Source organism: Alishewanella longhuensis (assembly GCF_014653435.1).
Classification (GTDB): Bacteria; Pseudomonadota; Gammaproteobacteria; order Enterobacterales; family Alteromonadaceae; genus Alishewanella; species Alishewanella longhuensis.
Genome location: NZ_BNAO01000001.1, coordinates 775,410 through 890,752 on the forward strand (window position 1 = coordinate 775,410; position 115,343 = coordinate 890,752).

The 115,343-nt window shown below is 47.5% G+C and carries 105 protein-coding genes, 1 tRNA gene and 1 pseudogene (2 of these 107 cut by a window edge); 71 read left to right on the forward strand and 36 right to left on the reverse strand.

Translation table 11 applies throughout. The features are described 5' to 3' along the window. The 3 genes in view from IE163_RS03255 to pepA are tightly spaced (at most 17 nt apart) and all read right to left on the reverse strand, a layout consistent with a single transcriptional unit that may run on beyond the window. Positions 1-1,731, reverse strand: the 5' portion of a protein-coding gene (locus IE163_RS03255; RefSeq protein ID WP_189430116.1) for a valine--tRNA ligase. Its footprint begins 1,128 nt before the window's first position; 1,731 of the gene's 2,859 nt are visible here — the first part of the coding sequence; it begins with the start codon at positions 1,729-1,731; its stop codon lies off the left edge, out of view. Positions 1,732-1,748: 17 nt separating this feature from the next. Then, a complete protein-coding gene (locus IE163_RS03260) occupies positions 1,749-2,231 on the reverse strand; it encodes a DNA polymerase III subunit chi (RefSeq protein WP_189430118.1) in 483 nt (160 codons plus the stop codon). Beyond that, positions 2,231-3,739, reverse strand: coding sequence for a leucyl aminopeptidase (pepA, locus tag IE163_RS03265; protein ID WP_189430120.1), 1,509 nt, complete (start codon positions 3,737-3,739; stop codon positions 2,231-2,233). The genes IE163_RS03260 and pepA overlap by 1 nt, the downstream gene beginning before the upstream one ends. Before the next feature lie 211 nt (positions 3,740-3,950). Between pepA and lptF the strand changes: the two genes are divergently transcribed. Together lptF and lptG are read left to right on the forward strand one after the other, a co-directional pair. Then, positions 3,951-5,054 carry an LPS export ABC transporter permease LptF gene (gene lptF, locus IE163_RS03270; protein ID WP_189430122.1) on the forward strand — a complete coding sequence of 368 codons (1,104 nt, stop codon included), beginning with the start codon at positions 3,951-3,953 and terminating at the stop codon, positions 5,052-5,054. Between the two features lies 1 nt (position 5,055). Further along, positions 5,056-6,123, forward strand: coding sequence for an LPS export ABC transporter permease LptG (gene lptG / locus IE163_RS03275; protein WP_189430124.1), 1,068 nt, complete (start codon positions 5,056-5,058; stop codon positions 6,121-6,123). Between the two features lie 94 nt (positions 6,124-6,217). Here the strand turns inward: lptG and IE163_RS03280 are convergent, their stop codons facing one another. Further along, positions 6,218-6,721 carry an RDD family protein gene (locus IE163_RS03280; protein WP_189430127.1) on the reverse strand — a complete coding sequence of 168 codons (504 nt, stop codon included), beginning with the start codon at positions 6,719-6,721 and terminating at the stop codon, positions 6,218-6,220. Positions 6,722-6,948: 227 nt separating this feature from the next. On the opposite strand from IE163_RS03280, the gene IE163_RS03285 reads away from it, so the two are divergent. From IE163_RS03285 to IE163_RS03310, 6 genes are all read left to right on the forward strand, one after another. Beyond that, entirely contained in the window at positions 6,949-8,220 is a 1,272-nt protein-coding gene (locus IE163_RS03285; RefSeq protein ID WP_189430129.1) for an efflux RND transporter periplasmic adaptor subunit, read from the forward strand. 13 nt (positions 8,221-8,233) lie between these two features. Continuing rightward, positions 8,234-8,938 (forward strand): ABC transporter ATP-binding protein, encoded by a 705-nt coding sequence (locus IE163_RS03290; RefSeq protein ID WP_189430131.1) that lies wholly within the window; start codon positions 8,234-8,236, stop codon positions 8,936-8,938. Positions 8,939-8,947: 9 nt separating this feature from the next. Then, positions 8,948-10,255 carry an ABC transporter permease gene (locus IE163_RS03295; RefSeq protein ID WP_189430133.1) on the forward strand — a complete coding sequence of 436 codons (1,308 nt, stop codon included), beginning with the start codon at positions 8,948-8,950 and terminating at the stop codon, positions 10,253-10,255. A gap of 10 nt (positions 10,256-10,265) precedes the next feature. Continuing rightward, positions 10,266-11,447, forward strand: a complete 1,182-nt coding sequence (locus tag IE163_RS03300; protein WP_189430135.1) for an FtsX-like permease family protein — start codon at positions 10,266-10,268, stop codon at positions 11,445-11,447. Positions 11,448-11,450: 3 nt separating this feature from the next. After that, positions 11,451-12,776 (forward strand): sigma-54-dependent transcriptional regulator, encoded by a 1,326-nt coding sequence (locus tag IE163_RS03305; protein WP_189430137.1) that lies wholly within the window; start codon positions 11,451-11,453, stop codon positions 12,774-12,776. A 71-nt stretch (positions 12,777-12,847) separates the two neighbouring features. Further along, entirely contained in the window at positions 12,848-14,272 is a 1,425-nt protein-coding gene (locus IE163_RS03310) for a sensor histidine kinase (RefSeq protein ID WP_229833411.1), read from the forward strand. Positions 14,273-14,333: 61 nt separating this feature from the next. On the opposite strand, the gene IE163_RS03315 is transcribed toward IE163_RS03310, so the two are convergent. Beyond that, entirely contained in the window at positions 14,334-15,239 is a 906-nt protein-coding gene (locus tag IE163_RS03315) for a LysR family transcriptional regulator (RefSeq protein WP_189430139.1), read from the reverse strand. Between the two features lie 116 nt (positions 15,240-15,355). Here IE163_RS03315 and IE163_RS03320 point away from each other — a divergent pair, with 116 nt between their 5' ends. The 4 genes from IE163_RS03320 to IE163_RS03335 all read left to right on the forward strand — a co-directional run bounded on the left by IE163_RS03320 (position 15,356) and on the right by IE163_RS03335 (position 17,867). Next, positions 15,356-16,213 (forward strand): pirin family protein, encoded by an 858-nt coding sequence (locus IE163_RS03320; protein ID WP_189430141.1) that lies wholly within the window; start codon positions 15,356-15,358, stop codon positions 16,211-16,213. 83 nt (positions 16,214-16,296) lie between these two features. Then, on the forward strand, positions 16,297-16,923 hold the full coding sequence (ycaC, locus tag IE163_RS03325) for an isochorismate family cysteine hydrolase YcaC (protein ID WP_189430143.1): 627 nt from the start codon (positions 16,297-16,299) through the stop codon (positions 16,921-16,923). A 55-nt stretch (positions 16,924-16,978) separates the two neighbouring features. Further along, the gene (locus tag IE163_RS03330; protein WP_189430145.1) at positions 16,979-17,551 is read left to right on the forward strand and encodes an antibiotic biosynthesis monooxygenase; all 573 of its coding nucleotides are present in this window, start codon (positions 16,979-16,981) and stop codon (positions 17,549-17,551) included. Between the two features lie 229 nt (positions 17,552-17,780). After that, positions 17,781-17,867: transfer RNA gene (locus IE163_RS03335), tRNA-Leu, on the forward strand. A gap of 200 nt (positions 17,868-18,067) precedes the next feature. Here the strand turns inward: IE163_RS03335 and IE163_RS03340 are convergent. Then, positions 18,068-18,898 carry a hypothetical protein gene (locus IE163_RS03340; protein ID WP_189430147.1) on the reverse strand — a complete coding sequence of 277 codons (831 nt, stop codon included), beginning with the start codon at positions 18,896-18,898 and terminating at the stop codon, positions 18,068-18,070. A gap of 380 nt (positions 18,899-19,278) precedes the next feature. On the opposite strand from IE163_RS03340, the gene IE163_RS03345 reads away from it, so the two are divergent. Then, the gene (locus IE163_RS03345) at positions 19,279-21,231 is read left to right on the forward strand and encodes an alpha/beta hydrolase family protein (protein ID WP_229833412.1); all 1,953 of its coding nucleotides are present in this window, start codon (positions 19,279-19,281) and stop codon (positions 21,229-21,231) included. A 57-nt stretch (positions 21,232-21,288) separates the two neighbouring features. Here the strand turns inward: IE163_RS03345 and IE163_RS03350 are convergent, their stop codons facing one another. Next, complete coding sequence (locus IE163_RS03350; RefSeq protein WP_268248611.1) at positions 21,289-22,059, reverse strand: substrate-binding periplasmic protein; 771 nt, start codon at positions 22,057-22,059, stop codon at positions 21,289-21,291. Positions 22,060-22,439: 380 nt separating this feature from the next. Here IE163_RS03350 and IE163_RS03355 point away from each other — a divergent pair, with 380 nt between their 5' ends. Next, positions 22,440-24,665 (forward strand): putative bifunctional diguanylate cyclase/phosphodiesterase, encoded by a 2,226-nt coding sequence (locus IE163_RS03355; RefSeq protein ID WP_189430151.1) that lies wholly within the window; start codon positions 22,440-22,442, stop codon positions 24,663-24,665. 31 nt (positions 24,666-24,696) lie between these two features. Here the strand turns inward: IE163_RS03355 and IE163_RS03360 are convergent, their stop codons facing one another. Next, positions 24,697-25,611, reverse strand: coding sequence for a pirin family protein (locus IE163_RS03360; RefSeq protein ID WP_189430153.1), 915 nt, complete (start codon positions 25,609-25,611; stop codon positions 24,697-24,699). Between the two features lie 175 nt (positions 25,612-25,786). On the opposite strand from IE163_RS03360, the gene IE163_RS03365 reads away from it, so the two are divergent. Both IE163_RS03365 and map read left to right on the forward strand, forming a co-directional pair. After that, the gene (locus IE163_RS03365) at positions 25,787-26,005 is read left to right on the forward strand and encodes a ParD-like family protein (protein ID WP_189430155.1); all 219 of its coding nucleotides are present in this window, start codon (positions 25,787-25,789) and stop codon (positions 26,003-26,005) included. Then, positions 25,986-26,786, forward strand: a complete 801-nt coding sequence (gene map, locus IE163_RS03370; RefSeq protein WP_189430157.1) for a type I methionyl aminopeptidase — start codon at positions 25,986-25,988, stop codon at positions 26,784-26,786. Before IE163_RS03365 ends, map begins: the two co-directional genes overlap by 20 nt. Before the next feature lie 29 nt (positions 26,787-26,815). On the opposite strand, the gene ccoG is transcribed toward map, so the two are convergent. Then, positions 26,816-28,177, reverse strand: a complete 1,362-nt coding sequence (ccoG, locus tag IE163_RS03375) for a cytochrome c oxidase accessory protein CcoG (protein WP_189430159.1) — start codon at positions 28,175-28,177, stop codon at positions 26,816-26,818. Positions 28,178-28,298: 121 nt separating this feature from the next. On the opposite strand from ccoG, the gene IE163_RS03380 reads away from it, so the two are divergent. Further along, positions 28,299-29,705: an aminotransferase-like domain-containing protein gene (locus tag IE163_RS03380; protein WP_189430161.1), complete on the forward strand. Its 1,407-nt coding sequence runs from the start codon at positions 28,299-28,301 to the stop codon at positions 29,703-29,705. 22 nt (positions 29,706-29,727) lie between these two features. Here the strand turns inward: IE163_RS03380 and IE163_RS03385 are convergent, their stop codons facing one another. Both IE163_RS03385 and IE163_RS03390 read right to left on the reverse strand, forming a co-directional pair. Then, positions 29,728-30,612, reverse strand: coding sequence for a LysR family transcriptional regulator (locus tag IE163_RS03385; protein ID WP_189430163.1), 885 nt, complete (start codon positions 30,610-30,612; stop codon positions 29,728-29,730). Between the two features lie 70 nt (positions 30,613-30,682). Next, complete coding sequence (locus IE163_RS03390) at positions 30,683-31,132, reverse strand: DoxX family protein (protein WP_189430165.1); 450 nt, start codon at positions 31,130-31,132, stop codon at positions 30,683-30,685. 236 nt (positions 31,133-31,368) lie between these two features. Between IE163_RS03390 and IE163_RS03395 the strand changes: the two genes are divergently transcribed. Continuing rightward, entirely contained in the window at positions 31,369-32,031 is a 663-nt protein-coding gene (locus tag IE163_RS03395; protein WP_189430174.1) for a PilZ domain-containing protein, read from the forward strand. 55 nt (positions 32,032-32,086) lie between these two features. Here the strand turns inward: IE163_RS03395 and IE163_RS03400 are convergent, their stop codons facing one another. The 4 genes and pseudogenes from IE163_RS03400 to IE163_RS03415 all read right to left on the reverse strand — a co-directional run bounded on the left by IE163_RS03400 (position 32,087) and on the right by IE163_RS03415 (position 38,160). Continuing rightward, positions 32,087-33,229: an acetyltransferase domain-containing protein gene (locus IE163_RS03400; protein ID WP_189430178.1), complete on the reverse strand. Its 1,143-nt coding sequence runs from the start codon at positions 33,227-33,229 to the stop codon at positions 32,087-32,089. 3 nt (positions 33,230-33,232) lie between these two features. Continuing rightward, positions 33,233-35,084: pseudogene (locus IE163_RS03405) on the reverse strand (TonB-dependent siderophore receptor). Between the two features lie 160 nt (positions 35,085-35,244). After that, positions 35,245-35,940, reverse strand: coding sequence for a pirin family protein (locus IE163_RS03410; RefSeq protein WP_189430180.1), 696 nt, complete (start codon positions 35,938-35,940; stop codon positions 35,245-35,247). A 165-nt stretch (positions 35,941-36,105) separates the two neighbouring features. Continuing rightward, positions 36,106-38,160 (reverse strand): alpha/beta hydrolase family protein, encoded by a 2,055-nt coding sequence (locus IE163_RS03415; RefSeq protein WP_189430183.1) that lies wholly within the window; start codon positions 38,158-38,160, stop codon positions 36,106-36,108. Positions 38,161-38,476: 316 nt separating this feature from the next. Here IE163_RS03415 and IE163_RS03420 point away from each other — a divergent pair, with 316 nt between their 5' ends. From IE163_RS03420 to IE163_RS03435, 4 genes are read left to right on the forward strand one after another with little or no spacing between them, the layout of a single operon-like run. Beyond that, on the forward strand, positions 38,477-39,412 hold the full coding sequence (locus IE163_RS03420) for a virulence factor BrkB family protein (RefSeq protein ID WP_189430185.1): 936 nt from the start codon (positions 38,477-38,479) through the stop codon (positions 39,410-39,412). Then, on the forward strand, positions 39,409-39,849 hold the full coding sequence (gene dtd / locus IE163_RS03425) for a D-aminoacyl-tRNA deacylase (RefSeq protein WP_189430187.1): 441 nt from the start codon (positions 39,409-39,411) through the stop codon (positions 39,847-39,849). Before IE163_RS03420 ends, dtd begins: the two co-directional genes overlap by 4 nt. Beyond that, positions 39,849-40,754, forward strand: a complete 906-nt coding sequence (locus IE163_RS03430) for a bifunctional GNAT family N-acetyltransferase/hotdog fold thioesterase (RefSeq protein WP_189430189.1) — start codon at positions 39,849-39,851, stop codon at positions 40,752-40,754. The genes dtd and IE163_RS03430 overlap by 1 nt, the downstream gene beginning before the upstream one ends. A 1-nt stretch (position 40,755) precedes the next feature. After that, the gene (locus IE163_RS03435) at positions 40,756-41,598 is read left to right on the forward strand and encodes an NAD(P)H-binding protein (RefSeq protein WP_189430192.1); all 843 of its coding nucleotides are present in this window, start codon (positions 40,756-40,758) and stop codon (positions 41,596-41,598) included. On the opposite strand, the gene IE163_RS03440 is transcribed toward IE163_RS03435, so the two are convergent. The 4 genes from IE163_RS03440 to hutC form a co-directional block, all read right to left on the reverse strand. Beyond that, a complete protein-coding gene (locus tag IE163_RS03440) occupies positions 41,588-43,609 on the reverse strand; it encodes a methyl-accepting chemotaxis protein (protein ID WP_189430194.1) in 2,022 nt (673 codons plus the stop codon). The genes IE163_RS03435 and IE163_RS03440 overlap by 11 nt on opposite strands. Positions 43,610-43,778: 169 nt before the next feature. After that, complete coding sequence (gene hutH / locus IE163_RS03445) at positions 43,779-45,314, reverse strand: histidine ammonia-lyase (RefSeq protein ID WP_189430196.1); 1,536 nt, start codon at positions 45,312-45,314, stop codon at positions 43,779-43,781. Positions 45,315-45,324: 10 nt separating this feature from the next. After that, the gene (gene hutU, locus IE163_RS03450; protein WP_189430198.1) at positions 45,325-47,007 is read right to left on the reverse strand and encodes a urocanate hydratase; all 1,683 of its coding nucleotides are present in this window, start codon (positions 47,005-47,007) and stop codon (positions 45,325-45,327) included. A gap of 11 nt (positions 47,008-47,018) precedes the next feature. After that, positions 47,019-47,726, reverse strand: coding sequence for a histidine utilization transcriptional repressor HutC (gene hutC / locus IE163_RS03455; protein ID WP_189430200.1), 708 nt, complete (start codon positions 47,724-47,726; stop codon positions 47,019-47,021). Positions 47,727-47,857: 131 nt separating this feature from the next. Here hutC and hutI point away from each other — a divergent pair, with 131 nt between their 5' ends. After that, positions 47,858-49,084 (forward strand): imidazolonepropionase, encoded by a 1,227-nt coding sequence (gene hutI, locus IE163_RS03460; RefSeq protein WP_189430202.1) that lies wholly within the window; start codon positions 47,858-47,860, stop codon positions 49,082-49,084. Between the two features lie 44 nt (positions 49,085-49,128). Here hutI and IE163_RS03465 read toward each other — a convergent pair whose 3' ends face one another. Then, positions 49,129-50,196: a formimidoylglutamase gene (locus tag IE163_RS03465; RefSeq protein WP_189430203.1), complete on the reverse strand. Its 1,068-nt coding sequence runs from the start codon at positions 50,194-50,196 to the stop codon at positions 49,129-49,131. 3 nt (positions 50,197-50,199) lie between these two features. After that, on the reverse strand, positions 50,200-50,685 hold the full coding sequence (gene rraA / locus IE163_RS03470; protein WP_189430205.1) for a ribonuclease E activity regulator RraA: 486 nt from the start codon (positions 50,683-50,685) through the stop codon (positions 50,200-50,202). A 190-nt stretch (positions 50,686-50,875) separates the two neighbouring features. Between rraA and IE163_RS03475 the strand changes: the two genes are divergently transcribed. Continuing rightward, positions 50,876-51,409 (forward strand): phosphatase PAP2 family protein, encoded by a 534-nt coding sequence (locus IE163_RS03475; protein WP_189430207.1) that lies wholly within the window; start codon positions 50,876-50,878, stop codon positions 51,407-51,409. 21 nt (positions 51,410-51,430) lie between these two features. On the opposite strand, the gene IE163_RS03480 is transcribed toward IE163_RS03475, so the two are convergent. From IE163_RS03480 to priA, 5 genes are all read right to left on the reverse strand, one after another. Next, positions 51,431-51,802, reverse strand: a complete 372-nt coding sequence (locus IE163_RS03480; protein WP_189430209.1) for a gamma-butyrobetaine hydroxylase family protein — start codon at positions 51,800-51,802, stop codon at positions 51,431-51,433. Further along, positions 51,802-53,133 carry an ATP-dependent protease ATPase subunit HslU gene (gene hslU, locus IE163_RS03485; RefSeq protein ID WP_189430211.1) on the reverse strand — a complete coding sequence of 444 codons (1,332 nt, stop codon included), beginning with the start codon at positions 53,131-53,133 and terminating at the stop codon, positions 51,802-51,804. Before hslU ends, IE163_RS03480 begins: the two co-directional genes overlap by 1 nt. A gap of 11 nt (positions 53,134-53,144) precedes the next feature. Further along, positions 53,145-53,663 carry an ATP-dependent protease subunit HslV gene (hslV, locus tag IE163_RS03490; protein ID WP_189430214.1) on the reverse strand — a complete coding sequence of 173 codons (519 nt, stop codon included), beginning with the start codon at positions 53,661-53,663 and terminating at the stop codon, positions 53,145-53,147. A 59-nt stretch (positions 53,664-53,722) separates the two neighbouring features. After that, positions 53,723-54,298, reverse strand: coding sequence for an SPOR domain-containing protein (locus IE163_RS03495; protein ID WP_189430216.1), 576 nt, complete (start codon positions 54,296-54,298; stop codon positions 53,723-53,725). Positions 54,299-54,406: 108 nt separating this feature from the next. Beyond that, a complete protein-coding gene (gene priA / locus IE163_RS03500) occupies positions 54,407-56,581 on the reverse strand; it encodes a primosomal protein N' (RefSeq protein ID WP_189430218.1) in 2,175 nt (724 codons plus the stop codon). Positions 56,582-56,792: 211 nt separating this feature from the next. Here priA and rpmE point away from each other — a divergent pair, with 211 nt between their 5' ends. Beyond that, positions 56,793-57,005, forward strand: coding sequence for a 50S ribosomal protein L31 (gene rpmE / locus IE163_RS03505; protein WP_189430220.1), 213 nt, complete (start codon positions 56,793-56,795; stop codon positions 57,003-57,005). Positions 57,006-57,081: 76 nt separating this feature from the next. Here the strand turns inward: rpmE and IE163_RS03510 are convergent, their stop codons facing one another. Next, positions 57,082-57,984, reverse strand: coding sequence for a tetratricopeptide repeat protein (locus tag IE163_RS03510; protein WP_189430222.1), 903 nt, complete (start codon positions 57,982-57,984; stop codon positions 57,082-57,084). A 395-nt stretch (positions 57,985-58,379) separates the two neighbouring features. Here IE163_RS03510 and IE163_RS03515 point away from each other — a divergent pair, with 395 nt between their 5' ends. Then, on the forward strand, positions 58,380-59,624 hold the full coding sequence (locus IE163_RS03515) for a malic enzyme-like NAD(P)-binding protein (protein WP_189430223.1): 1,245 nt from the start codon (positions 58,380-58,382) through the stop codon (positions 59,622-59,624). 58 nt (positions 59,625-59,682) lie between these two features. Here IE163_RS03515 and metJ read toward each other — a convergent pair whose 3' ends face one another. After that, positions 59,683-60,018 carry a met regulon transcriptional regulator MetJ gene (metJ, locus tag IE163_RS03520; protein ID WP_189430225.1) on the reverse strand — a complete coding sequence of 112 codons (336 nt, stop codon included), beginning with the start codon at positions 60,016-60,018 and terminating at the stop codon, positions 59,683-59,685. Between the two features lie 177 nt (positions 60,019-60,195). Between metJ and metB the strand changes: the two genes are divergently transcribed. The 8 genes from metB (at position 60,196) to argH (ending at position 71,014) form a co-directional block, all read left to right on the forward strand. Then, positions 60,196-61,368 (forward strand): cystathionine gamma-synthase, encoded by a 1,173-nt coding sequence (gene metB, locus IE163_RS03525; protein WP_189430226.1) that lies wholly within the window; start codon positions 60,196-60,198, stop codon positions 61,366-61,368. Positions 61,369-61,382: 14 nt separating this feature from the next. After that, the gene (locus IE163_RS03530) at positions 61,383-62,504 is read left to right on the forward strand and encodes an aspartate kinase (RefSeq protein ID WP_189430228.1); all 1,122 of its coding nucleotides are present in this window, start codon (positions 61,383-61,385) and stop codon (positions 62,502-62,504) included. Positions 62,505-62,630: 126 nt separating this feature from the next. Continuing rightward, positions 62,631-65,519, forward strand: coding sequence for a ligand-binding sensor domain-containing diguanylate cyclase (locus IE163_RS03535; RefSeq protein WP_189430236.1), 2,889 nt, complete (start codon positions 62,631-62,633; stop codon positions 65,517-65,519). Between the two features lie 118 nt (positions 65,520-65,637). After that, positions 65,638-66,666, forward strand: coding sequence for an N-acetyl-gamma-glutamyl-phosphate reductase (gene argC, locus IE163_RS03540; RefSeq protein ID WP_189430239.1), 1,029 nt, complete (start codon positions 65,638-65,640; stop codon positions 66,664-66,666). Beyond that, a complete protein-coding gene (gene argB / locus IE163_RS03545) occupies positions 66,663-67,427 on the forward strand; it encodes an acetylglutamate kinase (protein ID WP_189430242.1) in 765 nt (254 codons plus the stop codon). The genes argC and argB overlap by 4 nt, the downstream gene beginning before the upstream one ends. Positions 67,428-67,485: 58 nt before the next feature. Continuing rightward, positions 67,486-68,400, forward strand: a complete 915-nt coding sequence (locus IE163_RS03550) for an ornithine carbamoyltransferase (RefSeq protein ID WP_189430245.1) — start codon at positions 67,486-67,488, stop codon at positions 68,398-68,400. Between the two features lie 8 nt (positions 68,401-68,408). Then, positions 68,409-69,623 carry an argininosuccinate synthase gene (locus IE163_RS03555; protein WP_189430482.1) on the forward strand — a complete coding sequence of 405 codons (1,215 nt, stop codon included), beginning with the start codon at positions 68,409-68,411 and terminating at the stop codon, positions 69,621-69,623. A 5-nt stretch (positions 69,624-69,628) separates the two neighbouring features. After that, the gene (argH, locus tag IE163_RS03560; RefSeq protein WP_189430248.1) at positions 69,629-71,014 is read left to right on the forward strand and encodes an argininosuccinate lyase; all 1,386 of its coding nucleotides are present in this window, start codon (positions 69,629-69,631) and stop codon (positions 71,012-71,014) included. 66 nt (positions 71,015-71,080) lie between these two features. Here argH and IE163_RS03565 read toward each other — a convergent pair whose 3' ends face one another. Further along, positions 71,081-73,633: a penicillin-binding protein 1A gene (locus IE163_RS03565; RefSeq protein WP_189430251.1), complete on the reverse strand. Its 2,553-nt coding sequence runs from the start codon at positions 73,631-73,633 to the stop codon at positions 71,081-71,083. A gap of 156 nt (positions 73,634-73,789) precedes the next feature. On the opposite strand from IE163_RS03565, the gene IE163_RS03570 reads away from it, so the two are divergent. The 9 genes from IE163_RS03570 (at position 73,790) to IE163_RS03610 (ending at position 82,704) form a co-directional block, all read left to right on the forward strand. Further along, on the forward strand, positions 73,790-74,869 hold the full coding sequence (locus IE163_RS03570; protein WP_189430253.1) for a pilus assembly protein PilM: 1,080 nt from the start codon (positions 73,790-73,792) through the stop codon (positions 74,867-74,869). Then, complete coding sequence (locus IE163_RS03575) at positions 74,857-75,453, forward strand: PilN domain-containing protein (protein WP_189430255.1); 597 nt, start codon at positions 74,857-74,859, stop codon at positions 75,451-75,453. The genes IE163_RS03570 and IE163_RS03575 overlap by 13 nt, the downstream gene beginning before the upstream one ends. Then, complete coding sequence (locus tag IE163_RS03580) at positions 75,453-76,052, forward strand: type IV pilus inner membrane component PilO (protein ID WP_189430484.1); 600 nt, start codon at positions 75,453-75,455, stop codon at positions 76,050-76,052. Before IE163_RS03575 ends, IE163_RS03580 begins: the two co-directional genes overlap by 1 nt. Next, a complete protein-coding gene (locus IE163_RS03585; protein ID WP_189430257.1) occupies positions 76,049-76,582 on the forward strand; it encodes a pilus assembly protein PilP in 534 nt (177 codons plus the stop codon). Before IE163_RS03580 ends, IE163_RS03585 begins: the two co-directional genes overlap by 4 nt. A 15-nt stretch (positions 76,583-76,597) precedes the next feature. Further along, entirely contained in the window at positions 76,598-78,661 is a 2,064-nt protein-coding gene (locus IE163_RS03590) for a type IV pilus secretin PilQ (protein WP_189430260.1), read from the forward strand. 174 nt (positions 78,662-78,835) lie between these two features. After that, positions 78,836-79,354 (forward strand): shikimate kinase AroK, encoded by a 519-nt coding sequence (aroK, locus tag IE163_RS03595; protein WP_189430262.1) that lies wholly within the window; start codon positions 78,836-78,838, stop codon positions 79,352-79,354. A 33-nt stretch (positions 79,355-79,387) separates the two neighbouring features. Continuing rightward, positions 79,388-80,443: a 3-dehydroquinate synthase gene (gene aroB, locus IE163_RS03600; RefSeq protein WP_189430264.1), complete on the forward strand. Its 1,056-nt coding sequence runs from the start codon at positions 79,388-79,390 to the stop codon at positions 80,441-80,443. Continuing rightward, positions 80,443-81,882 (forward strand): SPOR domain-containing protein, encoded by a 1,440-nt coding sequence (locus IE163_RS03605; protein ID WP_189430266.1) that lies wholly within the window; start codon positions 80,443-80,445, stop codon positions 81,880-81,882. Before aroB ends, IE163_RS03605 begins: the two co-directional genes overlap by 1 nt. After that, positions 81,883-82,704, forward strand: a complete 822-nt coding sequence (locus IE163_RS03610) for a Dam family site-specific DNA-(adenine-N6)-methyltransferase (RefSeq protein ID WP_189430268.1) — start codon at positions 81,883-81,885, stop codon at positions 82,702-82,704. A 25-nt stretch (positions 82,705-82,729) separates the two neighbouring features. Here IE163_RS03610 and IE163_RS03615 read toward each other — a convergent pair whose 3' ends face one another. The 3 genes from IE163_RS03615 to IE163_RS03625 all read right to left on the reverse strand — a co-directional run bounded on the left by IE163_RS03615 (position 82,730) and on the right by IE163_RS03625 (position 83,984). Beyond that, the gene (locus tag IE163_RS03615) at positions 82,730-82,924 is read right to left on the reverse strand and encodes a DUF2970 domain-containing protein (protein ID WP_189430270.1); all 195 of its coding nucleotides are present in this window, start codon (positions 82,922-82,924) and stop codon (positions 82,730-82,732) included. Positions 82,925-82,936: 12 nt separating this feature from the next. Next, positions 82,937-83,176: a hypothetical protein gene (locus IE163_RS03620; protein WP_189430272.1), complete on the reverse strand. Its 240-nt coding sequence runs from the start codon at positions 83,174-83,176 to the stop codon at positions 82,937-82,939. Between the two features lie 124 nt (positions 83,177-83,300). Next, positions 83,301-83,984, reverse strand: a complete 684-nt coding sequence (locus IE163_RS03625; protein ID WP_189430274.1) for a TorF family putative porin — start codon at positions 83,982-83,984, stop codon at positions 83,301-83,303. A 228-nt stretch (positions 83,985-84,212) separates the two neighbouring features. On the opposite strand from IE163_RS03625, the gene rpe reads away from it, so the two are divergent. From rpe to speD, 9 genes are all read left to right on the forward strand, one after another. Further along, positions 84,213-84,887, forward strand: a complete 675-nt coding sequence (gene rpe / locus IE163_RS03630; RefSeq protein ID WP_189430276.1) for a ribulose-phosphate 3-epimerase — start codon at positions 84,213-84,215, stop codon at positions 84,885-84,887. 94 nt (positions 84,888-84,981) lie between these two features. Beyond that, positions 84,982-85,986, forward strand: coding sequence for a tryptophan--tRNA ligase (trpS, locus tag IE163_RS03635; protein ID WP_189430278.1), 1,005 nt, complete (start codon positions 84,982-84,984; stop codon positions 85,984-85,986). A gap of 27 nt (positions 85,987-86,013) precedes the next feature. Next, positions 86,014-86,598: an anthranilate synthase component II gene (locus IE163_RS03640; RefSeq protein WP_189430280.1), complete on the forward strand. Its 585-nt coding sequence runs from the start codon at positions 86,014-86,016 to the stop codon at positions 86,596-86,598. 262 nt (positions 86,599-86,860) lie between these two features. Continuing rightward, on the forward strand, positions 86,861-88,078 hold the full coding sequence (locus tag IE163_RS03645) for an aspartate aminotransferase family protein (RefSeq protein WP_189430282.1): 1,218 nt from the start codon (positions 86,861-86,863) through the stop codon (positions 88,076-88,078). A gap of 124 nt (positions 88,079-88,202) precedes the next feature. Further along, the gene (gene astA, locus IE163_RS03650) at positions 88,203-89,222 is read left to right on the forward strand and encodes an arginine N-succinyltransferase (RefSeq protein WP_189430284.1); all 1,020 of its coding nucleotides are present in this window, start codon (positions 88,203-88,205) and stop codon (positions 89,220-89,222) included. 14 nt (positions 89,223-89,236) lie between these two features. Further along, complete coding sequence (astD, locus tag IE163_RS03655; RefSeq protein ID WP_189430286.1) at positions 89,237-90,706, forward strand: succinylglutamate-semialdehyde dehydrogenase; 1,470 nt, start codon at positions 89,237-89,239, stop codon at positions 90,704-90,706. A gap of 130 nt (positions 90,707-90,836) precedes the next feature. Then, positions 90,837-91,187 (forward strand): DUF3802 family protein, encoded by a 351-nt coding sequence (locus IE163_RS03660; RefSeq protein WP_189430288.1) that lies wholly within the window; start codon positions 90,837-90,839, stop codon positions 91,185-91,187. Positions 91,188-91,293: 106 nt separating this feature from the next. Next, a complete protein-coding gene (locus IE163_RS03665; protein WP_189430290.1) occupies positions 91,294-91,704 on the forward strand; it encodes an OsmC family protein in 411 nt (136 codons plus the stop codon). A 72-nt stretch (positions 91,705-91,776) separates the two neighbouring features. After that, on the forward strand, positions 91,777-92,583 hold the full coding sequence (speD, locus tag IE163_RS03670; RefSeq protein WP_189430292.1) for an adenosylmethionine decarboxylase: 807 nt from the start codon (positions 91,777-91,779) through the stop codon (positions 92,581-92,583). A 54-nt stretch (positions 92,584-92,637) separates the two neighbouring features. On the opposite strand, the gene IE163_RS03675 is transcribed toward speD, so the two are convergent. Next, a complete protein-coding gene (locus IE163_RS03675; RefSeq protein WP_189430294.1) occupies positions 92,638-93,522 on the reverse strand; it encodes a phosphoribulokinase in 885 nt (294 codons plus the stop codon). 134 nt (positions 93,523-93,656) lie between these two features. On the opposite strand from IE163_RS03675, the gene IE163_RS03680 reads away from it, so the two are divergent. Then, positions 93,657-94,052 (forward strand): MAPEG family protein, encoded by a 396-nt coding sequence (locus tag IE163_RS03680; RefSeq protein WP_189430296.1) that lies wholly within the window; start codon positions 93,657-93,659, stop codon positions 94,050-94,052. Here IE163_RS03680 and IE163_RS03685 read toward each other — a convergent pair. The 3 genes from IE163_RS03685 to IE163_RS03695 all read right to left on the reverse strand — a co-directional run bounded on the left by IE163_RS03685 (position 94,049) and on the right by IE163_RS03695 (position 98,039). Further along, complete coding sequence (locus IE163_RS03685; RefSeq protein WP_189430298.1) at positions 94,049-95,821, reverse strand: ExeM/NucH family extracellular endonuclease; 1,773 nt, start codon at positions 95,819-95,821, stop codon at positions 94,049-94,051. The two genes, IE163_RS03680 and IE163_RS03685, sit on opposite strands and share 4 nt — an antisense overlap. 98 nt (positions 95,822-95,919) lie before the next feature. Then, positions 95,920-97,209, reverse strand: a complete 1,290-nt coding sequence (gene purD / locus IE163_RS03690) for a phosphoribosylamine--glycine ligase (RefSeq protein ID WP_189430300.1) — start codon at positions 97,207-97,209, stop codon at positions 95,920-95,922. A gap of 20 nt (positions 97,210-97,229) precedes the next feature. Next, positions 97,230-98,039, reverse strand: a complete 810-nt coding sequence (locus tag IE163_RS03695) for a class I SAM-dependent methyltransferase (protein WP_189430302.1) — start codon at positions 98,037-98,039, stop codon at positions 97,230-97,232. Positions 98,040-98,220: 181 nt separating this feature from the next. Here IE163_RS03695 and trmJ point away from each other — a divergent pair, with 181 nt between their 5' ends. The 18 genes from trmJ to der all read left to right on the forward strand — a co-directional run. After that, positions 98,221-98,988, forward strand: a complete 768-nt coding sequence (trmJ, locus tag IE163_RS03700) for a tRNA (cytosine(32)/uridine(32)-2'-O)-methyltransferase TrmJ (RefSeq protein WP_189430304.1) — start codon at positions 98,221-98,223, stop codon at positions 98,986-98,988. 18 nt (positions 98,989-99,006) lie between these two features. Beyond that, complete coding sequence (gene cysE, locus IE163_RS03705) at positions 99,007-99,816, forward strand: serine O-acetyltransferase (RefSeq protein ID WP_189430306.1); 810 nt, start codon at positions 99,007-99,009, stop codon at positions 99,814-99,816. A 101-nt stretch (positions 99,817-99,917) separates the two neighbouring features. Next, positions 99,918-100,397, forward strand: coding sequence for a Fe-S cluster assembly transcriptional regulator IscR (gene iscR, locus IE163_RS03710; protein WP_189430308.1), 480 nt, complete (start codon positions 99,918-99,920; stop codon positions 100,395-100,397). A 19-nt stretch (positions 100,398-100,416) separates the two neighbouring features. Further along, positions 100,417-101,631, forward strand: coding sequence for an IscS subfamily cysteine desulfurase (locus IE163_RS03715; RefSeq protein ID WP_189430310.1), 1,215 nt, complete (start codon positions 100,417-100,419; stop codon positions 101,629-101,631). Between the two features lie 35 nt (positions 101,632-101,666). Next, positions 101,667-102,050: a Fe-S cluster assembly scaffold IscU gene (gene iscU / locus IE163_RS03720; protein WP_189430312.1), complete on the forward strand. Its 384-nt coding sequence runs from the start codon at positions 101,667-101,669 to the stop codon at positions 102,048-102,050. Between the two features lie 6 nt (positions 102,051-102,056). Beyond that, positions 102,057-102,380, forward strand: coding sequence for an iron-sulfur cluster assembly protein IscA (gene iscA, locus IE163_RS03725; protein WP_189430314.1), 324 nt, complete (start codon positions 102,057-102,059; stop codon positions 102,378-102,380). Between the two features lie 18 nt (positions 102,381-102,398). Then, a complete protein-coding gene (hscB, locus tag IE163_RS03730) occupies positions 102,399-102,923 on the forward strand; it encodes a co-chaperone HscB (RefSeq protein ID WP_189430316.1) in 525 nt (174 codons plus the stop codon). A 7-nt stretch (positions 102,924-102,930) separates the two neighbouring features. Further along, positions 102,931-104,787 (forward strand): Fe-S protein assembly chaperone HscA, encoded by a 1,857-nt coding sequence (gene hscA / locus IE163_RS03735; protein ID WP_189430318.1) that lies wholly within the window; start codon positions 102,931-102,933, stop codon positions 104,785-104,787. A 3-nt stretch (positions 104,788-104,790) separates the two neighbouring features. Next, positions 104,791-105,129 (forward strand): ISC system 2Fe-2S type ferredoxin, encoded by a 339-nt coding sequence (gene fdx, locus IE163_RS03740; RefSeq protein ID WP_189430320.1) that lies wholly within the window; start codon positions 104,791-104,793, stop codon positions 105,127-105,129. A gap of 71 nt (positions 105,130-105,200) precedes the next feature. Continuing rightward, complete coding sequence (gene ndk, locus IE163_RS03745) at positions 105,201-105,632, forward strand: nucleoside-diphosphate kinase (RefSeq protein ID WP_189430322.1); 432 nt, start codon at positions 105,201-105,203, stop codon at positions 105,630-105,632. 149 nt (positions 105,633-105,781) lie between these two features. Further along, positions 105,782-106,909: a dual-specificity RNA methyltransferase RlmN gene (gene rlmN, locus IE163_RS03750; protein ID WP_189430324.1), complete on the forward strand. Its 1,128-nt coding sequence runs from the start codon at positions 105,782-105,784 to the stop codon at positions 106,907-106,909. A gap of 21 nt (positions 106,910-106,930) precedes the next feature. Then, the gene (gene pilW, locus IE163_RS03755) at positions 106,931-108,457 is read left to right on the forward strand and encodes a type IV pilus biogenesis/stability protein PilW (RefSeq protein WP_189430325.1); all 1,527 of its coding nucleotides are present in this window, start codon (positions 106,931-106,933) and stop codon (positions 108,455-108,457) included. After that, positions 108,450-109,385 carry a RodZ domain-containing protein gene (locus IE163_RS03760; RefSeq protein WP_189430327.1) on the forward strand — a complete coding sequence of 312 codons (936 nt, stop codon included), beginning with the start codon at positions 108,450-108,452 and terminating at the stop codon, positions 109,383-109,385. Before pilW ends, IE163_RS03760 begins: the two co-directional genes overlap by 8 nt. Beyond that, the gene (gene ispG / locus IE163_RS03765) at positions 109,385-110,485 is read left to right on the forward strand and encodes a flavodoxin-dependent (E)-4-hydroxy-3-methylbut-2-enyl-diphosphate synthase (protein WP_189430329.1); all 1,101 of its coding nucleotides are present in this window, start codon (positions 109,385-109,387) and stop codon (positions 110,483-110,485) included. The genes IE163_RS03760 and ispG overlap by 1 nt, the downstream gene beginning before the upstream one ends. A 180-nt stretch (positions 110,486-110,665) precedes the next feature. Further along, on the forward strand, positions 110,666-111,931 hold the full coding sequence (gene hisS, locus IE163_RS03770) for a histidine--tRNA ligase (RefSeq protein ID WP_189430331.1): 1,266 nt from the start codon (positions 110,666-110,668) through the stop codon (positions 111,929-111,931). Between the two features lie 20 nt (positions 111,932-111,951). Continuing rightward, on the forward strand, positions 111,952-112,581 hold the full coding sequence (locus tag IE163_RS03775; protein WP_189430333.1) for a YfgM family protein: 630 nt from the start codon (positions 111,952-111,954) through the stop codon (positions 112,579-112,581). A gap of 9 nt (positions 112,582-112,590) precedes the next feature. After that, a complete protein-coding gene (gene bamB / locus IE163_RS03780) occupies positions 112,591-113,778 on the forward strand; it encodes an outer membrane protein assembly factor BamB (protein WP_189430336.1) in 1,188 nt (395 codons plus the stop codon). Between the two features lie 76 nt (positions 113,779-113,854). Continuing rightward, positions 113,855-115,343, forward strand: the 5' portion of a protein-coding gene (gene der / locus IE163_RS03785; protein ID WP_189430338.1) for a ribosome biogenesis GTPase Der. 5 nt of this gene lie beyond the right edge of the window; 1,489 of the gene's 1,494 nt are visible here — the first part of the coding sequence; the start codon lies at positions 113,855-113,857; the stop codon falls past the right edge of the window.

Here is a 115,343-nt window from a genome sequence, read left to right on the forward strand (position 1 = left end):
GTCTTCCAGGCTGATGCCATCAATCATATCCAGCGGATCAATCACATTGCCTTTCGACTTCGACATTTTATCGCCGTTTTCATCGCGAATCAGGCCCGTTACATACACTGTTTTGAAGGGTACCTGCGGTTTGCCGTCGGCATCTTTAATAAAGTGCATCGTCATCATAATCATCCGGGCTACCCAGAAGAAAATGATGTCAAAGCCAGTTACTAATACATCAGTAGGATGGAAGTTCTTTAAATCTTCCGTTTCTTCTGGCCAGCCTAAGGTCGAGAAGGTCCAAAGTGCCGAGCTAAACCAGGTGTCCAGTACATCGTTATCCTGGTTTAAGCTGACGCTTGCAGCCAACTGATACTTAGCGCGTACTTCGGCTTCGTTTCGACCCACATAGACGTTGCCGTCTGCGTCGTACCAGGCTGGAATACGATGGCCCCACCACAGCTGCCGCGAGATACACCAATCCTGAATATCACGCATCCAGCTGTAGTACATATTTTCGTACTGCTTAGGCACAAACTGGATATCGCCATTTTCTACCGCTTCGGTAGCGGTTTTGGCCAGTGGCGCTACCCGCACATACCATTGATCGGTGAGCATTGGCTCAATCACCACACCGCTGCGATCGCCGTAAGGCAGGGTATTGTTAATCTCTTCAATATTTTCTAATAAGCCTGCGGCCTCAAAGGCAGCTACTATGGCTTTACGCGCAGCGTAGCGCTCTAAGCCTTGATAATCTTGTGGGATAGCCGCAGTCAGGCTGGTATTAAGTTCACCATTGCTGCAGAAACACTCGCCTTCGCTACGAATAGTGGCATCTGGGGTCAGCACGTTAATCATCGGTAACTGATGACGTTTACCGACTTCGTAATCGTTAAAGTCATGCGCTGGGGTGATTTTTACGCAGCCGCTGCCTTTTTCCATATCGGCATGCTCATCGGCGATAATCGGAATACGGCGATTTACCAGCGGTAATAGTATTTCTTTGCCGATCAATGCCTGATAACGCTCATCGACCGGGTTTACCGCCACAGCAGTATCACCCAGCATGGTTTCTGGGCGGGTTGTCGCCACCACCAGATAGTTTTTGCCATCGGCGGTCAAAACGCCATCGGCCAGCGGGTAGCGCAGGTGCCAGAATTTGCCTTTTTGATCTTTGTTTTCAACTTCCAGATCTGAGATAGCTGTGTGTAGCTTAGGATCCCAGTTGACCAGCCGCTTGCCGCGATAAATTAAATCGTCTTCATACAGGCGTACAAAGACTTCCTGCACGGCATTCGATAGGCCTTCATCCATGGTAAAGCGTTCACGATCCCAGTCTACCGAGTTGCCTAAACGGCGCATTTGCTCAGTAATGGTGCCACCAGATTCGGCTTTCCACTCCCAAATTTTTTCAATAAAGGTATCGCGGCCTAGTTCATGCCGACCTGGTAAGCCTTCTTGTGCCAGTTTACGCTCAACCACCATTTGGGTAGCAATACCGGCGTGATCGGTACCCACCTGCCATAGCGCATTTTTGCCCTGCATCCGCTGATAGCGGGTAAGCGCATCCATAATGGTTTGTTGGAAAGCATGACCCATATGTAAGCTGCCGGTCACATTGGGCGGCGGGATCATAATGCAGTAGTTATTACCGGGGCGGTTATCGCCATTCGGTTTAAAATAGCCTTTGCTTTCCCAGGCTTGATACATAGCCTGTTCGATTTCGCTGGGGTTGAAGGTTTTTTCCATCAGAGACACCTGTATATTCAGCCGATAGTCACGGTTTCGGGGGTGATACCGGCTTGACGATATTGCTTATAACGTTCCCGCGCCTGCGCCTTTAGCGCCGGCTCTGCCGGAACAAATTCGATAACACTGGCAAAACGCCGGGCAAAGTCTGGCATCTTGTCGGTGAGGTTAATGAGTACCTGGCGGCTTTGCCGCGGTGGCTGCCAGCCAATTTCTATTGGCGCACCGCGTGCTGGGCCTTCGCCGCTAAGGTTGTGCGGCACAAAGCTATCGGGATCAAACTGCCATAGCAATTCATCGATAAACTCAGCCTGTTGTTGGTCGCTAGTATAAACAAAAACGCGCTGTTTGGCGCGGTACAAATCGGCACAGAGCTGGCAGGCAAAAGCAAAATGAGCTGACGCAGGCGACAGCTCATTGTGGGGTTCTGCCGCAGTAGAAGAAGCAGCATGGTTAACTGAGTCAGCTGACTCAGTTAACACATAAAAGGTCACGCTCATTAATGATCCTGATTATTGCCAGTGCGATTGATCAGGAACTGGGTTAACAGCGCCACTGGCCGTCCGGTTGAGCCTTTATCTTTGCCACCACTACGCCAGGCGGTACCGGCAATATCCAGATGCGCCCAGTTATATTTGCGGGTAAAGCGCGATAAGAAGCAGGCGGCAGTGATAGTGCCAGCAGCGCGGCCGCCTAAATTGCTAAAGTCGGCAAAGGGGCTTTCCAGCTGATCCTGATACTCATCCCACAAGGGTAAGCGCCAGGCTCTGTCGCCACTTTGCTCGGAAGCATTAAGAATTTCATGGGCCAGTGGATTATGGTTACTGAGTAACCCTGAAGCATGTTTACCCAAGGCGATAACACAGGCACCGGTTAGGGTAGCGACATCAATGACCAGCTCAGGATCAAAGCGCTCCACATAGGTCAGGGCATCACATAATACCAAACGCCCTTCGGCGTCAGTATTCAGTACCTCAACCGTTTGCCCTGACATGGTGGTTAAGATATCACCTGGTCGATACGCATTGGCGTCAGGCATATTTTCAGCCGCGGCTAAAATGGCAATGATATTCACCGGTAGCTGTAAATTGATTACCGCATGCATAGTGCCAAACACTGAGGCGGCACCACACATATCAAATTTCATTTCATCCATACCATCGCCCGGCTTTAAGCTAATACCGCCGGAATCAAAGGTCAGGCCTTTACCTACTAATACTACAGGCGCGCTATCATCGTTGGCGCCCTGATATTTAATGACCGACATAGTAGGTTGATTGACTGAACCGCGGCCTACTGCGAGGTAAGAATTCATGCCAAGGGCGCTCATCTCCGGTACGCCGAGTACTTCAACGCTGACTTTATCTGATAAGCTGGTTAAGGCTTTTGCTTGTTCGGCTAAGTAGGCTGGCGTACAGATGTTCGGCGGCATATTGCCCACGTCTTTACATTGCTTCACACCTGCCGCAATGGCCAGGCCATGTTCTACAGCGCGCTCGCCAATGGTTAGATCGCGACGGGTGGGCACGTTAAAGACAATTTTGCGTAGTGGCCGGCGGGTCTCGTCTTTTTTGCTTTTTAGCTTATCAAAGACATAGAGGCAATCTTGGGTAGTTTCTACCGCATGACGTACTTTCCAGTAAGTATCCCGGCCTTTTACATGTAGCTCGGATAAAAAGCAAACGGCTTCCATAGAGCCGGTTTCATTTAGGGTGCTAATGGTTTTAGCAATAATCTGGCGGTACTGACGCTCATCTAATTCGCGCTCTTTGCCACAGCCTACCAGTAATACCCGCTCGCTAAGTACATTAGGAACATGGTGCAATAACAGCATTTGGCCAGGCTTACCTTCCAGATCACCTCGGCGCAATAAGTTACTGATATAACCTTCACTGATTTTATCCAGTTGCTCTGCTACTGCGGAAAGACGGCGTGGTTCATAAACGCCAACAACGATACAGGCACTGCGTTGTTTTTCCGGACTTCCGCTTTTTACGCTGAACTCCATGCTTACTCCTGATTCTAAGAGACTGTGCTACTATTGGCGTTAAAGCATTTATCACTGCCGGTAGCTGGATATTTAATAGGGCAATTTTACCGCGATTCATTAAAAAAGCTCGGATTTTTCGCTGCTTTGCCCGATAATAAAGGGTGAAAATAACAAGTTTACTGAAAAATCACCAGCTTTCCAGTGAAAAGACAGGTTTTTAGGGGGCGTTTTGATTATTTTTCGTTATCTGATTGGTGAAGTGTTTCGTGCCCAGTTAGCTGTCTTTATCATTTTAACCACCATTATTATCAGTCAGCGCTTTGTGAAAATACTGGCTGATGCCTCTGAAGGGGAAATTCCCGGGCAATTAGTAATGAGTATAGTGGCACTAAAATTACCGCAATTGGCGGTGATTATTCTGCCACTGAGTGCCTTTTTAGGTATTTTAGTGGCTTACGGGCGGATTTATGCCGACAGCGAAATGACTGTACTGCATGCCACCGGGGTCAGCGAATGGTATGTCACTCGCTTAACTTTGCTGTTATCTATTGTGATGGCGTTGTTGGCTGGGGCGGTAACCTTGTATTTAAGCCCCTGGGCTACGGAGCGTGAATATCAACTATTAGAGCGTGCCGAGTCTGACGCGGGTTTATTTTCTCTGGTACCTGGTCGCTTTCAGCATACTTCCAATGAAAAAGCCGTAATTTTTGTGCAAGAGGTGAGTCGCTCAGGCGTTCAGCTCTCAAAAGTTTTTGTGGCCCAGAGTAGCGAAAAAGAAGGCGAGCTAGGGCATGCTATTGTTTATGCAGAAGCTGGGGCGGTAACCGAAGATCCGCAAACCGGTGCGCAAATGTTGCAATTAAAGCAAGGCCGTCGCTATGCCGGTGATGGCCAGTCACCTGCCTACGAGATCACCGAGTTTGGCAGCTACCATATGCAAATCCGCGAACAACAGGCTGAGCAACGACGTCGTAAGCTCAGTAGTCTAAGTACGCCAGCGCTACTGCAAGAAAGTAGTGCTGAAGCCGTTGCGGAGTGGCATTGGCGCATTGCGATTCCCTTGTCTATTCCAATACTTACCTTAATCGCTGTGCCCTTAGCCCGGGTAAATCCGAGGCAGGGTAAATTTGGTCGCTTACTACCGGCCTTATTACTGTATTTGGGATATTACGCTTTATTGATTATTGCCCGTTCAGCGCTGGAAGACGGTAAAATTCCGCCACAGTTCGGCATGTGGTGGCTGCACCTTTCTGGCCTTATTCTTGGTACTGCACTTATTATGCGTACCAGGGCAAGTGCCCAAAAACTTCGGGCTTGGGTGGCGGGGCGCTAATATGTTGAAAATTCTTGATCTTTATATTGGCCGCACTATTTTAACCACCAGCGCGATGACGCTAAGCGTGTTGCTAGCGTTGTCATCAATGTTTCGGTTTATTGATCAGATGCGCTCTATCGGCCGTGGTTATTACGATATGGTGCATGCCGCGCTCTTTACGCTCTATAGTGTACCTGGCGATGTAGTGACCTTCTTCCCGATGGCAGCTTTAATAGGCGGTTTAATTGGCTTGGGTATGTTAGCCAGTAGTAGCGAGCTGGTGGTGATGCAGGCGGCGGGATTGTCACGGTTAAATATTATTAGCTCGGTAATGAAATCAGCGGTGCTGATGGTACTGGTGATGATGGCGGTAGCCGAGTGGGGTGCGCCGGTCAGTGACAGAGCTGCCAGGGAATTACGTATTAAAGCCATTTCCGATGGCAATGTGTTTGCCGCACGGCAAGGCGTTTGGGCCAAAGATGGCGATAGCTTTGTTAATATCAAAGAGGTGGATGATTTAGGGAATCTGAAAGATATTATTATCTATCAGTTTGATCAAAACCTGGCGTTAACCACGGTAACCAGTGCTGTTGCTGCCCAGTATGTAGATGATGCCTGGCGCTTGCAGCAAGTGACGGAGCTAAGCTTTGGCGAAGAGCAAATTATGCAAGCACAGCAAGCAACGCAGCGTTGGCGCTCAACCTTAACCCCAGACAAACTGAGTGTGGTGAGTATTAAGCCAGAGATGTTGTCACTTAAAGGCTTAAATGAGTATATCGATTATTTAAAACAAAATGGTCAGGAAGCCAGCCGCTATGAACTGGCTTACTGGCGCAAGGTATTACAGCCATTAACCGTAGCGGCGATGTTGTTGTTGGCGTTGTCCTTTATCTTTGGGCCGCTACGCAGTGTCACTATGGCCGCAAGGGTGTTGCTGGGTATTTTAACTGGCTTTGGTTTTTATATGAGTAACGAAGTGTTTGGCCCGCTGGCACTGGTGTACCAGTTGCCGCCACTGGCCGGGGCTGCGATACCCAGCATCCTGTTTATCGGTATTTCACTCTATTTTATGCGTAAGAAAATTTAGCCAAGTTAGCGTATGAATGAGTGTTAAGCCTGCAATTTTGCAGGCTTTTTGCTTATAGCTAGGGCGTATTGAGCTTTGCTGGTTGTTTCTTGGCTTAGCGGGCGGTTTTGTGCAGATTTAATATCTTACTTTGTTCTTTTGTCAGCACGATCATCTGCGTATTGGTGAGTTGATCCTGCAAGGCAAGCCCCTTACCCCAGCGTAACCAAAGCCAGAAATTGCCGAGCCCACCCAGGGATAACAAGGCACGACTTAGCGCCTGGTTCAGGCTTAATGGCGTACCTTCTTTCGTTACTAATAATAAACGCCAAGCGCGCATCCCCAGCGTTTGCCCGGCTTTGCACCAAAAATAGCTGTAAAAGCCTAATATTACCGCTACGTAATAACTTAAATGTACCCAGCGCCGCCAACCGCTATTTAGGTAGTCGGCCAGATCGGTATAACCCTGCAACGAGACTAGCGAACTCCAAACCAATATTTGCACGAACAGCATCGCCAAGCCGGCGGCCAACATAATAATGGCACAAAGAATAAGCACGTCATAAATAATGGCCGATAAGCGCCGGGCAAAACCTGCTCTGGGGGCATCAAGGTACATAAGTCGCTTCCACAAGTAAGAGCGCACAAGTTTAGCATGCTCAAACCCCGGTACCAACAGCTGTTCGCGGCTGTCCGCAGCCTGTTCCGCGGACACATTAAGTGTCCGCGGACAGGTGTTTTGCGTTGCGATTCCATTAATTTTAATAAAAAACAACTAGTTAAATTCTGGCATCAAAAGTGCTAAGTCTATATTGCCCTCTAAGTGGATGATAACGGACAACAATAATGAACTCAGGCAGTATTCAAAGCACCAGCACTCAGGATCGGGTTATTGCGAAACCTAAGCGCCGCATCAATGGCTGGCTATTGGCGATACCCCCGGTGCTGTTGGCAACAGGTTTTTTCTTATGGCAGCAGGCTGGCAGCCACGCTGGGTTAGTAGTGCCACGGCAGCAAGTGCAAATGGCGATAGTACAGCGCGGTGATTTAATTCGAGATATCGCGGCGCAAGGCCGCATTGTAGCGGCGAATGCGCCTACCTTGTATAGCCAGGAAGCGGGGCAAATCGAATTTTTTAAGCAACCTGGCGAATCGGTTATTGCAGGGGAATTACTGGCCCGGATCAGTAGCCCGGCACTGGAAAGCTTGCTGCAGCAGCAACAAGCTGTGCTTAGCGTGTTACAGGCTGATGCTGAGCGATCGGCCTTACAGGCGCGCGAGCAGCAGTTGGATATGGAGCAGGTGATGAACACCGCGCAAGTCAATTTACTGGCTGCGCGGCGTGAGCTGCAACGCGCCCAGCAATCGATTGAGATGGGCGTGATCCGCAAACTGGATTTTGATGTGGCGCAAGATCGCCTAACTCAGGCTGAGCTGGAATTTGATCATGCCAGCCGCAAAGTAGAACTGGCCAAAGATAAGCTGACGTTTGAGCAGCAATCGCGGCTACAGGACATTCAGCGCCAGGGCTTAGTGGTGGCCGAGTTATCACGCAAATTGCAGGCACTGGATATTACCGCGCCCGTAACTGGGCAACTGGGTAACTGGCTGGTTGAACAGCAAAGCCATGTGCTCGCCGGGCAAATGTTGCTTACCGTGATTGATTTATCCCGCTACGAAGCCGAGTTACATGTAGCAGAAAGCTATGCCCGCGATTTGCTGCCTGGTATGGCGGTAGAGATCACGGTCGGCAACCAGCAGCTAAGCGGTCAAATCAGCTACATCGCACCAGAGGTGCGCAATAATCAGGTCAGTGCCCGCGTGCGTTTTGCGGATAGCGAAGCCCAGAGTTTACGGCAAAGTCAGCGGGTCAGTGCCCGGGTTCTGCTGGAGCATAAGCAGGATGTGCTGAAAATTGCCCGCGGTGACTTTGTCGCCTCAGGCGGCGGCCGGGTGGCCTATCAGGTACTAGACAATCAAGCGATTAAAAAGCCGGTGGAGCTGGGCGCCTTATCGGTGCAATGGGTAGAGGTTTTAAGCGGGGCCGTGGAAGGTGATCAATGGATCATTTCCAATCTGGCCGAATTCAAAGATGAAGCACGGGTTAATTTAAACTAAGCGGGGAAGCAGCATGATCCATATTACGCAATTAAATAAAGTATTTCGCACCGAACTGATTGAAACCCAGGCGCTGCACAATATCAATCTCAGTGTCGCGGAAGGTGAATTTGTCGCCCTGACTGGCCCTTCGGGCTCAGGTAAATCAACACTGTTGAATATCTTAGGTACCCTGGAGAGTTATGACAGCGGTGATTATCAGCTCGACGGCCAATCCGTTACCGGCATGACAGACAGTGCTTTGTCAGCACTGCGCAATGAAAAAATTGGCTTTATCTTTCAAAGCTTTAACCTTATTAAAGATTTTAGTATCTACGACAATATCGAACTGCCACTGCGTTATCGCGGTTTTAGCGCCGCCGAGCGCAAACAGCGGGTTGAGCAGGCACTAGAGCGGGTCGGGCTGGCCGGGCGGCGTAGCTATTTACCGGGGCAATTATCCGGTGGTCAGCAGCAGCGGGTTGCCATCGCCCGGGCGCTGGCCGGTTCGCCACGTATTTTGCTCGCCGACGAACCCACAGGTAACCTTGATTCCTTAATGGCGCGCCAGGTCATGGAATTATTAGAGCAACTAAACCGCGAAGGCTGCACCATTTTAATGGTAACGCATGATCCTGAGCAGGCGCGCCGGGCAGGCCGCCATGTGCAGATTGTCGATGGCATGCTAAGTGATGCCACTGTGTATCAACCGCTGGTAGCCCAGGCTGTGAATCAGTAAGGAAAGACGATGCGTAATTTTAGCTATTATCTCAGATTGTCCTTGCACAATATTAAGCGGGCACCGCTGCCTTATGCGTTAACCCTGGTTATCTTAAGCATTGGCTTAGGAGTATTTTTTAGCAATGCCACCTTATATTACTGGATGAACCGCGATCCGCTGCCAGAGCAAAGCCATACGCTGTTTTTCCCACGCATCAATGCGGTGGAGCAGGCATGCGATAGCTGCTTAACGCCGCTTCGGGTGCTAAGTTATAAAGATGTGCAAAAACTCAGTAATTCGGCTATTCCCTCGGCACAAGCCGGTATGTTTCAAAGTGGTGGTTATGCACGATTACCCAATACCCAAAACGGTCCAACGCCGGTGAGTATTAGAGTTACACAGCGTGATTTCTTTGAATTGTTTAATGCGCCTTTCTTGCATGGCCAAACCTGGGCCGATAACGACGCTCGCATGGAGCTTATTCTGCATTACAACGCCGCGCTGAAGTTTTTTGGTCGTACCGATGTGTTAGGGCAGCAATTACTGTTAGATGGCGAGCTCTACACCATAGTGGGTGTGCTGGATAACTGGCAAATGTTGCCAAAGTTATACGACGTTAATAATGGTTTAGCCATTACCCCGGTAGAAGAGATCTATTTGCCCTGGGAAACGGCTTATAACTTAGGTATTAAATCCAATAGCACCACACAGAGCCGCGATTCCCGAAATTATAATGAAAACTTTGCGGTCAATGGTCGGGAAGGGGAATTCTATCAGGCGCAGTTTTGGGTAAAACTGGATACGCCAGCACAACAAGATGCTTATCGGCAATTTATGGATAACCTGGTGGCCAGCGAAAAAGAAGCCGGCCGTCATCCCCGGCCCAATGGTAATTTACTGCATAATATGCTGGATATTGCCGAGGCCTTTAATGAGCGCAATCGCCAGTTAGATGCTTTTGCCGTGGTATCGGTACTGTTTTTATTGGTCTGCTTGTTTAACGCCAGCCACTTATCGTTAAACCGCTATATGGCCAGCCAGTTTGAATTTAGTCTACGCCGTGCCTTGGGGGCCAGCCGTTTGCAGTTGCAAGGGCAATTACTCACTGATGTACTCGTTAATGGCGTGCTGGCCTTTGTCTTGGCACTGCTGTTTGCGGTGCTAATGTTATTGCTGATTAATCAATTGCTGCCTGCTACCTCTGCACTGAATAACTGGCAGCCAGGTTTAATCCTGCTGATGTTTGGTGTGGCCTTGTTGGCCAGTTATCTGGTTACCCTTTACCCTGCCTGGCGCGCCTCTTATAGCCCGCTAAACCAGCAATTAAAAGCCTAGGGAGGCGCAAATGAGTTTTACATTATTAATTAGATCGTTATTGCGCCGTAAAGTGATTACTGCATTGTTGCTAGTGCAGCTGGCATTAACGCTAGCCTTAATTGCCAATAGCGCGGTATTAGCTTGGCAAGCCCGGCAATTAGCCAATCAGCCAACAGGGTTAACCTTAAGTAATTTACTTAGGGTGCCGATGAAACCCACTTTACCTGAGCTGCGCAGCCAACCGGTGCTGGGGGACTTAATGGCGCGGCAATTAAGCGCTATCCGCGCTGTACCGGGTGTGGTATCCGCCAGTTGGATGAATCAAACACCACTATTATTTGGTGGCATGAATGGCAATATCTTTGTTATAGATAAACAAGATACCACTAATATTGGCATGGTGCCCTATCAGCTGGGGAGCGTTAGCATGCGTGAAACCCTAGATTTAACCTTGTTGCAAGGCCGTTGGTTAGAAGAAACCGATGTCGATACTGAGGTTATCGTCATTAGCGAACAGCTGGCTAAACAATTGTTTGCTGATGGCGATGTGCTGGGGCAGCACACCAGTGCTGGCAGGGTAATAGGGGTAGTTAGCGATATGCTAACGCAGCGTTATGCTGATCATCAAAATTACGCCATTTACTTGCCGTGGAATATGCCAAGTGCCGATTATGGTTATCAGTTGGTCGTAAAAACCGCGCCAGGCCAGCTTGATCGGGTACGCGAGCAATTACCTGCAGTATTAAAAGCCGTTGAGCTGGAGGTCGATATTGGTACCTTGCAAAGTTTTGCTGAGTTGCACCGGACCTTGTTTCGCAGCGAAACCGGCCTAGCGACCTTGCTCGCGGTACTTAGCGGTTTAATGCTGTTGGTGGCAATGATTTCTGCTTATAGTCATGCCTTGTTTCATGGGGTGCAGCAGCAAAAAGAAATTGGCATTAAAAGAGCGCTTGGGGCCAGTCGGCCGCGCATAATGCTAGAAGTATTAAGCGAAAGCTGGCTAACTACCCTAACCGGTGCCAGTGTGGGTATAGTATTGGCGCTAGCGTTACAGCAACAACTGGCAAAGGTGCTTAGTATGCCGGCATTACCCTGGTCTTTGTTGCTGGTAAGTTTACTGTTGTTGCTACTTTGTGTGAGTATCGCCACATGGTATCCTGCTCGCTTAGCTACCCGGGTTTCACCGGCAACCGCAACTAAGACGTTATAAACTATGCTAAAAATTCTGGTTATTGATGATAACCCGGCAATTTGTACTGCGCTGCAAACCTTATTTGGTTTACATGGCTATCGGGTGTTTTGCGCAGATTCGCCAGCCAGTGCGCTGGCCTTGCTAGCCAGCGCAGCGCCCGACTTAGTGCTACAAGATATGAATTTTGTTACCGGTGCCATTGATGGCGAGCAGGGAAAATCCTTGTTTTATCAAATTCGCCAGCACTATCCGGCGTTGCCCATTATTCTGATGACCTCCTGGACTCAGCTCAATATGGTGGTAGAGCTGATTAAAGCCGGCGCGGTCGATTATATTGCCAAGCCCTGGGATGATCAGCGTTTATTACTCACGGTAGCCAATGCGTTAAAGCTGGCGCAATTAGCCCAGCAGCAACAGCAACAATTACAGCAACAGCAGGCAGCTTTTGCCGGTAAAAATTTATGCGGCTTGGTGTTTGCCAGCAGCAAAATGCAGCAATTATTGCAGATGGCACTGCAATTGGCACCGGCGCAGGCGGCTGTGCTGATTAGTGGCCCGAACGGTGCTGGCAAAGAGGGCATTGCCAATGTGCTGCATGCTAATTCCCGCCGCAGCACTAAACCACTCATTAAAGTGAATATGGGCGCTTTACCGGCAGAGTTAATGGAAGCTGAGCTATTTGGTGCTGAAGCGGGCGCCTATAGCGGTTTAAGCAAAGCGCGCATTGGCCGCTTTGAAGCGGCTGATGGCGGCACCTTATTTTTAGATGAAATTGGTAATTTACCCTTAGCGGGGCAAATCAAATTACTGCGGGTATTGCAAAGCGGTGAGTTCGAGCGGCTCGGCTCTAGCCAAACCCGTAAAGTGGATGTACGGGTGATTAGCGCCACCAATGCCGATTTACCCAAAGCGATTAGCCAGGGGCAATTTCGACAAGATTTGTATTACCGGCTAAATGTAGTTGAGCTACGCTTGCCCGCGTTAAATGAGCGGATTGAGGATATACTGCCGTTAGCCCGGCACTTTTTGCAGCAGGCTAAGCCGTTAAGTGCCGATGCCGAGCAGGCGCTACTAGACTATACTTGGCCGGGGAATGTACGCGAGCTACAAAATGTCTGTCAGCGCGCCAGTTTATTGGCCAGTGGCAGTCAGATCACTGCGTTAGATTTGGCGTTACCGCAAAGCTTAACGTCGTCAAAACGGGCTTTGGATGATATCGATCAGGCCAGTTTAGAGGCTGCCTTAGCGCAGGCGGGCGGGATTGTCTCGCGTGCGGCGAAGCAACTGGGTATTAGCCGACAGGCGTTTTACCGTCGGCTGGAGTATTATGGTATTACTTTGCCCTAGCACCCTAACAGTAAGTTGCCCCGATGCAGTAGGGCTATTTCCAAAAAATAAGGACGCGTTAACAGCACCCTATGCCAAGTAAAAGCTCAAACCCGCAACAGCGCGCCACGTCAGGTCCGTTATTAAAGACGTTATTGCGTCACTGGCGTAAGCGCAGTGTGTTGTTTTGGCAGGCACCTATCCCGCGGGTATGGTTAAGCTTAGCTATTTTGGTGTTATTGCTGAGTTTAATGACACTGCTAACGGCCAACTGGTTTTGGCCCAGCGCAGCAACCGCTAATGCTACGCCAGTACTACTTGCGCTAAGTATGCTCTGGGTATTGCATCTGTTGATTGGCTTGCTCTTAACCTGGCAGTTACGCCCGCTACAGCGAGAAATTGCTGCGTTAAATTTACATGCGCAGAATTTGCAAGATGGCAGCTTCAATACCAGCGCCAACCAGCAACAAATTAGGGTTTTAGCCCCTCTGGCTGCGCAGTTACAGCAAATGACGGCTGAGCTTAGGCTACAACGCAGTAGTTTATATCAGCGGGAACTCTTGCTGGATACCTTAGTGCAGGCCAACCCCGGCGCCCTTATCCTCACCAATGCTGCTGGGCGAGTACTAATGACCAATCCACCCGCCCGGCAACTGCTTAATCACGGTAAAGATTTTAATGGCAGCGATCTACAGCGTTATACCCAAGCTTTACCCGAGCTGGCCGAGGCGATTCAGCATAACCAGGCCGGGCTGGTAAGGCTTGCCGGCAAGCAGGCGGCGGTTTGGCATTTAGCCATCAGTCAGTTTCAATTGCATAATCAGCAGCATCATTTGTATTTACTAAAACCCTTAAGTCGCGAACTGGCCCGCGAAGAACTCAATGCCTGGAAAACGCTGCTTAGGGTCATTAGCCATGAATTAAATAATACGCTGGCCCCGCTCTCGTCATTAGCTTACTCGGGGCAAGTATTAGCCGGGCGGCAGCAACAAGCTGAGTTATCTGCAATTTTTAATACCATCAGCGAACGTTGTCAGGCGCTTAACCAATTTTTACAAGACTATATTCGTTTTGCGAAATTGCCGGCACCGACGCTGGGGCCGGTAAATTGGCCGCAGCTGATTAATCAACTGCAAGATCAATACGAGTTTGAATTAGTCGGTGAGTTGCCAAAAAGAATTTGGCTCGCTGATCAAAGCCAGCTAAGTCAGTTGTTACTTAACCTATTAAAAAATGCCCATGAAACTGGCTGCTCACCTGAGCAGATAACGTTAAGCTTTAGCGAGAGCCCCAAATTACTACAACTTTACCTACAAGATCAGGGCGGCGGCATTGCCGCCGATATTATGCAGCAAGCATTACTGCCTTTTTACACCACCAAAGCCACGGGCTCCGGCATAGGTTTAACGCTGTGCCGTGATATTATTGAAGCGCATGGCGGCGACTTGCTACTGCAGAATGAGCAAGGTGGGTTACGGGTTACGTTGACACTGCCAACGAGACACAGCGGATTTTGAATCCGCTGTGTCTATCAGCGACAACATTAGTTATCAAACGCAGCGGTACCTTTTGAATTATTTAATCTTCTTTAAATATTTCATACCGTGTTACCAGATAATCAATAAAGTTGCGAACTGAGGGTAGCATCCCCCGACGTGTAGGAAATACGAGGTGGATAATTTCGCGCTTTACTTCCCATTCTGGCAGTAATCTAATGAGTTGGCCGCTCTCAATAAAACGCCCCACCATCAGCAGCGGCAGCTGCGCTACCCCAACACCCGCTAATACGGCGGCTTGTACAGCGACCATATCGGTAGTAATCAGCCTGGGTTGATAATAGATTTTTACCTCAGAACCTTGCTCAGAGGTTAGTAACCAAGCATGTTGTTCGTGTGGTGTCCCTCTGCTAATACTAGGCCATTTTGAGAGCGCGACAGGAGATATCGGCATCCCCAGCTTTTTAACTAAGTTCGGCGCGGCAACCAGGCACTGGCCGCGATCTGACAGCACTCTCATGGCAAGTTCGGAATCTTCAAGCGGAGGTGGCCGAACGCGAATGGCTAAATCCAAGCCTTCTCCCAATACGTCAACCCGACGGTTAGTCGCCTCAAGCTGAATATTAATTTGCGGGTATAACACCATAAAGTCAGCAAGCATGTCGCTAATATGAAAATGCAACAAGCCGATAGGGCAGCTTAATTTTATGGTGCCACAAGGTTCGGCTCTTAACTCATCAATGGCCTGTTGGGCGGCTTCTGCCTCAATTAACATGGCTTTGCAATGCTCGTAGTAGCGTTGCCCTACCTCAGTGATGGCAAAGTGCCGTGTTGAACGGGTTATTAATCTTACGCCCAAGCGGTTTTCTAAACTGGCCGTGCGGCGACTTAGCTTTGATTTAGGAATGCTTAAAGCGCGCTCGGCAGCAGCGAAGCCGCCAGCGTCTACTATTTTTACGAAATAGTATAAGTCATTTAGATCTTGCATAAATCTCTCCGGCAGCTGTTCTATAAATGGAACGGTGAAACCTATTTTAGCTCACTAGTCGCTATTTGCTTAATTATTTACAATTAATGCGTTCAATAATTCAGCAAGGTGGCGTTATGAAAAAAGTACTGGCGATACACAAGGCTCCAGCTGAGCACTGGGTAGGTAACGGCTTTCCGGTGCGTTCGATGTTCTCATATCAAACTCATGGTCAGGAGATAAGCCCTTTTTTGCTCTTGGATCACGCTGGCCCTGCCTACTTTGAAAAAACGGCACAGGCCCGTGGCGTTGGGCAGCATCCACATCGCGGTTTTGAAACCGTCACGATCGTCTATAACGGTGAAGTTGCGCACCGTGATTCTACCGGACAGGGTGGGGTGATTAAAGCGGGAGATGTGCAGTGGATGACGGCTGGCGCCGGGATAATTCATGATGAGTTTCACTCTGCAGCGTTTCGCGCATCCGGCGGCGTTTTAGAAATGGTGCAGTTATGGGTGAATTTGCCCGCTGAGCATAAATTGACAACGCCTGGTTATCAGGAAATCAAGAGTGAGCAAATCCCTGTTGTTGCTATGCCCGGTGGCGCAGGCCGTGTCAGAGTTATTGCTGGCAACTATGCAGACAAAGGCGGCGCTGCAGCAACCCATAGCCCAATGCAGGTGTGGGATATTGCTATGCATGGAGGTGCGGAGACTACGTTTACGTTACCTGAGGGCTGGAACGTAATGCTGTTACTGTTAGCCGGTGATCTTAAGGTAAACAACATTACGTTGCAGCAAAGTCAGCTGGCGATACTGGATAGTGAGGGCACTGCGGTAGTGCTGAAAGCTGGCTCAGATACCCGTTTGCTGCTGTTAAGCGGTGAACCCTTGCATGAGCCGATTGTTGGCTATGGCCCTTTTGTGATGAACACGCAAGCACAAATTCGGCAAGCGATAAGCGACTATCAAAACGGTAAATTTGGCCAAATCTGACCTTAGCTGTTACCAACCGGCTATTAAATTTAGCCGGTTAACTGAACGCAGGTTTACCTGCATAATATAAAGAGGAACTCGCTATGACTAAGCCCTATATTCGTCTGGATAAAGACAATGCCGCAGTGCTGTTGGTAGATCATCAAACCGGTTTACTCTCACTGGTTCGTGATATTGATCCGGATAAATTCAAAAACAACGTGTTAGCGCTGGCTGACTTGGCAAACTATTTTGGTTTACCCACGATTCTGACTACCAGCTTTGAGCAAGGGCCAAATGGCCCCCTGGTACCAGAATTAAAAGAGATGTTTCCGTCTGCGCCATATATTGCGCGTCCAGGGCAAATTAATGCCTGGGATAATGAAGACTTTGTTAATGCGGTAAAGGCTACGGGGAAAAAGCAGCTGATTATTGCCGGTGTAGTGACCGAAGTCTGTGTAGCCTTTCCGGCATTATCGGCGCTGGAGCAGGGGTATGAGGTTTTTATCGTCACCGATGCATCAGGCACCTTTAATCCAATGACGCGCGATGCGGCCTGGGATCGTATGAGTACGGCGGGTGCACAGTTGATGACTTGGTTTGGCACCGCCTGTGAGTTACATCGTGATTGGCGCAATGATGTCGAAGGCCTGGGCACCTTGTTCTCAAATCATATTCCTGACTATCGTAACCTTATCAACAGCTTTACCACGCTAACAGCCGGTAAATAAAATAAGCGCCCCTGCTGTTATTGTCAGCAGGGGCGCTTAAAGTTAGGAGAGGCTCATGACAGACGTTACGCAGGCGCTATCTGGAGTATCGGTCCTGATTAACCATCAGGTGAAACCTCAGGCTATGGCGGCATATGAAAGCTGGTTGACCGATATCATTCGGGCATCAGCTCAATTTGACGGTCAGCAGGGGGGTACCATTATTAAGCCCGGTAAAGGACAGCATCAGTATGAAATAGTCGTGCGTTTTGCCTCAGAAAATGCTGCCGAATCCTGGCTTAAATCCGACGTCCGGCATAATTTGATTACCCAAGTCGCACCTTCGCTAGCGCTACCTGAGAATGTAACAATATCTTCTGGCATTGATCACTGGTTTGAACCGTTAAACAGTGTTACCCCTCATCCGGTACGTTGGAAGCAATGGTTAGTGACCACTATAGTCATTTGTATTTTAACGATGTTAATCCCACCTGTGTTGCACCTTATATTCGATTGGTTACCATTGCTCGGTTACTGGGGGATCCGCCATTTTGTAAGTGCGGCGGTGATTGTAGGGCTGGTGATATATCTGGTGATGCCTCGATTGGTACCACTGATTGCAGGTTGGTTGTTTCAAAATCGTAACTAATATGGTTTTAAGCTTCTCTTACGTATTGTCGGTGTTGTGCCTGGTGTGACGTAATTATTATGCTTAAGTTTGCACTAACCATCGAGAAAGTAAGAGCTTGACAATAATCAGCTAAGTTGTTGCAAATTTAAGCACTCGCGCCTACGCAGCGACAAAAGCAGCATAAAGCACTTGCACAGTCTGCTATGCATCGTATAATGCAGGCGTTTACCTCATAATATCCCTCAGTGCCTGGGTGGCGAAATCGGTAGACGCAGCGGATTCAAAATCCGCCGGGGGAAACTCCGTGTCGGTTCGAGTCCGACCCTAGGCACCATATACTCCATGCTGATCACAGTATCCTATTTTTGGCTTGAGTCAGATAAAGGCTTAACTAAGTATTTAACCAATAATTTTGAAGTTCTATTAAATATTTCAAGCATTTTTGTTTTACATTCGCTATTTCAAATACATCTTTATCAGATGCTGTGAACGAAACTTTGTAAAGTGATAAATCTTCAGCTAATTGCAAACGCATTAAAGCATTTTATTCCACAAAGCTAACACTATCTGATTTGTCACTATAATCACTGTATGCATAATGCCCTCCGCTTGCATCGCCACCTCGACCATCAGTGTGATTGGATTGTCATCTGTCATAAGATAGTAATACAGCATGGTCGCGGGCATAAAAAGTACGAAGGCCAAGTTTAACTTATTGACGATCAACCCCCTGATACCGCTTTGCCGATACGCAGCTTTATAACCACCTGTGATCAATGTCAACGAAATTGACAATGGTCCCAAAAAGCCTCCAAATACCATCATGCTGAATGGGATAAGCAAAAAAAGGTAATCTCCTTTTAGCGGAGCTATATTCGGCACCCATTTATTCACCAAAATATTGTAAGCAATGTAAACTGATACTATTGCAGCGATGATGAAATGGAAGGTGTTAGTTGACCGGTAGTTTTTTTCAATAACCATTTTGGTAATTTCATCGCGGTAAAAATATGACGCGACTCCCATCGCACAAAATGGCAACAGTAGGATGTATGGCGAGGTAAGTAAATATTCGCATAGCTCTATAAAAATAAATCCAGATGCAATGATCGACACAATAGCAACAATTAGAATGATAAAAGTCGCAAGCCCGTCACTCTCGTTTGATTTGGAAACTCTCGGTACCACTGGGTCGTAAACTGTTGTGGTTACTTCATAAGTATTATTTGCATCTTCCAGGAAACCACGATAGAACGATCGTATTATTTTCAATAAAAAAATACTACACGCTATGGCCGCTCCCCCGATAAACGGAATGCAGTAAAACGGCATAAGTTGATTGTCTCTAATCTTTCCAAGTTTCATATTGAGTCCTTACCCAAGTCGGCTCGCAACAACGCACGCTTTTTAGTTGTGTTATAACATATAAGTTTTAGTGCTAGTATAATTATATTTATACATCAGTTGCTTATCCAAGCACACCAATTTCACAGTAAGCGCTGCAGCAGCCACACCTTGCAAATTAAAAAATATGATAATCCCCCCTGTTTGTTGGGAAGCTGCAGAAATTGTTGTGAGCTAGAGCAGTCTTTAGCCTGAAAATATTAAAACCTGAAATGGATAAACAAGACAATACCGGTGGCGCCGCGATATCGATGGCAGCGGTTGTTGAGATAGCAGATATTGCGCGTTAAAATGAGCATCGCTAAATTTGTATTAACTTAAAAGATACAGCGTGAAGGATTATGCGACTATTTACCTTTATCGGTCTAATGACCATCTTATGTTGCCATGTGGTTAAGGCAGCAACGCCCACTGCTATTCCTGAGTATGCTTCTACTGAAATACCCGTATCGGCGTTTGCCAGTGATGCAACAGCGGATCTGCTGGCCTTGTCTCCTGATGGCAGTAAAATTGCGATGTTGCAAACCTATAGTAAGGATGACGAGCAGCTTGTGCTGGTTAACTTAGTGAATTTAGCCACTGAGCAAAATAAATTCTTGGTTAAGGCAAACCGCCAGGAGTTAAGAATTTATGCCTTACTTTGGGCGAATAATACGCAGCTTTTAATGAAAGCCACTTATGCATCAAATCGGGGAGGTGTCCCCGTTTCGGAAAGTCGTTTGATGGTTATTGATGTTGAAACGGGCGAGCATCGTAATGTCATCAGTAATCGTTTGCAGCGTAAAATGCAGCGTATACCGCAATTTCAATCCAATATTATAGCGCTGATGCCTGAAGATGAGCAGCATTTACTACTGGCATTAGATGGTTTGTATGATGATTCCGGTGTCAGTGCTGTTAAAATTAATCTTAGTACTGAGCGCTTTTCGGTAATAGCCTCGGGACGAAAAAACCTTATAGATTGGCTTGCTGATCGTCAGCACCAACCTCGCATTGCTATTTTTCGTGATGGGGCAGAATATTGGATTTCGGAGCGGTTAACAGGCAATAAGTTTCGTGAACTCTGGCGCTTTGAAGCCTTTTCCGAGCAGCAAATTTGGCCGCTAGGTTTTGACCACGAGCCCAATATTTTGTATGTCTCGGCCTACCATGATGGACGCTTGGCGATATTCAAAGTTGATCTTTCTGATGCCGCTTTACCGCTAACGTTAATGAAAGCCAATGAGCAATATGATCTGCCTGAAACCATAACGTACTCTTGGCAAGATAAAGAAGTGATTGAACTGGGTAATGTATACGTTAGTGAGAAACACCGGGTATTTCAGCAATCGCTTGATAGGGCCTTGCCCGACACACATAACCGTATTGTCAGCCAGAGCTATGATGAAAATCGCTATATAGTGCTGGCGAGCAGTGAAACGGATGCGGGTAGTTACTTATTGGGGGATAAAACCACTAAGAGTTTGGAATACTTATTACCGAAGTATGAACAATTGCCACCAGAGCAGATGGTGGCTAAAACGAAGATCCGCTACAAAGCCCGAGATGGCTTAACCATAGAGGGTTTTTTAAGTACACCGAAAGCGCAGCCAGCTGGGCCTATTCCGAGTATTATCTTCCCTCATGGCGGCCCTATTTCATTTGATAATGAAGATTTTGATTATTGGACTCAGTTTTTTGTTAATCGCGGGTATGCAGTATTACAAATGAATTTTAGAGGCTCAGCCGGTTATGGCTTTGACTTTATGCAATTGGGACTGCGGGGTTGGGGCTTGCAAATGCAAGATGATGTGGAAGACGGCACTCAGTGGCTTGTTGAACAGGGAATTGCAGATGCAAACCGGATTTGTATCGTAGGTGCCAGCTATGGAGGTTATGCAGCCTTGATGGGCATTGTTCGCTCGCCAGCACGCTATAAGTGTGCGATTAGTTTTGCTGGCGTGACCGACGTAGAGGCCTTAGTGCGAGGTAGCCGTCATTTTACTAATTATGAAATTGTAAAAAAACAAATAGGTGATGATTACCGGGCTTTGCGCCAGCGTTCACCGTTAACGCATGCTAAAGCCATCACTATTCCAGTATTGTTGTTACACGGCGACCATGATAGGTCGGTGCCAGTGCAGCAGAGTCGGAGTATGTTTAAAGCCCTACAGGAACATAATCAACAAGCGCAGTATATCGAGTTAGAAAAGGGCGATCATTATCTAAGTACGCATAACCATAGGTTAATAGCTTTTACTGCGATAGAGCAATTTTTAAAACAGCATTTATCCACACAGAATAAAGATCAATAAAAACAATAATTTGCACAGTAAGCTGGGCGTTAAAGAGAGTAAACTGAACTGCGAACGCTAATTATCTGAGCGAGGTAGAGCTTGGGTTGGTTTATAGCGCTGCAAAATTTTTGCAATGCTGCCATCTTCGGTCATTTGCTGCAAAATTTGCTGTATTTGTTGTGCTAGCTCCGGTTGATGCGGATTTAACGCACAATAAATGGTATCCGGTTGTGTCCATAGTGTATCCGCTGCTAATCCCTCGCTATCATGTTTTTGCTGATAATACTGAAAAGCTAAGTCTACGGTAAGTGCCGCATCAAGCCGTTGTTTCTCTAAACGACCTAAGTTGCTTTCCAAAGAAATCGCATCATCCCGGATCAGTAAGCCTTGCGAAAACATCATATCGAATTCCGGGTAGCTAAAACCCCGATCCGTGCCGATGCGTTTACCCAGTAAATCAGTCATTTTTTGTATTGCCGGGCTGCTACTGCGCCTGACGATGACTTGCCTCGTACTAAAAAGCGCCAAACTCCATAATAATTGCTCGGCTTGCTCAACCCAAGCTGGATTTAAAAAGCACGCGATATCAGCATCATCTCGCAGCAACCATTGCTCAACCCGGCCGCGCGGTATTGGTAAATACTGCAGCACAAGCTGGTCGCGACTCACTAAAACTTCCAGAATATCTTTGCTTATGCCTCCGGCAAGCACATTGTTGTTATCGAACATTGCAAATGGCGGCGCATTGGAGTCGCTCACTATAGCCCGAATTACCCTAGCTTCCGCAATGGCAGCTTGAGACGTAGACAAGAAAAAAAACAGGAGTATAAAGCCGCGCACCGACACCTCAGATGAATTCCGCTGCAGTTCTTACCTTAGCAGCTGGCGCTTAAAAAACAAGCAGATTAGTCAGCTTATTTCGAATTAACTAAAACAGTAATCTGTAAAGTTGGGTTGGCACTTCTTATGCAATGCCTGACTTAGTCGCTTCACTAAATTAGCAGTGCGTAAAGGTAGTGACCTTTATTCAATCATCGGCTTTATATTAGTTAAGAATGGCGACTTTAACCTCTTGTCTTTTGATACAGTTAGGTTCCTTATACGTAGTAATTTGCTGTGAAGTAACAAACTCAGGTATGCTGCAAATTACCAGCATATTGTTGTTACTTTTGGATAGCGTTTGGATAGTGCATTTTCAACGTGGCTAACGTGAGCAGAGGTACCACTTGCAGCAATGGCTTAATCAATTAACCGATTTCAATATGCGGCTAACGCTGGCTGTCGTCATTTTTATTGTCTTTCTTTTTAGTTTTTTTGTTTACGTTGAAGCCGAACGTGCCATCGATAAAGCCCATAATATGCGCTTACAATCCTTCTTATTAGCTGATGAGTTACGACAATCCTCTGACGATTTAACTCGCATGGTGCGGACATACGCCGTTACAGGCGAAGAACGCTATCGGCAGCATTTTGATGAAATCTTTGCGATAAGAAATGGTCAGTCTCCGAGACCTGAAAACTATCACTTCATTTATTGGGATTTGGTTGATGCTGCTAACCAGCGGCCCAGGCCTTTTGCTGAACCTGAAGCCTTGCTTGATCGCATGCGCAGAGTTGGCTTCACGGAAGTTGAGCTTTCCCAATTGGTCTCAGCAAAGCAAGCTTCGGACAATTTAGCTGCGATAGAGCAGCAGGCCATGCAATGGGTGGCCAGTGGCGAACTCTTACTACGCGATCAGGCGCTAACCATGTTACATGATGAGGCTTATCACCAGGCGAAAGCAGGTATTATGCAACCTATTGATCAGTTGTATAGCATGATGAGTGTTCGGACCTATAAGGCCGTGAGTCAGGCGGAGCGACAAGCATGGCGCTTACGTTGGGTATTTATCGCGCTTGGGTTAATGCTGGCATTGTTCTTATGGCATCTAAAACGACGCGAGTTAGCTATTTTAGGCGCGCCGGTTACTGAGTTATATCAGCGTATTATCGCGCTAGGACACGGTGATTTCAGCACAAAAATAGAGGTCCCAAAGGGAAGAGAAAATACTGTCTTAGGGTGGCTAGCTGAAACCCGCCGTCGGCTCTATCACTTAGATCATACCAGGCAGTTGGCCCAGCACCGGTTAGAGCATATTGCCCACTACGATTTACTCACTGGTTTACCCAATCGTATTTTGTTAGCGGAGCTGCTTCAGCAGCGGGTGCAAGCTGCAAAACAAGATGTCACGCTATTAGTCGTGGCGTTTGTTGATTTGGATGGATTTAAAGTAGTTAATGATCGTTATGGCCATGAGTTCGGCGACGAGGTATTGAAGTCACTAAGTAGACGTTTATCTAGCCTGATAGGAGATCAGAATATTTTAGCAAGGATAAGTGGTGATGAATTTGTATTTCTTATTAGTACTGTCACAGAGCGATCAGAATGCCAACCCCTGCTACAGCAAGCACTCAGTGCTTTAGCAAGTCCGGTTAATATTTCAGGCACTTATGTGCATTTATCCGCGAGTATAGGGGTCAGCTTTTATCCCCAAACACAGGATATTGCTCCAGAGCAATTACTGCGCCAAGCTGACCAAGCAATGTACGCAGCTAAACAGGCCGGCAAAAATCGGCTTTGTCTGTTTGATGCTGAGGCAGATCAACATGCGCGTGGGGTGCTAAAGAGTGTTGATGATATTCGTTCAGGGCTTGCTCGGGACGAGTTCGTGTTGTTCTATCAACCTAAAGTTAATTTAAAAACGGGTGAATGTATTGGGGTTGAAGCCTTGATCCGTTGGCAGCATCCGGAAAAAGGTTTGTTGGCACCAGGCCTGTTTTTACCTTTGATAGAGCAACATGAATTAGGGGTGCAATTAGGACAGTGGGTAATCGCAGAGGCATTCAGACAATATATGTTGTGGCAACAGCATGATATTCAGATGGCGATATCAGTTAATATCGCTGCTAACCACCTGCAACAGGCTAATTTTGCTGAACAACTTAAACAGATATGTCACCAGTTCCCAGCTGTTCCGCCAAGTATGTTGGAGCTGGAAATCGTAGAAACCAGTGCCCTGCAAGACATTGATTATATTTTAGGCACTATGAAATCCTGTGCTGCCTTGGGGGTAACTTTTTCTCTGGACGATTTTGGCACCGGTTACTCGTCGTTGTCCTATCTGAAACGCTTGCCGATTAGTACCTTAAAGCTAGATCAGAGCTTTGTACGCGATATCCTCACAGATATTGATGATTTAGCCATTTTACAAGGTGTTAGCGGGCTGGCTGAAGCCTTTAAACTTGCGACCATTGCCGAGGGCGTCGAAACGGATGCACATATCAAAAAACTGCTGGAAATTGGCTATTATTTTGGTCAAGGCTACGGCATCGCCAGGCCTATGCCTGCTGAGCAATTTCCTATTTGGTTAACCAATAGAACCATAGCCAAAGCGGGCCTTCTGGATTACTAAGCTATCTCTCTTGCTGATAGTATTTGGCTTATTAATCAGGCAATGGAATAAACTCCTCTTCATCACCTGGCACTTTTGGAAAACGTCCTGCCCGCCAATCCTCTTTGGCTTGCTCTATGCGTGCTTTGCTGCTGGAAACAAAGTTCCAGTCGATATAGCGCTGACCAATAGTTTCACCGCCCACTAAGGCGATACGGGTATCGGTTTTAGCCAGGATGCAGACACCTTCAGCAGGGCGCAGCACCACTAATTGATGCGCGCTGACCTGCGTATCCTGCAGGCTTATTTCGCCTTTGGCAACGTAAAGGCCACGTTCGGCAGCATTGGGTAAGATCAGTTGTTGACCAGCTTTTAAATCCGCTTCGATATACAAGGTTTCAAAAAAGGTTTTTACCGGTGAGCTTACCCCATAAGCCTGGCCAATCAGTACCCGTACTGGCACATCGGCAATTTCCAAGGCAGGGATGCTGGCCGAGGGATAGTGATAGAATGCCGGCTCAGTTTCTTCGTCCGCTTCCGGTAAGGCTAACCACAATTGCAAACCATGGAGGCTGTGTGGCACGCTATTGATCTCGGGTCTTTCGCGTTCAGAGTGCACTATGCCTTTCCCGGCTACCATCAGGTTGATATCACCCGGACGAATGGCCTGATCACTGCCAAGGGAATCACGATGCAGAATTTCGCCGGTAAATAAATAAGTAACCGTAGCCAGGTTGATATGCGGATGCGGCCTGACATTAACGCCCTCACCCGCAGGAAAATGTGCCAGGCCCATCTCATCGAAGAAAATCCAGGGGCCAATGCTGCGACGCTCGCGCACAGGCAAGCAGCGACGTACCGAGAAGCCGCCAAGATCTTTGGCTCGGGGTTCAATAATCAGTTCAATAGCGTCACAGCCTGTGGTGATTGTGCAATCAGCATCTGTATCGGTTGTGTTAGTGCTCATGCTAATGCCTCTCTTTTTGCTATTAGAACATCCAGAGTAGGCGACCAGCAGCAGAAGTACAAGCGCTAAGCTCTGAATACAAAGCCAAAGATCCGCAGATGGTATTTTAAAACTTGCTGGGAATATATGTTTTATATATGATTCGTATATTGCTAACCAAGTCTGGTAAGAACCAATGGGTATTGTAAAAATTGATGAAGCACTGCACGAGGAAGTGCGCAAAGCGAGCTCCGCTATGTCGCGCTCTATTAACGCTCAGGCCGAGTTTTGGCTAAAACTGGGCATGTTAGCGGAGCTCTATCCCACACTTAGTTATCAGCAGTTGCATTTAAAGTTACTGCGTCAGGTCGATTTTAAACTGGCGGAGGTCGCGCATGAGCAGGGTGCCGCTTAAAGGCAGTGCGGAGTTGGCTTTACAGCGCCAGGCTGGGCAATTATTAGCTCAGGTATTTGCCTATTTAGATAAGCAGATTGAAAGCGGTATCTCGACCATGCAAATCAATGATTTAGTCGAGCGCTATGTTGTAGATGAGCTACAGGCGCGCCCGGCCAGCAAAGGACAGTATGGTTTTGCTTATGTGCTGAATAGCTCAGTGAATGACGTGGTCTGTCATGGCGTACCCTCGACAACACAGTTACTGCGCGATGGCGATATCGTCAATATCGATATCACCTTGGAAAAACACGGCTTTATTGCTGACTCTAGCAAAATGTATGCAATAGGTGCCATCAGCCCTGCAGCGAAACAATTAATGAACGTTTGTTATCAAGCTTTATGGCAAGGGATCCAAACGGTTAAACCTGGCGCCAGGCTGGGCGATATTGGCGCAGCCATTCAGCAGTGTGCCGAGCAACACGGTTATACGGTAGTGCGGGAGTTTTGCGGGCACGGTATAGGTACCGAAATGCATGAAGAGCCGCAGGTGCTGCATTATGGTAAGGCGGGTACGGGCTTACTGCTACAACCGGGTATGGTATTTACGATAGAGCCGATGCTTAATCAGGGCACGGCCAAAGTCAAAACCAAAAAAGATGGCTGGACTGTGGTGACCCGCGATAAAAAGCTGTCGGCGCAGTGGGAGCACACGGTTGCCGTAACTGCTACCGGCGTTGAGGTGTTAACACTGCGACCAGAGGAACCCTTTTGGCCGCAGTATGCTGCTGTCTCAGTTTAAAAGTAAGCGGGCGCTTACTTTTATTTGGTTTAGCGCGGATAATAAAACCGGCTGCTGGCATTAACGGTTTCGCCACTGACGATATCGGTAAGCTGTAAGGTAAAGGGGCTATAAGCCCCAGTGGCCGCGTCGGCTACCGCAATACTGATAATATGTTGCCGTTGCTCGGCCGGGTTTAGGCTAATCAGGTTGCTACCAATCAGTTGCGGTGTGCTAAGCCCGTTTATGTGCAGCTGATACTGCCTGGCTTGTTGCTGCTTATTACTGATATGCAGGGTAAAAGTATTTTCGGTTATCCCCTCGCTGGTGACGCGAAACAGCGCTTGCCGATCACGGCTGATACTGAGCTCAGTGTTTTGCCATTGATAGCCCCAGCCAACAATGGCCAGTAGGGTTAACGCTAAAGCGCTGCTATAGCCCAGGTGACGGCGCCACGGCGATTGCTCAGCGGGCTCGCCCTGATAACGGATCAGCCCAGTGGGGTAATTAAAATGCCGCATTGTTTGATCACAAGCATCAATACAGAGACCGCAATTAATACATTCGTATTGTAAGCCCTGCCGGATATCAATACCCACCGGACACACCTGTACGCATAATTCACAATCGACACAGTCGCCCAGTCCTGCTGCTTTGGCTTGCTGGCGTTTACGGGCGCCACGCTGTTCGCCCCGTGCGGCATCATAAGTGACCAGCTTAGTGGCAGTTTCAAACATAGCCGATTGAAAACGGGCATAAGGGCACATATGCAGGCACATTTTTTCGCGAATTAGCCCGGCGTTAATATAAGTGCAGGCGGTAAAAAACCAGACCCAGCCATACACTGTCGCCGAGCTGTTGAGGCTAAAAAAATCGCTGTAAAGACTGCGGACAGGCACAAAATAAGCGATAAACACCAGGGCGCTAAATAGTGATACCAGTAACCAGCTACTGTGCTTCAGCACCTTTTTCGTTATTTTTACAGCGTGCCAGGGGGCTTTGTCTAGCGCCTTACTCTGGCTATGGCTACCTTCAATCCGCCGCTCCAGCCAAACAAAGAGTAAGGTCCAAACAGTTTGCGGGCAGGTATAGCCGCACCAAACCCGGCCGTAGAGTTTCGTTAGGTAAAATAAGGCGAAGGCCGCCAGAGTAAATAACAGGGCAATAATGAGGAGATCCTGTGGTACTAAAACCTGACCAAAGATAAAGAAGCGCTGCTGTGCTACATCCAGCTGTATTGCCTGCATGCCCTGATAGTTAAGCCAAGGCAATAATACAAATAGCAGCATTAACACTGTGCCTAAGCTGCGTCGGATCCGCTGAAAGTAGCCTTGTTGCTCACGGATATAAATTTTCCCGCTACTGTCTTTGGTGCTGAAAATAATCTGTTCGGGGGCTGGACGTTGCTGCATTGTCGGGACCTTTAGTCTGGTCTGGCTCAAATTGCCGCCAGTGTAGCCACCCCATAAAAATCAATACAGATACAATAAATTAAATTAGAATAGATACAGATTTGCCGTTTTGGAGAGCGTTATGGCAGGTAATTTTCGCTACCAGCAACTTGCGCAACAACTACAGCATTTGCTAACAGCAGGCTACTGGCAGGCAGGTGAGCGCTTACCATCCATTCGGGCTTTATGCCAGCAGTATCAGTCGTCGCTGGCTACGGTGCAACATGCATTACATCAGTTAGAGGCGCAGGGTTTACTCGAAGCCAGGGCACGCTCGGGTTACTATGTTCGCTCACCACAGGTTGCGATGGTAACGGCAAGTGCACTGCCAGAGCTGGGGCGTCCGGCCCCAGTAACGGTGCCAGAATTGTTTTTCGATATTATGAATCGCAGTGCCGCCTTTGATATTCAACCACAAGGCCCAGTGGTTAAGTTACCGCATTTGACCTTATTACACCGCTTGCTAAGCAGAACCTTACGTGAGCAGGGTACGCGTTATGCGCTACATTACGATGAACCTTTAGGGTTGACTGCGTTAAGGGAGCAACTTGCTTTGCATTATCGGCAGTGCGGTTTGCGGCTCGACAATAATGAACTGTGCGTTACTGCCGGGTGTCAGCATGCGCTATTTCTGGCCTTGCAGGCCGTATGTCGGCCAGGGGATATCGTCGCGGTTGAGCATCCGGCATTTTATGGTGTGCTGCAATTATTGCAACAATTGCAATTGCAGGTACTGGAAATACCTACTGATCACGACGGCATGGATATAACAGCGTTGCAGCACGCATTGGCTAGCTGGCCGATTAAAGCCTGTGTGGTTACACCCGCTTACGCTACGCCAACAGGGGCTTGTATGGTAGAAACCAGGCAGCAGCAACTATTGGTTTTGGCCAGTGTTTACGACTTTGCCATTATTGAAGACGATATTTATGGCGATCTGGGCTTTTATCAACGACCAGCCCCCCTAAAAAGCCTGGATACTGAGCAACGCGTGATCTTATGCAGCTCGTTTTCTAAATCCTTGTCACGAGATCTTCGTATCGGCTGGATTGCCGCCGGGCGCTGGCAGCAGCAAGTAGCCCGTTTAAAGTTAGTTAGCCAACTGGCCGGCAGCCAAAGTGTGCAGCAAGCATTAGCGTTGTTTCTGGCGCAGGGGCACTATAAAAGGCATTTGCAGCATTACCGTATACAGTTGCAGCACCAGCGTGATCAGGTGTTACAAGCGTTACAGCGCTATTGGCCTGAGGCAAATTACACAATACCACAGGGCGGTTTAGCCTTGTGGTTAGTGTTGCCTGAAACGGTAAATTGCACTGCGGCCTATAGCCAGTGTTTGCAGCAGGGGATAGTGCTTACTCCCGGTGCGTTGTTTTCCAGTAGTGGCCAGTTTCAGCATTGCTTGCGTTTAAGTTTTGCTAATCCGATGCTCGGTAACAGGTTAGCGGCACTGCAAACGCTGGCGCAGTTGTTTAGCGCTAAAAGCGCGTAGCAATGATAAAAGTGTCTGTTAATTAAAGCTCATTACTCAGATAGCGTAAATGTCCCAAAAAGCTGCGGGCTACTGGCCCTAAGGTATCAGCATCATTAAAATTCAGATAAAAGGTGTAAGTGCGGCTGGCGCCTCTGGGTAATAGCAGTGGCAACAGCTCGCCATTATCCAGATAAGGCTGCACAGCATGGCGCGGCAGCCAGGCAAATCCCAGGTTTTTGCGCAGTAACTCCACTGAGGTTGCAATATGACTTACCGTCCAACGCTGCTCTGAACCCAGCCAGCCAACATCTTTCTTTTGTTGCTGAGCGGAATCGCGTAGCACAATTTGCCGGCAGTGTTTTAATTCTTCCAATTCCAGTTCGCGTCTGGGTTGACTCAGCGGATGTTGAGCGCCCGCCACTGCCACAAATTCTATCTGGCAAATGTCTTCGCTAAGGTTGTCTGGCAAAGTAAAAGGTGAAATGGCAATTTCGGCTTTGCCCTGACTTAATAACTCGTTAGCGCCAGATAAAATGGTCTCTAACAGTTCGATACGGATCAGCGGATATTCTGCCGAAACCGCCGCTAAGGTTTGATAGAGCATATCTCGGGGAAAGGCTTCATCTATCGCAATTGCCAGTTGTGACTCGACTCCGGCTTTCAAATTAAGCGCCACATTTTCCATGCGATCCGCTTCGGCCAGTAAAAAATTAATACGCCTAAGCAGTTGCTCGCCGGCTGCGGTAAGTTGGGTTTTACGGCCCTCTACCTGTAGCAGGGTAACACCAAGCATTTCCTCCAGCTTATGCACGGCATGATGCACGCTAGACTGGCTTTTATACACGACTTCGGCAGCCTGATGAAAACCACCGTGATCGGCCACGGCTTTAAACATACGCCATTGTTCGAGTGTTGAACGTGCCATAACAGCTCCTTAAAAATAATAAAACCTGGCAACATCAGGTTGCCAGGTTAAGCTGATTTTTAATACAACCTTAGGCTTTACGGCTTAGTAGTGCATCGACCGATACTTTGCCTGCTCCAGTAAACAGCAGAGATACACTGGCAGCCAGTAAGGCTAAACCAAATTCATAGCCATTGTTACTCATAAAAAGACCATTTTGAAAATGCACACTAAAAATGGCAATCAGCATAGCAAAGGCCAGTGCGGCAGCTGCCGGGCGGGTAAGTAAGCCCAACACCAACGCCAAACCACCAAAGAATTCAGCTGAACCGGCTAAAAACGCCATTAGTACGCCTGGTGCCAGGCCGATGCTTTCCATCCAGGCGCCAGTGCCCTGTAAGCCATAACCGCCGAACCAGCCAAACAGTTTTTGTGCGCCATGCGCAGCAAAGATGATGCCGATTGGTACTCGTAATGCCAGTGCACCCCAGCCCGCTGATGTAGTCGTAATACGTGTTAATAATTGTTTTGCGTTTGCCATCTCTATTATCCTCTAAGGTATTAATTAAACTGGTTACTGCCGTTTACCGACAGCCCTATGTTGTCGATAGAGATACTATAGCTCGGCTTTTTGTTTTTTAAAATTGGATATATTTGTCTAATTTGTTCTAATAATTAGAATTTAAGTGTGGATGCTAATACTGCAGTACAATAGCCAATGTTAATTTTCACTGTTAACATATATAAAGAGGGGTTATTAAGCTTGGAATGTCGCTGATGAAGTTAGAAACAAAAGGTATCATTACTTTAAAAAACTTAGAGACAGACTCAGCTTTTTGGCAAACCTTCGATTTAAAATTACGATTGGAAGTACAATTGTTAATTAACTCCGGTATCCGACTCAGAGCAGAAATGGTAGGTTATGAAAAGCATCAATACCTAATTCTGCGAATAAGCCCAAATGAACCGGCCTTACCGAATAACATGCTGACCCATAAGACCGGTTTAATTTGCCGCTTCGTTGTAGAAGCGGAGTTGGGACGTGTTTATGCTTTTAAATCTGAAATATTACACTCCACGACACATCCGTTTCGCCTGCTAGTTGTTCGTTATCCAGAGATTGCTCAGTATATTTCTTTAAGATCGGATCAGCGAAATCCTGTAAAAATACCGATTAAAGTACAGCAGTTGGAAAGTGGAACTTTTATCGCGGAGTTGCAAGATTTATCATTAAATGGTTGTTTAGTGAAAATTAGCGCTGCCGATCCGATGATAGGGCGCGGGGAATTGCTTACTCTTGAATTACCTGCCCCGTTATCTGCTGTCAATGCCATGGTAAAACGTAGTACCCGACCAGATGGTCAGCTAAGGCTGGGGCTGCAGTTTGAGCAGGCTATTTCGTTAGAGATGTTTTCTACTCTGATGCAGTTAAATAGTTAAAATATCGCTGCGTTGCAGAGCTGCCTGGCTCGGGGCCGCGGCAGCTCTTTGTTGATCAGAGATAACTAAGCCAGGGCTTTTTCTGGCTATGTTTGTAGCGGCTAAACCAGCGTGTTGGCCAATACAACAACGCGGCTAGCAGCAAACTAATCAGCCAGATGCTGCTGATGTTTGCTACCCCATACAAAGCACCCTGATTAGCACCAAATAGCCTTATTGCTATGCTATAGAGCAGCAATAAGGCATATAAGTGCAGGATGTAGAAGAACATCGGTACTGAGCCAAAGATTAGTAGTATCCGGCTAAAGGCATTTTGCCAGCGCTCCATCCAGCACAGTAAAAAACACATATCGCTTAAGGTAATAAGTAAAAAATGCAGTGATGGTGGATACTTAGTGAAGTTTAAAAACGACATCACACTTTGTACTAAGGTATCCTGTAGCTGCCAAGGCAGGGTTTCGCCATAAATATTAAAGCCGCGTAGAAGCAGCAGTAACAGCAGGCTAGTGCTGCCGCAGACTAACAAAATCCGCTTTCTTAGCTGCGGTGCTTGTTTAGCGGCATAGAGCGGGCCGGCATAGTAACCAAGTAAGATCACGCCAAACCATGGCAGGGCCGGATAGCTAATCTTTATGGTCAGGCTGTCGGTTTGCAGCAAAATATTGCGATCATGCAAAATGGTCCAGAGGCTATAACCCCATTCGCCCGGCATAAAGTTAATGGGCGTGAGGGCATTGTGGCCAAATACCAACAGCAAGCCCACGAGTAATTGCCAACGCCTGGGTAAATGCAATAACGCTGCCAGTGCCAGCATGCTAAGCCCTATTACCCAGATCACCTGCAGCCAAACCGTATGGTAGCTACCCATCCAGGAAAAGGTGATGAGTGTAAACTCCAGCGCAATTAAAAATAGCCCGCGCTTTACTAAAAAACGGCTGGCTGAACGTGGTATACCGTTAGCGGGATGAGCATACAGCCAGGCGGAGAGGCCCGTTAAAAAAACGAAAATCGGCGCGCAAAAGTGTGCGGCAAAACGGCTAAAAAACAGTGCAGGATCTGTAGTGGTAACGTCCATCGGATCGCTCACCTGCATATGTAGAAAAAAGCGCTCGCGCACATGATCAAGCAGCATAATTAGGATCACCAGCCCTCGCAGCATATCGATAGACTGGATCCGTTGTGTAATAGCTTTATCCATAACTTAAAATTGGTACCTTATTGCAGCACGGGCGCTAACCGGTTCGCCCGGTACTGTCCAAAGCCGGTTATAAGAATTGTGCACATAATACTTATCAAAAATGTTGTCGATATTGAGTTGCGCCTGCAGCTTATCGCTCAGATCAATATGCATAAAGACCGAGAACAGTGTTACTGCCGGCAACTGATAGCTGGGGTCAACCGAGTCACCCAAACGGCTGCCAATATAACGCGCTTTCACGCCGAATTTACTGGCTTTACGCGCCAGCATGGTTTCGGTGGTAAAGATGGCGGTAGCCTGATGCCGGGGTACATTGACCAGTCGGCTACCCGAGGGCACCAAAGAGCCCCATTCTGCGTTAATCACCTCGCCGACGGTTTTGGTGTCCATCACCGCGTAGGACAAATCAAAATATAAATAATCAGTTAGATGCCGATGCAATTCAAATTCGATACCACGACTTTGCGCCCGACCCAGTGTGGCCTGAAAGCCGACATTGACCGGATCAGAGGTCAGGATATTCGATTTCTTGGCATCAAAAAAGGTTAGGGTGCCCTGACTGCTGCCAGCGCTCAGACAGCTTAATTTGATCCTGAATAAAGAAACCAAAACCCCATTGTTCTTCGTCATTAATATACAGTGGAGTTGGCGCAGGAGCGGTGCCTCCATAAACCGGCTGGTAGATATCCAGGCTATAACTGCCGGCAGGGCCGCGATAGCGGCCCAGTAAGGTGTACAGGCTATATTCGTAGGCATCGGCCCCTAACAGCAGATGATGAGTTTGCCCAAATAGCGACACATTACCGCTAAGCTCGCCCCGTATCGACAGATCTTCGGCTTGATAATCACGATTGCGGCGCTGCCGGGTAAGGGTGCGGCCATCGGTAAATAATGTCTGGCGGGCGTTGGCTAATTCGGCATCCGATGAATTCCCTTTTAATGACGACTCACGATAACTGAGCCCGGCCAACAATGACCAGCCATTCTCCAGTGCCGACTCTAACGTCAGTTGATGGCCGGTGGCATCCACCCGAGTTGCACCATCGCTTGGCTCTCCTAAATAGCGTGAGCGCGGTAAGGTTTTTAAATCGTTGTTCAGTACTACATAGCCACGGTCAAATAACTGCTGTTGTTTCAGGTATTCAAACTCGTACAGCAGTGCTGTGCTATCGGACAGGACATAACGAACTGACGGAGTAAACACCGTTTTATCGGTAAACACAAAATCGCGAAAGCTAGCAAATTCCTGAATAGCACCATTAAACCTTACTGCCAGTTGTTCAGTGAGCCTGGTAGTATAATCACCTTCCAGTCGGTATTGATCATAAGTACCCGCAGCTAGCTGTAGGTAGCCTTCAGTGTGTTGCTGCGACTTTTTCGTAATAATATTCACGGTGCCACCGGGTTCCGAGCGGCCAAATAACGCGGAGCCGGGGCCTTTCATTATTTCAATATATTCAACATTTACCAGATCGCGGTTGCCGCTAAAACCACGGCCAGCATTAAAACCATTCACCAGATAACCAGACGGCATGTTCTCATTGCCCGGAAAACCACGAATAGAAAAACTATCCCAGAGGCCGCCACCATTATTTTGCCGGGCGATACTACCGGCCAGATCAAGGGCATCCTGAAAACGGGTGATGCCGTTATCGCGTAGCATTTCCAGATGAATACTTTCTACCGCCTGGGCCTGCAGGCGCAACGGCACATCCCCCCGATAAGCTTGTTTATAGTTAACGCTGATATGCTCGATATTGGCAGTGGAATCAGTATTTTCAGCCATGACGGCTAATGTCGTTAAACTGGCTGCCAGAGCCAGTGGCCACAAAAAATAGCGCGTTGGAACAAACATTGAAGCCTCAATGGAAGATAAGTAATAACAATTTAGATTTGTTATAACATATCATAATTGCGCTTCAAAAATAAGAGACCCCATAAAAGAAACGGGTCTCTTTGGGAAGATACCCCACATCTTCCAAGAAGCAGGGGATAACGCTTAACGGCTGCGAGCCTTAAGCGGGGAGTTCAAACCATAAGGCCTTCACCGCTCCTTTGGTCGCATGAGCCTTAAGGCTGGCAATCGCTGCCAATTTTACCCCATCACCAGGATAAAGCTGTTGCTCGTCCAGCATTAGCTCGCCGCTAATCAGGTGCAGGTAATAGGCTTTACCTGCAGTAACCGGCAGTTCCAGCTTGTCATGCTCGCTTAACAGCAACTGCGCCAGCGCGGCTTCCTGCTTAATTTGCAAGGTGCCATCGCGGCCATCTGGGGTAATCACCCAGGTAAGGCCAGGAGCATTGCCAAAATCTTTTTGCTGGTAGCCAGGTTCACCGTTTTGCACATTCGGCTCAATCCATATTTGCAGAAATTTCAGAGCAGCCGTTTTGCTGGCGTTATATTCGCTATGATAAATACCTTTACCTGCGCTCATTAGCTGAAACTCACCGGCTGGCAGTATTTCTTCGTTCCCCGCTGAATCTTTATGGGCGATTTCTCCTTCAAGCACATAGCTAATGATTTCCATATTGCGATGGCCATGGGTACTAAAGCCCGCTCCCGGAGCGACCTGATCATCATTAATCACCCTAAGTGCTGAGAACCCCATTTGCTTTGGATTGTAGTAATCACCAAAGGAAAACGTATGCTGACTTTTCAGCCAACCAAAATGTGCCCTGCCACGCTCGTTAGCACGAATAATTTCAAACATCTTAACCTCCGGTTGTTTGGGTATCTGTGCAACATTTTAACGTGATGGCACTTGGTATAAAATCGAATAAAATAATATGATTTGTTCGTTTTATAAGAATTAATTCTGCGGAGATGTGCGCAGGAGTAGACCAGCCACAGGGTAGCTGGTCTTAACTGCGGGCTATCAGGCGGCGGTTATTTCTGGTGTTTTCAGTTGTTCTGCATGCGGCAGCTCTGCTGGTGGTAACTCAGTGCCGCCTTGCAGTAAAAAGTGATCCAGCCATTGCATTAAACGCATGGCATAATCCAGCTGCGAGGCAGAACGGGTATTGCCATGGCCTTCGCCTGGATAGAGCACCAACCTGACTGGCACCTTACCTAAGGTTTTAAGATAACGGTATAACTCCATCGACTGGCTGGGATGTACCCGGGTGTCGTTTTTACCATGCATAATGAGAATTGGGGTACGAGCCTGCTCAGCATAATAAATAGGGCTGCGTTCCAGATACCATTGCCACTTTTCCCACGGGTAGCTGCGGGCGTGTACCTGGTGCATCTCATTGGCAATATCGGTAGTACCAAATTTTGATAAATTATTGCTAATGCCCACAAACATTACGCTGGCGGCGAAATGTTCGGTTTGCGCTGTGGCGCCCCAGGCCGAAGCATAACCGCCATAAGACCCGCCAGTAATGCCCACTTTTTTCTCGTCCACTAAACCGGCGGCAACCAGGGCATTTTTGGCATCGACAATGTCATCAAACTCTTTGCCGGCATAGTCATTTTGCCCGAGTTTAGAGAAGTCTACTCCTCTGCCAGTACTGCCACGATAGTTCGGGAAAAACACCATATAGCCTTGTGCAGCCGCGTAATTCACCGGGCTGCCATAGCGGTTGTTCCAGCCATTAGAGATATGCGCCTCAGGGCCGCCATGTACGACCATAATCAGCGGGTAGCGCTGACCTGGCTGATAATTAAGTGGGTATACCAACACCCCTTCCAGCGCTAAGCCATCGCGCGCTTGATGGCGAAACAGCTCCTGCCGCGGCTGAGTAATGTCTTTTAATAACGGGTTAGAGTCGGTGAGCCGGCTCAAGCGGCCACGTTGGGTTAGGGTATAAACTTCTGCTGGATGCTCGGCCTTATTTAAAAGCACCCGACCTTCGCTCTGGTTTGCTGGCCAGACAATACGGCTAATAATGCCATTGCCAGGTTTTACCAGTTGGCTGACTTTGCCGCTACGGATGGCAATACTGCCGATTTCCGCTTCAACCCCCTGGTGGCCAACATAAAGCAGCTCAGTATTAGAACGCCAGCTAATACTTTGCACATGGCCGGCATAGTTAGGCAGTAACTCCCGGATCTGACCAGTATTTACCTCGGCCAAATAAAGTAAACCGGCAGAGGGATCATGCTTGTCCTGAGCACCAATAAAAGCCAGCTGTTTACCATCGGGTGAAAATTCGGCCTGATCCAGTTTACCTTCGGTGTTAAATGCTTGCAGTAACTCGCCGTTATGACTTAATAATTGATATTGACTGCGCATCAGATCATCATCGACCAACGGCGTCGGCGCTGCCCGCACCAGGATATTCTGACTAGCAGGCTGAAATTGCAGTGATAAAATATGCTGGTTAACCGCTAACAGCTGTGCTTTAGCACCTTGCTCAGTTAACGACAGCATGAGCAATTGAGTTGAAGTAAGGTTTTCTTCAAAGATTTCAGCACGGAAGCCTTTTTTCTCTAATTGGGTTTCGCTGCTGCTCTTGGCCGGCCGGGCACGAAAAGCGAGTAACTGACCATCGTCACTTATCGCGTAAGATTGTATATCAGTGTTGTGTTCATAAACTTTGATCGCTTCGCCACCACTGATCGCGATACGATACAGGCTGGTAAATTTATCCGCATCACGTTTGCTTAAAAAGTATAAAAAGCGATCCTGATGAGCAAACTGCACCTGTGCTACCCGCTGCTTGCCAGTGACAAAACGTTGCTCCTGACCATTAGCGTTTAATAAGTACAGCTCGATATAGCTGGTACCATCATCCTCAGTATAAGGTTGGCGGGGTACCACCCGGGTAAAGGCAGTAAGTTTGCCATCCTGGCTTATCGCCAGTTGATTAACTTGTTGCAGAGTGACCGTTTCTTGCAAAGTCAGTGGTCGTGCTGCGAGCTGCAGTGAGAGTAGTAACAGCACACTGATAAAATAAACATTTATAACAGAAAGTGGTTTTTTCATTAGATCTCCATGACCAACCGCTAACACGTTGTATTGCGTGTTAATCTCAAATTAGAAGCATAGCGGCTGGACAACATAAATTCGAGTGAGTTAAACGCTGGAATGTTCAGGTTTATCGCAATGTCACCGGGCAGCAAGCGCTGGTTTGAATAGGCCTTTTGCGGTATTCTGCGCTAGTGTTTTTCACGTTAAATATGATAACCAAGTAACGGTAAAGCAGTTAACGATAACGAGCTGCGACTTACTAAAGCCGCGCAGTTACAGCAAAATCAAGTGCCGAACCATAGGCGAATTGCAAAATAGTACAGGAGTACAGATGCAACCTCTAGCATGGCGAAACTACTGGCAGCACAGCCGGGACTTTATTCAAGCCTATTGGCAACGTTGCCAGCAAGATCAGATTTCGATGGTTGGCGGCTACCTGACTTATATTTCGCTGTTATCGCTGGTACCTTTAGTCACCGTAATGTTTTCTATGCTTAGTGCTTTTCCCATGTTTGCCGAGTTTCAAAGCAATCTGGAAGCCTTTATTTATGCCAACGTGATCCCTTCTCGAGGCGAAGAGATCCAAACTTATCTGACCAAGTTTATTGGTAACACCGGTGGTATGACTGCCATCGGTATTTTGGCGCTGCTCTTTGTTGCGCTGCTGCTTATTCATAATATCGATAAAACGTTAAATAAGATTTGGCGTGTAACCAGCCGGCCGCGCTTAATTATTTCGTTTTCGATTTATTGGATGATTTTAACCTTAGGCCCAATTTTATTCGGCCTATCCATTGGTGTAACTTCTTATCTGGTCAGACTTAGCGCTTTCGCAGACGATTACACGCCGGGTTTTTCTACCTTAGTGTTAAGCGTAGTGCCGTATTTGATGTCATTAGCGGCATTTTTTATCTTGTATCTGGTGGTGCCTAATATCAAGGTAAGACTCAAACACGCGTTGTGGGGGGCCTTACTTGCTACTATTTTATTTGAGCTGTCTAAACGCGGTTTTGCGCTCTATGTCACGCATTTTCCTACCTATCAAACCATCTATGGCGCCCTGGCTTTATTACCCATTTTGTTTGTTTGGGTGCACTTATCCTGGATGGTGGTGTTGTTAGGAGCGGAGCTGACAGCCTTATTGCAACAACGGGAAAACGGCCAATGCCGTGAAGATGAAATATGCCCAGTACCGGCTGCAGTGCTGGAACAAGCGCCGTCGGGCCCAGATAACGAGCAAAGCGATGTAGGTAGTAACCACAAATGAAAGCGTTAATACAACGGGTAAGTCAGGCTAGGGTTGCGGTAGCAGGCAACACTATTGGCGCTATTGAGCGTGGTTTATTGGTTTTTTTGGGGGTAGAGGCCGGTGATACTTTGGCTGATCTGCAAAAACTAGCTGAGAAAGTGGTGCGTTACCGCGTTTTTAGTGATGAAAATGGCAAAATGAATTTAAATGTGCAGCAAGCCGGTGGCAGTTTACTGGTGGTATCGCAATTTACCCTAGCGGCGGATACCCGCTCGGGTTTACGTCCTAGTTTCACCCCCGCCGCCGCACCCGTGTTAGCAGAAGAATACTATTTGCAGTTTTGTCAGCATTGTCGTGCCTTGGGGCTAGTGGTCGCAACCGGGCGTTTTGCTGCTGATATGCAAGTGAGCCTAACCAATGATGGACCTGTCACTTTTTTGCTGGAGAGTCGTTGATGAGTAAAGGTTTACAGTTGAGGTGTCCGCAAACTGCTGCGGAGTGGCAGGCTTATTATCAGTTACGCTGGCAGGTGTTACGTGCGCCCTGGCAACAACCCTTGGGTTCAGAGCAGGATGAATTAGAAGCGCAAAGCGTACATTTAATGTTAGTGGCTGAAAATGGCGATATCGCTGCCGTTGGTCGCTTGCATCAGTTAGATGCATATACTGCACAAGTGCGCTATATGGCCGTGGCGGATGCCTGGCAAGGACAAGGTGCTGGCGGCATGATATTGCAAGGTTTAGAGCAGCAGGCTATAGCGCTTGGACTACAAGCTGTATTACTAAACGCCCGAGACACCGCGCTTAAATTTTATTTGAAGCAAGGCTATCAGGTAATAGGTTCTGCAGCAACGCAATTTGGGATCCAGCATCATCGTATGCAAAAAACGCTGGTGCTGGCCGGCAATATTGCAGACTGGACCGCCTGGTGCCAGACTTTACAACAGACCTGGCACGATACTATTCCGCTAAGTGCTTATATGCAGCTAAATATTGATAACTTTGATGGTTACCAACTGCAATGCAGCGCGCCGCTAGCCCCAAATATCAATCTGCATCACACCATGTTTGCCGGCAGCATCTATACACTGGCGACCTTAACGGGCTGGGGCTTGTTGTATTTGCAACTGCAAAGTCTGGGCCTTAGCGGCGCTCAGGTGTTAGCTGAGGCTAATATGCGTTATTTTAAACCGATAAAAACTGCACCCCAGGCTATTTGCCGTTTAGCTGAGGCGAAAGGTGATTTAACTGCTCTGAGCAAAGGACGTAAAGTGCAACAGCAGATCAGGGTTGAACTGCATGCTGATGGTGAGCTTTGTGCTGAATTTAATGGCCGTTATGCGGTATTGCCGGAGCAATGAGATGGCAAATAAGGTGATTATTGTTGGCTGTGGCTGGTTAGGGCAGCAAGTTGCCCCTAAACTTGCGGCGGCGGGCCTGCAGGTTTTCGGTAGCAGACGCAGCGCAGACGCGGTACAAAGCTTAGCTAAACCTATTTATGGCGTGGCATTACCGCTAGTTAATGCTGAGATATCAGCAGAATTGCAGACACTGTTTCATGATGCTTGGGTAATTTGTACTATTCCGCCTGGTGGTCGCACTGGCGGCTCGACAACAGATTATCTGCCAGTATTAAAGACGCTAGCGTTACTTTGCCAGCAAGCGGGCATCAAAGGTGGTATCCATATTAGTTCTACAGGGGTTTATCAGGGACTGGCGGGTGAGGTAGATGAAACTGCGGTGCTTAAACAGGAGCATCCCAGAGTGGCGTTGTTGGCCGCCGGCGAGCAACTGCTGCGTGCTAGTGGCCCCTGGTTAACTCTGCGCTTGTCGGGTTTAATGGGGCCAGGGCGTCATCCTGGGCGTTTTGTGCAAGGCAAAACACTTAGCGGTGGCGCATATCCGGTGAATATGGTGCACAGCGCTGATGTGGCAAAGGCCCTGCTGGCCATTATTGGCAATTGGCCGCTTCCCAGCCACTGCTATAATCTCAGCTCACCTGAGTGGGTAACAAAACAAGATTTTTATCAGGCGGCTTGTGCTCAGCTTGGCACTTCACCGCCGGTTAGCTTTACGGCTGAAGCACCAGACCCTGCCCGACAGGTGCTAGCAAATGCCTTATGCCGCGATACCGGCTTTCGCTATCAGTTTGCTGATGCCAGGCAAGCACTTGAGGCGTGCCCTAGCCGCGAGATTAAATCTTAAATTGCGCTGCGGCAGTTTGCAGCTGCCCTGCGAGCTTGGCGACCTCGTCACTGTATTGCAGTGTTTGCTCTGCCTGATTAGCACTGGCTTGCGCCAAGCCGACCATCTGATGCATCCGATCGTTAATGGCTTGACCAAGTTGTAACTGGTTGCTGCTAGCCTGATTAACTGCTGTGCTAATATGTAAGGTAGCGGAAATTGCTTGGGTCACCTGAGTTAACGCCTGCACTAATTCGGTCATAGTCAGTACGCAACCCTCGGCATCGGTTTTACCGGCTAACACTGCGCTCACGGCTTGCTTGCTTTGCTGCTGCAGACGCTCAATCATCTGCTGTATTTCACTGGTCGCTTGTTGAGTACGGCCGGCCAGCGAGCGCACTTCATCTGCTACTACGGCAAAACCGCGGCCTTGTTCACCGGCACGTGCTGCTTCAATAGCGGCGTTTAAAGCCAGCAAATTGGTTTGTTCGGCAATGGCACTAATAGTAGTGAGAATACCGCCAATATTGGTCGATTCGTCATTCACCTTACTCATTAAACTGCTGGTGCTGACCAGTTGCTGCGCCAGTTTAGTAATGCGGCCATTGTTATCTGCCGCTAATTGGCTGATTTGCTCACTTTGTTGCATGGCTTGTTGCATGGCATGACCGGCTTCTGCTGCCTGCGACGCAACGGCTTGGGTGTTTTGCGCTAACTGCTCGGTAATCTGATCGACACTGCTAATTTGTTCTTGTTGTAAATGTAGCGATTGATTAATTTCACTGACCGCCTGGGTAGAACGGCCCGAGGTACTACTTAACGCTGCCGCATTTTGCTGGATATTAGTTAACAGACCACTCAGGGCATTGATTAGGCTATTCACCTTAGCGGATAAGGCGCCAAACTCGTCTTGTTGTTTGATTTCCAGTTTACGGGTTAAGTCGCCCTTGGCGATATAACCTAAAATATGGTTAATACCTGCCAGCGGTTTTAACATAGCGTTAATGGTAAAGTAGGCGGTAGCGGCTGCCAGTACCACTAAGATCACCATAATAAACCAGGTGCGCGTGCTGCCAGCGCTAAGGGCGCTAGAAGCTTGCTGCTGTAAGCTATTAAATTGTTGATCGGCGGCACTAACCACCTGACCAAGCTGCTGCAAAGCTAGTTCGACTTGCTGCTCAGCGGTATTGAGTTCATTACGGGCGCGTTGTAGTTCTGCCAGTTGCTGCTGCTTTAATGCGACTAAGTTTTCTTCGCTCTCCAAACGTTCGGTGAGCTGCTGCCATTGCTCGTCAAAGCTCTGCCATAAATCCTGCGTATTAATGCCCTGTGCCAGCTGTGCCAGGTAATCAACATTTACCTGCATATCACTTACTGCAAAACTAATGTTGTCTTTATTGCGTTCAAACTGGACGACATCATTGTAACTTGCGGTTTCCCGCAAGGTATTAACCAAGCCAACTAATTGCCCATCTAACCTGGCAGCCGTACCGGCAATAATCTCTGCGGTTTGTTGATTGCGGGGTAACTCTAACTCACTCAGCTCAATTAAGGCTGCGCCGGTTTCATCTAACAGGCTTTCCATATTGCTCAGCTCAGTGCTGAGCTGCTGTTGATACGTTAGGCTTTGCAGTCTGGCGCTAAACATTTGCTCTGTAGCCTGCATATAGCGGTTGGCATGTTCGGCAGCAGTTTGCAGGCTTTGCTGCAGAGTACCACTGGCAATTAATTGTTGGAAACCTTGGATTAACTGGCCGAATTGCTGTTGTTGTTGCTGGAAGTTTTGTTGGTAGCGCGTAATGTCGCTGCTTTGTTCGGCCGTAAAACCTGAGGCAGTTAAACGGGCTAATTGCAGTAATTGAATTTGCGCCAGATTGCTTTGCTGCTGCGCCGGCACCGCCAGCTCGTTAACCTGGGTGTTGGCATTGGTAATGCTGCGAAAGCTGCTGAGCGCTGAGATACTGGCGATAAGCAATAATAGCGTAATAAAGCCAAAACCAATAATGACTTTATGTGCAACGGTTAACTTCATATGCTGAGCCCCTGTCAGACCAGTTTTTAGTATAGTTATTTTTAAAGGATCTGCGTCCAACTGAACGTTAACAGTTTTTAGGTTACTGGTCTAGCCAGTTTTGGCGTTGCATAAAAAATACCCGGCAGTGCCGGGTGTGAGTTTGTGACTAATAGTCGCCCTTTAGTTATTAAAAACTGCAGAGTAAGCCTGCAGGCAGGGCGCTATTCAATTGACCATCACGGATCAGCATTGCGCTTTTTTCGATATCCGGGCCGAAATAGCGATCCTGATCATAAAATGCTACCTGCTGTCGTAATAACGCTTTCGCCTGTTCAAGCGCCGCTGTGCTCTTTACTGGTGCCCGGAAATCAAGACCCTGCGCCGCAGCCAGATATTCAACGGCGAGTACCCCTGTGGTGTTTTCGGCCATATCCGCTAAACGCCGGGCGGCAAAGGTGGCCATAGACACATGATCTTCCTGATTGGCAGAGGTCGGTAAGCTATCTACCGATGCCGGGTGTGCTAAGGATTTGTTTTCTGAGGCTAAGGCTGCAGCTGTTACCTGTGCAATCATAAAGCCACTGTTGACGCCGCCATTAGGCACCAAAAAGGCTGGTAATTTACTTAAGCTGGCATCGATTAACAGGGCCATGCGACGCTCGGATAAGGCACCAATTTCGGCAATCGCCAATGCCAGATTATCGGCGGCCATGGCTACCGGTTCAGCATGGAAATTACCGCCTGAGAGAATATCTCCGTCTTCGGCAAAAACGAGCGGGTTATCGGTTACGCCATTGGCTTCTACTTCTAAAACGCCTGCGGCATGGCGGATTTGGGTTAAACAGGCACCCATCACCTGTGGCTGACAGCGCAGGGAGTAAGGGTCTTGTACCTTTTCACAATCTTTGTGCGATTGGCCGACTTCGGAATCCGTGCCAAGCAAATGCCGGTAAATGGCGGCAGCATCAATTTGCCCTTGTTGGCCGCGGGCTAAATGGATGCGTGGATCAAAGGGCGCGCGACTGCCTAATGCCGCTTCTACGCTCATAGCACCAATTACTGAACCAGCAGCAAACACATCTTCGGCGCGGAATAAGCCTTCCAGTGCCAGAGCGGTTGAGGCCTGAGTACCATTTAATAGCGCTAAGCCTTCTTTGGCTGCCAGCGTTAATGGCTGTAAGCCAACTAAATCGAAGGCTTCTTTAGCATCATAGATCTGGCCTTTATAGCAAATTTCACCTTCGCCAATTAGCGGTAATACCATATGGGCTAGGGGGGCTAAATCGCCAGACGCGCCAACTGAGCCTTTCTCTGGGATACAGGGGTAAAGCTCGGCATTGACCATATCAATGAGTAATTGGATCACGCTTAAGCGAATACCCGAGAAACCACGGGCTAAGGAGTTAATCTTTAACACCATCATTAGGCGCACTGTGCTATCCGCCATAAACTGGCCAAAGCCAGCGGCATGGGACAGCACGATAGAACGTTGTAGCAATTCAAGCTCTTCATGTTTAATCCGGGTATTGGCCAGTAAGCCAAACCCCGTGTTTATGCCGTAAACCACTTTGTTTTGCTTTAAAATATCGGCCACGCAAGCCGCCGATTTTTCAATTGCCGGCAGGGCGCTGGCATCTAAGGTCAGGGTTACAGCACCTTGCTTAACCGCACGTAATTGGGTGAGTGTCAGTTTGCCTGGTGTTAAATGTAAGGCGTAAGTCATAATTTTTTCTCTAGTTAGCTGTGCTGTTAATCATGGGTAAGTCGAGACCTTGCTCTTCGGCGCAATCTACGGCGATAGCGTAACCGGCGTCAGCATGGCGCATGACGCCAGTGCCCGGATCATTCCAAAGTACCCGGCCTAAACGCGCCGCTGCTTGCTCAGTACCATCGGCTAAGATCACCACGCCGCTATGCTGGCTGTAGCCCATGCCGACACCACCGCCATGATGCAGTGATACCCAGGTGGCACCGCCGGCGGTGTTAAGTAGCGCATTAAGTAATGGCCAATCAGACACCGCGTCTGAGCCATCTAACATGGCTTCGGTTTCACGATTGGGGCTTGCCACCGAGCCAGAATCCAGATGATCACGACCAATCACCACCGGGGCTGAGAGCTCACCGTTTTTCACCATTTCATTAAAGGCCAGCGCAATACGCGCCCGATCTTTTAAGCCAATCCAGCAAATCCGCGCCGGTAACCCCTGAAATTGAATGCGTTCACGCGCCATATCCAGCCAATTATGCAGGTGTGGATCATCAGGGATCAGCTCTTTCACTTTGGCATCGGTTTTATAGATATCTTCTGGATCGCCAGATAAGGCCACCCACCGGAACGGGCCTATGCCCTGGCAGAACAATGGCCGGATATAAGCGGGTACAAAGCCTGGGAAATCAAAGGCATTGGTTACGCCAACATCTTTGGCCATCTGCCGGATATTATTACCATAATCAGTCGCTACGGCGCCGCGTTGCTGCATGGTTAAAATGGCTTTGACTTGCACCGCCATCGCATCTTTCGCAGCCGCAACCACGGCGTTTTCATCTTCTATACGCTTGGCTTTAGCTTGCTCTAGCGTCCAACCTTGTGGCAAGTAGCCATTAAGGGGATCATGGGCTGAGGTTTGATCGGTTACTACATCCGGGGTAATGCCGCGGGCCACCAACTCGCTAAACACATCCGCCGCGTTGGCTAATAAGCCAATAGAGGTCGGTTTACCGCTGGCTTTGGCTTCTTCCAGCATGGTTAAAGCTTCGTCTAATGAGTAAGCTTTTTTATCGACATAACCGGTTTTTAACCGAAAATCGATACGGCTCTCGTCCACTTCACAGGCCAGCATATGAAAACCAGCCATAGTAGCAGCGAGTGGCTGCGCGCCGCCCATGCCACCCAAGCCACCGGTTAAAATCCATTTGCCGTTGGCAACACCATTAAAATGCTGTTTAGCAATGGCCACAAAGGTTTCGTAAGTGCCTTGTACTATGCCTTGGGTGCCGATATAGATCCAAGAGCCGGCGGTCATTTGGCCATACATCATCAGGCCTTTACGATCCAGCTCATTAAAGTGCTGCCAATTGGCCCAGGCGGGGACTAAGTTTGAGTTAGCAATCAGCACTCTGGGTGCATCCGGATGCGTGGGAAAAACACCAACCGGTTTGCCACTTTGTACCAATAAGGTTTGGTTATCTTCTAAGCGATCCAATACTTCAACAATTTTATCAAAGCAAGCCCAATTACGGGCGGCGCGGCCAATACCGCCGTAGACCACCAGCGCCTGCGGGTGCTCTGCCACTTCTGGATCCAAGTTATTCATTAGCATGCGTTTGGCAGCTTCAGTCTGCCAGCTTTTGGCGGTGATTTGATTGCCGCGGGCGGCGCGGATCACGCGACTTTCATCAATGCGGTTATTGTTCATAGCAACCTCGGTTAGCGGGGTAGGGCAAAGTTAAGATGGCCTCCCAGCCGGTAACGACTGCCGGGAGACGTTAAATAGGCCAGGCTGACGGCGCCATCACGGCTAAAGGTGCGGCGGGTCAGGCGCAGGCAGGGTTCGGGTTTTTTTAGTGCCAAATGCTGGCAGGTAAATTCGTCTGGCCAAATCGCTTCGACAATATGTTCGGCTTCGGTCAGCGGGGCGATTTCACTCAAATACAGGTGCGGGGTAATTTCCTGAAAATCTTGTTGGGTATACAAAGGCACCTGCTTGGGATTAACGTAACGGGCTTCTAACTGCAGCGGCAAACTATCAGAAAAATGCACAATCAATGAAAAAAACACTGGTTCATTGCGTTTTAACCCCAGCGCTGTGGCCACTATACCGGGGCAAGGCAACTCGGTAAGTTGTAATAACTTAGCGCGATAAGCATGGCCGCCGCTTTGTACCTCATCAGCAATATTACGAATCTCCAGTAACGAAGACTGTGACTTTAATGCTGCTACAAAACTGCCTACGCCCTGAGTACGGTATAGAATGCTTTGCTCGGTGAGTTCTTGTAAAGCGCGCCTTGCCGTCATCCGACTGACCGAAAATTGCTCGGCCAACTCATTTTCAGAAGGTACCCGGCTATGTTCTGGCCAGGCACCGCTTTCAATCTGGCGCAGCATAAATTCTTTGATTTCGGCAAATTTAGCCATGCAGTACCTACTTTGTTAGACGGATAGAGGCGTATTCGTTTTTTAAAAATAGCGGATTTTGGTTGTATATACAAGTTTTTCGGTTAGACTATTTTACATACACTGCGGCAGTAGGATTTTGGGAGCCTTAGATGATTGAATTTGATGCAGTTTGGATAAATGCTAACTTGGCCACGATGACCAAGAGCACTGAGCCTTATGGCGCTATTGCGGATGGCGCCATAGCGGTTAAAGATGGCGTGATTGCTTATGCTGGCCCAAAGGCCGGACTACCGGCTTTTGATGTATTAAGCACGCCGCTTAATGATGTGGCAGGACAGTGGATTTTACCTGGGTTAATTGATTGTCATACCCATCTGGTTTATGCCGGCAATCGTGCGAACGAATTTGAACTTCGCTTGCAAGGTGCGACCTATCAGGAGATTGCGGCTGCCGGTGGCGGTATTGCCAGTACGGTGCGGGCTACGCGCGAAGCCAGCCATGAAAGCTTATTTACGTTAGCGACAGATCGCTTAAACGCGTTACAAAATGAAGGCGTGACCACGGTCGAGATCAAGTCAGGCTACGGCTTAGATTTAACCTCAGAGCAAAAGATACTAGAGGTGGCCGCCTTGTTAGACGAGCATCATCCGATCAGTATTCAGAAAACCTTTTTAGGCGCTCATGCGCTGCCGGCTGAGTATAAAAACAATGCCGATGCCTATATTGAGCTGGTGTGTCAGATGTTGCCAGCCTTGCAGCAGCAAGGCCTGGTGGATGCCGTGGATGTATTTTGTGAAGGCATAGGGTTTAGTGTGGCGCAAAGTCGCAAAGTGTTTGCTGCTGCAAAAGCGCTGGGCTTGCCGGTGAAAGCGCATGCCGAGCAATTATCTAATTTAGGCGGTAGTGCCTTGGTGGCAGAATTTGCCGGCTTGTCTGCCGATCATATTGAGTTTTTGGATGAAGCCGGTGTGGCTGCCATGGCGCAGGCGGGAACAGTGGCGGTATTGCTGCCGGGGGCCTATTACTTTTTACGGGAAACCCAGTTGCCGCCTATTGCACTGTTGCGCCAGTATCAGGTGCCAATGGCGATTGCCAGCGATCTTAACCCGGGTACCTCGCCGTTCTGCTCATTGCAATTGATGCTCAATATGGCCTGCACGCTATTTCGCTTAACGCCGGAAGAGGCGCTGCTAGGGGTAACCCGCCATGCGGCTAACGCCTTAGGGTTGGCCGACAGAGGCATATTAGCAGCGGGGATGCGGGCCGATTTTGGTTGTTATGCCATTAGCCAACCCGCAGAGCTGTGTTATCAATATGGTGTGAAACCCTTGCGGCAACTGGTGATAGGCGGCAAGGTTTGCCGCCTTACAGTTTAGGGCATTGTCGTGTGGGCCTGCTGCTTAGGAAAACGCAGTGCTGCTTAACGTATCAGCGGCACTTGCTGTGCTTTGCCAAGCAAAAAGGCTTGTACCAATTGACTAAGTACCTGACCGCAATGATTTAGGCCAGCGGTAAGCCCTGCCGGATGTTGCGCGGGTGCTGCTTCGGCCAAATGCAGATAGGCAGTGTGCGGTAGTTTGGCAAATTGATAGACGGCTTGTTCAGCCTCGCTCACGCTGATGCCGCTGTAATTAAGGGCACTGGCGGGCATGCCGGTAATGGCATCGGTATCCAGTTCTAGCGCCAGTGGCGTATTGGCACTCAGGACTTTTTCCAGTGCCTGTTCAATCGCCTGCTGCCAACTTAGTGTCGCTGCCACAAAGATCTGTTGGTAACTTAAGTAATCAGCACCGGCTTGTTGTAGGGCTTTTAAGCTGGCGGCGTTATTCTTCTGCTGATGTAATCCCAGTACAAAATAATGTTGTAACAGCGCTTGTTGCATGGCGTAGCTAAAGCCGTTACCGCTGTGCCGCCCTTCTAATGGGCGAAAATCTGCATGAGGATCAATATTCAGGCAGTTAACCGGCTGTGCAGTACTGGCAGCCAGTGCCTGTAGCAATGGCAAGGCATTATTATGGCCGCCACCAATTACAATAGGCGTAAGCCCTGCAGCAAAGATAGGCTGTACTGCCGCTTGCACCCGCGCATCTAATTGCGCGCACAGGGTCCGTAAGTTGGCTAAATCCTCGCTTTTGCTGTTATCCAGCAGTTGCCCTTGCGCTTGTAAATCAGCGCAGCTAACTTCGCCCAACAGTAAAATTTGGCTGGCATCAAGTTGCTCGTTGGCTTGTAAATTTAGAAATTTACTTAAAAAGGCTTGCCAGCCCAGTTCAGCACCACCACCACCACAGTTTGCTCTGGGGCCGATATCTTCCGGTATGCCTAAAAGCACAAACTGGCCACTATGGGCCGCATGTTGGCGCAGGTTTTCAGTAATGCTAAGCAGTGGATCGGTTAACTGAATACGTTGCCCCAGGCGTGTTTCGCCTGAGCGGGTTTGAAAAAAGGCGCTTAATTGCGCCTTTGTTATACACTGCACTAGCGCCATGGCTTATTCGATATCCAGCGCATCGGGAGAAAGGATAATGCCGGTGCTATCAGCATACAGATGATCGCCCGGTAAGAAAGTTACGCCAGCAAAGTTGACTGGAACGTCGGTTTCACCAAAGCCGCTATCGTCAGCGCCAATCGGAATAGCATTAACTGCCTGAATACCAATATCAAAATCTTCCAGCTCATCTAAGTTTCGTACGCTACCGTAGCAAACGATACCTTCCCAGCCATTGGTTGCGGCCAGCGATGCCAGTTCTGCATCAATCAGTGCGCGGCGCGCCGAGCCACCACCGTCAATTAACAGCACTTTACCAATACCATCGTCTGCCAGCATTTGCCGCACCAGGCCGTTGTCTTCAAAGCACTTTACGGTATGGATTTTCCCGCCAAAGGAGCGACGACCACCATAATTAGCAAAAATAGGTTCGACCACATCAACCTGCTCTGCATAAAGATCGCATAACTCTGAGGTATTATATTCCATCTTGTACTCCGCACCGCAATTAGGGATGGCAACAGTATAACCTGCCAGCACTTAAGCTCAAGCGGAACTTTGCACTGGATGGCAGTATTAGCTGCTTTCTTCGTGATTGTGCATAGATGTTGCGCTGTCATTTTTTCGTCATTAAGTTTTCTTAGGATGTGAACAGACTTTGTACAATGAGGCTGCCGCTATGCTGCTTAAACGTCTGGAATATTGGGATCATGCCTTTTTTTGCCGATTGTTTGCCCGCAGTTCATCGCAAGTAATGGCGAAGAGCAGTTACTGGCTCTCAAAAAGTGCTGATGGTCCCTTATATCTGTTACTGGTGTTGCTACTCTTGATGCTGGACGTGGCCGATGCCTGGCTGGTGACCCAGCTCTTGTTGTTGGCTTTTGCGCTGGAGCTGCCGTTATATTTACTGCTAAAAAACAGTATTAAACGCGCCAGGCCAGAGCAAGCGGTCAGTTTGCATCGCATTGTGGCGCATATCATCCCGTCTGATACCTTTAGTTTGCCGTCGGGTCATACTGCAGCAGCCTTTGTAGTGGTTACCAGTTTAAGCCTGATCTATCCGGCCTGTTTGTTACCCTTGTTATGTTGGGGGGCTTTGGTGGGGTTATCGCGGGTTATGTTAGGGGTACATTTTCCGTTGGATATTCTGGCGGGGATGGCATTGGGCGTGTTGTCCAGTTTAGCGGCAGCCAATTGGCTTGGGGTTTGGTAGTTAAAGCTGCTAAGCACCGGTTTATAAGGTTTTGATAGCAATACGTGGCTCGCGGCTGGCATTGGCTTGTTTTAACTGCTGCAAGTACTGTTGCCATAACAGCTGTTGTTTGTCGGCGAGTTGTTGCAAGTAGGCGTAGCTATACAAACCCGTATTGTGCCCATCATCAAATACCAGCTTTACCGCATAGTGACCTACCGGTGTAATCTGAGTTATTGCTACATCGCGTTTATTTGCTACCAATTTAGGCTGACCATGGCCGCGAACCTCTGCGGAGGGCGACTGCACCCGCAGAAATTCTGCGCTTAGCGTGCAGCAACTGCCGTCGTTGTAGATCAGATCTAACAAGCGACGGCGTTGATGATAATGCAGTTTGCTAAGGCTAACGGCCATTACAGAATAAACCGGCTAAGATCTTCATCTTGTACCAGACTACCTAAATGTTGCTCAACATAGGCGCCATCAATACTAATTTGCTGGCCGGCATGATCGGCAGCGTCATAGGAGATCTCTTCCAACAAACGCTCCATAACGGTATATAAACGCCGTGCGCCAATGTTTTCAGTTGTCTCGTTTACCCGAAATGCCGCATCGGCAATGCGTTTAATGCCATCTTCGGTAAACTGAATGTGCACACCTTCGGTAGCTAACATGGCGCGAGATTGCTCGGTCAATGAAGCTTTAGGCTCAGTGAGAATGCGCTCGAAATCTGCTGCAGTTAGGGCTTCTAACTCAACCCGGATAGGTAAACGACCTTGCAATTCGGGCACTAAATCAGAGGGCTTACTCATCTGGAAAGCGCCAGAGGCAATAAACAAAATATGGTCGGTTTTTACCATACCATGCTTGGTATTGACGGTGCAGCCTTCAATTAAAGGCAGTAAGTCACGTTGCACGCCTTCGCGTGAAACATCTGGGCCACTGGTTTCACCGCGTTTACAGATTTTGTCAATTTCATCTAAAAACACAATGCCATTTTGCTCAACGGCTTCTAAGGCTTCGGCTTTTAGCTCTTCTGGGTTGACCAGACGGGCAGCCTCTTCCTCAATCAGCTGTTTAAAGGCATCTTTAATCTTTAGCTTACGTTTTTTCTTTTTCTCACTACCCAGGCTTTGAAACATGCTCTGTAGTTGCGAAGTCATTTCTTCCATACCCGGTGGCGCCATAATTTCTACGCCGATAGGACCTTGCGACAGCTCCAGTTCAATTTCTTTATCATCGAGCTGGCCTTCGCGTAGTTTTTTACGGAAAATTTGCCGGGTGTTGGAATCGGTACTGCTTTTTTCCGGCTCGCCCCAGGCATCTTTGGGCTTAGGTAGTAGCGCGTCTAAAATGCGCTCTTCCGCGGCTTCTTCTGCCCGAAAACGGTTTTTAGCAATGGCTTGCTCGCGGAACATCTTAACTGCGCTGTCGGTGAGATCGCGGATAATGCTTTCCACTTCTTTGCCAACATAACCTACTTCAGTAAATTTAGTCGCTTCTACTTTGATAAAGGGCGCATTCGCCAGCTTCGCCAGGCGGCGGGCGATCTCGGTTTTACCGACACCGGTTGGCCCTATCATTAAAATATTCTTTGGTGTCACTTCCTGGCGCAAGGCCGGATCTAACTGCATACGGCGCCAACGATTACGCAGCGCAATCGCGACCGCTTTTTTCGCTTTATTCTGGCCAATAATATGCCGATCAAGTTCGTGGACAATTTCTCTTGGAGTCATATCAGACATAGGTTACCTGCTTACAATTCTTCAATAGTCTGGTGGTGATTGGTGTAAACACAAATATCACCGGCAATTTTCAGGCTTTTTTCCACGATATCGCGCGCACTTAGCTCAGTGTTTTGCAGTAAGGCGGTGGCGGCAGATTGCGCGAATGGACCGCCACTACCAATAGCGATAAGATCATGCTCTGGCTGAATCACATCACCATTACCAGTAATTATCAACGAGGTATTGGCGTCTGCAACAGCGAGTAGTGCCTCGAGTTTGCGCAGCATACGATCGGTGCGCCAATCTTTGGCCAGCTCCACGGCCGCGCGCATAAGGTGTCCCTGATGCATTTCCAGTTTGGCTTCAAAGCGCTCAAATAAGGTGAAAGCGTCGGCGGTACCGCCAGCGAAACCCGCCAGTACTTTATTGTGATACAGGCGACGGACTTTACGGGCATTGCCTTTCATTACGGTGTTGCCCAAAGAAACCTGGCCATCACCACCGATGGCGACATGACCATTGCGGCGTACAGATACGATAGTTGTCATTAAAAAATGCCCTATGGCGAATTAACCTAGGGCATAAATAAGGTTGCGGTAACTGGTTTTCAAGCCCAGTTTCGCACCTGACAGGTATTAATACCCATTTGGCGCAGCTTATTCATATCGACAGTGGCCGCACGGCGTGATTCGTATGGCCCCAGAATGACTCTATACCAAACACCATTGGTGCCCTCTGTTCTTCTGACATCGGCGGTAATGCCAGCAAAAGCGATTTGCGCTTTCATCGCCTCGGCTTGAGGCTGTTGCCGGAAAGAACCACACTGCAACTGAGCGGGGCCACTACGCCGCTGCTCTGTTAGTTCAACTGTAATTTCTTTGTTTTCCAGCTCTTGAATATATTGATAAGGCTCTGCTACCGGCTTCGGTGGCAAGTCATCCTTCACAACCGTTTTTGCAGGTGTTGGCGCAGTGGTTACGGGAGCCGTGCTTACCGGCGTTTGCTGGCGTAAAAACCATAAACCATAAACAAATACCATCAAAGTGACTGCAGTTAAGCCAATCAATAGCCAAGGTTTGGCCGGTGCAGCTTTAGCCCGACTATTTCTGTTACTGCTCGGTCTGCTCTTACCTTTGTTGGCCGGTTTGGGGCGGCTGGCGCGCACATAATCTTTTTGTGGCATAACGACTGTCTGGTTACCTACTTAATACAACGATGGCGTCTAGTGCCATTATTCTACGCTGATTGCTGGAAAAGGAAATACATCATCTTAGCTTGCTCGATCCCAGTGCTAGCTCAGGTCTAATGCATCCACATCAAGTTGCCACTTAACTTTGCGGCTTAATGGCCAGCGACCTAACTCCGGTAACAGCTGATGTAACGCCTGATGCAGTGCCGGCCTTTGGCGGCTGTATAGATGTAATTGCCAGCGGTATTTACCGGCCTTACGCTCTAATGGCGATAGCAAAGGACCCATCAGTTGTAGTGCGGGGTTAGAACGCAGAATGTCGGCGATGTGTTGTAACCATTGTTGGCACAGCTCGCTTTGCAGCGCTTCTGCCCGAAATAGCGCTAAATGCTGGCAGGGCGGCAACGCCGTTTGCTGACGCTCCAATAAGGCACTGCGGGCAAAGGAAGCGTAGCCATTATGAATAATATCCTGTAGCAAGGCATGCTCTGGATGTTGGGTTTGCAGTAGTACCTTGCCCTTATCATGGCCGCGACCGGCGCGGCCAGCTACCTGAGTCAGTAATTGCCCAAGCTGCTCAGGCGCCCGAAAATCAGCACTGTACAGTGCGCCGTCTACATCGACTATTACCACGAGCGTAACAAAGGGAAAGTGATGGCCTTTGGCCAGCATCTGGGTACCAAGAATCAAACGGGGGCCCGCTTGGTTGATCTCGTCTAACAAGGCGCCTAAAGCGCCTTTACGGCGTGTACTGTCGCGATCGAGCCGGGTCACTGGCGTTGCTGGAAAAAGCTGCTGTAAATGTTCTTCCAGTTGCTCTGTACCCTGACCAACCGGTGCCAAGCGTGAGCTACCACAGTTGCCACATTGTTTCGGAATAGGTCTGCTGGCGCCACAGTGATGGCACAACAGCTGCTTACTGTGTTTGTGATAGGTGGTAAAGGCGCTACAGCGCTTACATTCGGTGAGCCAGCCACACTCCTGACAGCTCAACGCCGGGGCAAAGCCGCGACGATTTAAGAACAACATAACCTGCTTGCCACGGCCCAGCTGTTGTCGAATTTGCTGAATACTGCTGTCGGCCAAACCGTAGTGCATTTGTTGTTGCTTTAAATCGATCAGTTCAAAAGCAGGTAAGGCCTGGCCACTGGCACGGTTTTGCAGCAGTAAATGGCCAAAACGACCTTGCTGGGCGTTGTAAAGCGATTCTAAACTCGGGGTGGCGGAGCCGAGCAATATCGGGCAGTTTTCCAAGGCAGCACGTTTAATGGCCAGATCACGGGCATGATAGCGAAAGCCATCTTGTTGCTTTAGCGATAAATCGTGTTCTTCGTCAATAATAATCAGGCTAAGCTTATGGAAGGGTAAGAACAGGGCGGAACGGGTGCCGATAATAATAGCCGCACTGCCGCTGGCAGCATTTAACCAGCAGTTTAGCCGCTCGCCATCACTTAAATTAGAGTGCCAGGCCAATACCGGTACCTTAAAGCGCTCTGCAAAACGCTGCAGGGTTTGCGGGGTCAAGCCTATCTCCGGCAAGAGTAATAAAACTTGCTCGCCGCGCGCCAGTAGGGGCGCGATACATTGTAAATACACTTCGGTTTTACCCGATCCGGTTACGCCCTCGAGTAAAAAAGGCCGGAAACTGCCCTGTGCCTGCTGTACAGCAGTGACCGCCAAGGCCTGATCCACAGTCAATTGCAGTGCGGCTTGTGCCAGCCCCTGATACTGATACGGCTGGCGTGCCAGCACCTGTGAAGCTACCAGACCTTTATCCAATAACTGTTTTAGCACACTGCGGGGATGCTCTGCCAATAACACTGTCTCGGCAATAACGCCCTGCTGTAAGCTTTGCCAAAGTGCCAGCTGTTTGGTGGAGCGTTTAAAATCTGCGGCACTGCAAGCCTCGCCGCTTGCAGTTAGGCGATAGCCGGTAAGCTGATAGTCAGTGAGTGCGCGCCCTTCACGTAGCAGCGCTGGCAGCGCAGCGGTCAGTACTTCACCTAACGGGTGATGATAATATTCTGCGGCAAAGCTAAGCAATTGCCTTAACCGCTCAGAAAGCACCGGGCTAGATTCTAAGACCGCGCTAACGGGTTTAAGCTGAGTCAGTTCATAAGGGCTATCGGGTGCCAGTTGCCACACTACGCCCACTAACTCGCGTTTACCAAAAGGCACCCGTACCCTACAACCCTGACTAACCTGAATATTATCAGGCAGCAGATAATCAAAATGCTGACGGAGAGGGATGGGTAAAGCAACGCGAATAACAGGCACAGCAGTTTCCAGGGCTGGTAGAAAGAGGCTCCAGTTTAAGGAAGGGCAGGCACCTTGCCAAGTAAAACAAAAAGACCGGCTTTTTTAGATTGGGCAATTGCAACTTTATTGGCTATCCATTAAACTACGCGCCCTAAATTAACTGTAATTTCGTATGGTGTTTGGCATTAAAAACATGACCAGATAGCGATACGGCCCAATGAGGTAACCCATGAAACCAGGTATTCACCCAGAATATAAAGAAATTACCGCTACTTGTACTTGCGGTAATTCGTTCAAAACGCGTTCAGCGCTGTGCAAAGATATCCACTTGGACGTTTGCTCTGCTTGTCACCCGTTCTATACTGGCAAACAGAAAGTATTAGACGTTGGTGGTCGTGTTGATCGCTTCAAAAAACGTTTCTCTGTGTTGGGCAACCGTTAATCGTTGTCGGAACATAAAAAAACCGGAGCTTAGTCTCCGGTTTTTTTATGTCTTTATCAGTACTAGAGGATAGTGGTTACTGCCCGCCAGACAATACTTCATTTAGTGAACTTGCGCCGCGCTCAGGGCGAATACTAGCGCAGTTACTACCGCTTTGTTCACAACTTACCCCTCTTATCCTGCTACCAACAGAGCGGGTATCAAACTGCCCTGTGGCAGACAATCTTTTCACTAAGCCTTCCAACATATTACTTGTTTGAAATTGTTGCCCAGATACACGGATAATTTCGATGTTTTCTACTTCACGTAACTCAGCAACCAGAGCACTATGCTCGCTATCAGCAGCCAGTTGGCTGGTCACTTCATGTAAATAAGGTTTAGCGTTATGTTGGCCTGAAAGTACTAAACGTTTATAGAGTTCTGCCGCACCTGGTAAATCTTGTTCAACCCCGACACCATGTTGTTTTAACTGCGCAAGTAGTAGCATGGCGCTGGACAACTTTTGCGAAGTAGCTTGCTCTAGCAAGTTTACCGCTTCAGGCAGCTGTTCTGGGTCTTCGCTTTGCAATAATTGCAAGGCTTTGTTGTATTGAGCAGGGGCGTAATTTAATTTTACGGCCTGCTCAAGTAAGCGCGCGGCTTCAGTAAGGTCTTGTTCTACCATAAAGCCGTTGCGCAGCCAGTCAGACATTAAATTAACTGCCATTGGGTTGCGTTGCCGTACTCCCATTCGCAGATAACGGATAGCTTGCTCGGTATTTTGCTCTAAACCATCGCCAGTAGCATAGGCCATCGCTACAAAAGCAGCGGCATCACCGCTACCACCGCGTGCTAGTCTAATCAGTCTTCTCAGCTCTTTACTACAATCTGTATCCATACAAACGCGATCGGCCTGACTATCGGTGTTCTGTGCGATGGCTTTAACAGGTAAAGCTAACAAGCCAATGACAAGTAAACTGGTGCTTAGGAAAACCTTCATGTGATGCCTCTGGTTAACAATTATTTAATGAGATAATTTTAGTCGCTTTACCGCGGTGTTCAAACAAGTATCTTACCTAAACTGTAAAAAAATGTTTCATTACTGTTAATCTGAAATCATTGCTTGCAGAATATGTACAGATAAGCACCATATATTTCGAAAATTAGTATTAATAGATGTCTAGAACTCTTGGCGTCTTTTGGCTTTCTTGTTATAACAAGGGCTGAATTATACTAAAGTCGTAATGCATCTAATAAATACGCTGGTACGTCCAGCTCGGTTTAGGTATTTTTCCAGAACAGAGCTCATTAAAATGAGCCGCCAACCGGCCTGCTGTATAACAATAACCATGCAGCCGCAGTTTGTACCTGCTCAAATTACTCAGGAAAATTAGAATGTCAGATTTCAGAGAACAAGCCCTACGTTACCATGCTGAACCTCGCCCCGGAAAAATTAGTATTGAAATCAGTAAACCGGCCGAAACCGTTACCGACCTCGCTTTGGCCTATAGTCCTGGCGTAGCAGAGCCGGTGCGGGAAATAGCAGCTGATGTGGATAACGTCTATAAGTACACCGCCAAAGGTAATTTAGTGGCAGTGATCTCAAATGGGACTGCAATTCTTGGTTTAGGTAACCTGGGACATATGGCGTCTAAGCCAGTTATGGAAGGTAAAGCACTACTATTTAAACGTTTTGCCAATTTAGACTCTATTGATATTGAAGTGAGCCATCGAACCACAGAAGAGTTTATCACGACGGTAGCGAATATTGCTGATACCTTCGGCGGTATTAATTTAGAAGATATTAAAGCACCGGAATGCTTTGAAATTGAAAAAGAGCTGATTAAACGCTGCAATATTCCGGTATTTCATGACGATCAACATGGTACCGCTATCGTTACTGCAGCGGGTATGCTCAATGCACTGGAGATTCAGGGTAAAGATATTGGTACCGCCATTATTGTTTGTATGGGCGCGGGCGCTGCCGCAATCGCCTGTATGGAGCTACTGATCAAATGCGGTGCTATGCGCGAGCATATTTATATGCTGGATACCAAAGGTGTTATTCATACCCGGCGGGAAGATTTAAATCAATATAAGCAACTGTTTGCGAACAATACCGACAAAAGAACGCTGGAAGATGCGCTAAAAGGCGCAGATGTGTTTGTTGGTGTATCGGGCCCAGATGTATTGCCACCTGAAGCATTGAAGCTGATGGCAGATAAGCCCGTGATCTTTGCCTGTTCTAATCCGGATCCAGAAATTAAACCTGAATTGGCCCACGCGGTGCGCAATGATTTGATTATGGCAACGGGTCGCTCAGATTATCCGAACCAGGTGAATAATGTCTTGTGTTTCCCTTTTATTTTTCGCGGAGCCTTGGACGTGCGGGCCAGTGAGATAAACGATCAAATGAAACTGGCGGCAGTACAAGCTATTCGTGCTATCGCCAAAGAGCCCGTGCCTCAAGCCGTGCTGGAAGCTGCCAAGGTAAGTTCATTAGAGTTTGGTAAATCTTATATTATTCCTAAACCAATGGATCCACGCTTGCTACCACAGGTAGCACGCGCTGTAGCTGAGGCTGCTGTGGCCTCAGGTGTTGCTCGTATTGAGATGCCAGCTGGTTACTACCAAGCTTAATTTTTTGGGCTGTATTGATAAACAGCAAGAATAAAAAAACCGCCTATTGGCGGTTTTTTTATTCTTCGTCGCTTTCTGCTTCAATGATTACCGGTATTGGTTTCCCCATACTGGTTAAAATCTGTCGTACTTCTGTTGGAATTTGGTGCGGGTTATCTTTACGTAAGTCTTCATCGGCAGGCAGAGGCTGGCCGGTAAAGGCGTGCAAAAAGGCTTCACACAGTAATTCGCTATTGGTGGCGTGTCGCAGGTTATTAACCTGACGACGAGTACGCTCATCCGTTAGCACTTTTAACACGTTTAGCGGGATCGACACGGTGATCTTTTTAACTTGTTCTGATTTTTTACCGTGTTCCGCGTAAGGGTGAACATATTCACCATTCCACTTAGCCATAAGGGTCCCTTGTTATTGGTCGAGAAAATATTGCTCGCGCAAATGCGGAATTCTACTGTTTTATACGTTACAGTCAAACACTGTGCAGTAAATAATCATTATAGACGGCTAAATGGTTTGACTTCCAGTATTAACGCATTATACTTTTAGCCGTCTAAACATCTAAATGGATCCAATATGGCAAAACGTCATGCTGCAACTATCGCTGCCCGGGCGGGTATCGCCGAGGATACTGCTTTTGGTGCAGTTACGCCTCCGATTTATCTTACGTCAACATACGAGCTTGAGGCTTTTCGCCAGCCCGGGCCTTACGATTATTCTCGTTCAAATAATCCTACTCGAGATGTACTGGGAGAGGCGTTAGCGGAATTAGAGGGTGGCGCCAAAGCTATAGTGACGAATACGGGAATGTCGGCCTGTTTACTGGCATTACAACTATTAAAGCCGGAAGATACACTGGTCTTCCCGCATGATTGTTATGGTGGCAGTTATCGATTATTTATTAATCTGGCACAGCGTAAGCATGCGTTTAAAATCCAAATTGTTAATTTTCAAGATACTGACTGGGCTGAACAAGTACGCTTAGCTGCGCCTGCGATGATCTGGTTAGAAACACCCAGTAATCCGTTACTGCAAATTACCGATATTCAGGCAGTGTGCCAATTGGCGGCTGAACTGGCTGCGAAAGTGGTGGTTGACAACACTTTTCTATCGCCAGTATTGCAGCAACCCTTGGCTTTAGGTGCTGACATCGTTGTACATTCGACGACGAAGTATATTAATGGTCATAGCGATATTATTGGTGGCGCATTGATTGCTAAAGATGTCGCGATTGGTGATGAGCTTAAGTGGTGGGGGAATTGCCTGGGGTTAACGGGTGGGGCACTGGATGCCTATCTTACCTTGCGCGGTTTAAGAACTTTAAGTCCACGCATCCGCTTACAGCAAGAAAATACGTTGGCGGTGGTTGATTTCCTCGCAGCGCATCCGTTGGTCGCAAAGGTGTATTACCCTGGTTTAGCATCACACCCTGGTCATGCGATAGCTAAAGTTCAACAGAGTGGTTTTGGCGCTATGTGTAGCTTTGAGCTAAATGCCGCACCTGAATATTTGTATGATTTTTTTGCCGCACTCAAATACTTTACTTTAGCGCAATCGCTGGGTGGCACTGAGAGTTTAGTCTGCCATCCGGCGACGATGACTCATGCCTCAATGGATGCCGCAGCGCAGCAGCGCGCAGGCATTGGCGCGACCTTGGTGAGACTATCGGTAGGGATAGAGGATATTGCCGATTTGATTACCGATTTGGATAAAGCATTACAACAGGTTGCTAAGCGACTGTCAGTTTGATTTAAGGATGTATCATGAGAAGCAATCTTGCTACTGCGTCGCTGCAGTCTAAAGTGTTACCGACGTTATCTGTAATAGTAGCGGGCACCGGTAATGTCGGTGCTGAGTTTTTAAGGTTATTTCAGCGCCAGCAGCAACGCCTAGCTAATCAATTACACTTGGATCTGGCTGGCGTTTTTAACTCTCGACAGGCGTTACTGGCTCCAGCGTTAGACTGCAACGATTGGCAGGGCGCTTTAGCCAGCGGTGAGAATTATCAGCAAGCTGAGTTATTGGCTTATTTAGCTAGCTTGCCCTCTCCCAAAGTGTTAGTTGATATCACACCTAGCCAGACTTTTGCTCGTCAATATCCAGCATTTATTGCTGCGGGTTGCCATTTGATCAGTGCAAATAAGCAAGGCGTCACCCTGCCAGGGGAGGAGTATCAAGCCATTCTTGCGGCATTAAAGCCTCAGCAACTTAATTGGTTGAGCAATACCACGGTCGGGGCTGGTATTCCGGTGCAGCGAGTGTTGCAGGAACTGCTGCAAAGCGGTGATCAGATCCGGCGGATCAGTGGGGTTTTCTCCGGCACTTTATCCTGGTTATTATGCAGCTATGATGGCAGTAAACCTTTTTCTGAGTTTGTGCTGGAGGCGCAAGCTTTAGGTTATACCGAACCTGATCCCAGGGATGATTTATCTGGAAAAGATGTGCAACGTAAATTACTGGTCTTGGCGCGCGAATTAAAACTACCATTGGAATTGACGGATATCGAGTTGATGCCCTTACTTCCTGCCGGTGCGGAACGTGGTAGCTGGCAGGATTTTTGGGCGAAACGGGCAGACTTAGATGCCTGGTTACTGGCCAAGTACCAGCAAGCCGTGGCTGAGGGTAAGGTTTTACGTTATGCGGCTTGTTTAAGTTTGCAGCCTGAATGTGTAAAAGCATCGGTGCAATTGGTTGCTGTCGCCAGCCATGATCCTCTGGCGGCTCTGGCACCTTGCGATAATATGTTTGTTATTGAATCTGACTGGTATCAGCAGAACCCTCTGGTGTTAAAAGGTCCCGGTGCTGGACGGGCTGTTACTGCAGGGGGATTGCATGCCGATCTGGCTGTGTTAGCGCAGAACGTTATTTTAAGCTCTCAGCGCTAATAGCGATGGCTCAGATAGATAAAGGTCCTACAAGTAGATGGCTGCTTGGCAAAGTGGCCTATTCTCGGTTAATCTGAGTTTCAGAACTAGCTAAGCCATCTGCTGCTGACTAATCGGAACTGCTGAATGCCGTTGTTGTCTTTTCGTTATACTTTTTTATGTTGGTTGCTTTTTAGCCTGCCGCTAACGGCTTTTGCGCTTTCAAATACGGCAAGCCCGGTCCCTGCCTTAGATAATTATTTTAAAGAAAGCCTCAATACCCGCGATGGTTTGCCGCACAACACGATTAATGCTTTGGCACAGACTGCCGATGGTTATCTCTGGTTTGGCACCTGGGAGGGCGTTGCGCGCTATAACGGCAGAGAATTTAGAATTTTCGATCGTAGCCCGGAAACAGGCTTACCTGATGTTGGCGTAAGAACTTTCCATCTTGATCAGCATAAAACCTTATGGATCGCGGGTTCTCGTGGCGGCTTGGTTCGGGTAAAAGAGGGGAATTGGCATGCCTACCCTCCGCTTGGCGTCTTAATTAACCGGCTATTACTGGATAAACAAGAGAGATTGTGGATTGCGACTGAAGGCCAGGGGCTCTTTATGCAAAATAGTGCCGGTGAGCGTGTGCAATATTTAGGTAAAGAGGGGCTGCCGTCTGAACAAGTACATAGTTTAATTGAAGATAGCCAGGGGCGAATTTGGGTAGGTACGTCAGACGGCTTGGTTTACCTGGATGAACAACTGCAAATTCAGCCGGTACTGCCCACTCAGTATAATGGCGTACCCGTATTTGCGTTGGCATTAAATGAGCAAGGGCAGTTGCTGGTTGGGACTGAACGTGGATTATTTCTCTCGCCTACTTTAACTGCGGAACCTATCACCTTATTAGATAATGTTCCTGTCTCAGCGTTGTTATTTGAAAGCGACGACATACTCTGGATTGGCACTATTGATCGCGGTTTATTACGGCAACATGATGGTATTACCGAAGAGCTAGATATTCGCCAGGGCTTACCGAATAACCGCATTCTGGCACTATTGTTAGATAGCGAACAGAACTTATGGGTTGGCACTAATGGTGGTGTTTTTCGGCTCCGTGATGCACCTTTTAGTACTTTTACTACTGATCAGGGATTAGCGGGTAACTTTGTCCGAACGGTGTTATCGCATTCCGATGGTTGCTTGTATATCGGCACTAGTCGTGGTTTGAATCGATATTGTGCTGGGGTGATAGATCAGATTGATTTAAGTTCTGTCAGTGTTGGTCAGTCGGTGCTCAGTTTAGCAGAGGGGCCAGAGCAGAGTCTTTGGGTGGGTACCTACGCTGATGGTTTAATTGAAGTTAGCCAAGGGCAGGTCAAGCGCCACTTTAATGCGAATAATGGACTGCCTGCAAATGAAGTTCGTGCAGTGATGCCATTGAGTGACGGCACGGTTTGGGTTGGCACCGCGTTGGGTGCCAGCCGGATTGATAATCAGGGTATTAGAAACTATGGGCGCGAAGATGGTCTGCCTAGCCCTTTTATCATGGCGTTGTATCAAAGCTCTGATGGCCGTGTTTTTATTGGTAGTGGTGCTGGTGTCGCTGTGCTGCAACAGGATAAATTGCAGTCTCTTGATCTTACTGGGCTTGATGATGCCGATTATGCTTTTGGTTTTGCAGAGGATTTAGCTGCCGGAATCTTCTGGATGACGACAGATCGCGGCTTAATTGCATACGACCTAACCTCTGGCGCACTGCATATGATTGGGCGTGCGCAGGGGATGCCCTTTGATAAACTGTTCCAGTTAGTACTGGATAAGCAAGGCTATTTTTGGATTAGCAGTAATAGAGGTGTACTCCGATTAAATCGCGCACAGGCCCTGGAAGTTATTGCGGGTAAGCGTGAGCGGATTGAGTTCGAGTTATTTGGTGAAAGTGATGGCATGGCCAGCGCTCAGGCTAATGGCGGTTCTGCAAAAGCTGCTACTTTACATCATGATGGATCTATCTGGATTGCAACATCGATTGGTGTGAGTCGGGTGCAACCCGAACGATTACAACAATTCGCCAAAATGTTACCCCCGGTGGTGATAGAAAAATTATTGGTAGAAGGGCAAGAAATTAGTTTTGTGAACCTGCAACCATTAGCTGCAGGCACCAATCGCGTTGAAATTCAGTATGCGGGTTTGGGCTATATTATGTCAGAGCGTATTCAATACCGCACTTTATTGGAAGGCTTTGATCAAGAGTGGGTAAATCGCGGTTCCTATATTGCCGCAGAATATACAAACTTGCCGCCAGGCACTTATCGCTTTAGGGTAGCCGCGGCTTACCCCGGAGGGGATTGGAGCCAGAATGAAGCTGAATTAACGTTAGAAATTTTGCCTTATTTATGGCAGCGTTGGTGGTTTCAGTTATTGATTGTTTTGGTGTTAGCAACTTCTTTGCTTTGGGTTATTCGCTGGCGTTTGCAGAGTTTAAAACGCAACGAGCTACGGTTATTAAAGCTAGTGTCTGAACAGACGGTAGAACTGCAGCTGCTCGCTAGACAAGATGCCTTAACTGGCTTAGCGAATCGACGGGCTTTTGATGAAGCTTTGCAGCAAGAATACCAGCGTGCGAAACGTAGCAACGCAACCCTTTGTTTGGCATTAATAGATGTTGATCACTTTAAGCAAGTTAATGACAAACTCTCCCATGCCTTAGGCGATGAGGTTTTAAAGCGTATCGCCGCGTTGTTAAAGCAGCAAAGCCGTGCCATTGATTTGGTTGCGCGTTGGGGGGGGGAAGAGTTTGTGATCTTGCTACCTGATACCAGCCTTGCCGCGGCAATAGAGGTGTGTGAACGTTTACGGCAAAAGCTTGAGCAACTTGATTTTAGTGAGTTATCAGCAGATTTAAACATGACCGTGAGTATTGGTTTAACTACAAATGATAAGTTAGAGTTGCCACAGATGTTACTGAGCGCAGATCGGGCTCTTTATCAGGCTAAGCGCACTGGGCGAAATAGATTGATCATTGCAGACAATAAAATTTAAGTGGATAATAATTCAATAAAACAGCATAATAATTCTTGATTGTGCATGTTCTTCGGTCTACACTAGCCACCGATTTGTGCTATAACTGTTAGCCTGTTTTTATTCTGAAGAGTTGTCCATGTCATTAGATAATCAACATATTAAAATTCGCAGTGCCGTACTGGGTGCTGCCGGCTATAGCGGTGCTGAGCTATGTGCTTTACTTACAGCAAACCCTTATTTTGAGCTGTGTTACGCCTTTGCCTCTGCCGGGCGTGAACCTGAACCTTTTGCCAGTTTGTATCCACGGTTTCAGCAGCAAATTGATATTCTGGTTGAACCCTGGTCTGATAACTTGATTGAAAAATTGGATATCGACGCGGCTTTTTTAGCGCTACCGCATGAAGCCAGTGAAGAGATTGCACCTAAGTTGCTGGCTAAGGGTATTAAGGTATTTGATTTATCGGGGGCCTTCCGGTTAAAGCAGCCTGAGCTTTATCCACAGTATTATGGCTACGCCCATCAACACCCAGAGCTATTGGCACAAGCCGTTTATTCATTAATGGAATGGCAAACTGGCCCGCTGGGTGATCTGGTGTCTGTACCGGGTTGCTATCCCACAGCGTGCTCACTGGCCTTGTTACCAGTATTAAAAGCCCATTTAGTCGCAGATGACTGTATTCCGGTGATTAGCGCCACCAGTGGTGTATCAGGTGCGGGCCGTAAAGCCAGTTTAAGCACCTCGTTCTGCGAGGTAGGACTTAATGCTTATGGTTTCTTTAAGCATCGGCATCGCCCAGAAATCGAACAAAACCTGGGTCGTAAGGTGGTATTTACCCCGCATTTAGGCAATTTTAAACGCGGTATTCTGGCTACCTGTGTGGTGAATTTAAAAGCTGGGGTAACCCCTGAGCAAGTTACCGAGGCCTTTACCGCGGCTTATCAACACAAGCCACTCATTCGCTTTAGCAGTAAATCACCCAATGTCGCCGATGTGGCCGGTACGCCATTCTGTGATTTATTCTGGCAACAAGACGGCGAGCAACTGGTGATTATGTCGGCCATTGATAATTTATTAAAAGGTGCCGCTGCCCAGGCAATGCAAGCGGCTAATGTCAGATTTGCCAAGCCAGAAATAGCGGGCTTGTTGCCTGGAGCCTTAGTATGAAGCCGGTAGTATTAAAAATGGGCGGTCGTTTATTACAGGATCGCAATGCACTGGATGCCTTACTGGCGGTATGTGCCCGTATTAAACAGCAGCGGCCGGTCATTCTGGTGCATGGCGGTGGCGATCAGGTTGACCAATGGTTGGCTAAGTTTGCTTTTAACACCGAGAAAATTGATGGCCAGCGCGTCTCCCCAGCTGAGCAAATGCCAGTTATCGCTGGAGCCTTAGATGGCGCGGTCAATGCAGAGATGGTCAGTCGTGCCATGTTACAAGGTTTAAAGCCGGTGGGATTAAACCTCTCTGCCGGTAATGCTTGCCAGTTCACAGTTAACACCAAGCTTGGCGCTGTCGGTATTGCGAAGCCGGCTGATGCAACCTTACTGAATGTGCTACTTGCTGAGGGCTTTACCCCAGTATTTAGCTCTATTGGTATTGGTAGCGAGGGCCAGTTATTAAATGTGAATGCCGACCTAGCCGCGGCCGCAATCTGCCAGTTAGTTAAAGGCCAACTGGTGTTACTGACCGACGTGCCGGGTATTTTGGACGGCAATATGCAGCTTATTCCTGAGCTTTCTACTGAGCATGCGGCGCAGCTAGTTGCGCAAGGCGTGATTAAAGGCGGCATGAAAGTGAAGTTGGATGCGGCCTTAGATACTGCAGCGGCACTGCAAAGCAATATCGTAGTGGCTGGCTGGCAGAACCCGAATGATTTAGAGAACCTGATGCAGGATAAGCCTGTTGGCACCTGCATTTTGTACTAACCCCAGCGCCATGGCGCTCTAGTAATAAGGATACCGCTTAGCGGATAACGCGTGTTTTATGAGTAAATTAACCCAGCTGCTATGTTTAGCTGAACTGGACCAAGCACAACTGTCAGCCTTATTGGATTTGGCCCTCCAAATCAAACAGGCTCCGCAACATTACCAAACTGCGTTAAAAGGACGTAGTATTGCATTATTGTTTGAGAAACCCTCATTGCGAACCCGCGTGAGCTTTGATGTGGGGATCAACAAGTTGGGTGGACATAGTGTTTACCTGGATTTGCAAAATGGTGCTATGGGCGTGCGAGAGTCCGTTGAAGATTTTGGCAGTAATCTCGCATGTTGGACTGATGCGATAGTTGCACGGGTTTACTCACAAAAAACCTTGGTCCAATTAGCGCTAAGTAGCAAAAAGCCTGTTATTAACGCCTTAAGCGATCTTTATCATCCTTGCCAGGCCTTAGCCGATTTATTAACGCTAAAAGAGCAATATGGTGATTTAAGCAAGGTGCATTTGGCCTTTGTCGGGGATGGTAATAATGTTTGCCACTCTTTAATGCTCGGTGCGGCGATTCTGGGGATGGATTTGACGGTAATTACCCCGCAAGGTTTTGGACCTGATGCCCATGTATTATTAAAAGCGCAGGAAATGGCCCGGCAAAGCGGTGCTAAACTCACCTTGAGTCAGCATGTGTCTTCAGCAGCCGGCGCTGATGCGATTTATACTGATACCTGGCTATCGATGGGGACACGGGCCGATCCGGCCTTGATAGAGCAACTGTTTGTCCCTTATCAGATCAATACTGCAGTGATGCAGCGCTTAGCCGTAAAGCATTTTATGCATTGTTTACCAGCACATCGTGGCCAGGAAGTGACCAGTGAAGTATTGGACAGTGAGTATTCTTTGGTATTGCAGCAAGCCGAAAACCGGATGCATGCGCAAAATGCCGTTTTAGTCAGTTTATTTAGTTGAGGTTGATGATGAGCGCGAGCAACGTTAAGAAAGTCGTATTAGCCTATTCAGGTGGTTTAGATACCTCGGCTATCGTGCCTTGGTTAAAAGATAACTACAACTGTGAAGTTATCGCTTTTGTTGCCAATGTGGGGCAGGGTGACGAGGAGCTGGCAGGTGTAGAAGAAAAAGCTATTAAATCTGGTGCCAGCAGCTGCTATGTAGTGGATTTGCGCGAAGAGCTGGTTAATGAAGTGATCTTCCCAACGCTGAAAACCGGTGCGGTGTATGAAGGCCAGTACCTATTAGGTACTTCCATGGCGCGCCCTGTGATTGCCCGTGCTCAGGTAAAATTAGCCCTGGAGCTGGGAGCTGATGCGCTGTGCCATGGTTGTACCGGTAAAGGTAATGATCAGGTGCGTTTTGAAGGCGCCTTTGCGGCGTTGGCTCCACAATTAAAAGTAATTGCCCCGTGGCGGGAGTGGGAGTTTAATTCACGGCAATCTTTGCTAGATTATTTAGCTGAAAAGCAAATCCCTACCACAGCTTCTGCTACTAAGATCTATAGCCGTGATGCTAACCTTTGGCATATTTCGCATGAAGGTGGCGAGATTGAAAACCCTTGGAATGAGCCTTCTGATCAAATCTGGATGTGGACTAAATCGCCAGAGCAAGCGCCAGATCAAGCGGCCTATGTTGAACTTAGTTTCGAAGCCGGTGAACTGACGAAAATTAACGGTCAAACGTTTGATGGGGTTGCAGCCATTGAGCTATTAAACGAACTCGGTTCAGAGCACGGTGTTGGCCGTATCGATATCGTCGAAAATCGCTTAGTGGGTATGAAATCCCGTGGTTGTTATGAAACTCCGGGTGGTACCATTTTACTGGCTGCATTAAAAGGCTTGGAAGCCCTAGTGTATGATCGTACTTCGCTGAAATACCGCGAAGAAGTGGGGCAGGAGTTTGCTCAGCTGGTCTACGATGGTCGCTGGTTTACGCCACTAAAAGACGCCTTACTGGCTGCTGCTACCTCGCTGGCACAGCAATTGACAGGTGATGTGGTGATTAAACTGTATAAAGGCAACGTGACGGTAGCGAAACGTCGCTCGCCTAACAGCCTTTACTCTGAGGCCTTTGCTACCTTTGAAGGTGACGAAGTCTATAACCAGAAAGATGCGGAGGGCTTTATCCGGTTGTACAGCCTGGCAAGTCGCATTCGCGCCTTACACGCGAAAAAGGATTAAGCATTATGGCTATGTGGGGAGGTCGCTTCACCGAAGCGACATTGGCAGAGTTTCGTGACTTCAATGACTCACTGAGTTTTGATTACCAGTTGGCCTTGCAAGATATAGAAGCATCCCGAGCCTGGGCTGCAGGCTTATTAAAAGCCGGTATTATTAACCAGGGGGAAGCGCAACAATTAGATGCCGGTTTAGCGGATTTATCGGTAGCTATTGAGGCTGATCCCAAGTTGCCGTTACAAACGCAGGAAGAGGATATCCATAGTTGGGTAGAAGCGCAGCTTACCGCTAAGTTAGGGGATGTTGCCAAAAAACTGCACACCGGCCGCAGCCGTAACGATTTAGTGGCTACCGATCTGCGCTTGTGGACCCGTTTAAATGCTGGTCATGTCCGCCAGTCTTTGTTAGCGGCAATTAAAGCCCTGTTAGTATTTGCAGAGCGTGCTAAAACCGCGGTTATGCCTGGCTTTACCCATTTACAACGGGCACAGCCGGTGTTAGTGGCACACTGGGCCTTGGCTTATGTAGAAATGTTTAAGCGTGATCTGGGGCGTTTAGATGACGCTGTAGCGCGTTTAGACAGCTGCCCACTCGGTTGCGGAGCCCTGGCAGGTACTGGTGTCGCCATAGACAGACACACGCTGGCGCAGCGACTAGGTTTCGCCTTGCCAGCTGCCAATAGCCTAGATGCGGTATCGGATCGCGATTATGTGGTAGAGCTGTCCGCTGCAGCAAGTTTATGTATGACGCACTTATCACGTTTATCTGAAGATGTGATTTTCTTCTGCTCAGGCGAAGCGGGTTTCTTTAAACTGGGTGATGCTATCAGTAGTGGCTCATCCTTAATGCCTCAAAAGAAAAACCCAGATGTGTTCGAATTATTACGTGGTAAAACAGGTCGCGTATTGGGCCATCTGGTAGCCATTATCCATGTGATTAAAGGCTTACCCCTGGCTTATAACAAAGACATGCAGGAAGACAAACAGGGCTTTTTTGACTTGATGGCGACCTGGCAGCAATCTTTGTTAGTGCTGGCTACCGTATTACCGCACTTAAGTGTTAATGAAGCACAGTGTCGTCTTGCCGCCGAGCTCGGTTACAGTAATGCGACCGATCTGGCCGATTATCTGGTAGCGAAAGGCATTCCATTCCGTGATGCGCATGAGTTATCCGGTGCTTTAGTGTTGAAGGCCTCTGCTGCTAAGGTAGCATTAGAAGCTTTACCGTTAGCAGAGATGCAGCAGGTTTGCTCACTGATCACAGAAGATGTATTTGCGGCCCTAACCATTGAAGCCGGCTTGGCTAAGCGTAATGCCTATGGTGGTACTTCACCCGAGCAGGTGCTTGCGGCGTTAAAGCAAAGTCAGCTTTGGTTTGATAGCTTGTTAGTGTAGAAAATAAGACCTAAAAAAAACCGGCAACGCCGGTTTTTTTAGGTCTGAAATTATCCGAATGTTATTTTAGAATAACTCGTCGAGTTCTTCGGTCTTATCTTGTTTTTCATCACCAAACTGAATTTGTTGTATGCTACCAGAGGCGTACTGAGTCGGTTCGGTACCCAGTTTAAAAAACTCAAAGGTACTGGTGTAATCGTTGCGACGGCTTAATAAACCTGAGGCTAAGTCAATTCGCACTGAAGAAATACCTATGGGGGTTGTGGAGTTTTGCTGCGGGTAAGCCGGCAGCACCTCGCGCATAAAACTGATCCAGGCTGGTAACGCCGTGCGGGCGCCCGCCTCAGTACCTGCACTCTGCTCACGGCCTAAATTGGCATTCCAGGTTGCCCGACCTAAACTGCGATTAGCATCGTCAAAGCCTACCCAACTAGTGACAACTAACTGCGGTGTGAAGCCAGAGAACCAGGTGTCTTTAGAATCATTAGTAGTACCTGTTTTACCGGAGATATCCCGACGGCGTAAGCTTTGTGCTTGCCAGGCGGTACCATTCCAGCCAGTACCTTGTTGCCAGTCACCGCCTCCCCAGACACTGCTTTTCAATGCATCAGCAATTAAGAACGCATTTTGAGCACTGATCACTCTGGGTGCCGATAGTACAGGCTTATCTGGTGCATCTTCTATTACAGCAGAGTCACTGATAGTCGTGGCTAATGCCGTGCTATCTGTGTGGCAATCATCGCAGGCTACAGCAGGTTGATGTTGATAAATTAGCTGGTTCTCAGCGTTAAATACTTTATCAACAACATAGGGTTGCACCAAAAAACCACCGTTTGCGAAAACAGCGTATCCTGTAGCTACCTCTAACGGAGTTGATGAAGCTGAGCCTAAAGCCAGGGTTTCATTTCGTGGCAAATCATTAGCGGCAAAACCAAACTTTTGTAGTTGCGCAATACTGGCATCAATACCAACACCACGAAGTAACCGAATGGAAACCACGTTTTTTGATTTTGCCAGGGCCTCGCGGATCCGAATTGGACCATCGTAAACTGCAGGGGAATTTCGTGGTCGCCAAGCAACACCTGCATTACTATCCCATTGATGAATAGGTGCATCGTTCATTATGCTGGCAAGAGTGTAGCCTTGCTCCAAAGCAGCAGAATAAATAAAGGGTTTAATATTAGAGCCTACTTGTCGTTTAGCTTGAGTTACCCGGTTAAACTGGCTTTGTGCGAAGCTGAAACCACCTACCAGGGCTCTAAGCGCACCAGTTTGAGGATCCAGAGCTACTAACGCACTGCTTACCGTAGGTATTTGACTTAAACGCCAGTTATCGTCTTGTTGGCGTACCAGAATATGCATACCCGGAGCCAGGATTGCTGCAGCAGTTTTAGGGGCACTGCCTTGACGCTCGTCATTTATAAAACTGCGAGCCCATTTCAAACCATCCCACTCTAATACAACAACCTGGCCCCCTTTTAACATGACTTCGGCGCTTTGCTGTGCCACGGAGGTTACCACTGCAGGTACAAGATCTTCGATACCCTGTTGCTGATCTAAATATTGTTGCAATTGCTGTTCGTCCAACCGACCAGATTCGCTAAATTCAGGTTTCTCACTATCACTACTAACCAGGCGAGCTTGCCATGCCAATGCCACTGGGCCGCGATAGCCGTGGCGATCATCGTAATCATAAACGTTTTGTTGCAGGGCGCGGCGAGCAGCTGCCTGCTGTTGGCTATTGACGGTAGTATAGACTCTAAAACCGTCGGAATACGCCATGTCTTCACCAAAACGTTCAACCATCTGTTGGCGAACCATTTCGGCAATATAAGGTGCAGAAGCGGTAATTTGTGCACCATGCAGCCGACTAGTGACTGGTGCAGCAATGGCTGAATCATAAGTTGCTTTATCAATGGCGCCGGTATCAAGCATACGGCCCAACACCACGTTGCGTCTGGCTCTCGCATTACTGGCTGAGCGCACTGGGTTCAAAATAGAGGGCGCCTTGGGCAAACCGGCAATAATAGCCATTTCATCCACGGTAAGTTCATGCACTGTTTTACCGAAATAGACCTGTGCAGCAGCTCCCACACCAAAAGCGCGCTGCCCAAGTTCAATTTTATTGAGATAGAGCTCTAAAATCTCATCTTTAGTCAATAACTGCTCAATATGGAAAGCCAGGAAAATTTCTTTAACTTTGCGGATCAGTTTCTTTTCGCGCGATAGGAAAAAGTTACGGGCTAGTTGTTGAGTAATAGTGCTGGCGCCCTGACTGAGTTCCCCTGAGGTAGCCACTACCGAAGCCGCTCGCATAATACCAATGACATCAATGCCTGGATGTTCATAAAAACGGGTGTCTTCTGTCGCCAGGAAAGCTTGGATGAGCAGTGGCGGCATTTCATCGAGCTTCAGCGGAATACGACGTTGCTCACCAAACTGCGAAATGAGTTCACCATCAGCAGTGAATACTTGCATAGGTGTCTGCAAGCGCACGTCTTTTAACGTAGCAACGTCAGGAAGCTCATCCTTAAGTAACAAATAAGTTACTAAAATAGCACCTAAACTTAATAAAAAGCCAAGTACTAAAACAATTAAAAGTTTTTTAAACCAAGACACAGTGTGACCCCAACTTTTAACTCCCAATTCTGTTGTAGTACTGCTAGTATATATTTATTAGACTGAGATTAAACGCTTTTTCTTGCTAAAAACTTAGGTCTGGGCTAAGAATAATTAAACAAAAACTGATAGACAATTAAGTGACTACAGGACGCTATGATTAAAAGCCTGTTCAGTAAAAAATCACCAGTAATGGTTGGTGTAGATATTGGCTCTCACTCAGTTAAAGCAGTGTTATTAAGCCTGCACAACGGTTATTACAAAGTAGAAGCCTTTGCTGTTGAGCCAATGGCAAAAGGCGCTATGACAGATCGAGAAATACAAGATATCGAAGCTGTCGGCGCAATACTTTCTAAAATTCGAAAAAAAATTCCTCGCCCAATCAAGTTTGCTGCCGCAGCGATATCCGGTTCAACGGTTATTAGTAAAGTCATTTTCATGGATGTGTCCTTAACTGACGCTGAACTTGAAAGCCAGATCGAAGTTGAGGCTGATACTTTAATTCCCTACCCGCTGAATGAAGTAAGTCTGGATTTTGAAAAATTAGATGTAAATGAATCTGACCCCTCGAAAGTTAATGTGTTACTGAGTGCCGCCAGAACTGAGAGTGTGGAGGCCCGAGTTGCGGTACTGGCTAATGGTGGCTTTTCGGCTAAAGTTGTTGACGTCGAAAGTTATGCGTTAAGTCGCGCAGCGGATCTTTGCCTAAGCCAATTACCTGCAGATGCGGCAAACAAAGTGGTTGCGGTGGTGGATATTGGCGCCACTATGACGCTTTTAAGTATCGTGGAGTCTGGTAAAACACTTTACACTCGTGACCAGGTATTTGGCGGTGAGCAATACACCCGGAGCATTTTGTCATATTACAACAAAAGCTACGATGAAGCAGAGCTAGCAAAGGTAACAGGTGATCTGCCACCTAATTATACGTTTGAAGTTCTTGCCCCCTTTCAAACTATGCTACTGCAGCAAATTCGCCGTGGTATTCAAATGTATTTGACGAGTAGTGGCAAGGATGCAGTTGATTATCTCATTGTTTCTGGTGGCTCAGGTATGATTGAGGGAATAGATAAACTGCTGATCGATGAACTTGGTATTCATACTATCATCGCTAATCCTTTTAGCAGTATGGAACTAGCCTCTTCAATAGACCGCGATGCTCTGCATAAATATGCTCCGCAGCTGATGGTTGCCAGTGGTTTAGCACTTAGGAGCTTTATACCATGGCATATATAAATTTATTACCTTGGCGGGATGCCGCCCGCAAGGAAAGGCAAAAAAACTATATTTTGGCTTTAGCCTTGACTGCTTTAGCAAGTTTCTTAGTTTTTTTTGTTATAAATCAAATTTATAACGCTCGCTTAGACGGGCAGGCGAAGCGTAATCAATACTTAGAGAGTGAGATCCGTATTTTAGACCAGCGTATCGCAGAGATTCGTAATCTCACTGAAACTAAACGTAGTTTGCAGCAGCGTATGACCTTAATAGAACAATTACAGGGCAGCCGTAATCTTGGTACACAGATTATGTCCGAAATTGCTAAAGTTGTTCCTAATGGCGTTTATTTGACGCAGTTAGAAAAAAGAGGTTCGACTTTACTGTTGGTCGGGAAAAGTGAGTCAAATAATCGACTCTCTAATATGTTGCGTGAGGCAGAGCAATCGGAATTATTGGCCGAACCCTATCTTGAGTTTATAGAAGCAGGTAAAGAGCGAGCCAGTTTGCTAAGTGATTTCAAAATGCACTTAAAAATTAGTGGTTATGAAGCGCTTGAACAAGCCGCAGGGGGTGCTCCTAGCAACACCCAAGGAGGTCGATGATGGGTTTTAATATGAAATCCTCTGATTTTGATATTAACGATATTGACCTGGAAAACATGGGTTCTTGGCCATTAATGGTGAAGTTTATTTTTGCCATTATTATTGCCGCTATAGTTTCAGTACTAAGTTATTATTTACTGATCGATAGTAAGATTGATCAACTTAATGCGGCTACGCAGAAAGAGGTTGAGCTTAAACAACTTTACCAAACGCGTTATGCTTCTGCTGTTAACTTAGAAGTATATCGTGAACAAATGAAGGAAATGGAGCAAACGTTTTCTTTCTTGCTAAAACAGCTACCTACAACCCATGAAACACCAGGTTTGCTTGATGATATTACCTATGTAGGCACTACCAGTGGTCTCAATTTTATCAGAATTAACTGGGAACCAGAGATAGAAAAAGAATTTTACACTGAGTTACCTATTAGAATTGATGTAATAGGCAATTATCACCAATTCGGTAATTTTGTTAGCGAAGTAGCAAAACTTCCAAGGATAGTAAGTCTACATGATTTCACTATTCAGGCCGATAAAGACGAGCGTTTGCGTTTTAACGTGGTAGCTAAGACTTACCGCTATAAGGAGAGCACTAAATGAGGGCATTAATACTAGCTTTCATGGCATTAGTGCTTCTAAGTGGTTGTTTTGACAACTTGGATGATATTCAAGCTTATATGGATAATGTAAAAGCCACTACCAGACAGAGAGTGGAGCCGTTGCCACAAGCCAAAGCATTTACTCATATTGAATATGCCGCTGCCGATCAACGCAGTCCTTTTGTCGCACCTACGCCAGAAGCAATTCAGGATCGATTTTTGCAGCAACAAGATTGTTTGCACCCAGACCCAAATCGACGTAAGGAATTGTTGGAGCGATTTTCTTTAGATAATCTTAAGATGCGTGGCACTTTGGGCGGTGGTACTAAATTGTGGGCGCTTATTGAGTCAGCAGATAACGTTGTGCATAAAGTTTCGACCGATAATTATATGGGACTGTTTCACGGCAAAATCATGCGTGTCGAGCCCAATTATATCGATTTAATGGAATTAATCCCTGACGGCTCGGGATGCTGGATAGAACGAACCACGAGAGTCCAGATGTTCGAAGCTGCGACAGCAGGTAATTAGGTGTGCGAGTGAATCATGGATAAATTAACTAAAATAAAAAATGTGGGATCTAGTGGCTGCCGGTTATGTTTACTAGCCTGCCTGCTAGTAATGCTGCCAGTTTCAGCGGCACCATTATTGTATGAGGTTCGTTATAACCCGCTGTTGAATGGTGAAACAGAAATTGAATTCATTTTTGATGAAGCCTTACAGCAGGAGCCGGAGGTACAACTCTTAACCTCCCCAGCGAGGTTAAGTGTCAGTTTTACCGCAGCTGAGTTAGAGCCGCGCTTGGCAAATGTTGCTATTGACAGTGCAGGCGTTACTCAAGTTCGCTCTTCGCTGACTGAAAATGGCGTCACCTCAGTTATTGGCATGAAATCATTAAAAGTATATCGAACTCGCTTGAATGATAACATCTTTGCCGTCCATTTGGCTGAGACACCGCAAATAACCCGTCCAGGTTCGGTTTCCGAAATAAACCCAAGTTTTATTAATAAGCTACAAGCGATAGACTTTCGTCGTGGTGATAAAGGGGAAGGTCGAATTCTGGTTTTTCTAAAAGAGAATTCTGCTGCAGTTGATGTTCAGGAAAGATTAGGCAAGCTGGAAATTGAGTTTCATAACACCGCTATCCCTGATGAGTTGTTATATCAGTTAGACGTCATGGATTTTGCTACAGTTGTTAAGGGCATAGAAACCTTTAAAGAGGGGACTTCGACACGCTTAGTGATCGAAACGACAGAGCAGTTTACTTATAGCTATCAACAAATAGATAATATTTTCACGGTCAGTTTGCAAAAAGAGCTAAGCAGCAGAGGCTTGGGAGCGAAAAAGGAGTATAAAGGCCAGCCAATCTCACTAAACTTTCAGGATATTCCAGTCCGTACGGTATTACAGATCATCGCTGACCATAACGGTTTCAATTTAGTTACCAGTGATTCTGTTACCGGCAATGTAACGCTAAGGTTGGATGGCACACCCTGGGATCAAGCGCTAGACATTGTGCTGAGAGTGAAAGGGCTAGACAGAAGAATGGAAGGCAATATTTTAATGGTAGCGCCTACCGAAGAGTTAGCGTCTCGCGAGGCGCGTGAACTTGAGGCTCGCCAGCAAGTAGAACAACTAGAACCATTGTTCTCAGACTTTTTGCAGATAAATTATGCCAAGGCCGCTGATTTAGCCGGTTTGTTGTCTAATCGTGAAGCGACGTTACTGTCACCTCGTGGCAGTGTTGTGGTAGACGAACGCACCAACACCATATTGATTAAAGACACTGCGCGCAATATTGAAAGTGTCCGGCGTTTGATTGAGCGTTTGGATATACCCGTTAGGCAAGTCTTAATTGAATCAAGGATTGTCACTGTTAACGACAACGTTACTGACGAATTGGGCATACGTTGGGGGTTAAGCGATCAGCAAAGCAGTAGTGGTGGTAATAGAGGTGTTTCTGGTACTTCTACCGGAGCCAACAATATTTCGACCGGCAATATGCCTGCATTAGATGATCGTTGGAATGTTAATTTACCCGTGGCCAATCCGGCAGGTAGCATCGCCTTTCATGTGGCGCGTTTAGCTGATGGCACTTTGCTTGATTTAGAATTATCGGCGCTGGAGCAGGAAAATAAAGGCGAGGTTATTGCCAGCCCGCGTATTACGACATCAAACCAAAAAGAGGCACGTATTGAACAAGGTGTAGAAATTCCTTATGTGCAAGCGGCTTCTAGTGGTGCCACAACGGTAGAATTTAAGAAGGCGGTGTTAAGCTTGACTGTTACACCGCAAATTACACCAGATAATAAAATCATTCTAGATTTAGTGATTACCCAAAATACCCGTGGCGAAACAGTACAAACGCCTACAGGGCCTGCAACCGCAATAGATACACAACAAATTATGACACAGGTATTAGCCGATAATGGCGAAACTATAGTGCTCGGTGGTATATACCAACAGCAAATAGTCTCAACGGTAAGTAAGGTACCTTTTTTAGGCGATATTCCTTATCTTGGGATTATGTTCCGCAATAAACGTGAACTTAACGAAAAAAGTGAGCTATTAATATTCGTTACACCACGCATTTTAACTGAGGGGCAGTAACCCTTTACGCCGTGCAACAGTGTTGTGCTGTTGCACTAGCTGAGTGGTAAGTCAGAATTAACTTGCCAATGAAAGGCCATTCCTGACATAATTCAGCGCTTCAATTTTTCGTGGGAGCCTAACGGTCCTTGAATTCAACTTTTCTTTGAGTTAGCTGATTTAGCAATACGACATATGGCAGAAAAACGTAATATCTTCCTAGTGGGTCCTATGGGTGCAGGTAAAAGCACAATCGGCCGCCATTTAGCAGACATGCTGCATCTTGAATTTTATGATTCTGATCAGGAAATTGAACGCCGTACCGGTGCTGATATTGCCTGGGTTTTCGATTTGGAGGGAGAGGAAGGGTTCCGTGTGCGTGAAGAAAACGTCATTCAGGATCTTACCGAACTCCAGGGCATAGTGTTAGCGACTGGTGGTGGTTCTGTACTTAGCAAAGAAACACGCAATCGCTTATCGGCGCGCGGTATTGTTGTTTACCTGGAAACACCTATAGAAAAACAGGTAGCCAGAACACAGCGCGATAAAAAACGCCCGTTACTGCAAACTGAAGAAGAACCTAAAGAGGTGCTTGAGAGGTTGGCTGCGGAGCGTAACCCGTTATATGCAGAGATTGCTGACTTTACGGTGCGGACTGATGATCAAAGTGCTCGGGCTGTGGCGAATCAAATAATCGAACAACTTGGTTTTTAACACCAGATTTTAACTTAACAGGGAGAGCTGCTAATGCAAAAAGTTGACGTACAACTTGGCGAACGCAGCTACCCTATTCACATTGCAGATGAATTTTCTGCGCTAATACCTGAGTTAGCTGACGCTGCTCAGGTTGTTATTATCTCTAACCCGGTAGTTGCAGCTCACTATCTTGAACCTGTCGCGGCCTTGTTTCCGCAGCAACCCAAACACTTCTTATTACCCGATGGTGAGGCGTATAAAACACTAGCTTCTTTTGAGCAAGTGTTATCGTTTTTGCTTGAGCAAAAAATGTCACGGGATTTAGTGCTGGTTGCCTTGGGTGGCGGTGTTATTGGCGATCTCACAGGCTTTGTTGCCGCCTGTTATCAACGTGGTGTTCGCTTTGTACAAATTCCAACTACTTTGCTGTCTCAAGTAGACTCCTCGGTTGGCGGCAAGACCGCAGTCAATCATCCGCTTGGCAAAAATATGATCGGTGCTTTTAAACAGCCCGAGCAAGTTATTATTAACACTCAAGTCTTACAAAGCCTACCTGCTCGCGAATTTTCTGCCGGTATGGCAGAAGTGGTTAAATATGCATTATTAGGTGACAGGCAATTTATTGATTGGTTACTGCAACATGCAGCAGCCATTAGGCAACATGATGCCGCTGTGCTAGCCCAGATGATTCAGCACTGTTGCCAGATGAAAGCGGATATTGTTAGTCGGGATGAGACTGAGCAGGGCGAGAGAGCTTTATTGAATTTAGGGCATACCTTTGGTCATGCTATTGAAGCCTTTATGGGGTATGGCACCTGGTTACATGGTGAAGCGGTTGCTGCTGGTATGGTTATGGCAGCTAAACTTGCACACAGTCGGGGATGGTTAACCGAAGCTGAGCTGGCGCTGACTATTAAGTTACTTGTGACCTTTGATTTGCCGGTTGTAGCACCTGCTTCGATGTCAATTAACGATTTTCTGCCTTATATGAAAGCGGATAAAAAAGTTAAAGCAGGTAAAATGCGTTTTGTGTTACCCACCGCTCTGGGGAAAAGCACTGTAGTTGCAGATGTTACCGAGAGCGAGCTACTACAAGTTTTTGCCTGATGAAAGTCCGGGGCCTGCAACAACAATTGGCCGTCTCTAACTATTTATTACCCTCACAGCGCGATTTATTATCGCGGTTGTTGTTTCAACTCGCTTTTAATGATTTTACAAAACTGGCGATCTTCGGTGCTAAGGGGAGTGGCAAAAGTACTTTAGCCCTAGCTCTGGCCGAATTATTCTCCGAATGTCAGGAAATGACGGTCAATGTGGCACTGTTGCAGGCGCCTATGAGCACTGAGCAACTTATTGCGCAGCTCGCGAAGCAATGGTTTGCTGCGCCGCAGTTATCCGCAACTGAGTTGGCTGCTAGTTTGGCAGCGGGTGCAGCCAATACCGAATGGGTATTAATCGTAGATGATCCTGAACAGCTGACACAGCAGCAAACTGATTGGCTTTCGAATTTAGCTGTCAGATTATTTATATTTGCTGGAACGGCACAAGAAGAGATGCAGCTTAATTTAGCGATACCGCAATTAACTTTGGCAGATTGCGAGCAATTATTGCAAGCAGAAGCATTGGATACCCTTAGTCTGGCAGAGCGTTTTGCCCATAGTCAGGGAAATTTACACAAGTTACTCACTAAAGAGCGTGCAGTATCTAAGCCGCGCCAGACGCACACTCCAGACAAAAAGCCGCTGCTAGCTGCTGCAATAGGTGGTCTGTTAGTTGTGCTTGTTACCATCGCCCTTTGGTTGAATCACGACGCGGCACCAACTCTCAAGCAGCAAGGTACCGCTAGTGCTGGGCATGATAGCGCACAACTTAATGCTATCGCTCTGCCTAATTTTGTAGACTCGTCTGAAGATGAGTCAGCTCCGTCGATAAAGCCCGAGATAAATGCCGCGGATATATTGCCTGACTCGATTACGCTTCTGGCTAAGGAAACGCCAGCGGTGGCAGCAGACGCAACAACTCAGGCTGTTTCAGATGCTATACCGGCTAGTACAGAAACTGCCAGTGCGCATAGCTCTAAACCTGCAGAGCTCTTGTCAGCAGCAGAGTCTGAAGCTAATGCAGAGGTTGTATTAACAACAACGCCTGAAAGCAATGCGCAAGTTGCGTTGCAGCAAGAACCTAAAACCGATACACAGCTTGTGTTACCACTTGCAGCCTATGATCACTCTTTGTTATTAGATGCGTCCCCTAAAGCTTTAGTGGTGCAACTTGCTGTGTTATCGGGTGAAAATGCGCTAAAACGCTTTAGACAAAGCCACCCCCAGTTACAAGTGTTAGTTTACCAGAGAAGTTGGCAAGGCAAAGAGCAATGGATTATCGTTAGCGGTCCTTTTAGCAGCAATGCGACGGCGAAGCAGCATATACAACAATTGCCTGGCTCACTGAGTAGTAGTGGTCCTTTCATCAAAACAGTTGGCGCAGTGCAGCAGGAAATTCTGGCCTGGCAGCGTTTAAAATTAGCCAAGACTAATCAGGGTAATTAAGTGGTACAAAAGAGAAGTCGGGCCTTTTTAAAATGGGCAGGGGGGAAATATAACCTTGTCTCGCAGTTGCAGCAGCATTTACCAGAAGCAGATTGCCTTGTTGAGCCTTTTGTTGGTGCTGGGTCGGTATTTTTAAATACCCATTATCCAAAATACCGGCTTAACGATATTAACGCGGATTTAATTGAGCTTTATAAAATTATTCAGCGGCAAGCAGAACGTTATATTGCCGATGCCAGAACACTTTTTGTGGCGAGTGCTAATCAGCGAGATAGCTATCTGGCTTTTAGGCAGCAGTTCAACGCAGAAAAAGATCCCTACCAACGTGCTTTGTTATTTTTGTATCTAAACCGACATGGTTATAACGGTTTATGCCGGTATAACTTGTCTGGAAAATTTAATGTGCCTTTCGGTAGCTATAAGAAACCGTACTTTCCGGAAGCAGAGCTATATTACTTTGCTGAGAAATCACAAGTCGCCGAATTTTTTTGTTGTTCGTACCAAGAAATGTTCCGGCAACTGCAGCCAAACCAGGTAGTGTATTGTGATCCTCCTTATGTACCGCTAAGCAAAACTGCAAGCTTTACCAGTTATGCACAACAGGGCTTTACCTTAGACGATCAAGCGCAATTAGCTATTTTGGCTGAAAAGGCACAATTAGCTGGCAATAGCGTATTAATCAGTAATCATGATACGACTTGGACCCGTAAGATTTATCATCAAGCCGAGCTATACACGATAAACGTAGCACGCTCTATAAGTCAAAAAGGCAATGGCAGAGGTAAGGTTGCAGAAGTGTTTGCGTTGTACCCAGCTAAATAACCTACTTCAGCTTACTCGCGAAGTACTAGCTAAGTACTATTGATACCACTAAAAACAATGAAGCAACGAAAATGGCAGCAAATATTACAGCGGTGACGACATAAGGTAAGGCACTTTGGCTTTGAAAATCTTGTAAGCGCTGTTTTTCTGACTGTACACCGATAAAGGCGCCGAACACCGCTTTAACGATTTGCCAAAATGAAGCTTGTTTGGCGCTCATTAATAGTAATTATCAGCTTTTGGGTGAGTTGGCGGGTAACATACGCGTAACCAGCTCTAGGAAGTCAACGAAGTGAAATTGTGCAGAGCGGCTGTCGCCTGATAGCCAGCTACTCCAGCTACGTTGTAGCTCAGTACAATTTACTGTTTCTGAGATGACACAGTTATTAGCGCTATCCATTTTCCAAACTGCAAAAGCCAGCAAGACGCCAGCTACCAGTAGTAGCGGTTTGCCAGTTTTAGTAAGTTTCATGTTAACTCCTGTTAACGTTTTGCCTGGCGCTGATAATAGTACAGAATGTCGCCAGACACAAGCTGATTATTTCTTGAGCGCTGTGTCTGGTGACAGTAACAAGCTGAGCTAAGTGTGTAGCAAGTTAAAAGCTTTTAGAAACACCAAATACTACACGGCTATCGCACAAGCTACAGTCTTTAATATCGGTGTCGATGTAAGCCAGTGATAACCCAATCCCTAATACTTCAGTGCTTAGGGTAACGCCATAATCTAGATAGCTGGCAGAGCTATCATCGCTTAACTCATTATGGCCGATATGGAAATCGATGCTTAAGTTGTCTGTTAGCGCTAGGCTATAACCGGCGTAAATATAGTAATAATTGCCCGCGTTACCATAATAGTCATCACTATAGGCTAAACCGAGCGTCAGATCTTTGTAAGATACTGAGCCATAAAGCTCCCAAAAGTTTGAGCCTTCAAACTCAGTATTCGGGTAACCATAACGCATTATACCAACATCAGCTGACCAATCTTCGGCAATATCACCACTCCAGCCCAATAGCACATCCAACTCGAGTGTGCCTTCACCGCCAAAGTCTACGCTAGAGCCCCATACTGAAACATAAAAGCCTGAGTCTGCAGCTAAGGTAATGCCGCCTTGAATAGCTGGTGCTTCTTCAGTCTGAGAAATACCGCGAAATGCATAATCGGAAACAAAAGTAATATCGCCACTTACTTCTACAGCTTGTGCCTGCATGCTGATAGCACCTAACGCCACGAATAAACTGCTATAGGTTGCTATCGAGAGTTTTTTTGCTAATTTCATTTTTATGTTTCCCCTTAGATTAGATTCGCTATAGTTATTTCCAAGATATATGCCACTAAATTTTTTCCATACTAAACATGTATTTATCTTGCTTTCCTTGTTAAAGGCGCAATGAGGATGCCACCTAATGGTGCATGACTGCTTATTTTGCGTGCAGCTGCAGCGATATTGGCAGATGCATTCTTAATAAGAATTCAGTAAAGTTTGCTTTTTGTCAGGAGTTTATCAATGCAGCCTTATCTGATTGCACCCTCTATTTTGTCTGCTGATTTTGCCCGCTTAGGTGAGGAGGTTAGCAACGTGTTGGCTGCCGGTGCCGATGTAGTGCACTTTGATGTGATGGATAACCACTATGTCCCGAACTTAACCATTGGCCCTATGGTCTGTCAGGCATTGCGTAATTATGGTATTACCGCGCCGATTGATGTGCATCTGATGGTTGAACCGGTAGATGCACTAGTACCGCAGTTTGCCAAAGCCGGTGCCAGTATCATTACCTTTCATCCCGAGGCCTCTAAGCATATTGATCGCACCTTACAGCTTATTAAAGAGCACGGCTGTCAGGCGGGGTTAGTCTTTAATCCGGCTACGCCATTAACCTATCTGGACTATGTGCTGGACAAGGTAGATGTTATTTTGTTGATGTCGGTTAATCCGGGTTTTGGTGGGCAGAAGTTTATTCCTGCCACCCTGGATAAACTAGCGGCCGCCAGAGCCATGATTAAACAGAGTGGCTTACCTATTCGCCTAGAAATAGATGGCGGTGTCACCGTCGATAATATCGCCGATATTGCTGCCGCAGGGGCGGATATGTTTGTCGCTGGCTCGGCTATTTTTAACAGCCCAGACTATGCCCACACTATCACAGCAATGCGCGCTAATTTAGCGAAAGTACGCAACTAAATATCAGGCTTAAGGCTTTTTGCTGCGTTTATAGCTGTAAAAGGTATAATAGCAGCCAAACATTTTTTGTAACGGCAACAGGATTTGATACAGCATGAGTAGTAAACCCATAGTACTTAGTGGCGCCCAGCCATCCGGACAACTGACCATCGGTAACTATCTGGGTGCCTTGCGCCAGTGGGATAAGATGCAAGACGACTATAACTGCTTGTATTGTATTGTAGACTTGCATGCTATTACTGTTCGGCAAGAGCCGGCAGCCTTGCGTAGTGCCTCTTTGGACAGCCTAGCTTTGTACTTAGCCTGTGGTATTGATCCGCAGCGTTCTGCGGTTTTTATGCAATCTCATGTGCCGGAGCATAGTCAGCTAGCCTGGGTATTAAATTGTTACACTCAGTTTGGCGAGCTGAGCCGTATGACGCAGTTTAAAGATAAGTCCGAGCGGCACAATAATAATGTTAACGCCGGTTTATTTACTTATCCGGTGTTAATGGCGGCAGATATTCTGCTATATCAAGCAAATCAGGTGCCGGTAGGTCACGATCAAAAGCAACATTTAGAATTAGCGCGCGATGTCGCTTCGCGTTTTAATGCCATCCATGGTGATGTTTTTACGGTGCCAGAGCCTTTTATCCCGCAAGTTGCAGCAAGAGTGATGAGCTTGCAGGAACCCACGAAGAAAATGTCTAAATCGGATGAGAATCCGTGGAATTTTGTGGGTTTGCTGGAAGATCCTAAGATGATCAGCAAAAAGTTTAAAAAGGCCATCACGGATTCCGAAGATCCGCCACGGGTGTATTTTGATCAGGACAACAAGCCGGGCGTTGCCAACTTACTCAATATTCTAAGTGGTGTAACTGGCAATGACGTGGAAGCCTTAGTCGCTGAATACGAAGGTAAAATGTATGGTCATTTAAAAACCGATGTTGCCGATGCCGTCATCGCATTGCTAGAGCCGGTACAACAGAAGTTCACCGAGATCCGAGCGGACCACACTTTAATGCAGCAAGTGCTGCGTGCTGGTGCTGCCAAAGCACGCGAACATGCTGCGAAAACGCTACAGCAAGTCAATGACGCTGTGGGTTTTGTTGCGCCTTAACAAAAGGCACTTTATCGGGGCATCATAATGCTGTTGATGATCGATAATTACGATTCTTTTACCTGGAACCTGGTGCAGTATTTTGCTGCGCTGGGGCAAGAGGTAATGGTAAAGCGTAATGATGAGTTAACTGTGGCACAAATAGCACAACTTGCGCCGAAGTATTTAGTTATTTCTCCCGGACCGGGGACGCCAGATGAGGCGGGTATTAGTTTAGCAGCTATTGAAGCCTTTGCCGGTGAACTGCCTATATTGGGTGTTTGTCTGGGGCACCAGGCGATTGCGCAGGTACTGGGTGCCAGAGTGATTCGTGCCAGGCAAGTGATGCATGGTAAAAACTCGCCGATAGTGCACCAGCAACAGTCGGTTTTTAAAGATTTGCCTTCGCCGTTAAGTGTTACTCGCTATCATTCTTTAGTGGTGGATAAGGCAACTTTACCGAAACACGCTATTGTCACTGCAACTACGCAGCCTGCAACCGACGGCTGGCAGGATATTATGGGACTCTATGTGCCGGAGATGCAGCTACATGGCGTGCAATTTCATCCTGAAGCTATCCTTACTGAACATGGTCAGACCATGTTGGCAAATTTTTTATCGCTGACTGAATAAGCTTTTCCTTTCTTACGCCAGTTTATTGCCAGCTCAGGTTTAGTCTGAACTGGCAGCCAATTACTCACTTTGATGTTGTTACAATTTACGGCTATCTATGCATTTATGCTGCAAATCTATCTGTAGCCCTTATTTTTTAGGGCTTTGCGGGCCTTTTCAACACAAGACATGGCTGTTTAAATCTGTAATAATGTTGATTAATGACCACAGAACAAGTGGTAAAGCATTGCCCTACTACCAGCAAAAAAGAGGATAGAACAACATGACTGCTGAAACTCAGGTAACCAGAGCACTATTTGATGAAGTAATGGTACCTAATTACGCCCCGGCTAAGCTTATACCGGTAAAAGGCGCAGGTTCTCGCGTTTGGGATCAAGATGGTCGCGAATATATTGATTTTGCTGGTGGCATAGCGGTAAGCAGTTTGGGGCATTGCCACCCGGCGCTGGTGAATGCGTTAAAAGACCAGGCCGATAAGTTATGGCATTTAAGTAATGTATTAACTAACGAGCCAGCACTGCGCTTAGCCAAAAAATTGGTTGATCATACCTTTGCAGAAAAAGTGTATTTCTGTAACTCTGGCGCAGAAGCTAATGAAGCGGCTTTTAAATTGGCACGGCGTTGGGCGTTAGACACCCATGGCGCGCACAAAAACGAAATTATCTCTTTTGCCAAGAGCTTTCATGGCCGTACTTTCTTCACGGTAACTGTGGGAGGGCAGGCATCTTACTCTGATGGTTTTGGTCCAAAACCTGGTGCAGTGTTGCATGCCGAATATAACAACCTTGAAAGTGTTAAAGCGTTAATTTCTGATAAAACCTGTGCCATCGTAGTTGAGCCTATTCAGGGCGAGGGCGGTATTATCCCGGGTGACTATGCCTTTTTACAAGGTTTACGTGATCTTTGTGATCAGCATAATGCCTTGTTAGTGTTCGATGAGGTGCAAACCGGTGTAGGCCGCACGGGTAAATTATATGATTATATGAATAGCGGTGTAACCCCAGATATTTTAACTTCAGCTAAGTCCTTAGGTGGCGGCTTCCCGGTAGGGGCTATGCTAACCAGCACAGCTATTGCGGCACATTTAAAAGTAGGTACTCATGGCAGCACTTACGGTGGAAACCCACTGGCTTGTGCAGTAGCCGAAGCGGCTATTGATACCATCAATAGCCCTGAAGTATTGACCGGTGTGCTTAAAAATGAGCAGATTTTCAGAGAGTGTTTACAGGCAATTAACGAAGAATTCCAGGTATTTGCCGAAGTGCGTGGCAAGGGCATGTTGTTAGGTGCTGTGCTAAACGAAAAATACAAAGGCCGTTCGCGGGATTTCTTCTTGGCAGCGGCCGACCATGGCTTATTTGCCCTGGTAGCGGGCGTAGATGTCGTGCGTTTCGCCCCGTCGTTAGTTATCACTGAAGCGGAAATCCGTGAAGGGATGAAGCGTTTTGCCGCTGCGGTTAAGCAAGTGGTAGCAAGCTAAAAAATTTGCCAACAATGCGGCACTAAGATCGCTGGCAGGGGTAGGCTAACTACCCCTTAGAACAAGATATGAAGCAAGCAGAATACTGCGAAAAAATTATAAAGCAAAAATGGAGTAAGCGACCATGATGGTAATTCGCCCGATCTGTGCGAGTGATTACCCGGCGCTGTATCAAATGGCAGTAGAGTCAGGACATGGCTTTACTTCCTTGCCGGTCAACGAAGAGCTGCTGATGCGTAAAATCAGCCGCTCTGAAACCTCTTTTGCCAAGGTTACCAACACCCCTGGTGACGAAGGCTATTTATTTGTATTAGAGGATACCAGTACCGGACAGGTCTGTGGTACCAGTGCGCTGGAAGCCGCGGTCGGTCTGGATGATGCCTTTTATCACTATCATTTAGGTAAGGTAGTGCATAGCTCGCGTTCACTGGGTGTGTATAAAACGGTCGATATTTTAACGCTATGCAACGATTACACTGGGGTAAGCGAGCTCTGTACCTTATTTTTACGACCACCGTTTCGCCAAAAACATAATGGCCGTTTGTTGTCGAAAATGCGCTTTTTGTTTTTGGCTGAGTTTGCCGAGCGTTTTTCAGATAAAGTGATAGCAGAATTGAGAGGCGTTTCAGATGCACAGGGGAACTCGCCATTTTGGCAATGGCTACAAGAGCATTTCTTTTCGGTTGATTTTCCCACCGCAGATTATCTGACAGGTATTGGGCAAAAAGTCTTTATCGCCGAACTGATGCCGAAATACCCCATCTATGTCAGCTTACTTAGCAAAGCGGCGCAGCAGGTGATTGGTAAGGTACATGAGCAAACCCGGCCAGCACTGGCGTTACTGGAATCAGAAGGTTTTTCCTGCCGCGGTTATGTTGATATTTTTGATGCTGGCCCAACCGTAGAAGCCAGAACTTCACACATTAGAACCATTCGTGAAAGTAAGCGGTTGAAAGTACAGATTGGCCAGGTCGCCGCTGGCACTGAACCTTATCTTATTAGCAACACCTCGCTGAGCAGTTTTAGAGCAAGCTGGGCCGAATTGTCGCCAGCAGCGCACGGCGAACAGATAACGATAAGCCCGGCCTTAGCAACAGTGCTGCAAGTCAGTGCTGGCGACTGGGTGAGAATAAGTAAAATTTAAAACAGGAGTAACAGATGAGCCAAGCAGTGCAGTTTATAAATGGCCAGTGGCTGGCCGGTGAAGGGCAAGCTTTTCAATCTATTGATCCGGCAAAAAACCGGCCAGTATGGCAAGGTCAGGCTGCAAGTTCAGCTCAGGTTGCGCAAGCTATTCAAGCTGCCAGAGCCGCTCAGCTAAGTTGGGGCGACTTAAGCTTTGCCGATCGTGTTGCTCATGTAAAACAATTTGCCGAGCAGCTAAACAGCCACAAAGAGCAATTGGCACAATGTATTGCGGAAGATACTGGTAAGGCGCTGTGGGAAAGCCGTACTGAAGTGGCTGCCATGGTTGGTAAAATTGATATCTCAGTGCGGGCCTATGAAGAGCGTACCGGTGAAAAAGAGAATCCTATGCCGCAAGGTCGTGCTTTTTTACGGCATAAACCCCATGGTGTTGTAGCCGTGTTTGGCCCTTATAATTTTCCGGGACACTTACCTAATGGCCATATCGTGCCGGCCTTGTTAGCGGGGAATACCGTGGTGTTTAAGCCGTCGGAGTTAACACCTAAAGTTGCTGAGTTAACGGTTAAATTATGGCAGCAAGCCGGTATTCCAGCAGGTGTGATTAACCTGGTGCAGGGCGAAGTGGAAACAGGCAAAGCCCTGGCAAGTCATGATGATATCGATGGTTTGTTTTTCACCGGTAGCTCTCGTACCGGACATTATTTACATCAGCAGTTTGCTGGGCGCCCAGAAAAAATTCTTGCTTTAGAAATGGGGGGCAATAATCCGTTGCTGGTAAAAGATGTCGCTAATATTGATGCTGCTGTGCATGATATTGTTCAATCGGCGTTTATTACCTCGGGTCAGCGTTGTACCTGTGCCCGTAAGCTCTATTTACCTGCCGATGCCTCGGGTGATGCGATATTGGCCCGCTTGCTTGAAGTGAGCCGAACTATTGAAGTGGGTGAGTATGATGCCGAGCCACAGCCTTTTATGGGGGCGATGATTTCTGTTGCTGCGGCCAAAGGTATGTTAGCCGCACAGCAGCAGTTGATTGCGTTAGGGGCTAAAGTCTTGTTAGAGCTTACTCAGCCCTATGCCGATAAAGCGATAGTCACACCAGGTATTATCGATTGTTCAATGGTTAGCGACTTTCCGGATGAAGAGCACTTTGGTCCTTTGTTAAAGGTATTCCGTTACACCGATTTTGATGCCGCTATTACGGCCGCTAACAACACCAGCTTTGGTTTGTCTGCTGGCTTGTTAAGCGATAGTCATGAGCTTTACCAGCATTTTTATAAGCGTATTCGTGCAGGTATTGTTAACTGGAACCGGCCAATCACCGGCGCAAGTTCTGCTGCACCTTTTGGTGGTATCGGTAAAAGCGGCAATCACCGGGCCAGCGCTTACTACGCAGCTGATTATTGTGCTTATCCTGTTGCCTCAGTCGAGTTAGATCAGGTTGTGCTACCTGAACAACTTTCCCCCGGCTTACGTTTTTAATCGGAAAGAATCGGCGCTACGGCGCCGATTTGTTTTCCGGGAAATAATTTGCTTAAATAACGTATGTTTGTCTGTTGCTGTTGTAAGATGTAAGTAGCAACTCACGCAATTATTCCTGTGCAGGTACTCTATGGTTATTGATAAACCCGGTTATGAACACCTGATCCAGTTTCTGACAGAGCACCTGGCGCTATTTACCGCTACCGGGCCTGCTGCCCGCGACGGTAAAACTATCGGTGTGCTGCTAGAGGAAAAAATTGCAGAGCAAATTATTACACTATGCCGGCAGCACGATGAGTTAGAAATGAATCATCGTTCACTGATCATTCGTGAAGTCGACGGTATTATGTACGACTTTCAGGAAGTACTCTCGTCGGTACTAGACAAACCCGCTACCGAGCATCAATTAGAGCTCATCACCGAAATCTCATTGTTAATCAAAAATCTGTTCGATACTGCTATTGCTGCTTTATTTGACTAAGCAAATGCTCATAAGCTGCTGAAGAAAGGGCGCAGGCGATTTTACTGGCGACTTGCGGCAGTTTTACGTAAAATACCCAGCCTTATTTTTAAGCTGGGGTTGCATAGTGGAAGCGAAAGTAAGTTGGGCCAAAGACTTAACCTTTATCGGTTATTCTGGCAGTGGTCATGCCGTGGTGTTTGATGCGGATCGTGATTCTAACAAAGCCCCTACGCCTATGGAAATGCTACTGATGTCTGCTGGTGCTTGTTCATCGGTTGATGTGGTGGGTATTTTGCAAAAAGCGCGTCAGCAAATTATCGGTTGTGAAGTAGAGCTTGCCGCAGAGCGTGCGGAAACTGTACCTAAAGTTTTTACCCGCTTGCATTTGCATTTTGTGGTAACAGGTACGGCGTTAAGTGAGAAGCAAGTAGAGCGCGCGGTAAATTTGTCGGCTGAGAAATATTGCTCAGTTTCCATTATGTTATCTCAGAGCGTTAAGGTAACGCATTCATTCAGCATTAAAGAGGCTGAATGAGTTTAGTGTCTGCTGGTCGGGCTGAAAGTTAACTGCGGCGTGGTATTGCGTCGTTAGCGGAGAGCAAAGAAATTGGTTAAGCCTTTTGAGAAACTGAAACTACACGGGTTTAATAACCTGACTAAGAGTTTAAGTTTTAGTATTTACGATATTTGTTATGCTAAAACCGAACAACACCGTCAGGAGTACATTGAGTATATTGACGAACAATATAATGCTGATCGTCTTACTGATATTCTGACCGAAGTAGTGGATATTATTGGCGCCAATGTGCTGAATATTGCCCGGCAGGACTATGATCCTCAGGGCGCCAGTGTCACTATCCTGGTTAGTGAAGAACCCATACTTGTTGATCCGGACAACACCGAGAACCCGGGACCTTTGCCTGAAGCTGTAGTAGCGCACTTAGACAAGAGTCATATCTGCGTTCACACTTACCCTGAAGTGCATCCACATGATGGTATTTGTACCTTCCGTGCTGATATCGAGGTATCTACCTGCGGTATTATCTCGCCGTTAAAAGCACTGAATTTTCTGATCCATAGTTTTGAGTCAGATGTGGTTACTATCGATTACCGGGTGCGTGGTTTTACCCGTGATATCAGTGGTACCAAGCACTATATCGATCATCCTATTTCTTCTATCCAGAATTTTATGGATGACGACACCAAGAAAGCCTTCCAAATGATCGACGTTAACGTTTATCAGGAAAATCTGTTCCATACCAAAATGATGTTAAAAGAAGGTGACTTGAATAATTATCTGTTTGGTATGGGAACTGACTCTATGACCGCAGATGAGCAAAAAACTATCAGTAAAAAAGTATTTCGGGAAATTCGCGAAATCTTTTATGGCCGCAACTTGCCGGAGATAAAATAACGCTGTTACCATGAAAAAGGCCTTATCTAAGGCCTTTTTCATTTACTGATAGGGTTAAACTACCGAGTTGCGGGCATGGTAACGTTTTTGCATTAACGCCTCTATCAATGGGGTTAAAATCAGCTCCATGGCCAGTCCCATCTTACCCCCTGGCACCACTAACGTATTGACCCGCGACATAAAAGCGCCGTCGATCATTTGCAGATAATAGGGGAAATCAACATGCTTAATGCCGCGAAAACGTATTACCACAAAACTCTCATCTAACGAAGGAATATCCTTAGCACTAAAGGGGTTAGAGGTATCTACCGTTGGCACCCGTTGAAAATTGATATGGGTGCGGGAAAACTGTGGGGTAATATGATTAAAATAATCTTCCATACTTCTTACTATGCTAGCCTGCACGGCTTCGCGACTATGGCCGCGTTCAGAGGTATCCCGGATAATCTTTTGGATCCACTCCAGGTTAACAATAGGTACCATGCCGATGAGTAAATCAACATGTTGTGCCACATTGTGTTGCTCTGTTACCGCCGCCCCATGTAAGCCTTCATAAAAAAGCAAATCGGTATTAGGGCGTAAATCCTGCCAAGGAGTGAAAGTGCCTGGTAGCTGATTATAGGGTACTGCTTCGTCAAAGGTATGCAGGTAGTGCCGAATACGGCCAGTACCGGTTTCTGCATAACTGGCAAAGAAATTTTCTAAAGTGCCAAAATCATTGGCTTCAGGCCCAAAATAACTGATATAGCGCCCTTCCTCTTTTGCTTTACGAATAGCCAAATCCATCTCTGGACGGCTAAAACGGTGAAAGCAATCGCCCTCGACAAAGGCGGCATCAATACCTAAAGTACGGAATATATGCTTAAAAGCATTGGTGGTGGTGGTAGTGCCAGCGCCTGACGAACCCGTCACGGCAATAATCGGATTTTTGTGTGACATAAAGCCAGCCTGTAAGATGAATTACAGTTACCTTATCGGAATACCCTGGTTTGGTGCAACTATTTCCCTTAGGTTGATCCGAATGGCGTTGTTAGAGTACAACTAACATAGTACGCACACTTATGGAGAGATGTATGTCAGACATTTTGCTGACCCTGCTAATTGCCGCACTGCTCCCTTACCTGGCCAAAGCGCCTTTGGTTTGGGCTATGCATCGTGCCGGTGGTTATGACAATCATTACCCCAGACGCCAGCAAGCGGCGCTCAGCGATTTTGGTCAGCGCTGCAATGCGGCACATTATAATAGTTTTGAGGCGTTAATAGTGTTTAGCACCGCATGCGTTTTCGTTGTTGCCGCTGGTAGCGTAACGACCGCGATGTTGTTTGCCAGTTGGGGTTTTATTGTGTGCCGTATTGGTTACTTGTGTTGTTACTGGTTTAATTGGGCCACAGCCCGTAGTTTAATCTGGTTGGGCTCTATGGCGGCGGCCATCAGCCTGATGCTGATGGCACTGACGCAACTTAATTAAAATGCAAAGGTGGCCAGAATAGGATCGTGGTCTGAAGAGCGATAAGGATTAGCCTCATACAATAGTGGTAGCTGGCTGGCCGGCTTAAAACGTAAGCTGTAATCTAATAATACAGGTTCATCAGCATTAATAGGCCAGTGCTGAAAATCCGTTAGCTTAGCGGCCAGACTTGGGCTAGCTAGCATATGGTCTAACGAGCCTGATCTGCCACGAAATACAAAAGAGTATGATTGCTGCTTACCATCGCTAAGATACTGCCAACCCTGTTGCTCAAAATAGCGAATAGGATCTTCCATCCGATAGGCATTAAAATCACCCACTATTACACTATACGTAGTACTGATGCCGGTAGGCTGAGTTTGCAGCCACTGCTGTAACGCTGCTGCCGCTTCTACCCGGGCAGCGTTCCAACAGGCCTGACCATCACCTTGATCTTTCTGCTGGGTATAGTCTGCCGCACCACTGCGTGGGCAACTGCCTTTCGATTTAAAATGATTTACGGCAAAGGTAAACTCGGTGTCAGATGCCAAATGTCGGAAGCTTTGTGCGACAGGTGGTCGGTGTAATCGGGTAAAAGGAGCTGCGGTTTGGGTAGCGGCTTCACCCAGCGCACTCACCCGGCTGCCTCGATAAAAAATGCCTACTTTAATCGCATCGCTCCCCGGTGTTTCGGCAGTTATTACCATTTGATAAGGCTCGCTGCTTTGCTGGTTAACTGCCGCTAATAGCGTTGCAATAGCACTGCCAGTGTTATAGCCGTTATTTTCCAGCTCAAGTAAGCCAATCACATCCGCATCTAGTGCGACTAAAGCCTGCACTAGTTTAGCTTGTTGACGTGCCAATTCTTCTGGTGTGCGGGCACCGCGGCGGGTGGGAAAAGGTTTTTCCTGGCCGTGACCGGTAAAAAAATTAAGCACATTGTAACTGGCAATGCGCAATTCATTTTCGCCGGTGGCTTGCGGTTTATCGGGTCGCGGATTGGCGTTAACAAAGTTGGGTTGCTGAGTGGGCAGTAAGCGATAACCACGTTCGTCTTGATGCACAATACCTTCAACGTTTAGTACCTGATCACCAACCCGCAGGCTACTTTGAGCTGTTAATCCTGTACTGGGGTAGGGCAGAGGGTCTGGGTTTTGTTGCCAAAGGCCATCATCCAGCAAAATGGCTTGTCTGTCTTGCTGTACGGTTAGTCGTTGTGCTTCTTCACCAGGTGCCACTATTTGAGTAGGCACCATTAATCGAGTATCGGCTACTAAGATTTCACCATAACGACCAAGCTGATAGGTATCGGCCACCACTAGCGGTTGTTCAAAGCGCAGCCACATGCCCTCGTAGGCTTCCCAGCTAAGGTTGGCGTCTAACGGCAGTTGCACCAACAGCGGTTTAATTGCCTTAGTACCGCATTCACTGAGCACTTCGGCATCAATTAAGCTGGTAAGCTGATCCACCTCAGCAACAGTGCCTGATACCACTAAAATCTGCCCTGCCAGATATGGTGCAGGATCGGCAACTACCACAAAGATCCCTTCTGCAGTGGCGGGATCATTATCGGGCTTAAGGCTTTGTAACATAAGGCCAGGCATTGGGCCATCGTTATACACCTGACCTAGCACCACGCCTTGTATAGTAACTTGTTGGCTAAGTAAGCTACTAACTTCACCATGGCCTTGTATTTGAGCAATGGTATGGGAACTTTGCTCACAGCCAGTGGGGGCTTGCTGACAACCTGTTGCCAACACTAAAGTAAAAAGTAACGCTAAAATACGCATAAAGGGTCCAAAAAATAGTCAGCTAATTTGCTTAGCTAAAGAATACGGCTAAAAAAAGGTGCCGAAGCACCTTTGTCTGCAGCATTAAGTGATAAGTGTTAACTCTGCTGCTCACGAGCGATTGCCCGGTAACCAATGTCTTTTCGATAGAACACCTGTTCCCAGCAGATTTGCGAAGCCAGTTGATAAGCGGCTTGCTGCGCCTCAGTAACGTTATTACCCAAGGCGGTCGCGCATAGCACCCGGCCGCCGTTAGTAACCACATCGTTACCTTTTAACTCAGTACCGGCATGGAATACTTTCGCGCCTATGGCAGTGGGTGTGTCCAAACCATGAATAACTGCGCCCTTGGCGTAAGTATCCGGGTAACCCCCTGCAGCCATCACTACACCTACCGCTGCTTGCTCGGTAAATGTAATTTCGGTTTGATCCAGCTTGCCAGCAACGGCATTCTGGCATAGTACTACTAGGTCGGATTGTAGACGCAACATAATGGGCTGGGTTTCCGGATCGCCAAAACGGCAGTTAAATTCAAGTACCTTGGCTGAGCCATCTGGCGCAATCATTAAACCGGCATACAAAAAGCCGGTGTAAACATTACCCTCTGCGGCCATACCTTTTACCGTAGGGTAAATCACATTTTCCATTACCCATTGATGCACTGCCGGCGTGACGACAGGGGCGGGTGAGTAGGCACCCATGCCACCGGTATTAGGGCCTTTATCACCATCATCGCGCGCTTTGTGATCTTGCGATGAAGCAAAAGCCAGAGCATGTTCCCCATCTACCATGACAATAAAAGAGGCTTCTTCACCGGTTAAAAACTCTTCGATGACCACACGGCTACCAGCATCACCAAACTTATTGCCGGCTAACATATCATCAATAGCAGCAAAGGCTTCCGCTTCCATTTGCGCAATGATAACGCCTTTACCCGCGGCCAGGCCGTCGGCTTTAATCACGATAGGCGTGCCAAGCTGGCGCACATAGTCTTTGGCTGGTGCTATTTCGGTAAAGTTCTGGTACGCCGCTGTTGGGATCTGATGTCGGGCTAAAAAATCTTTGGCAAAGGCTTTTGAGCTTTCTAACTGGGCTGCCGCCTGGGTTGGGCCAAAAATGGCTAAACCTGCGGCACGGAACTTATCAACCACTCCTTTGGCAAGGGGTGCCTCCGGACCAACAATAGTTAAATCGAGTTGCTGCTGCTGGGCAAAAGCCAGTAAGGCATCGACATCATCCGCAGCGATGGCGACATTTTGTAAGGCAGATTCACGGGCCGTGCCCGCATTACCCGGCGCGACAAATACCTGAGTGACCAGAGGAGATTGTGCTGCTTTCCAGGCCAGTGCATGCTCGCGGCCACCGCCACCTATTACCATTACTTTCATCAGTTGTTCCGCTTTGTTTGTTAATTTAAAGGTTTACGAAATTTTAAAGTCATACGGTCGCTTTCGCCGATGGCCAGATATTTCTCTTTGTCTTGCTCACCTAAACGCAGGCTCGGTGGCAGTGTCCAGACGCCAGAGGGATGATCGGCAGTATCTTTTGGGTTAGCATTAATTTCACTGCTGCTATCAAATACAAAGCCTGCTTGCTCTGCCAATGTGATAGTCAGGCTTTGTGGCATATAGCCAGTGCGGGTCCAGTCAGTTTCCAATTGTGCTTCAGGCAACCGATGTTCCACTACACCCAGCACGCCACCTGGCTTTAGTGCGGTATAAAAATGACTGAAGGCAGTTAACATGGCTTCTTCGCCGCCCGCCATATACCAGTTGTGTAAATTGCGGAAGGTCAACACCACATCGGCAGAGCCTGCGGGCGCTATGCTAATGCCCGGCGTAGGTGCAAACTCGGTGACCTCTACTTTACTATAGGCGGGATTGGCGGCGAGCTTTTCTAAAAAGGCAGCGCGACTGCGTTGGCCAAAGCCAGTTGCCGTGGCGGGAAAGTGGGCAGCGTAATACTTACCTTCTGCTGCTAACAAGGGCGCTAGAATTTCGGTATACCAGCCAGCACCGGGTGAAATCTCTACTACCGTACTTTGCGGCGTGACTTCAAAAAAGCTTAGTGTAGCAACTGGATTACGGTATTGATCACGTTGGCTAAATTCCGCAGATCGCAAAGGGTTATTTACCGCTTGCTCTAGGGCTGGATTGGCTGTTGCTGCAACACTTACTAATAAGGCGGTCAGGGTGACGATTCGGCTTAAACGAAACATGTTAGGTGACTCCTTGTAAAAGGTGCCCTAGTTTAGCAAAGCAAGCTCGGAATTGCAGCGCCTTTTATCGTACGAGCATTAAGCAGTTTTTTGGGTTTTAGGTGGCTAGACTGCTAAATTTCAATCTACAATAGCATGTGGCTATGTTAGAATAGCGCACTTTTTTAGCTTGGGTTAGGCCATGTCAGAGCAGAAAAAACGGTTAGAACAGATAAAAGTGGTGCTGGTTGGCACTACCCATACCGGCAATATCGGATCCGTCGCCAGGGCGATGAAAACCATGGGCTTGTCACAATTGTGTTTGGTTGCGCCGAAAAGCGAACCCGATGGTCAGGCGTATGCGTTAGCGGCAGGTGCCAGTGAGATTTTAGCCTCGGCAAAAATTTACGACGACTTAGCACAAGCTGTTGCGGATTGCGCTTTGGTTGTTGGCAGTAGTGCGCGTTCACGGACATTAAGCTGGCCTATGCTGTCGCCGCGTGAATGTGGCGTTAAAGCTATTCAAGAGGCCATTCAAGCGCCGGTAGCGTTAGTCTTTGGTCGCGAGAGTAGTGGCCTGAGCAATGAAGAACTGCAACTCTGCCAATACCATGTGTGTATCGATGCTAATCCGGAATACAGTTCGTTAAATCTGGCTATGGCAGTACAAATTATTTGTTATGAAGTACGGATGGCCTATTTAGCTGCACAGAGTGATGCTGTTGCAGAAACAGAGTTGACGCCATATCCGAGCTCAGCACAAATGGAAAATTTCTACCAGCATTTAGAAGCGGCACTGAATCATACCGGTTTTATTATTAAGCAGCACCCGGGCGTGGTAATGACCAAGTTAAAACGGCTGTTTACCCGAGCCCGTCCGGAAGAGGCCGAATACAATATTTTGCGCGGTATTCTGACCTCGATGCAGCGTTTAGAAAAAGTGGATCAACCATCTTCAAAAAAGTCGTAGCATTTAAGGAGCTTTAGCATGTTTTCTGGCATCAAAGAAGATATCCGCAGTGTATTTGAGCGAGATCCGGCTGCCCGCAGTGCGTTTGAAGTGTTGACGACTTACCCGGGACTGCATGCTATTTGGTTGCACCGGCTAAGCCATCGCTTATGGCGGGCAGAATGGCGCTGGTTGGCACGTTGGCTCAGCACTATGGGCCGTTGGCTAACTGGCGTAGAAATTCATCCTGGTGCAAAAATTGGCAAAAGGTTCTTTATTGACCATGGTATGGGTGTGGTGATTGGGGAAACCGCGGAAATCGGCGATGACTGCACGCTCTACCATGGCGTAACCTTAGGCGGCACCAGTTGGAACCCGGGTAAACGCCACCCTACTTTGGGTAAGGGGGTCGTTATTGGTGCTGGTGCCAAGGTATTGGGCCCACTGAATGTTGGTGAAAATGCCCGTATTGGCTCTAATGCCGTAGTGGTAAAAGATGTGCCTGCAGGCGCAACGGTGGTGGGGATCCCTGGTCGGGTAGTAGCCAAAGCCGATGCTGACCTCTCTGAGCAGCGACAAAATCTGGCCAAAAAATATGGCTTTGATGCCTACGCCGTGTCGGCAGACAATCCGGATCCTGTGGCCAATGCCATTGGCAGTTTGTTAGACCATATTCATGTGCTGGACAATAAAGTCAGTGAGCTTTGCCATAGCGTAAATTTGCTTGGCGGTAACGTCTGTGAAGAGGTTCCCACCGTAAACATAGACGAAGTCGATTTTCGTGATGCGGAGCAGCGTGCAGCAGAACAAAGACGAAAAGAGGTTGATGAATTTGATCCCGCTATTTGAGGTGAATACCTGACTAGAACGCTAGGATATTCCTTGGGCTTAATACTTGACTAAAACAGTCAGGAATGTACAATGGTAGCCATTCTGGAAAGGAGTCAATTATGCGATTAACCTCAAAAGGTCGGTATGCAGTAACCGCGATGCTAGACGTAGCCTTGCACGCTGTGAAAGGCCCGGTACCTCTCGCTGATATCTCCGAGCGGCAAGGTATTTCGTTATCTTATCTGGAACAATTATTTGCTCGGTTACGTAAGCAAGGCTTAGTGAGTAGTGTCCGGGGCCCAGGTGGCGGCTACCAGCTCGGTTTGGCGGCATCCGCTATTTCAATTTCTGCAGTCATTGCTGCGGTGGATGAGTCAGTAGATGCTACCCGTTGTCAGGGTAAATCTGATTGTCATGGCGGAGCCCGGTGCTTAACCCACACCCTGTGGAGCAACCTGAGTCATCGAATTGAAGATTTTTTGACCAATATTTCGTTGGAAGAGTTGGTTAAGCAGGAAGAAGTGCGGCAAGCCGCTCAGCAACAAAGCCGTAAAATTAAAAATCCCGCAACTGATATAGAAGTCAGCTGCCAGTTGTAAGTGCAACACGGAGCAAATAATGAAGCTACCAATATATTTAGACTATGCTGCAACAACCCCGGTAGACCCGCGGGTTGCAGAAAAGATGATGCAATTTTTGACGATGGACGGCCAGTTCGGTAACCCAGCGTCACGTTCGCATCGTTTTGGCTGGCAAGCCGAAGAAGCGGTAGAAATTGCTCGTAGCCAGATTGCCGAGTTGGTGAACGCTGATCCACGTGAAATTGTGTTTACCTCGGGTGCGACGGAATCGAATAACCTTGCGATTAAGGGCGCTGCTGAGTTTTACCATAAAAAAGGCAAACACCTGATCACGGTCAAAACCGAGCATAAGGCCGTGTTGGATACTATGCGTCAGCTAGAGCGCGAAGGTTTTGAAGTGACTTACCTTGATGTTGAAGCCAATGGTTTAGTTGATTTAGGCAAGCTTGAGCAAGCTATGCGTGCTGATACCACAGTGGTTAGCATTATGTTTGTTAACAACGAAATTGGTGTAGTACAGGATATTGCGGCTATTGGCGAATTGTGCCGCAGCAAAGGTATTATTTTTCATGTTGATGCAGCACAGGCTACCGGCAAAGTAGCAATTGACCTGCAAACACTAAAAGTTGATTTAATGTCGTTCTCTGGCCATAAAACCTATGGTCCTAAAGGCGTGGGTGCTTTATTTGTACGCCGTAAGCCGCGCATTCGTTTAGAGGCGCAAACTCACGGCGGCGGCCATGAGCGCGGTATGCGCTCAGGGACTTTAGCCACGCATCAACTTGTAGCAATGGGTGAGTCTTTCCGTATTGCTAAAGAAGAAATGGCGGCCGAGCATGCCCGCACTACCGTATTACGCGACAGATTATGGAACGGCATTAAAGATATCGAGCAAGTCTTTTTAAATGGTGATGCAGAGCAACGTGTGCCAGGCATTACCAATATTAGCTTTAACTATGTAGAAGGTGAATCATTGATTATGGCGTTAAAAGATATCGCCGTATCGTCAGGTTCAGCCTGTACATCGGCCAGTTTAGAGCCATCTTACGTGTTGCGCGCTTTAGGTTTATCCGATGAATTAGCGCATAGCTCAATTCGTTTTAGTATCGGTCGTTTTACTACGGAAGAGCAAATTGACCATACGATTAAAATTGTTCATGAAGCTATTAGCAAGCTTCGCGCAATGTCGCCGCTATGGGACATGTACAAAGACGGTATAGATTTAAACACTGTGGCCTGGGTGGCGCACTAAGTTCAGGCGCTATCGCCACTAAAGAGGTAACTATCATGGCATACAGTAATAAAGTAATCGATCACTACGAAAATCCACGTAACGTGGGTTCTTTTGCCAAAGACGATCCTACCGTTGCTACGGGCATGGTAGGCGCACCGGCCTGTGGTGACGTAATGAAACTGCAGATTAAGGTTAACGAGCAAGGCATTATTGAAGATGCTAAGTTTAAAACCTACGGTTGTGGCAGTGCTATTGCGTCCAGCTCCCTGGTTACTGAATGGGTAAAAGGGAAAACCCTGGACGAAGCACAGCAAATTAAAAATACCGACATCGCACAGGAACTGGCTTTACCACCGGTGAAAATTCACTGCTCTATTCTGGCAGAAGATGCGATCAAGGCAGCCATTGCTGATTATAAACAAAAGCAAGGGAGCTAATGCCAGATGGCCATTTCGATGACAACGGCAGCGGCCGAGCGGGTAAGAAGTTTTCTGCAGAACCGCGGTAAGGGAGTAGGGTTGCGGGTAGGTGTTAAAACCACCGGCTGCTCTGGACTTGCTTATGTGCTGGAATTTGTCGATGAATTAAATGACGATGATCAAATATTTGAAGAACATGGTTTGAAATTGATCGTAGATGGCAAGAGCCTGGTTTATATCGACGGCACTCAGTTGGATTTTGTAAAAGAAGGCCTAAACGAAGGCTTTCAGTTTAACAATCCTAACGTGAATGGCGAATGTGGCTGTGGCGAAAGCTTTACTGTTTAAAGCCTGCACTGAGGTAGCATGAATTACTTTCAGTTGTTTGACTTACCTGAACAGTTTGAGCTGGATCTAACCGAGCTAGGCTCGCGGTATTTGGCGTTACAAAAACGCTTTCATCCAGATAACTTTGCCGCAGGCTCAGAGCGTGACCGTTTGCTGTCAGTGCAGCAAACGGCCAATATCAATGATGCTTACCATAGCCTGAAACAGCCTTTGTTGCGTGCAGAGCATTTGTTGGCCTTGCGTGGTTTAAAAATTAGTAATGAACAGCGTAGCTTTACCGAACCGGCATTTTTAATGCAACAAATGGAACTGCGCGAGCAACTGGCTGAAGTGCCTGAGCAAACCGATCCTGAGCAGGCAATAGCCGATATAGAGCAACAATTGTTAAAGCAGCGAAAGTTACTGCAAAACGCGTTGAGCCAAGCGCTGTCTGCGCGTACTACAGAGCAAAATCAACTGGCGGCCGAATTGGTTCGTAAACTAAAATTCTTCTATAAACTGCAGCAAGAGCTGGAGTTAATCGAACAGCAACTACAAGACTAATCTCACTATGGCGTTACTTCAAATCGCAGAGCCGGGCCAGAGCGCGGCCCCGCATCAACACAGACTGGCTGCCGGCATTGATCTAGGCACTACAAACTCATTGGTGGCAACAGTTCGTAGCGGTGAAGCTAAAACACTGCTTAATCCGGCTGGTGAAGCCATGGTGCCTTCAGTGGTGCGTTACACGGCCTCAGGTGTAGAAGTTGGTTCAGCCGCGCAAGCTGCAGCAGTGGAAGATGCTGAAAATACTATAGTGTCGGTCAAGCGGCTGATGGGCAAAGGTTATCAGGAAACCTTAGCCCTTGCTAACGAACTGCCTTATCGTTTAGTCGAGCAAGCTGGTTTAGTGGCAATAGATACGGTACAAGGGGTGAAAAACCCGGTGGAAGTGTCTGCCGAAATTCTGGCAACTCTGGCCAACACCGCCAGTGAAACGCTGGGCGGTGAATTAAATGGTGTGGTGATTACGGTACCGGCCTACTTTGATGATGCTCAGCGTCAAGCCACCAAAGATGCGGCGAAGCTAGCGGGTTTGACGGTATTACGCTTATTAAATGAGCCTACTGCCGCGGCCTTAGCCTATGGTTTAGACTCTGGTCAGGAAGGCGTTATTGCGGTTTATGATTTAGGCGGCGGCACCTTTGATATTTCTATTTTACGGTTGCGCCGAGGTGTGTTTGAAGTATTAGCAACCGGCGGTGATTCTGCTTTAGGGGGCGATGACTTTGACCAGATCTTGGTTGGGTTATTGCAACAACGTAGTGGCCAGCAGAGCTTATCTGCAAGTGCCCGCCGTTTATACCAACAACAAGCGCGTGCCATTAAAGAACGTCTGACCGATGCCGAGCAAACAGATTATCAGTTTACTGCCGATGGTCAGGTTGTTAGTGGTGTCGTAACACGTAGCGATTTTACCGATTTAATTACGGTACTGGTTAAGCAAACTATTCGTGCCTGTCGGCAGACGCTACGTGATGCCGGTTTAAGCACAGATGAAGTGTTAAAAGTGGTGATGGTTGGGGGCTCTACCCGGGTGCCTTTAGTGCGGCAGTTAGTGGGTGAATTTTTTGTGACAGAGCCACTGACCTCTATCGACCCTGATAAAGTGGTGGCTATTGGTGCTGCTATTCAGGCAAATGTGCTGGTCGGCAATAAAGCTGAACATGAAACTTTGCTGCTGGATGTGATCCCGTTATCGCTGGGGATCGAAACCATGGGCGGCCTGACCGAAAAGATTATTCCGCGTAATACCGTGATCCCGGTTGCGCGCGCGCAAGAGTTTACCACCTTTAAAGATGGGCAAACGGCCATGGCTATTCATGTAGTACAGGGCGAGCGTGAATTGGTAGAAGACTGTCGTTCCTTAGCACGCTTTGAACTGCGCGGTATTCCACCCATGCCAGCCGGTGGCGCCCATATCCGGGTCACCTTTCAGGTGGATGCCGATGGTTTATTAAGCGTCAGCGCAGAAGAAAAATCCACCGGTGTGCAGGCTAGCATTCAGGTTAAACCTTCTTATGGCCTAAGTGATGAGCAAGTTGCTGCTATGATTAGCGGTTCCATGCAATATGCGCGACAGGATATGCAATTGCGCTTATTACGCGAGCAACAAGTAGAAGCGGAGCGGGTGCTGGAGGCGGTAAGCACAGCCCTGGCCTCTGATGCGGCCTTGTTAAATGAGGCGGAGTTAGCCGAGATCCGACAATCATTGAGCCTACTCAATACGGTAAAACAGCAAGATGATACTGCTGCGATTAAAGCAGCCATAGAACATACTAATCAGTTAACAGATGAATTTGCAGCGCGGCGTATGGATAAGTCCATTCGGTTGGCATTGCAAGGTCATAAGGTCGATGAGGTTTAAATAATGCCACAAATAGTATTCTTACCCCATGCAGAGCTGTGTCCTGAGGGGGCAGCGTTGGAAGCAAAAAGTGGCGAAACCGTGCTGGATGTGGCACTGCGCAATGGTATCGCCATTGAGCACGCCTGCGAGAAGTCCTGTGCTTGCACTACCTGCCATGTGATAGTACGTGAGGGCTTTTATTCGCTTAATGAGAGCGATGAACTGGAAGACGATATGTTAGACAAAGCCTGGGGCTTAGAGCCGGAGTCACGCTTAGGCTGTCAGGCCCGTATTGCTGATGAAGATCTAGTGGTCGAAATTCCAAAATATACGGTAAATATGGTGAGTGAAGGCCATTAGGTTTTTTGCAAATTTTAGCGTATAATTTGCCGCCCAAAATTTTAACCCTTTTAGCTTAACAGGAGCCTAACATGGCCTTAGAACGTACTTTCTCAATTATCAAGCCGGATGCTGTTGCCAAAAACCTGATCGGTGCTATTTACAGCCGTTTTGAAGCTGCAGGCTTACGCATTGTTGCTGCCAAGATGTTACACTTAAGCCGCGAGCAAGCAGAAGGTTTCTACGCTGAACACAAAGAGCGTCCTTTCTTTAATGCTTTAGTGTCTTTCATGACTTCTGGCCCGGTAGTAGTACAGGTATTAGAAGGCGAAAACGCTGTATTGAAGAACCGTGAAATTATGGGCGCTACTAACCCGAAAGATGCTTTAGCGGGCACTTTACGTGCTGATTTTGCTGATAGCATCGATGAAAACGCGGTACACGGTTCAGATGCTGCTGCCTCTGCTGCCCGTGAAATTGCGTATTTTTTCACTGACGCAGAGCTGTGCAGCCGCACACGCTAATTTGCAGCTGACAGTGTAAAAACTAAGGGGGCAATAGCCCCCTTCTTTACATTAAGCCTGTTGCTTCGCCGATGTTAACGGCGTGCAATGAACAGCCCGATTGGCTGTTATAATGTTTTATTGATATTGGTTAGCAGGAGTATCCTGGAATGAGCAGTTCCACCGCTTTAGTAAATTTACTGGATCTGACCCGAGCGCAGATGCAGGAATTTTTCGTCAGTCTTGGCGAGAAGCCATTCCGTGCCGATCAGGTGATGAAGTGGATTTACCACTATTGTGTCGATGATTTCGATAAAATGACCAATATCAATAAAAAATTACGCGAACTATTAAAAAGCCGCTGCGAAATTAAAGCCCCGGTCATTGCTACCCGCCAGGACAGCGCTGACGGTACTATCAAGTTTGTGATGGCACTGGCAGGTGGGCAGGAAGTTGAAACCGTCTGGATCCCAGAAAAAGATCGCCGTACGCTATGCGTGTCTTCGCAAGTGGGTTGTGCCTTAGATTGCTCTTTTTGCTCGACTGCACAACAAGGTTTTAACCGTAATCTAAGTGTATCTGAAATTATTGGTCAGGTATGGCGGGTGTCACAAATCATTGGTAGCTTTGGTGATACCGGTGAAAAACCGGTGACTAACGTGGTTATGATGGGCATGGGTGAGCCGCTGCTTAATTTAAACAATGTGGTCCCGGCCATGGAGCTGATGCTGGAAGACTTCGGTTTTGGTTTATCTAAGCGTCGAGTAACGTTGAGTACCTCCGGTGTTGTCCCTGCGCTGGATTTACTGCGTGAAAAAATAGACGTCGCTTTAGCTATTTCTTTACATGCACCTAATAATGCACTGCGCGATGAACTGGTACCGGTCAATAAAAAGTATCCGATGGAGGAATTCCTGGCTGCGTCACGTCGTTATATTGAGCATTCAAAAGCCAACGATAAAGTGACAGTCGAATATGTGATGCTAGACGGTATTAACGATAGTATGGAACAAGCACATGAATTAGCTAAGGCATTGAAAGATACTCCTGCTAAGATTAATCTTATACCGTTTAACCCTTATCCCGGGTCGCCGTATAAGCGCTCGAGTAATTCACGGATTGATCGTTTTAACAAGGTCTTACAAGAACACGGTTTTACTGTTATGGTACGTAAAACTCGCGGTGATGACATTGACGCCGCCTGTGGGCAGTTGGTTGGCGATGTTATTGATCGCACCAAAAGATTAATTAAAAAGCAGCAAAAAGGTGAAGCCATCACAGTAAAAATGCTGCAATAACCGAATGGAAGGCCAGTGGTAATGCAGAAATATCCTGTTGTCACCGCGCTTACGGCTCTGTTTATACTCTCAGGCTGTGTGTCTGAGAGTACTTATGTTGCCAATGATCGTCAGGTCACGCAGCGTAATGTTGATAACACTGAAGCCGCTAAAACCCGGATCTCGTTGGGTTTAAATTATTTAAGACGTGGTGATACCACGCAAGCGTTATTTAACCTTGAGCGCGCCCGCAGCATGGCGCCGAATTTACCTGAAGTATACAACGCGTTGGCGTTCTACTATCAAACAGTAGGAGAGCAGGTACAAGCTGAAAATGCCTACAAGCAGGCCATTGCCAAAGATAGTAATAATGCTGATGCTTATAACAACTATGGTGCCTTTTTGTGTCAAATCGACAGGTTTGAGGATGCAGAACGGTTGCTGCTGTCAGCGATATCGAAACCTGGTTATATCAGGGTGGCGGAAAGTTACGAGAATCTTGCGTTATGTAAGTTAGAGCAAGACAGTTTTGAGCAAGCGCGTACTTATTTAAGTTCTTCTATTAGCCATAATGGTACTCGGGTCAGCACTTTAATTAATAGTGCAGCAGTCAACTATGCTATGGGTAACTTAGCCGATGCCAAGGCCGACTTACAGCGGATCCAGCGACTTGGCCGGGTTTCACCACGCAGCACATTGCTAAGTTTTCTGGTAGCAGAAAAGCAAGGCGATGTGCCAACGATGCGCCATGCAGAACAATTACTCCTGAGCTTGTATATCGATAGTACTGAAGCACGCTTAGTGCTGCAACAGCGTGTGCAAGAAAGCGAGTTTGAGCAGCTACGCGAACGCTATAAATTGCATATGTTAGCCAATCTAAAACCTACCTTCGCCAGCACTGGTCAGGTGGCGCTGACTCAGCCGGTGGCTAATCCACAGCTTAGAATTCGGCGAAAAACGGCTGAGGAACCTTCGGTACAGCCTGTAGTTGCAGTTAGTGAGCAGAGCGCTACCGTTAATGTTGCAGCGGTTGTCACAGCAACAGCAGTGTCATCAGCTGTTTCGAATCCGATGCAGCAACCACAACCTCTAAATGTATCAGAGCCGCTAATTACAGCGACCGAATCGTTGACTGTTACCAACAACAGTAATTCTGCTGCCAGCTTCTCAGCTGAGCAGGCGGAACCGGGTGAGGTTCCTTATCATCTTGTGTCAGAGGGCGAATCCCTGCATAGCATTTCGGTGAATTACAATATTTTATTAGCTCGTTTACAAGAGTGGAATAAGTTAACCCCTGAGTCGCGATTAAGGGTTGGGCAACGCGTTTGGCTAGGACCCAACGATGCGCCGCCAGAACCGCAAGCGCCACCGGTAAGGCTGGCCAATGCGCAACCTGTAGATGAGTATTATCATCTAGTCGCCGACGGTGATACTATGTTCGCCATCTCTTATCGCTATAATATTCGATTAGAACGCTTTATGGCTTGGAATGAACTGACGGAGAGAAGTCGGTTAAAAATAGGTCAAAAGCTCTATATTGTGGATCCGGCATCAATAAATCATGAGTAATAATGAACAAGCTCCAGCGGCCGAACAACCGGAATTAACGGTTGGCCAACTACTTAAACAAGAGCGCGAGCGGCGCAAGCTTACATTGGAACATGTTGCAAAACAGCTTAATTTAAAAGCTGATGTATTGCATTGCCTTGAAGCTGACCAACCAGACAAAACGATACTGCCTACTTTTATGCGTGGATACTTGCGTGCTTATGCCCGATTTTTAAAAATACCCGAGCAACAGCTGCTGAGCCGGTTTGAACAAACACATCAGGTGAAAAGCGCCCCGGTTAAAGCCATGAAAACCTTTTCTAACCGGCAAGCCAAGCAACAAACTGAAACCCGTTTTATGTGGTTAACCTATGTTATCCTGGCCATTCTGCTGGCTTCTTTTGCGGTGTGGTTGTGGCAAGGCGCCCGCGATTTTAATACTACAACAAGCAGTGCAGAAACAACACTCAGTAATCCCATTGCGACTGAAGCTTCAGCGCTTCCGCAAACCAGTACAGTATTGAGTGTTGAGCAGGCTTCTGACTCAGCTAGGCTTATCAACCCCGAAGTTGTTGAAGCAGAGCCTGATTTAACGGCAACAGAGCAGCCAGTGTTGGTCGAAGAGGCTGAACAACTGGCAGAAGTCGCAGCGGTGGCCGAGAATCCGACCGAGTCCTTTGGTGATAGTAGTAATAGCGGTTTAGATCGACTGAAAATGACTTTTAGCGACAATTGCTGGATAGATGTATTAGATGGCGATGGCGAACGTATTGCTTATGGTACCAAGCAAAGCGGCTATGTCATGGAGCTTAACGCCAAAGGTCCTTTTACCATTACTTTAGGTAATCCAAGTGTTGTTGCAATAGATATTAACCAAAAGCCTTTTGATATGTCGGGCTTTCCTGGTGGCCGTGTCGCGAAATTTACTTTGGCAGGACAAGACGAATAATGTTTGCAGAAAACCCGATTAAACGTCGGCACAGTACCCAAATCAAAGTGGGTAACGTAGTGATTGGTGGTGACGCCCCCATCGCAGTGCAATCTATGACAAATACTCGAACTACCGATGTTGCAGCGACCGTGGCACAAATTCGCGCAATTGCCGCCGCTGGTGCGGATCTGGTAAGGGTGTCGGTGCCGACGATGGATGCGGCAGAAGCCTTTAAGCTGATCAAACAACAATCACCTATTCCGCTGGTGGCCGATATCCACTTTGACTATCGTATCGCCCTTAAGGTGGCGGAGTATGGCGTGGACTGTTTACGTATTAACCCAGGCAATATCGGTCGTGAAGATCGGATACGTGCCGTGGTTGATGCAGCAAAAGATTATAATATTCCGATCCGTATAGGTGTAAATGGTGGTTCACTGGAAGCTGATATTCAGGAAAAATACCGTGAGCCTACACCGGAAGCTTTAGTTGAATCGGCTATGCGGCATGTGGATATCCTGGATCGTTTAAACTTTGATCAATTTAAGGTTAGCGTAAAGGCCTCAGATGTTTTTTTAGCAGTAGGCGCTTACCGTTTGTTAGCGAAGCAGATCAAGCAACCTCTGCATTTAGGCATCACCGAAGCTGGCGGCGCCCGAGCAGGTGCAGTGAAATCTGCTATTGGTTTGGGTATGTTGTTGGCCGAAGGTATCGGCGATACTTTGCGTATTTCGCTAGCTGCGGATCCCGTAGAAGAAGTAAAGGTTGCTTTCGATATTCTAAAATCGTTGCGCATTCGTGCTCGCGGCATCAACTTTATAGCGTGTCCCAGTTGTTCCCGTCAGGAATTTGATGTGATCAAAACCATGAATGAACTGGAACAACGTTTGGAAGATGTGATCGACCCACTAACGGTCTCAGTGATCGGTTGTGTGGTAAATGGTCCAGGCGAGGCGTTAATCTCCGATCTCGGTGTTGCTGGTGCCAATCGTAAAAGTGGCTTTTATATCAATGGCGAGCGGCAACGGTTGCGTCTAGACAATGAGCAGATTGCCGAGCAGCTCGAGCAGCAAGTTCGGCAGTACCTGCAGCAGCGTATCGCGATAAAGCAGTTATAAATGAGTAACGCAGAAATGGCTTACCACTGCGCTCTGCAACTCTGAAGCTCGCATCTTGTGGCTGTTTCGGTATATAATCGCATCCATTTTTTTGCATCCTTTATTGGTTGAGCTTTGCACTAAACTCAAATGACTCAGGTTGTTTGGGGATAAATGTTAACCCAAAACGGAAGAATTATTTTGTCGAAACAAATTCAGGCAATTCGCGGTATGAACGATTGCCTGCCGCAAGACTCTGGTCTGTGGCAATATGTAGAACAAGTGCTGCGGGATACAGTGGCCAGTTATGGTTACAGCGAGATTCGCTTTCCTATCGTTGAAATGACAGAGCTATTCAAGCGATCTATCGGCGAAGTAACCGACATCGTTGAAAAAGAAATGTATACCTTTACTGATCGTAACGGTGACAGCCTAACCTTGCGTCCTGAAGGCACGGCCTGCTGCGTAAGAGCCGGTAACGAGCACGGTTTACTGTACAATCAGGAACAGCGGCTATGGTATACCGGTCCGATGTTTCGCCACGAACGGCCACAAAAAGGCCGCTATCGCCAATTTCATCAATTTGGCTTAGAGGCATTCGGTATTGCCACCGCAGATATTGATGCCGAAGTCATTATTCTTAGCGCCCGCATCTGGCAGAGGCTAGGGCTGACGCCATATGTCAAGCTCGAGTTAAACTCCTTGGGCTCAAATGATGCCCGTGCGGCTTACCGCGATACACTCATTGCCTATCTTGAGCAGCATAAAGATTTGCTAGACGAAGATAGCTTGCGGCGTCTATACAGCAACCCGTTACGGGTGTTAGATAGCAAAAACCCGGCTATGGCCGAGATGCTGGCTGCAGCGCCTAAGCTTGCAGAGCATTTAGATGCAGAATCGGCTGCGCATTTTACGCAGTTACAGCAACGTTTAACCGCAGCAGGTATCGAATTTACGCTTAATCCACGTCTGGTTCGTGGTTTAGATTACTATAACCGCACAGTATTTGAGTGGGTAACCACTGAATTGGGCTCACAAGGCACAGTGTGTGCTGGTGGTCGATATGACGGTTTAGTTGAACAGTTAGGCGGTAAGGCTACCCCAGCTGTAGGCTTCGCTCTGGGCTTGGAACGTTTAATACTATTATTGCAGACACTAAACTTAGTTCCGGCATTAGCGGCTAGCGCCGATATTTATCTGATGGCGGTAGGTGAGTCTGCGGAACTTGCCGCAATAAGTGTTGCCGAAAGGCTGCGTAGTGATTTGCCCGCAAAACGTGTTATCTTGCACTGCGGCGGCGGCAATCTGAAAAAGCAATTTAAAAAAGCTGATAAATCGGGTGCTGAGCTGGCACTGATTTTAGGTGATGAAGAACTGGCACGCGGTGACGTGACCCTAAAATGGTTACGCCAGGATAAGCCACAACAAACCCTTAAGCTGAGCGAATTGGTTCAGCATCTGGCCTGAGAGAATAACGGAGTAGTTAGGTGGAAATTTACACGAGTGAAGAACAACAAGTTGAAGCCATCAAACGGTTTTGGAATCAATACGGTAAAGCTATCTTAGGCGGTGTGGTTATTGGCTTAACCTCATTGTACGGCTGGCGGTATTTCCAGGCAGAGCAGCGGGCCAGCGCAGAAGCTTTGTCTAATAGTTATGCTCAACTGGTCCAGCAGCAGGGTAATAATGAAGAGTGGTTGACTCAGGCGCAGCGTTTTATTGGCGAGCAAGGTAGCAACAACTACGCCATCTTTGCGGCGTTGTTATCAGCGAAGGAAGCGGTGAATGCAGGTGATTTTCAGGCTGCAAGCAATCATCTAAACTGGGCACAGCAAAACAGTAAAGATGCCAATGTGAAAGCGATAGCACAAATTCGTTTGGCCAGAGTACAACGTGAAACTGGTGATTTAGCGGCAGCATTGGCTACCCTAAACCAAACCATGCCAGCAAGCTTTGCCGCGCAACAAGCTGAATTAAAAGGTGATATCTTGCAAGCCAGTGGTGATCTAGCCGCGGCTAAAGCAGCATTTCAGCAAGCATTGGCGCAAGCCGGTGATAATACCCAGCTGTTACAAATTAAATTGGATGAGCTGGCGCACATCACTGCAGCGAACTAAGGGGCTGGCATGAAATTATCCATTAAAAACGCAGCCATAGCCCTGATAGCCTTTTCCTTAGTTGCTTGTTCAAGTAAAGAAAAGCTGGTATTACCAGACGTGCAAAATACCATTAGCCCCAAAAAGGTCTGGGACATTCAGGTGGGTAATGGTGTTAAACACTACGAGTCAGGTTTAAAACCTTTGTTGTTTAATGACAAGGTTTATATGGCGAGTCGTGAAGGTATAGTGCTAGCTGCAGATATCAAAAACGGTAAGCGGCTATGGACCTTTGATTTACGCAAAGATGATACCTTGTCGACCTGGGAGCGCTTAAGGCAAAACTGGTCGTCGGAAAATGCCCGTATTGCCGGTGGTATTAGCCAAGGGTATGGCAACATCTACTTCGGTACTGAGAACGGTGATGTTGTAGCGCTGAATGCTGAAACCGGTACTTTGGTTTGGCGTAGTCAGGTACCAGGCGAAGTGTTAACTAGCCCTGCAGTGGGTGATGGCTTTGTGGTGGTTAAACTAGGCACCGGTGGCTTGATTGCCCTTAACCCAGACAATGGTGAAGAGCGTTGGATTTTTGAGAACGAGCAACCACCACTAACCATCCGTGGCGTCAGTGAGCCAGTAATCGACAGCGGTGGTGTTGTTTACGGCACTGCTAATGGTCGGGTGGGTGTATTAGTGGTCGACCGTGGCTTCCAAGCCTGGGAAGAGGCTATCGCTACGCCCAAAGGTAGCACTGATTTATCGCGCTTGGTTGATGTAGATGCAAAACCTATAGTAGTAGCGGGTACTATTTACAGTATCGCGTTCAATGGCGAGTTATTTGCTCTCGATTTACGTAGCGGTCAACAATTATGGAAGCGCGATTACGCCAGTTTCCGTAATATGGCGGTGTCAGGTACTGTATTGTATTTGGTGGACTCGGTTGGTCGTATCTATGCAGTAGATCGTCGTAATGGTACAGAATTATGGAGCCAAACCGGTTTACATAAGCATTTTTTAACTGGTCCAACGGTATATAAAGACTACCTGGTTATCGGTGATAATAAAGGTAACTTACATTGGCTGGACCGCAGTACCGGTGACTTTGTTGCCCGGCAGCGTTTTGATAGCTCAGGTTTTTATCGCGAAGCAGTGGCGAACAGTGATTATTTAGTGATCACAACCCGTGATGGTGAGCTAACCTTATTACAAACGCCTTAAACTGCGTATTTAAATATTAAGCAGAAAACAGGCCTTTAATGAGAGGGCCTGTTTTCTTATTTTAGAGGCTGACAAAATGTTACCTGTAGTTGCCCTGGTAGGGCGTGCCAATGTTGGCAAATCAACGTTATTCAATCGCTTAACCCGTACTCGGGACGCCTTAGTAGCCGACTTCCCGGGGCTAACCCGTGATCGCAAATATGGTTCGGTTAACTTCGAAGGTATGGAGTTTATTGTGGTAGATACCGGTGGTATCGATGGCAATGAGCAAGGTATCGAAGTGGAAATGGCTGATCAATCGTTAAAAGCTATCGACGAGGCTGATGTGGTGTTGTTTATGGTAGATGCCCGGGCGGGCTCTACTGTCGGCGATCAGGCGATTGCGGATCATATTCGTCGGGTAAGAAAGCCGGTATTCTTGGTCGCAAATAAAACCGATGGTTTGGACGCCGATACCGCCGTGGCTGATTTTTATAGCCTGGGCATTGGTGAGGTTTACCCGATAGCGGCTGCACATGGTCGAGGCGTATCATCATTATTACAACACGCTCTGCTACCTTTTTTACAAGCCAAACAAGACGCGGCATTAGCCGATGGTGAAGCGGCGCCGGAGCTGGATCTTACTTCGGTTAGCGAAGAGGAGGCAGAGGCCGAAGCAGCCCGTTTGCGCTCAGAGCACATTAAACTGGCCATTGTTGGTCGTCCTAATGTCGGTAAGTCAACGCTAACTAACCGTATTTTAGGTGAAGAGCGGGTAGTGGTGTTTGATATGCCAGGCACCACCCGCGATTCGGTGTACATTCCGATGAAGCGCAATGAACGTGATTACACCCTGATTGATACTGCTGGGGTGCGTCGTCGTGGCAAAATCGATGACATGGTTGAGAAGTTTTCAGTAGTAAAAACCCTGCAAGCCATTGAAGATGCTAACGTGGTTATTTTGGTGGTTGATGCACGCCAAGGTATTTCAGATCAAGATTTAAGTATTTTAGGCTTTGTCCTTAATGCTGGCCGTTCACTGGTATTGGCCGTAAATAAATGGGATGGCTTAAACGACAGTGTTAAAGATGAAATTAAACGCGAGCTGGATCGCCGCTTAGGTTTTATCGATTTTGCCCGTTTGCACTTTATCTCGGCGTTGCACGGCTCAGGTGTCGGTAATTTATTTGAGTCAGTAGAGGAAGCTTTTGATTCTGCCACTAAGCGGGTTAGTACCTCGTTACTTACCCGTATTATGAAAATGGCACAAGAAGATCACCAACCGCCGATGGTTGCCGGTCGTCGTGTTAAACTTAAATATGCGCATGCCGGTGGTTATAATCCGCCGATCGTGGTGATCCATGGTAATCAGGTAAAAGACTTACCTGATTCCTATAAGCGCTATTTAATGAATTATTACCGCAAAGCGCTGCAAATGATGGGTACGCCAATTCGAATTGAATTTAGGGAAGGTGAAAACCCCTTTACCCCAACTAAAAAGAATACCGAGACAGCACTGCAAAAATATAAACGCGAACGCTTGTTAAAAGCACGGCAAAATTTAGCGCAAAAGACTAAGAGTAAGG

What these genes read in the sequence shown, in the direction of transcription:
- IE163_RS03260 (WP_189430118.1), bottom strand. Translation starts at nt 2,231, where the DNA reads ATGAGCGTGACCTTTTATGTGTTAACTGAGTCAGCTGACTCAGTTAAC.
- pepA (WP_189430120.1), bottom strand. Translation starts at nt 3,739, where the DNA reads ATGGAGTTCAGCGTAAAAAGCGGAAGTCCGGAAAAACAACGCAGTGCC.
- lptG (WP_189430124.1), top strand. Translation starts at nt 5,056, where the DNA reads ATGTTGAAAATTCTTGATCTTTATATTGGCCGCACTATTTTAACCACC.
- IE163_RS03280 (WP_189430127.1), bottom strand. Translation starts at nt 6,721, where the DNA reads ATGTACCTTGATGCCCCCAGAGCAGGTTTTGCCCGGCGCTTATCGGCC.
- IE163_RS03285 (WP_189430129.1), top strand. Translation starts at nt 6,949, where the DNA reads ATGAACTCAGGCAGTATTCAAAGCACCAGCACTCAGGATCGGGTTATT.
- IE163_RS03290 (WP_189430131.1), top strand. Translation starts at nt 8,234, where the DNA reads ATGATCCATATTACGCAATTAAATAAAGTATTTCGCACCGAACTGATT.
- IE163_RS03295 (WP_189430133.1), top strand. Translation starts at nt 8,948, where the DNA reads ATGCGTAATTTTAGCTATTATCTCAGATTGTCCTTGCACAATATTAAG.
- IE163_RS03300 (WP_189430135.1), top strand. Translation starts at nt 10,266, where the DNA reads ATGAGTTTTACATTATTAATTAGATCGTTATTGCGCCGTAAAGTGATT.
- IE163_RS03305 (WP_189430137.1), top strand. Translation starts at nt 11,451, where the DNA reads ATGCTAAAAATTCTGGTTATTGATGATAACCCGGCAATTTGTACTGCG.
- IE163_RS03310 (WP_229833411.1), top strand. Translation starts at nt 12,848, where the DNA reads ATGCCAAGTAAAAGCTCAAACCCGCAACAGCGCGCCACGTCAGGTCCG.
- IE163_RS03315 (WP_189430139.1), bottom strand. Translation starts at nt 15,239, where the DNA reads ATGCAAGATCTAAATGACTTATACTATTTCGTAAAAATAGTAGACGCT.
- IE163_RS03320 (WP_189430141.1), top strand. Translation starts at nt 15,356, where the DNA reads ATGAAAAAAGTACTGGCGATACACAAGGCTCCAGCTGAGCACTGGGTA.
- ycaC (WP_189430143.1), top strand. Translation starts at nt 16,297, where the DNA reads ATGACTAAGCCCTATATTCGTCTGGATAAAGACAATGCCGCAGTGCTG.
- IE163_RS03330 (WP_189430145.1), top strand. Translation starts at nt 16,979, where the DNA reads ATGACAGACGTTACGCAGGCGCTATCTGGAGTATCGGTCCTGATTAAC.
- IE163_RS03340 (WP_189430147.1), bottom strand. Translation starts at nt 18,898, where the DNA reads ATGAAACTTGGAAAGATTAGAGACAATCAACTTATGCCGTTTTACTGC.
- IE163_RS03345 (WP_229833412.1), top strand. Translation starts at nt 19,279, where the DNA reads ATGCGACTATTTACCTTTATCGGTCTAATGACCATCTTATGTTGCCAT.
- IE163_RS03360 (WP_189430153.1), bottom strand. Translation starts at nt 25,611, where the DNA reads ATGAGCACTAACACAACCGATACAGATGCTGATTGCACAATCACCACA.
- IE163_RS03365 (WP_189430155.1), top strand. Translation starts at nt 25,787, where the DNA reads ATGGGTATTGTAAAAATTGATGAAGCACTGCACGAGGAAGTGCGCAAA.
- map (WP_189430157.1), top strand. Translation starts at nt 25,986, where the DNA reads ATGAGCAGGGTGCCGCTTAAAGGCAGTGCGGAGTTGGCTTTACAGCGC.
- ccoG (WP_189430159.1), bottom strand. Translation starts at nt 28,177, where the DNA reads ATGCAGCAACGTCCAGCCCCCGAACAGATTATTTTCAGCACCAAAGAC.
- IE163_RS03380 (WP_189430161.1), top strand. Translation starts at nt 28,299, where the DNA reads ATGGCAGGTAATTTTCGCTACCAGCAACTTGCGCAACAACTACAGCAT.
- IE163_RS03385 (WP_189430163.1), bottom strand. Translation starts at nt 30,612, where the DNA reads ATGGCACGTTCAACACTCGAACAATGGCGTATGTTTAAAGCCGTGGCC.
- IE163_RS03390 (WP_189430165.1), bottom strand. Translation starts at nt 31,132, where the DNA reads ATGGCAAACGCAAAACAATTATTAACACGTATTACGACTACATCAGCG.
- IE163_RS03395 (WP_189430174.1), top strand. Translation starts at nt 31,369, where the DNA reads ATGAAGTTAGAAACAAAAGGTATCATTACTTTAAAAAACTTAGAGACA.
- IE163_RS03400 (WP_189430178.1), bottom strand. Translation starts at nt 33,229, where the DNA reads ATGGATAAAGCTATTACACAACGGATCCAGTCTATCGATATGCTGCGA.
- IE163_RS03410 (WP_189430180.1), bottom strand. Translation starts at nt 35,940, where the DNA reads ATGTTTGAAATTATTCGTGCTAACGAGCGTGGCAGGGCACATTTTGGT.
- IE163_RS03415 (WP_189430183.1), bottom strand. Translation starts at nt 38,160, where the DNA reads ATGAAAAAACCACTTTCTGTTATAAATGTTTATTTTATCAGTGTGCTG.
- IE163_RS03420 (WP_189430185.1), top strand. Translation starts at nt 38,477, where the DNA reads ATGCAACCTCTAGCATGGCGAAACTACTGGCAGCACAGCCGGGACTTT.
- dtd (WP_189430187.1), top strand. Translation starts at nt 39,409, where the DNA reads ATGAAAGCGTTAATACAACGGGTAAGTCAGGCTAGGGTTGCGGTAGCA.
- IE163_RS03430 (WP_189430189.1), top strand. Translation starts at nt 39,849, where the DNA reads ATGAGTAAAGGTTTACAGTTGAGGTGTCCGCAAACTGCTGCGGAGTGG.
- IE163_RS03435 (WP_189430192.1), top strand. Translation starts at nt 40,756, where the DNA reads ATGGCAAATAAGGTGATTATTGTTGGCTGTGGCTGGTTAGGGCAGCAA.
- IE163_RS03440 (WP_189430194.1), bottom strand. Translation starts at nt 43,609, where the DNA reads ATGAAGTTAACCGTTGCACATAAAGTCATTATTGGTTTTGGCTTTATT.
- hutH (WP_189430196.1), bottom strand. Translation starts at nt 45,314, where the DNA reads ATGACTTACGCCTTACATTTAACACCAGGCAAACTGACACTCACCCAA.
- hutU (WP_189430198.1), bottom strand. Translation starts at nt 47,007, where the DNA reads ATGAACAATAACCGCATTGATGAAAGTCGCGTGATCCGCGCCGCCCGC.
- hutC (WP_189430200.1), bottom strand. Translation starts at nt 47,726, where the DNA reads ATGGCTAAATTTGCCGAAATCAAAGAATTTATGCTGCGCCAGATTGAA.
- hutI (WP_189430202.1), top strand. Translation starts at nt 47,858, where the DNA reads ATGATTGAATTTGATGCAGTTTGGATAAATGCTAACTTGGCCACGATG.
- IE163_RS03465 (WP_189430203.1), bottom strand. Translation starts at nt 50,196, where the DNA reads ATGGCGCTAGTGCAGTGTATAACAAAGGCGCAATTAAGCGCCTTTTTT.
- rraA (WP_189430205.1), bottom strand. Translation starts at nt 50,685, where the DNA reads ATGGAATATAATACCTCAGAGTTATGCGATCTTTATGCAGAGCAGGTT.
- IE163_RS03475 (WP_189430207.1), top strand. Translation starts at nt 50,876, where the DNA reads ATGCTGCTTAAACGTCTGGAATATTGGGATCATGCCTTTTTTTGCCGA.
- IE163_RS03480 (WP_189430209.1), bottom strand. Translation starts at nt 51,802, where the DNA reads ATGGCCGTTAGCCTTAGCAAACTGCATTATCATCAACGCCGTCGCTTG.
- hslU (WP_189430211.1), bottom strand. Translation starts at nt 53,133, where the DNA reads ATGTCTGATATGACTCCAAGAGAAATTGTCCACGAACTTGATCGGCAT.
- hslV (WP_189430214.1), bottom strand. Translation starts at nt 53,663, where the DNA reads ATGACAACTATCGTATCTGTACGCCGCAATGGTCATGTCGCCATCGGT.
- IE163_RS03495 (WP_189430216.1), bottom strand. Translation starts at nt 54,298, where the DNA reads ATGCCACAAAAAGATTATGTGCGCGCCAGCCGCCCCAAACCGGCCAAC.
- rpmE (WP_189430220.1), top strand. Translation starts at nt 56,793, where the DNA reads ATGAAACCAGGTATTCACCCAGAATATAAAGAAATTACCGCTACTTGT.
- IE163_RS03510 (WP_189430222.1), bottom strand. Translation starts at nt 57,984, where the DNA reads ATGAAGGTTTTCCTAAGCACCAGTTTACTTGTCATTGGCTTGTTAGCT.
- IE163_RS03515 (WP_189430223.1), top strand. Translation starts at nt 58,380, where the DNA reads ATGTCAGATTTCAGAGAACAAGCCCTACGTTACCATGCTGAACCTCGC.
- metJ (WP_189430225.1), bottom strand. Translation starts at nt 60,018, where the DNA reads ATGGCTAAGTGGAATGGTGAATATGTTCACCCTTACGCGGAACACGGT.
- metB (WP_189430226.1), top strand. Translation starts at nt 60,196, where the DNA reads ATGGCAAAACGTCATGCTGCAACTATCGCTGCCCGGGCGGGTATCGCC.
- IE163_RS03530 (WP_189430228.1), top strand. Translation starts at nt 61,383, where the DNA reads ATGAGAAGCAATCTTGCTACTGCGTCGCTGCAGTCTAAAGTGTTACCG.
- IE163_RS03535 (WP_189430236.1), top strand. Translation starts at nt 62,631, where the DNA reads ATGCCGTTGTTGTCTTTTCGTTATACTTTTTTATGTTGGTTGCTTTTT.
- argC (WP_189430239.1), top strand. Translation starts at nt 65,638, where the DNA reads ATGTCATTAGATAATCAACATATTAAAATTCGCAGTGCCGTACTGGGT.
- argB (WP_189430242.1), top strand. Translation starts at nt 66,663, where the DNA reads ATGAAGCCGGTAGTATTAAAAATGGGCGGTCGTTTATTACAGGATCGC.
- IE163_RS03550 (WP_189430245.1), top strand. Translation starts at nt 67,486, where the DNA reads ATGAGTAAATTAACCCAGCTGCTATGTTTAGCTGAACTGGACCAAGCA.
- IE163_RS03555 (WP_189430482.1), top strand. Translation starts at nt 68,409, where the DNA reads ATGAGCGCGAGCAACGTTAAGAAAGTCGTATTAGCCTATTCAGGTGGT.
- argH (WP_189430248.1), top strand. Translation starts at nt 69,629, where the DNA reads ATGGCTATGTGGGGAGGTCGCTTCACCGAAGCGACATTGGCAGAGTTT.
- IE163_RS03570 (WP_189430253.1), top strand. Translation starts at nt 73,790, where the DNA reads ATGATTAAAAGCCTGTTCAGTAAAAAATCACCAGTAATGGTTGGTGTA.
- IE163_RS03575 (WP_189430255.1), top strand. Translation starts at nt 74,857, where the DNA reads ATGGCATATATAAATTTATTACCTTGGCGGGATGCCGCCCGCAAGGAA.
- IE163_RS03580 (WP_189430484.1), top strand. Translation starts at nt 75,453, where the DNA reads ATGGGTTTTAATATGAAATCCTCTGATTTTGATATTAACGATATTGAC.
- IE163_RS03585 (WP_189430257.1), top strand. Translation starts at nt 76,049, where the DNA reads ATGAGGGCATTAATACTAGCTTTCATGGCATTAGTGCTTCTAAGTGGT.
- IE163_RS03590 (WP_189430260.1), top strand. Translation starts at nt 76,598, where the DNA reads ATGGATAAATTAACTAAAATAAAAAATGTGGGATCTAGTGGCTGCCGG.
- aroK (WP_189430262.1), top strand. Translation starts at nt 78,836, where the DNA reads ATGGCAGAAAAACGTAATATCTTCCTAGTGGGTCCTATGGGTGCAGGT.
- aroB (WP_189430264.1), top strand. Translation starts at nt 79,388, where the DNA reads ATGCAAAAAGTTGACGTACAACTTGGCGAACGCAGCTACCCTATTCAC.
- IE163_RS03605 (WP_189430266.1), top strand. Translation starts at nt 80,443, where the DNA reads ATGAAAGTCCGGGGCCTGCAACAACAATTGGCCGTCTCTAACTATTTA.
- IE163_RS03615 (WP_189430270.1), bottom strand. Translation starts at nt 82,924, where the DNA reads ATGAGCGCCAAACAAGCTTCATTTTGGCAAATCGTTAAAGCGGTGTTC.
- IE163_RS03620 (WP_189430272.1), bottom strand. Translation starts at nt 83,176, where the DNA reads ATGAAACTTACTAAAACTGGCAAACCGCTACTACTGGTAGCTGGCGTC.
- IE163_RS03625 (WP_189430274.1), bottom strand. Translation starts at nt 83,984, where the DNA reads ATGAAATTAGCAAAAAAACTCTCGATAGCAACCTATAGCAGTTTATTC.
- rpe (WP_189430276.1), top strand. Translation starts at nt 84,213, where the DNA reads ATGCAGCCTTATCTGATTGCACCCTCTATTTTGTCTGCTGATTTTGCC.
- trpS (WP_189430278.1), top strand. Translation starts at nt 84,982, where the DNA reads ATGAGTAGTAAACCCATAGTACTTAGTGGCGCCCAGCCATCCGGACAA.
- IE163_RS03640 (WP_189430280.1), top strand. Translation starts at nt 86,014, where the DNA reads ATGCTGTTGATGATCGATAATTACGATTCTTTTACCTGGAACCTGGTG.
- IE163_RS03645 (WP_189430282.1), top strand. Translation starts at nt 86,861, where the DNA reads ATGACTGCTGAAACTCAGGTAACCAGAGCACTATTTGATGAAGTAATG.
- astA (WP_189430284.1), top strand. Translation starts at nt 88,203, where the DNA reads ATGATGGTAATTCGCCCGATCTGTGCGAGTGATTACCCGGCGCTGTAT.
- astD (WP_189430286.1), top strand. Translation starts at nt 89,237, where the DNA reads ATGAGCCAAGCAGTGCAGTTTATAAATGGCCAGTGGCTGGCCGGTGAA.
- IE163_RS03660 (WP_189430288.1), top strand. Translation starts at nt 90,837, where the DNA reads ATGGTTATTGATAAACCCGGTTATGAACACCTGATCCAGTTTCTGACA.
- IE163_RS03675 (WP_189430294.1), bottom strand. Translation starts at nt 93,522, where the DNA reads ATGTCACACAAAAATCCGATTATTGCCGTGACGGGTTCGTCAGGCGCT.
- IE163_RS03680 (WP_189430296.1), top strand. Translation starts at nt 93,657, where the DNA reads ATGTCAGACATTTTGCTGACCCTGCTAATTGCCGCACTGCTCCCTTAC.
- IE163_RS03685 (WP_189430298.1), bottom strand. Translation starts at nt 95,821, where the DNA reads ATGCGTATTTTAGCGTTACTTTTTACTTTAGTGTTGGCAACAGGTTGT.
- purD (WP_189430300.1), bottom strand. Translation starts at nt 97,209, where the DNA reads ATGAAAGTAATGGTAATAGGTGGCGGTGGCCGCGAGCATGCACTGGCC.
- IE163_RS03695 (WP_189430302.1), bottom strand. Translation starts at nt 98,039, where the DNA reads ATGTTTCGTTTAAGCCGAATCGTCACCCTGACCGCCTTATTAGTAAGT.
- trmJ (WP_189430304.1), top strand. Translation starts at nt 98,221, where the DNA reads ATGTCAGAGCAGAAAAAACGGTTAGAACAGATAAAAGTGGTGCTGGTT.
- cysE (WP_189430306.1), top strand. Translation starts at nt 99,007, where the DNA reads ATGTTTTCTGGCATCAAAGAAGATATCCGCAGTGTATTTGAGCGAGAT.
- iscR (WP_189430308.1), top strand. Translation starts at nt 99,918, where the DNA reads ATGCGATTAACCTCAAAAGGTCGGTATGCAGTAACCGCGATGCTAGAC.
- IE163_RS03715 (WP_189430310.1), top strand. Translation starts at nt 100,417, where the DNA reads ATGAAGCTACCAATATATTTAGACTATGCTGCAACAACCCCGGTAGAC.
- iscU (WP_189430312.1), top strand. Translation starts at nt 101,667, where the DNA reads ATGGCATACAGTAATAAAGTAATCGATCACTACGAAAATCCACGTAAC.
- iscA (WP_189430314.1), top strand. Translation starts at nt 102,057, where the DNA reads ATGGCCATTTCGATGACAACGGCAGCGGCCGAGCGGGTAAGAAGTTTT.
- hscB (WP_189430316.1), top strand. Translation starts at nt 102,399, where the DNA reads ATGAATTACTTTCAGTTGTTTGACTTACCTGAACAGTTTGAGCTGGAT.
- hscA (WP_189430318.1), top strand. Translation starts at nt 102,931, where the DNA reads ATGGCGTTACTTCAAATCGCAGAGCCGGGCCAGAGCGCGGCCCCGCAT.
- fdx (WP_189430320.1), top strand. Translation starts at nt 104,791, where the DNA reads ATGCCACAAATAGTATTCTTACCCCATGCAGAGCTGTGTCCTGAGGGG.
- ndk (WP_189430322.1), top strand. Translation starts at nt 105,201, where the DNA reads ATGGCCTTAGAACGTACTTTCTCAATTATCAAGCCGGATGCTGTTGCC.
- rlmN (WP_189430324.1), top strand. Translation starts at nt 105,782, where the DNA reads ATGAGCAGTTCCACCGCTTTAGTAAATTTACTGGATCTGACCCGAGCG.
- pilW (WP_189430325.1), top strand. Translation starts at nt 106,931, where the DNA reads ATGCAGAAATATCCTGTTGTCACCGCGCTTACGGCTCTGTTTATACTC.
- IE163_RS03760 (WP_189430327.1), top strand. Translation starts at nt 108,450, where the DNA reads ATGAGTAATAATGAACAAGCTCCAGCGGCCGAACAACCGGAATTAACG.
- ispG (WP_189430329.1), top strand. Translation starts at nt 109,385, where the DNA reads ATGTTTGCAGAAAACCCGATTAAACGTCGGCACAGTACCCAAATCAAA.
- bamB (WP_189430336.1), top strand. Translation starts at nt 112,591, where the DNA reads ATGAAATTATCCATTAAAAACGCAGCCATAGCCCTGATAGCCTTTTCC.